Genomic DNA, 115343 nt, shown 5'->3' with positions numbered 1-115343 from the left:
GTAAAGGAAATTATGGGAATTGCTCCAACCAATAAGAAAGTAACAATAGCGCTGCATGAATTTCATTATTTGAAAAATGCCAAACTGACCCATACCTGGCATTTAGAAGACTGGTTTGGTCTTTTGATGCAGAGCAAAGAAGAATAAAAAATCAAATAGCATATTCGTATAATAATTTTTTGAATATACATTTAAAAGAATTCATCTGAATTGAGGGTGTCAAAAAAATGTAAATTTGTATCTATGGAAGTAATTAGAATAAAAAGCATCACAGAGTATCATCGGTTTAGAGGGCTTCCTAAGCCGGAACATCCTTTAATAAGCCTGGTCGATTATTCACAGGTAAAATTCCCTGATGATGAAAAAACGACAAACATTGTGATGGATTTTTATTCTATTGCTTTAAAACGGGATATTGGAGCCAAGCTTTATTATGGCCAGCAGATTTACGATTTTGACGAAGGTATAATGTCATTTATAGCACCGGGGCAGGTTTTGCGGCTGGAGCAGGATCCTGATTCACTACATAAAGGCGCAGGGTATTTATTGCAAATTCACCCAGACTTTTTATGGAATTCAGCATTAGCGAAAAACATAAAAAGCTACACGTTTTTTGATTATTCAATTAATGAAGCACTATTTCTTTCGGAAAAAGAGGAAAATATCATTGTAAATATTTTTGAAAATATAAGAGAAGAATACCACATCAACATTGATAGATTTACGCAGGATTTAATAATTACGCAGATAGAATTGCTGCTCAAATATTGCGACAGATATTACAGTCGCCAATTTCTTACAAGAAAAATCGCCAGTCATCAGATACTGTCAAAAGTTGAAGAATTTTTGAATAATTATTTTGATGATAAAAACTTTGAGCAGAGAATTCTTCTTTCTGTCCAGACCGTTGCTGATAATATGAATGTTTCTTCAGATTATTTAAGCAGTTTACTGAAGCTTCATACTGGTCAGAATACGCAGCAGCATATTCACAATAAACTCATAGAAAAAGCGAAAGAAAAACTTTCTACCACCAGTTTGTCAATTGGTGAAATTGCGTATGAGCTGGGATTCGAACACCTTCAGAGCTTTAGTAAATTGTTCAAAAACAAAACAAATGAAACACCTTTAAAGTTCAGATCTAAGTTTAATTAATCGTTTTATTTAAGTTTTTAAAGTTTCTTTTGAAGAGAGAAAATAAATGTAAAAATCCAAAGTTACCTTGCCTTTTTAGCTGTATAGTGACCCCGACGGGGCAAAATTTAACAAAATTTATGCAAGACTTGAAAAGATTGGCGTAATAAAGGTAGGATATGTCTTTATTGCGCAATCAGATGTTTTAATACAAAAAAGAACTGTAATACTATTTTTTTTTGAGAAAATAATTATGGTAAAAAAGATTACTAGAAATAGAAAGAATCTGTTTTTAATTTACCAAGTATTTTGCAAAATTATTTCTCCAACTGATTCATTTTTATTTCCAAGTGTTTTTATGATGCTGTACCTTGTATAATTTTCAACTGTAACTTCAATAAGATAGGTTTCCGAGTTAAGGTTTTTTTATTAAAAATTCGCCATTATCATCTCTGACTTTAAAATCTTGGGTTATTTTTTTTTGATTTGTAATAGTATTAAATTCGAAAACCTTAATCGAAAATGATTCAATAGGACTAAATCCACTATCTACAATCCTTCCCCAGATGTTAAAAGTTTCCTTCAGTGATGTAGTAGCAAAAAGAGGAATAGAAAGCAAGATAATTAAAAGTATTCTTTTCAGCATAACATTATAGGGGTTAAAACAGTTGATAAAGAGTTTTTATACGAGAGCAAAACTCTATGATTAGAGATTAAGTAATGTTTTTATTTTTTATAATTTATCTTAATGATATTAAAGTCTCCTCCACTGCTGTCTCCTGTAAATAACCCTATTTTTCCAGATGTTCGATTGTTTATTATGAAAGCGATTGTGCTGAAAGAGCAGGGTGGAGTTGAAAATTTTACTTTTGAGTTTGTTCCTGTGCCAAATATTAAAGACGATGAAGTATTAATAAAAGTAAAAGCAGTTAGTATAAATCCTGCTGATGCTATTGTAAGGGAAAATAAAAGTGTCAGTTGGATATTCGGCGAAGAGCTTCCATTGATTTTAGGGTGGGATGTTTCTGGCCAGGTTGTTGAGAAAGGTGCTAACGTTACTAATATTGAGATTGGTGATGACGTGTTTGGAGTATTGAAGCATCCTAATATAGGCAGAACATACGCAGAATTTGTTGTAGCTCCCGCTTCTCAATTAGCTGTCAAACCTAAAAATATTAGTCATGAACAGGCGGCAGCTTCTGCATTGGCGGCACTTACTGCTTTGCAACCAATCAATAAAGTAGGTATAAAAGAAAACGACCGTGTATTAATAACAGCGGCCGGGGGAGGTGTAGGACATTTTGCCGTTCAGTTTGCAAAATATTTTGGCGGTTATGTACTTGCTTTGGCATCAGGTGCTAAAAAAGACTTTGTAATAGGCCTTGGTGCTGATGAGTTTATTGACTATCAGAAAGGTCCTTTTGAGGAAGTAGTAAAAGATATTGATCTGGTTATTGAAGCTGTAAAAGCAGACGGCCATATTAATCGAAGTATGGAAGTGCTGAAGCCTGGAGGCAGTCTTATTAGTCTGTGGTCTGGTATAACAGCAGATGAAGCTTTGAAAGCAAAAAGATTGAATATACATGCCTTTTATAATATGATAACATATAGCGGACCTGATATGGAATTTGTTGCAAAACTATTACAGGAAGGAAAACTGGTACCGCATGTATCGCAGGTCTTTTCGTGGACGGAAATTGCAAAAGCGCATCTTGAAATTGAAAAAGGACACACGCAAGGTAAGATCGTTATTGCAATGGATTAAAGTCGAAACTACTACTATTCACAATAATTTATTTCTAAATATTAATAATCATTTAATAAAAATACACAATGTCAACACTAAAAGGTAAAACAGCATTTGTTACGGGAGGAACTCGTGGCATGGGTGCAGCAATTGTAAAACGTTTAGCATCAGAAGGCGCAAATGTTATCTTCAGTTATGTAAGTTCTGAAGAGACAGCACAAAATATGGTAAAAAGTATAAAAGAATTAGGTGGAGATTCATTCGCTATCAAAATAGATAGTTCAGTAAAAGGCGCGCTAGAAAAAGCTATTGATGATATTGGCCACAAATATGGCAAAATTGACATTCTGGTAAATAATGCAGCTATTGCAGTAAAAGGATCTTTAGAAACAGCTTCTGAAAGAATTGATGAATATGATCGTCAGATCGACGTTAACATCAGAGCAGTATCTGAAGCTGTACGTACGGTAGTTAAATATATGCCAGATGGTGGAAGGATAGTAAGTATAGGATCTGTTGGTGCTCATCGTATTGGAAGTCCGCACATGTCTGACTATATCGCTACCAAAGCAGCAATTGGAGCTTATACCCGTGGACTTGCATGGGATTTGGCACCAAGAAATATTACAGTAAATACTGTTGAGCCAGGTGCTATTGATACTGATATGCTGCCTTCCGATGATGCGATTCGTGAGGCTTTCATTAATGCTATCCCGCTTAAACGTTTTGGCAGGCCAGAAGAAGTAGCTTCGTTGGTCAATTTTTTAGCGGGTCCAGAATCCAGTTATATCACAGGAAGTAGTTTTACCATTGATGGTGGAATATCAGCTTAATTATATCAATTTTTCTTTTTAATACGGTAAGTATACTATTAATGAAGGTACACTTGCAGTAAAAGAATTAGAAAGTAATTAAAGTCCCATAAGCGGCTAATTCCTAAACCAAGGGCTTTATGAACCAAAGTATTCATTCTGAAATAAAACATTTTAAATGTCTGTTTGTGAAAAGACTGATAAAATTGGATTCTTATATTGATCTAGGCAGCTTTGAAACTTTTTGGAGATAAGGGTGGGAACATCATTAATATCAGTTCGAGTGCAAGTAAATATCCGCTCCAAAATGCCTCTTTGTATTCTTCAAGTAAAGCTGCACTGGACGCTTTCACAATTGCTTTATCTAAGAAGTTGGGGGTTAAAAACGTTCGTGTCAATTCTATTTTGCCGGGTGGAACGGAAACAGAGGGTGCAGTAAGCGCGGGTGTCACCGTGGGCAGTGAGTATGAAAAGATGTTTGCCGAAAAAAACACCGCTTGGCCGTAGAGGACAACTCGCAGATATTGCCAAAGCTGCCGTATTTCTGGCTTCAGATGATGCTGTATGGATCACTAGAGAGCAGATTTCTGTTTCTGGCAGTATATATGGTTTTTAAAGACGTACCAAAAATGAAAGTCAATAAAATTTTATTTCCAGGAGCAAGATTATTCAAAATAAGAAAGCAGAACTCATTAATGTGCTCAGCTTTTTGTTGTGTGCCTGGAATGGGCGATAACTCTAGGGTGTAAGTTCCAAGGACGTCTTTACAGTGGGAAGTGTTAACTGAATGCAAGGGGGGCCACCGCGTGAGTGGAATCTGAAGAAAACAGGAGGTAAACTCTTGACCTGACCAACAGAAACTATATATAAGGCTAAAGATGTTGGATAAAGTTGCAATACAAACTGAAGTCCTAAACCGTACAGAAACATCATAGTAAATATAGCAGGTATATGAGAGGAAAGTTATCGTTCTTACGGACTTAGGAAATTGTATTCCATATTCTAATCAGTTGATATTAAATAGAAAAATGGGAAAAAATGTGTGAAAATATTTTTTCCCATTTCATAAAGTATAAGATTTTAAATATTAGGTATTCAGTTCTAAAAAAATCTCTATACAATTTCTACTTAACTTAATAAATATATTGAGTTTGTGATCTAATTAAATCTATAATCATTATGTAGCGGGTGAAATTGTAGAAAAGTTGTAGATCATTTTTTTAATAAATCTCTAATTTGAGTAAGCAGTTCTTCTTGAGATGGGCCTGATTGAACAACAGGAACTTCTTGTTTCTTTTTCATTTTTTCAGCAGCACGAAGAATAATAAAAATAAAAAGGGCAATAATAACAAAATTGATTATTGCCTGAACAAGATTACCGTAAGTAATAACAGCAGCACCAGCCTCTTTTGCTTTAGCTAAGTTTTCATAGTTTTCACCATCAAGGGTAATAAATTTTGTTGTAAAATCAATTCCGCCAGTAAGTAAACCAACAATTGGCATAATAACATCATCAACAACAGATCCTACTATTTTTCCAAAAGCAGCACCTATGACTACTGCTGTTGCTAAACTTAACACATCGCCTTTCATTAAAGAGGCTTTAAAATCACTAAAAAATCCCATACTAATTTGTTTTTTTTGGTTAATAAAAACTAAATTAAATAAATTTTAATAAAATCAGTAGTAAGTTGATAACTATTTTGTAAAAAATAAATTGAATTATATGCCAGTAGTTTTTATAATATGCTTATTGCTAAATTTCAAAAAAGAAAAACTCTAAATAAGTTTATTGCATAGGTAAAATGATTAATTTAGTTTTCTAATCTTAAAACTAAAACAAAATATGGGAAAATTTCTGATCTCAACTAGAAAGAATGGCGAATTTCAATTTAACTTAAAAGCTGGTAACGGGCAGGTCATCTTAGCTAGCGAAGGTTATAACACCAAAGTTGCCTGCGAAAATGGTATTGCCTCTGTGAAAAAAAATGCACCAGATGATAATCGCTATGATCGTAAAGAATCATCAAGTGGTAAGCAATACTTTAATCTGAAAGCATCTAATGGTCAAATCATAGGTACTAGTGAGATGTACGAAAGTACTGCTGCCAGAGAGAATGGAATTGAATCGGTGAAAAAAAATGCTCCTGATGCCATAATAGAAGAAGCATAAAGTTTTTTGTTGTAAAGAATATAAACTCCTTGTCTTGCAATTGCTATGCAGGGAGTTATGTATACTAATATGAGTATAGATCAGGATGGTGATGTTAAAGAGGATAATATTATAAGATTGTGTTTCCGTTTGATGGATTTGAAGGGAAATAATCTTAGGTAGGACGAGACAAATTCTATGTTACGCAATACCTACGTTTTATTTGTTATTAACCTCACAAATATCCAATACTTGTACAAAATGTACAAGTACTGTTTTAGTTTTTTATTGTAGTTAAATTCAAAATTAGTTCCACACAGATGGTCTATCATAAAAAGACCTTGCGCTATAGGAATTGGTGTAAATTGCAGAAGAAAAAGTGCGATCAATTTGACCGTTTTTCCAATCTAGAGTTTTGAGTTAAAAATATACATGGAAAACAAATTATTTTTTAAGGGAATTTATGGCGATAACTCTATCGATATGGTTAGGGATATTATTCATATTACATTCCTATTCCAAAAAAAAATATTTCTTTTTAAGTAGTCTGAACACCAAAAATATAACCAGCCAAAGCTGACATTGTTATTGCAAAAGTACCCCAGATACAGATACGTAAAACTGCTTTTAGAATTTTTGATCCGCCAGCTTTAGCCGCCAATATTCCTGATAGTATAATCGAAAAATCAAAATTTCCATTTTTGCAAATCAAAATTTCCATTTTTTTACAAATTTATAATATATTTGGACATGAAAAACACTTACGATTTACTTGATAAATTTAGAAATAAAGCAGGTGCCTGGCAAAGTCAACAACAAGCGGAAAGATTAAAAATTGATTTAAAACAAGTCCTTAGTGACAGCGAATATAATGAACTTTGCATTGCACATGGTCATTACCAACTAGGAGAAGGAACAAATGAATTATATTCTGTTTGTAAAGAATTAATGAGCAAGCATCAAAACAACAAAGCCAATACATAACGTATTGGCTTTTTAATTATAGTTTAAACCGCAATTAACCAACGTTTAAAGCAAACTTGACGCTTTCGCCATTAAGCAGCTGCTTTGTATTCTCAAAATTATTCTCATACACATGCACATTACCAAGAAACAATGTAATGCTTTTCAACTGTACATCGATTTTCTTCGAAATAAGGTACAAATGATAAATATCTGAGGGTAATCCTAGATTCGCATCGGAACTGCGCTGATATGCGCTTATTACAAGTTTACCGTTGTCGATTTGAAATTGTATTAAACTTAAACAAGGCTGTTGATTGCTTTCGGTATCGTTAGAACCCAGAAATAATACATAATTCTTTGATGATCGTTTCTCCCTATTAATTTTTTCAATTAGTTTCGGAAGCTTTTCGAAGTAGGTCGGATAACTATTGACCAGGATAGGTCCGCAATAATCCCACCATGAAACACCAATTTCCCGGTAAGCTTCTGTCGAGCGTTCGCCCTGGATAAACAATTGTAGCTCATCTTTGAGTTTCTTTTTAGCCACAGCGTGCCCCTCAAACAGTTCAAGTAAATCAATTGGCTTTAATTCTAGCTTTTGATTAAGTAAAAAAGTGTTTGAGCCTTTTTTATTTGTTTGATTTTTACCTTTTTCAAGGATTTTATTTAGTATTTGATGATACTTATTCATTATTCGATTTTGATTGATGATTGATTATATTATATTTGCACCTCTCAGGTTAATTTTTAAACACACTAAAGCCACAGCATAGAAGACTTTTTGTCCTCCAACGCTGTGGCTTTGTGCTTAATTAAATTACCCTGAGAAAGTTTTTAATTGTTGGAGGACTTTTTTTATTTCAACCTCCCTGAAATTCATTCTATTGTTTCACTTTTAAGGAAACATTACACCAAACTATCAATGCTTTTCATGCAATGATCAGTTTCTATTTTGTCCAGGATAAAAACGATTGCTTTTCCTGTTTTGGTTAATGTGTTATCACGTTGATTTTTACCCAATGCGCTAGATATAGTTTCCTTTCGCTTGCCAAACTCATAACCGCCTTTTTCTATTAAAAGCAGATTAAACAAGTCCTTACAAATTACATTGCCAGATGCGTCTATGCTTGTGGCGATGCTTAGAAGTTGTTGATCTAAACGTTTAAATGAAAACTTCCAACGCCTTTTGTAAAGATTAGTAACAAATGTTATTAGAAGCCCTAAAGGAAAAAGTATCGCTGCTATAACAATAGAAATAAATGCTAAAATTGTACCCATAAATAATTTAGATTAAAACCCAAAGGTTGGCGTTTGAACCGTAAATAGGGCGTGTCTTCGTTTCTAGTAGTAAAGCATGTTTAACTTTTAAATATTCCGTCTCCTTTTTTGTTAAACCTGAATAAACATATATGCTTTCGATATAATCGTTCAAACTATTAATTTGATCCCACGAATAAAAAACAAACTTGCTGCTTATAAACTCTTTTACATCATTGTTTATGGCATAATCTCGAACGTTATAAGTAATGCCATCTTGTCCTGTTTGCCAACTCGGAATTTCAATTTCAACGATAGCGGATTTTTCTCCATTTCTAGCATCATATAAAAGCGGTACTGTTGATCTTATCATAATTATTTTTTTTAATTTTTACCAAGTTTTACGAGATAATGAATTTTCGAAAGTATTTATTATAGTATGAAATGAGACAACCTCTGAATCAGTCATACCCTCATGTATGTAAGTTGATTGTGTTCGTTTTTGGTCAGGATATTTTTGGAGTCCATTCTCATTAACTGACGCGATATAGAGAGGAATTGTAGGTAAAACACCTCCACTGTTTGATGTTGTAACCTTAACTCCTGTTCTAAATTGATTACTAACTGTACTGGAAACTCTTTGAGCTGTGTAAATTCCTTTTGAGTCAGTATTACCATAGACTATGTTACTACCATTCATTCGAGAAACAAAGTAAGGATTAGCCCAAATTGAAACTACACTTGCTTGTGTGGTGGACATGTAAGCTCCAATTGATCTCACATCACCTGTTATATGAGTACCACAAACAATTGTAATGCCGTTTGAAAATACATTTTGAACTATTGATGGAATAAAATGCGTATTAGCTAACTGGTTGCCGCTAACAAACCCTAAAGCAGAATGAGATGTGAGTCCGGAAGGACTTCCAAATGATATCCTAAAAGCATCATCGCTGTCTCGTGGGTCTAATAAATTAAACTTATGGGCAAATTCTGAAGTGTCAACAAAAGGGTAAACACATTGCATTTTATTCCATAAATTGGCCGCTTTCAGATCAATACAAAGCTGATTTACAGCATTAGCTATAGGATTACTTTTTGTTTTTATTGCAATAACGAAAGCCTGCGCATGTGGGTCTGATACCTTTATATATTTTGATCTTCCGAATATTGTTTTAGTTAATAACATATTTATAATCCATAAATTGAAACTTTTGAATCATCGCCTTTTCTTTGAATAAAAGTAAAAATTGAATTCTCAGTTATTGAAGCTCCTGAATAACCACCTAACCATGATTTAGGAGCTGTTATCGCAGTTGTAATTGTTACTGTAGGATCAACAATACCATCGAATTTAAACCCGTCTCGTAAACCACTTGCAGGAACTGTCTGTGTTGAACTAGCTGTAAAAGTTACTATTTTACCATGCCAAGAATCTTGCACCAAACCCGAAGCACTCACGAAAATTTGATTATCAATATCCTGTTTGCCGGACATGTCTTGATTTACTTGTGCGCCGGCTTCTATTCCTTCGAGCTTAACAATTTCAGCAGCTGTTATCAATCTTTCACCTGCAACTTTATCAACTTTGTTAGTGTTTAAACCATCAATTAAAGCCTTTAAGCTTTTACCCATTTCAGCGGTTAAAGCTTTGGTAATGCCTCCGGTTGTAAGATCATTTACTAAAATTGTTTCAAGCGAAGTCTCAACTTCTTTGATGGCATCTACAAGCTCCTGTACTGTGTCAAGATTTATATCATCAGATGATAAAATAATGTTTATACCATCAATTTGGCTTTGTAATTCTTTTCCCTGCTCTGCCGATAGTAACGATGTCGTACCTCCAGTAATAAGATCATTTACAATGCTCAAATATTCAGCAGCAATTTTCTGAAACTCATTTAATGGAGCGTAACCATTTACAGCACCTTTTTGATTTTTATCTTCTTTACTACTAAATAGATCAGCATGCGCATCAGTATCAGTTTTATGAGCATCAAACTGAGATTTATCCGCTTTTGAATTAAGCGTTGCGGCTAAGTTTTGAACACTGGATTGAGGTATTGCTTCATCTTTATGCCAAAATGATTGCCATGAGGCCCAAAATTGCACCTGAGTTGGTTTCGCGCCGGTTACAAACCAGCTTAATATTGTGTTTATATTTGTTGCCATAACTTATCCTATAAATTCAATGTACGCTGCCACGCGGTAAGGGTTTAATAATGAAAATGCTTGGCCGCCTCCAGTAGGTTGCATTCCAAACTTTCCACTTCCTTCATCGGCTTGACCAGTTGTAATTACATGGTTACTCGTTCCGGAACTATTACTGTTACTACCACTAAATGTATGGTCGTGTGACGGCATTTCAGAAATACTGAGGGTTTTATTCTTAAGTCCGCCATTTTTACCAATCAAATTAAATTCAGTCTGTGTAGGGTCATAACCTATAATCATGCGCCCTTTCATGTCTGCAACTTCCTGAAATCCTTCTGGTATTTCGCCAACAGGTTTGAACCAGGGAAAAACAACACCACCGCTTTGGAAAATGGCTAACTTCTTTTCAATTAGTGTTAGCCTGGAAATTAGATCAGTTGGAATGCTTTTGGTCTCAATCGGACGTTTGAAATCAGTCCATAACCATGATTCTTCAGCAGTTCCAAAAGAGGTGTATCGAATGGTGTAAACTTCCCTTAAAGGGTCATTTTCAAAAAATCTCTTAACCGGCTCTTCAAAAATTACAACTGTAGAATCGATTGCAAGTGCTGATTCCCTAAATTCCAAAAGCTCACCATCAATGTACAAAAAGCCGTTTTTGACAGTAGAGCCAACAATCTCACATCCTGAAACAATTGCAAGATTACCCGCAAGTGAACCAAAAGCGTTAAATATCTCAAAAGACGTTTGTAGCTCTTGTAACCTTTCTGTTTTAAGTGGGTAACCTCCTGTTTGATTAAAATTTGATTTATTCATCGATAAAAATATTATAGCGTTTTCCGCCTGCTTTGTAAAAATTAATGTGAGCTCTTAGTCCATCAAGAGATAAATTATAAATTGTCTCCGGTACATAAACAATGAAGTCTAATCCGGTATCTGCTGTCTCTGATTCTGTACGTAGAAAAATAGTTTTATCTTCAGAATCCGTTTCAATCCAAACTTCTTGCCCTTCAGCTTCAGTAAAAATGTAAGTTGTCTCATAAAATTGACCTTCGCCAATATAAATCCGACGCTCTACAGGGTCAAACAGATCATTTAAAGAACCTCTTAATGAACAAACCTGACCATTGTGCTCTAATTTGTAAATGTTTTTAAAACGCCAGTCATACCATAAATCATAAAGCGAAGAAATTGGAGTGACACATAATTGCATCAACTGAGCTAAATTTTGCTTTCGCAAAAATGTTGGCAGCAGCTGAACGGCCAGTACTTTAAAATTGATTTTATACCACATAGCTTATGTCTTGAAATCCTTGAATTTCGAAATATCCAGATACCGGTATTGTCGAAATATTGATTGGCAAAGGAGATTCATAACCATCGGTATCAGGATTAATCCATGCACTTTTTGCGCTCAAAATCGTTGCATCTTTGACACCCGGTACCGTTTGCAGTTTATCTACAATCGCCGACAAACGTAAATCCCCATCAAAAGGTAATTCCTTTAAAAATTGTTCAATTGCATCATTTACCGGATAATTACCGTATAATATACTTTGTCCGGTCGATGATAAAACCAAAGCATCACGCTTAATCTGAATGATCAAATACAACTTGTCCGGGAGATAATTAATTACAGTAATTTGAATACCCGCCCATTTGATTTCCTTCATGTAAGTAAGCTCGAATGCGTCCTTTTGTTCCTGTGTAATTGGCGAAAGTACTCCAGCGGTTTCACCGGCTATTTTTACAATTACACGGCTGCTGTCTTCAGCTTCATTTACCGCAGAATATTTAATGATTTTCGAGTTTTCAATTTGCTCAGGTGTCGCGGTTCCGTTATCGAAGTAATCCTGGTCTGGTACCAAATCAAAGCCGTCCTGAAAACGCAAAGCCATTGTTCGATACCAGGGAAGTGTACCCGATTTTTCATTTGCAAGTTTTTCGTCAACTTCTTTTTTGTGCTGATCAAAAAATTGTTCATGAAGATATATAGCTAAAGCCACTATTTCAAAAAGAATGTTTTCTAAACTATATATTGAAAATTCAGAATCAAACGAAGCTCCAACGGCAAATCCATATTTTACCGATAATGTTTCATTTGCCATAAATGGTGTTGTGATCTCTGATTTTATTTGCGTTTTTGTTCTTGCCATTATCTTATTATAAATGTATCTTCAATGATCATTGCTCCAATACCCTCATCTGGAATTATAACTGACAGGTTTTCATCTGTTAATGCGGTTGCGGGTAAATTATATTCGCTCCATATTTCAAGAATGGATTTATTTTCTTTTCCTGCCGGCATTAATACCTGATCAATACTTAAATTATCAGTTATTGATAGGTTATTCAATATCGCCATCTCAACAGCGTTTTCAATATTGCCAGTTCCTTGAATTACCAAATCACAAAAACTCTGTCCTTGTTTAGCTTTCATAATCAGCTACTATTTTGATATTATCGAGTGTGTATAAATCTAATTCGGAAATTTTCAAACCATCCTTATCGAAATGCTCGTTTATTTTATGTCGATATTCTAAAAGATTATCATTTAACAATACATCACCAAAATTCACCCCTATATCAGGTCTAAATTTTAGATCGCCTTCTGAACCAATAATTATAAGCGCTTTGTTTTGCTCTAAAATGTTTCCGATTACGATCCCGGCAATTATTTTTCCTGTTACATCACGCACAGGATTAATTTTTAAATCCATTGGTTCGCCCTGGTCGTTGTTATCTATTAATTGAATGCCGATGCTTTTCATAATTATTCTAAGTTTCCTTGAAAGGTTCCGGTTACGGCTCCATTAGGAGCAGTTAAACCGCTTTGATAAACAATTACTGCCGTTTTAACATAAGTATCAATTGCAGTTGATAATCGAGTTGCAAACTCATCGTCTGAATTTTCATCCCGGTTGCGCATATCGGTAATAATATCTAAGATGTCCTGTTTTAAAGCTCCTTTATTTAAACCCATTTTAAATCTATTTTAATAACTGATTAACTTTGGTTTCAAAATTTACAATTGCTTGGATACTGTCCGGCAAAGGATTTCCTGAAGGTCCCATTGGAGTAAAAACTTTGATGTTTTTTAACAATTCTGATAAATCTGATAATATTTCTTTCAGCGAAACAGAATCATTTTTAATACTAACTTTTCCATCATTAGAATCAATAAGAATGTTTAACCCACCTTGATTTATTTCCATTTTTTCAAACTGATCAGCTTTTATAACTGTGAGGTTTTCTAAGTCTCCAGTTGAAGAAAGCATAATCACGCTTGAACCCTCTTTAGGTGTTACCAGGATAAAATTATCTTGCTCATTAATTGTGGCTTTCAGCTTTACATCAGAGACCTTTAATCCAGATATTAGCTGAACTGTACAACTTTCACCCTCTATAGAAATAACCTTTCCGGTTATTGGTAAATTTGAGTTTGCACCAACAATTTGTTGTAATAAGGCTTTTATTTTAACGGGTGTATCCATTATGCTAGTTTAATTCCAAATTTTACTGCTCTTTTAGCGCCTGCATCACTAAAAGTTGTTTTAGTAGAGACCACGTAATAAACTCCTTTTTTTTCCGGGTAATCATCATCTGAATAGTGAGCCGAATATGTTGGTTTAACAAACGGTATCAACCAAGTATCAATTGAGCCATCAAAACCATCATAATTATTTTGCTGCAAAACAGTTGCGGCAATTTTCTTCATATCGCTTTCGGTTACAGCTCCAACCTTTAACGTGATTTTCTCACCTCCGGTTGTTCCGGTTGTATAACTTCTAACGTTACCTTTTAGATCAATACTTTCAATCGTAACTTCAACTTTCTTATCAAGAGCTCGTTTATATTCTAAGGAAGATTTTTCGATGTTTTCTTGCATTGAATAAACCACATCACCGCCTTTTTCTAAATATGGTGCATGAATGTGAAGTACTTTATCTTTAGTATCAAAATAGATGTTCGCCTTAGTTTCTTCTTGCAATTTTTTAAGAACATCGTAACCTGTCGCCTGATGGATAATGAATTTTTCAAAACCAATATCATAATCGCAGGAAACTTTAAAAGTTTTGTCGATCTGATCAATAATTGATTCTGCAATTTTTTTAGATGAAGTAGGCTTCATTTCAGCATCTTTAACACCAACACGAAACAAGAAAAGAGCATCTTCGCAAAGTATTTGTAAACTGCTGTCATTAGCAACAATGTCCAGAACATATCCAACAAACTCTTTTTCTAAATTCTTATCATAACCTAATTCTATTAAAACCTCACTGCCACGCCCAATCGTTTGTTGAAAGTTTAAAACCTGATTCATTACAGCTTCAGGTAAAGTGATTGTAGCTGTATCAACCAAATTTTCAACAGATTCATCAATTTCAACTTCAGATATTAACATCAATTGATATTTAGCATCTTTCGTTTTAAAAGTGATTCTCCAGTCCATGTCTAACATATTACACCTCGTTTAGTTTTAATATCAATGCGTAATCAAAATCACTACATGCCTTTATTTCGTAAGCTTGAACATTTTCGCCTTTCGTAAATGGGAAACTAAAATCTTCAATAACAATTTTATTTATACCTAACAGCTGAAAGGGTTCACAAAAAACATATACTGCCTGTGGTGCTGTTAGAAAGCTTTTCAATTTTCTAAAATCAGAAATAGGATAACAGTTTTCAACAGTACCTATTTCGTAATCTCCTAACAAAACACCGGTGATCGTAATATCATAATCGTCTTGTGACCAGCGTTCTTTTACTTTACCTGGTATCTTATTTCCTTTGGCGACACTTCGTTTAATAACTTGGTTTTTACCATTAATTGAAATCATTGTTTCGTATGGCAATAAATATTTTTGACCATTTGGCGTTAAAGAAAAAGACAGCGGAAAAAACTGCTGATCTTCTTTAGGTCCTGAATCTTTAAGCCACCATGAATCTTCAAAGCCAAGCACAGAAGCTTTTTTAATTTTGTCCTGGTTGCGCAAAGGCAGAAAAGGAATTGCCGGCAATACATGTTTTGCTAATTCATTTTGAATAACACTAAAGCGCGGTATTTGTTCAACAACTTTAGAACCAACCAATGATGCAAATAATATTTCCTTGTTTTCCATTATCCTGCTGCTGTATTTGCAGATGCTAAAACTCTCATTAAAGCATCCTGGCTTTGTTCTTTCATTTGGTTGGCTGAATCTTTAAAATCTTTTCCAGTGATTTGAACAGATTCAATCAAATTTTTTAATGTGATATTGATAACCGTATTTTTTGTACCTCCGGTTGCAATCGCTTCATTTGTTTTATTTGTAGCGGTTCCATCAACAGGCTTGCCGTTTTCGTTAAGTGTTGTTCCTGGGACTGTTGGCGGTAGTATTCCAGCTTTCGCTTCTACTTCTTTTTGAGCTTCGTCAGGGGTAACTAAATCCATCGATTTCCTAAGTGCTTTTATTTTTTCAGCACCACCACCAGCAAGATTTTCTAAGCCTGGTATTTTGGCTAGCAATTCTAGTAATTGCTGCATTGGATAAAGCAGCATGTCAAAAAATACCAGACCGATTCTTTTAAGACCTCCAATAATACCATCAGTTGTAAAAGCCTTTGCAATACTGTCCCAGTGCTTTTTTATTGTCATAAAGCCGTTTATAATCCATCCGATAGGACCTAACATTAAGAGCATTGCGGCGCCAAACTCATCCCATCTTTTTATAGCTATCGTGACATAGGTAAGTAGTGCCATAATTGCTAATATGATCAAACCAACGGGATTGGCATCCATTGCTATATTTAGGTTCCATTGTGCCGTAGCTAAAAGATTTGTTGCCACAGCAGCTATCGAGTTCCAAACCGAGGAAACTTTAGCAAAAAATGCAGCTCTTTTTTGCGCAGATGCCAATGTTGAAAAAACGGTTGCCATGCCACTAAAAAGAGGTGACATATCTGAAACATCACGTGCTAAGCCTCCTAATACATCTGCATAACCGATTAAGCCGTTTGTTCCATTGAATAATGATATTTTAAAATCATCAATTTGCGCCTGAAGCCTTTTGTTTTTTTCTAATGGGCTTTCCATTACAATAGCCGCTTGCTCATAAGCTTCGTTTGTTCCGGTTATCGCTCCGGTTAACCTTTCTAGCTCAGGGATTTGCTCAATTAATGCTTTTGTGGCACCGTCAGCACCTTCGCCAAGCCAAGCAGACAATAAGGCACTATCTTTCATTGCAGGCTTTAAAGCCGCCAATCTTTCCGATAATGTGGCGTTTTTATCTGCTAATTTTGTTGTATCAACACCTAAGAGCTGTAATTGTTTTTGATATTCTTTTGGGATGTATTTTCCCTGGCCAAGTTTTACAAGAACATTTCTTAAAGCAACACCGCCTTCAGAACCTTTCTTACCAGCTTTGTCTAAAATTTGTAAAGCTGCGTTTGTCTCTTCAAAAGATACATTTGCCATTTTAGCACCCATTCCCGCCTGTTCAAGAGCCAGTTTAATCTGTGGCAATTCGGCAGAACCTTCACCAGCGGCGGCAGCCATAACATTCATCATTTTTGCCATTTCTCCACTGGCTTTAATCGGGTCTTCAAGCGAAACCTGGTATTGGTTCATTGCAGTTGTCAAAAGCTGAGTTGCAGCAACCTGATCACCACCCATTAATTTGCTCGTTGTACCAACAGATTTACCCATTGCATCAAGCGCATCAGGAACTTCAGCAATTTTAGGAGTTAATTGTCCTAAAATTAATTTGTAAGCTTCAGCTCCAGAGGCAGCAGAATTTCCAAATGCTAAACCTGATTTTCGCGCATTCTTTTCAATTTGGTCAAGCTTTTCGCCAGCAACTCCAGTCATTGCCGATAGGTCATACATCGAAGTGCTTAACTCCATTCCAGGTTTGTTCAAATTCGTAAACGAATTAGTCACTCGGTCAACCTGATCAAGAATAGAACTAAGCTTTATTGCTTTTACATCCTTTTGTATGGAATCAAAAGCTTTCGTAAAGCTATGGTCCATTTGAACGGTACTTGCCTCAACCTTTTCAACAGTTGCATTAAGCTTACCCATGCTTGCCGTTATGGCTTCCGCATTGGAAGTAATCTTAAACATGTATTCAAATAAGTTGTTGCTCATTACTCTTCGTTTTTCTTTTCAGATTGCCTAATCCATTTCAACTCTTGTAATCTCATTGCCCATTCTTCATCACTGAGGCTGTCGGGGTCAATTTTAAAATAGTAACGGAGTTGAGCGCTACTAATTCGGAAAAAATCTTTGTCTTGAACTTCGGCAACCTCTAAAGCTTTTCCAATGTAGCCTCTTTGATTTGAAGCAATTCGGCCAGTTTTTGACCCACGGAAATAAAATATTTGTCAACTGTTTGGATTTCGATGTCTCCCCCAAGCCAGCAACCTTTTAAAAGCATTTCGTTAAACTTCATCGGGTCTTTCGTTCCGACACTGGATGAATAAGACAGCGTTTTTCTATCAACTGATTTGACGATGCAAAATTTACCGTCACAACCTAATTTATAGATGTCTTCGTACTTTTCTTTCCACTCTGCAATTTGTTCCGGAGTAATTTCCGCGAACGTTTCTATTGTTGTTTTTTGCATCTTTTTTATACGTTTTTACGGATGTCAAGGCAAATAAACGGGACTGTTATATCTGCGAATTTGTCTCCTTGTTTATATTCTTTTACACCTTCAAGGAAACGGATGCCATCAAGCGCATCTGTTTTCATAAAGTTCCCATCAATAGGATTTCCAAAAGAAACCAAAGCATCAACGGAAAGGCTTAGGATTGAGCCACCGCCGCTGATTTCTAAGGCATCATATTCAGACTGCAACATCATAAATTCACCTTCATAGGCAATGTTACCGCTCTGAATTGCTTTTGGTTTACGGCCTTTGGCGTAAATTGGTTCTCGTTCTATTTTTTCAGAATATTTAACACCACGAACGCCTGTGACATCACGACCTCCAACAATCAATGTTAGATCAGCCCATTCAAATTCTCTACTATTAAAAGGCATATTTTAGTTATTAGAAGTTATAGGCACAAATCCAAGCGGTACGTTAATGTATCTCGCATACGCTTTTGATCGCACCTGTAATTGTTTGATTTTTATTCTGCCTGTTGATGCAACGTTATGCGTAAGATCAACTTTACAGATTACACCTCTATCACTTGAATCAGATGGGTTATAAGATAGTTCACCTTCCAATGTCATTTCGCTGTATATTTTAGCAACAACAGCCTGTTCTATAACACTTGCAGAAAGTGCCTGAATGGTTCCGTTAGGGTTTACATCAAGATCATCCAATGTGAATTCAACCAAAGCATCATAAGCTAAGCGATACGATTTATCGATTACTCTTCGATGAGTGATATAATGGTAGTCATCATCAACTTCGCATGCTAAAGGACCATCTGTAAGATAGTAACCCGTTTTACGTTTGTGATTTCTGAAAGAAACAAAGCCTTTATCATGCAATGAAGCTATATCATAGAGCTCAACTGGTATATCTAAAATAAAAGCAGTTGTAGGCTTAATGGCACCATCACGAACACGGCCTGGATTAATGTGTACAGCTTTAGAAGCTAAACGACCTGCTAAAACTCCAATAGCTGCGCCTTTTGATGCAGGATTTCCGCTTTTAGTAATAGTATCGCCCAGCAAAACCCCAACACGATTATATTCTAAAGTCGTTAAATCAACCAGATCACTTTTGACACCACTAAAGGCATAACCTTCTAAATACACGAAAAATGGAGCGTACTCTTTATCTGTGTAATTATCTGCAAGCAATTGCGCTTTTGGCATTGCGGCTATAACATCAGCATCAATGGCTGTTGTAATAACAGGAACGTAAGTATTGTCAGGGTCAAAGCTTACAAACAAACCTGATATTGCACCATTAGCAGCATCAAGTAATTTTTCAGCAGGTGTTTTTTGAGTTACAACATCAGGAGTAAAAAAATCGCTTACTTTATCCGTATTGTCAAATCCCATAATCCACAAGCTTGCACCTTCACCAGTTTCATTATAAAACTCTTCACAGAATTTATACAAGCGATAGTTTCCTACGCTTGGCAAAATTCCTAAAGCGGCAACATCTAACATGCTTTTCACTTCGTATGCCTTTTCAAGCAGAAAAGTAGTTGATACAGCTATAGCACTGGCCAACACTCCAAACACCCCATCAGGACGATCTGTGATCGTTCCGAGCTGTCCATTTTGAAATTCAATTTCTACTCCTGGTAACATCTATTTTTTGGTATTAGTTTTAGTATCTTTTTTTGCGTCAGAAGCAGGAGAATCAGAAGCAGGAGCATCAGAAGCAGGAGCGCCGGAAGCAGGAGCATCAGAAGCAGGAGCATCAGAAGCATCAGAAGCAGGAGCGTCGGAAGCAGGAGCATCAGAAGCAGAAGCATCAGAAGCAGGAGCATCAGAAGCAGGAGCGTCGGAAGCAGGAGCATCAGAAGCAGGAGCATCAGAAGCAGGAGCATCGGAAGCAGGAGCATCAGAAGCAGGAGCATCGGAAGCAGGAGCGATAACATTCAATGTTACATGATCAATTCCGTCTAATTCTTCCGCATCAACCTCAATGTTGTTTACATCGACAGCTTCATGAATTTCCTGTCCAGGAAGAATTACATTTTTATTTGCTAAAGTTTTAGCATGATTGCGGGCTGTATCTTCTTTGTAAAATTCCTGCCCGTCTGAGGTTGTAAAAAATTCTGCTATTTTCATTTTAAATAGGTTTTTTGAGTTTATAAATAAAATAGATCAGTCCCAATATGACCAGTACCATAAATAGCCTGCCGCACCATATTTCGGTTTGTTGCCAATAGGTTAAAGGTTTTTCGTAAGGAACTGGAATTGTTATTTCGCCCTGCTTGTTTTCTAATATGTATGTATCTTTCCAGGAAGCGAAAAGCCGTTGAGCTTCTGTTGAACAATCAACTTTTAGCTGATTATTGAAGAGGCTGACATTAGGCGGTTTTAAAAAGTTACCAAGTTTAATTTCTGGAATTCCTTTAATTTTGACTTTACCGTCAATACATTCTAACCAGGACTTGTAATAAGAGCTATCTGGTTTAATTTCGAAAACTGTGTCACGTACAACTACTTTTGTTGTAACTGTGTTTACTTCTGTCTTGGTTGATAAAGGAACGCTGTTGCTTTTGCAAGCAACGAACGTTCCAATCAAGAAAACAAAAAACAAAAAGTAAAATGAACAGAGAGTTTTTTTAATGCTGTTTTTCATATTTAATTGCTTTTTAAATAGGCTTTAAAATCTTATAAAACCTTTCATTTGAGATGTTTTTCTGTCGTATCTTCGAGCTACCTCGTACCCTTCACGACTTCCTTCGTCATTGGTATTTCCTTCAATGGTTTGAAGTTTTCCGTTGTCTAAAACCTTTTCAACAAATCCTGTGTGTCCGGTACCATTTCCAAAATCCATTATAAAAAAGTCACCTGGTTGTGGTGTGGTTACTCTGAGCTTTGCCATCTTATTGTACATGTCCAAAACACCGGCTGTTTTTGCCAATGGGTTTAAAACATTCAATTCAATAGAAGCTGATTTTATTGACCAATAAACGAAAGCCATGCACCACGCGTAACCTTTTCCTAGTCCCACTGATTTTAAATATTTTTCAACCGCTGGTCCAGCATTGCTGTTTTTCGGTATTTCCTGTACGCCAATTTGGCTTTGGGCTATTGCTAGAGCTTTACTTCGTAGTTTCATGTGGCTTTCCGTTTAATTGTTTGAACTTTTGCAACTCATCTACTAACTGCTGATTTATTAACATTAATTCCCTGTGTTGAATTTCCAAAGCCTTGATGGTCTCGTAAGCTGCGGTCAATCTCGTTGCCATATCATCGAGCATGTCCCGGTAATATTTAACAGCCATTACAGCGTTATCAAGTTCCGCCGCTCTATCTTCAGCGAGCGTTTTTCTTCGTGAAAAGAGCCAGGTAATTAATCCAGATAAAAAAGCTGTAATAGCCGGGTAAACAATTTGTTCCATTTAATCGTTTTTAAAAAAAGGCTCTATAAGTGGATTTTTAAAACCATAGTAGAGCCTTTTTACATATTTATATCTGTGGCTTTAATTAAAGAATTGCGCCTATTTTTTCAGCTCTGAAAGGAGTCGCTAAGAAGTAGTGACGGTAAGCCAAATCATTTGTTTGACCTGATGGATTTGTTGCAGCAGGGGTAAAATACTGTTTTGTATTACCTGTTTTCTTTGCAACACCAGTAAGACCAAAAACAATAGAACCAGCTTTATCAGTTCCGGCAGGTACTGAGCCATAAGCCTTCTTAACACCCGCATCCGTATAGTAAGGCATGTTTTCATAAGTGTATAAATGAAACCCTAAAATTTTAGGAGCTGGCATTCCCTCAGTGTAATTGATCAGTTTATCACCAAAGTTTTTACGATCTAGTAACAAATCATTCCAATGATCTTCCGTTAAAACCAAACGTCTATCCTTTAAAGGAAACTTACCTGACTTACAGGCCGCTTTAAGTCTTACTAAATCATCGTATGTAAGTCTTGGACGCGTTCCGTCCATTAAAGGCGCATCAGTTCCGTTTACACCTGTAGCGAAAATAACCGGTGTTTTAGCAGTATTGGTTTGTGGAGCTATCGAGTGAATGGCTTTGCTATATTTCTCAACCAAAATCCCTCTAACAGAACTTTTGGTTACTGTATCGATCTTATCATAGGATGCACCCATAATCTGATCATCTGAAACCGTAACAACTTTTGTTTGATACTTATCAAGCGTAAATTGTAAATGTCCATCTGCATACTCCTGTACAGGAATTGGATAGGTATTATTATTGACTAAAACATCAACTTCAAAATCAGTTGCAGCAATGTGAATAATATTTTGTTCCGTTGCTGTGTTTTCACCCAACTGGCTAACATCAGCGTCTAGCTCGGCAACACCTTCTAACCATGGCGCTTGGTCTGCTTCATCTAGGTTTTCGATCACACGATCTAACCAAATTTCTGGGAAATTTTGTGGCATCTTTTATTTTTTTACGTTAAACATTTTTTTGTATTCGTCTGGATTTGTGGTTTTGAAAGCCAACTGAGCATCCAGACTTAATTTTTGAAACTCTTCTTTAGTGGTTACACCACCAGTAGGAACAATTGTTTTGTCTCCTAAAGTGACCTTTGCCGGAATGCTTTCAATAGTTGTTTTTGCCAATGCAAAATCAGCAGTAGCAAGCTTCACAAAGTCATCCTTTTTTGTGGCCGGGATTCTACCTTCTGTAATTGCTAATGTTACCATTTCTTCAATGGCCAAAGTGGCAGCGTTATCCTTTTCAGTTTGTAACGCCAAAAGTTTAGCACTCATTTCGGTATTGTCTTTTGACAATTTTAAGATCGCGGCTTCAACAGCTTCGACATCCACTTCCGGTGTCGCTTTATCAAAACTCAAAGCTGTTAACACAGCTAATGTTAGTGTGATTTTTTTCATATCGTTTTTAGGGTTTAAATCTAATTTTTGGGTGTCGCCTGGTTCAGGCTGTATTGATAAACACAATTCCTTAACCTCTTCATCTTTTAAGAGTTCGCCAGATTGGGTGTAAAGACGGATAGAGTTAGCATTTGACGGAACGGCTACGATAGAGCATTCATAAAGTTCACATTTGGTCATTACCACTTTATCACCGATAATTTTTAAATCATCGCGATTAAACGTAATTCCCATTGAGCATGAATTTATAAAGCCACGATCAACCTTACCGGAAACAAACGCTGCGTCCTCATCATCTAAATCGAAAACAGGTTCAGCAAGTAGTAAGTCATTGTCAACTTTCAAATTTTCCCACTTACCCAAAACATTACTGGTAGAGTTCCAATGTTGATTTAACATCATCGGGTTTTTTTTGAATCTCTTCAAACTGATACCAGATGTTACAATGCTAAATCCATAACTATTGTCCTGTGTTTGATCGTTAAAAACAAAAGGTTTAGGCATAATCTAATGTGTGTGTTTATTTCATTTTGAGATGGCAAAGATTAGTAGTTAGAACGCCTTAAAAAAAAATAGTGACACTCCCTGAACCTTTGTATAAACTGACCGTATAAGGTTATAAACTCCCTGAACATGATTTTTTTAAACCGCCTTTATTCCATCAATTTTGCTTATAAAATCGACACAATGGCACTAAAAAAGGCGCAGGAAAAAGAGTACGCGAAATCATTATATATAGGAGGCGGATTAACTCAAAAGGAAATAGCGGAAAGAGTTACTGTAACCGAAAAAACTTTAGCCAGATGGATTAAGGAAGGAAAATGGGACAGTCTTAAAAAATCTTTACTGACTACCAAACAAACCCAGCTTTCATTTTTATATGATCAGCTTGATTTTCTTAATACTGATATTTCGAAAAGAGAATTTAAGGTTGCTACCGGAAAGGAGGCAGACACCATTATAAAAATAACTGCTGCCATTAATCGACTTGAAACCGAAACATCAATTGGCGACACTGTAGAAGTTGCAAGAAACTTCATTGAGTTTGTACGCCCTCAGGATTTGGAGCTTGCTAAAACAATTACAAATCATTTTGATGTCTTCATCACTGCAAAAATGAAATAATGGCTAACGCGGAAGATAAAAAGTATTTTGAATTATGGCAGCAGTTTCGGGACAACACCCGAAAGGCGACACCTATTGATTTAACTGAAACTTTAGTTGACAAACAAAACCGTATTGCCAAACTAGAGAAAAACCCTGAACAATGGTTTAAATACTATTTCCCTAATTTCTATACATCAGAACCGGCACCGTTCCATAAAGCTGCAACCAAAAGAGTTTTAAGCAACCCGGAATGGTATGAGGTTCGTTCCTGGTCTCGTGAACTTTCAAAAACAGGACGTACAATGATGGAAGTTCTTTTCCTGGCAATGACCGGGAAAAAGAAAAACATCTTATTAGTCTCCAGTACTTATGATAACGCCGAACGTTTATTGCTTCCTTACAAATCGATATTAGAAGCCAATAACAGGATAATCAATGATTATGGCGAACAGGAAAGTTTAGGAGCTTGGGAGGCGGGCGAATTTGTTACTAAAAAAGGCGTTTCGTTTCGTGCGCTTGGTGCCGGACAGTCACCGCGTGGAACTCGTAAAGACGAAGTGCGTCCAGACTGTATTTTGATTGATGACATTGATACGGACGAAGAGTGTCGTAACGCTTCCAGAATCAAAGCTAAAGTAAAATGGTTAGAAGAAGCTTTATATGGTACCCGTTCTATTTCAAACCCTTTATTGTGGATTGCCTGCGGTAACATTATTGCTAAATATTGTTGTGTTACTGAAATGGCAAAAGTTGCCGACGAACATGAGATCATAAACATTCGTGATAAAAACGGAGTTTCGACTTGGCCACAAAAAAACACTGAAACTCTAATTGATCGTGCGCTTTCAAAAATATCCTGGACAGCTCAACAAAAGGAATATTATAATAATCCGGTTGCTGATGGTGATGTATTCAAAGAAGTTCTTTACGGCAAATGTCCGCCTTTAAGCTCCTGTGATTCTGTCCTGGCTTATGCTGACCCGTCAACTTCAAATAAAGACAAAGGAGCAAGTAAACAGGCTTCTTATAAATCAGTAGGTATTATTGGCAAAAAAGGTTCTAAGAGGTACTTATACAAAATTTGGCTTAAGCAAACCAACAACGCAACTTTTGTGAACTGGCTTTTTGAAGCTTACGAATACCTGGTTCAAAACAAAGTCGATATCAAAAGAATCTACATTGAAAATAACTCACTGCAAGACCCGCACTACGAGCAAGTAATCACTCCTGAAATTAAAAAAAGAAGCAGGGATTTGGATTTGCATTTGCCAATAACAGAAGACAAACGAAAGAAACCTGAGAAATTTTTCAGGATTGAAGGAACGCTGGAACCAATTCACTCAAAAGGTAATTTGATTTTCAATATTGATGAAAAGACAAACCCTGATATGGTAGTTATGGAAGGGCAAATGTTGGGAGTTGAAGAAAATGCAAAAACAATGGACGGGCCCGATATGCTCGAAGGCGGTTGTTGGATTTTGGATAACAAAGCGGTTCCAATGGAGGGCGGTTATTCATACGGAGGGGGTAGTAATAGAAAATATTAACATATGTTTTTAGAAAAAAGCGATTTAGGAAGTGCCATTTATGGCTATCAGATTGATCAGATCACCGAAGGGAATGATGATTTAGTATTGCAGGCCATCGGCGCAGCCATTCAGGAAGTTGGCGGGTATTTGTCCGGGACGTCGTCTTATGATGTTGTCGCCACATTTGCAGCAACGGGAACGGCTCGAAATCCTTTGATTCTTACACACACAGTAACCGTTGCAAAATGGTATCTGGTAGAATTATGCAATGCTGACATAATATATGAGCAGGCAAAAGAACGATACGACAGAGCTGTAGCCTGGTTTATTAAATTATCTAAAGGAACGGTAAAATTAGACGATTTACCCACAATTCCTATTGATGATCAACAAGACGATTTGGACGGTTTTGGTTTTGGTTCACGAATAAAATTTAATCACGAGTAAAAAATGAGCAGTAGAAAAGTTAGATCACTAGCCCGAAATAGAATAGAATTGGCATCAAAAACAACAACCGCAAAGGGAGGCTCTCCCGGATTAGTAAATCAAATTGTTCCGGTTGCAATGTCGCGTGTGCGTCAGGACGTGTTAACGTGGAAAACGGCACTAACAATGGCGGGTAAAACCGAAAAACCAAAACGTTTTCTATTAATGAACCTATACGATGAAATTAACATCGATGGTTTACTTCGTTCTCAGGTCGGCAACCGTTTTTTAAAGTCATTAGCATGTAACTTTCAAATAACAGATAAAGCCGGAAAACTTAACGAAGAGGTTACCAACTTTTTGCAGGATAAAATTTGGGTCAATGAAATCAATAAGGCAATTTTAGGCACCGTTACGCATGGTCATTCCGTTGTAGAGTTAGATTGGATTAAAAAATTAAACAACGTAGAGACCACGAAACCGCAATTGGGCGCAAAGCTTTTAAAGAGACAAAACATTGATCCAAAAGAAGGCATATTTTATCCTGATTACAGGGATGATAAAGGATTCGCATATCGTGAAATGCGTGAATTCGGAACATGGATTTTAGAGTTTGGAGACCCGGAAGATTTAGGTCTGATGAATTGCGCTGTACCTCACGTGTTGTTTAAACGTTTTGCGCAATCCTGTTGGTCTGAACTTTGTGAGATTGCCGGCATTCCACCACGTGTTATGAAAACCGATACGCAAAATATTGCAATGCTTCGAAGAGCTGAGCGAATGATGAAAGAATTTGGCGCAGCGGCTTGGTTTATTATTGACGAAAACGAAGCATTCGAATTTGCGGAAGCGACAAAAGCGGACGGTGTTGTTTATGAAAGTTTAATGAAATTTTGTAACAACGAACTTTCAATGCTTTTCAATGGTGCTGTAATGGGTCAGGACACCAAAAACGGTAGCCGATCTAAAGAAGCATCAATGCAGGAAACATTACAAACCTTAGTTAATAGTGATTTATCATTGATTGAGCAATATTGGAATGCAGTTGTAATTCCGGCATTGATAAATATTGGAATAATTTCCGGCGATTGTGTTTTCTCATATCCTGAAACTAAAGATATCGCGCAATTATGGTCAATGACTAAAGAAGCAATGCAAAAATATGAAATGGATATCGAATGGATGAACTCGACCTTTGGTTTGAAAATATTAAGACCTCTACAAGCGGCAACAGCTCCAGCAACAAATCTTTCATTTGGTGAGGGTTTTTTCGTCTAGGCCCCAAAGCTTATGATGGGTATTTTGGGGCGTTACATAACCGGTTAAATTTTCTGTACGATTGCAATTGCGAAGACTGCAAGACAGAAAAACAAAGCGTTGTAACATTGGCAATAGAAAACAAATTTAAAGGCGTTTTAAAAACCGTTGAAAAGGCATTTAAAAAACTGCATCAGAACGGAAAATATACCCCGGAAGATTTACTAAAAACCAAAGAATATAAAAATCTGATTAAAGAAACGAGTTCAGTTTTTGAATCTGCTATTTTAGATAATGACATCCCGGAAGCAATGCTCAAAAGTCTGAAAGAAGATATATTTATATTTTCGGGGCTTAAAACACATGCGCAATTATTTGAAGCTTCAAGCCTTTTGTTGACTGATGAAAACAAAAAAAAATCATTTAGTCAGTTTTCTAAAGATGTCTCAAAAATCAAAGAAAACTACAATCAGAATTACTTAGAAGCAGAATGGCAATTTGCAGGATCATCAGCACAGTCAGCAGCGAATTGGGCGGATGTTTCAAGTGATTATGATTTGCAATATAGAACAGCTAGTGATGACAAAGTAAGAGATAGCCACGCAATATTGCACAATGTAACTCTTGCGGCTGACGATGTGTTTTGGATTTACTATTATCCGCCAAACGGGTGGCGTTGTCGTTGTTTGGCTATCATGGTTAGAAAAGGAAAATTTGATGTTAGTGACAGCAAAAAATCTATTGCTAATGGTGAAAAAGCCACAAGCCAAATCGGTAAGGATGGAAAAAACAAACTTGCAATATTCAGGTTTAATCCTGGACTAACAAAAAAGATTTTCCCGCCTGAGCATCCATACACTAAAGTTAAAGGAGCAAAAGCAGTAGTTAAAGAATTGAAAAAAGAAAACACTATTGATCTGGCTGACTTTATTAAAGGCGAAGATCCGACCAATAACGAAATGAAAGCTATTCTTTTAAAGTACGCTGATATTTCACCGGAAGATTTTAGAAGAGGCCTGGACGATGTGAAGTTTTTAAAATCAACTTCATATATGATGCAACACGCCATGTATCACAATAGAAATTCCGGTGAATGGGTTGGTGGTTCAATCATAACATTAAGCAGTCACGAGTTTTCAAGTATTAAATTTAATCCGCTTGAAGAGTTTAGAGGTGGTTTGGCTGCAATTAAAAGCGGTAAGAAAATGACCTTTAACCAGGAATATTCTTTTGAAAGTTTATGGCATGAAATATTACACGCTAAAACTAAAACACCGCCAAAAAAATTGAGTACAATTGGTACTAAAAATATGGAAACGGTCAACCAATTTGTTGCAAGACATACATACCCGGACTTTATAAAAAAATTAGGAGGCGAAGCAATTCACCAAAAAGAAATTTTAGAAAATGGCTACGGTTACAAAAGCTGGATAACTGACTTTAGAGCAAATCTAAAAAACAGGAAAATTGATGAGAAGAAAGCAGCTAAGCATTTGATGCCTTTTTTAATGGAGGATTACAGCACGATTGGTAGTAAGGTCACGAAATATTTAAACGAAAATACTAAATAGCAATATTGGCACAATCATAACCCAAACCTTCGGTTTGAAGTGCTTTTGGTAGTTTTTTCCAATATTCTTTTGCTTTGTCCTGGTCTTCTCTAAATTCAAATAAAACGGCTAAATCATAATAGGCGTTTTCTTGCGAGACAAGTTCTTTATAAATCTCTTGTGTGAGCTCTTTGTCGGTTTCTATACCAAATTTTAGGCACAACGAAAAGGAATCAAAACGAATGTCGTTCAGTTCCTGAGGCGTTGGTTTAAAGTCAAATATGGTTTCCATAACAACAAAATTAAGATAAGTATTTTGATTTACAATACTATAAACCGTAAAAAATGGATTTAAAGGAATTAGAAAAAAAAATAGTCAATGATTTAGCGGTTGAATTAACCGAAGAGTTTGACCGAAATTTTGAAAGAAAAGCCTTTTTTACTCAAAAGTGGCCGACCACAAAAATTGCAAATAGTCGAGGTTCTTTATTGAACAGAACCGGAAACCTACGCAGATCAATAAGGTATAATATTCGTGAAGGTGTGATTCGCTTTAGCAGTTCATTACCTTATGCCTCAGTACATAATGAAGGCGGTGAAATTGTTGTAACGGCAAAAATGAAGTCGTATTTCTGGGCTATGTATTATAAAGCCCTGGGCGGAATAACAACTAAGAAAAGCGGAGCTGAAAGAAAAAGCAAAAAAAACCTTAATCTTAGTGCTGAGGCTGAAAAATGGAAAAGCCTTGCTTTAATGAAAATAGGGCATAAAATAAAAGTCGAAAAACGCCAAATTATAGGAGGTCACCCGGAAGTTACCAAAATTGTAAAAGGCGTAATTGACGACAATTTAAAAATATATAGTGATGAACTTATGAAACAATTTAGACGATGAAAGAATTTTTACAGAATACTCAGGCAAAAATTAACGAAGTTACCGGCATTCCATATATTGACGAAGATTGGGGGCAACTTGACGACTATTCACCAAATTCACCAGTTATTTGGCCGTGCTGTTTAATTGATATGTCCAATGTAGATTTTAGTGATTTAGGAATTGATAAAAAAGCAGTTCCACAAAACAGGCAGGAAGCAACAGGACTAGTAACATTGACTTTTGCAAACCTAAAAATTACTAATACAAGTTTTAAAGCTCCACAAGCCCAAAAAGATAGTGCCTGGTCAATACATGATATTATCGAAGCTGCGCATGCAAAAGTACATGGATTTGCGCCTGTGATCGGCTCAGGAAAGCTAATGCGCCGATCTTTTAAAAGGGTAAAGCGTGATGATGGAATCCAACAATATCAAGTAGTTTATACAATTGGTTTGCACAATGTTTAAATAGCCATTCTAAGTTGTTGGCTTTTTAATGTCTCCAGCTCGGCAATTTCTTTGTTAACCGGTGTACACATTATAGTGTGAAATGTAGTTCTTGAAATCGGATAAACCGGGCAAATGTATTTTCTTAAAATAACAGTGTCCGGGATGTCTTCTGTTTTATGAGTTTTGTATAACTGCATAATAAGCTGATAGCGTTTCAGCGTATTATATCTGATTCCGATAGATTGATTAGTTGCACTCATATAGGACAAAAATATATATATTTTTAATATCGTACAACTCAACTTTTAAGCATAAAAAAAGCCTCCATATTGGAGGCTTTTTTTATGAGTAATTATGGATGTACCAGTTGTTTTCCGCATAATCATTTTTGTCAAAACGATATTCAATTCTTGGTTCTTTTATTTTTAATACTCTACTCTTGTAATCTTCAATCGTTTTTTCAACATTTAATCCTGGTTTAAAAACTTTTTCCCAAACTGGAAATAAATCCAAGTACTTTCCGGTTACTTCATTAAAACGTAAAGTCCTAATTCCTTTTTTTTCTAATTCTATATTTTCGCCTGCTTGATCAATATAAAATTTAACTTTTAAGCATTCGTCACACTGAAAAAACGACTTTGCTTTTCTTTCTTTATTAACTGCATCAGCAGGAATATAGAGAACTTCATAAAAATTTTCAGGTTGGTTGGTTGTTTCGTCAATTCTCAAAAACTCAAATTTGGTTTTGCTGTTGGAAATGATCTGATCTGCGAACTCTCTAGCTGATTCATTACTTAATGAATCTAAAGCTTTAATATATTTTGCATCCTGAGCCTGGACAAACATCGAAATCAAAAATAAAATTGCGATATGAAAGCGCTTTTTAACTGCTTTCCTTTGTTTCACTCTTTGGCTCCAAGGTCTTTGGTAAATTTCAAGTGTATTTCCCAGATTTTTAAAAGATTGGGACGTCACCTGAACCGCTTTAGCAAGATTCATTAATCCATTCGTTAAATCTTCCGCTGTATAACCTGATTTTGACTTATTATTCATTGTTGCAAATTTAAAATTTTAATTAATTCATTTTCATGATTTTCATAGTAAACACAAAATACTGCAATTTCGTTTTTATAATTTTCCAAAACGGTAATGTTATGGTATTTAGCTGGAAAAAGTGTACTTCCGTGTCCGTTGTAAAGTTCTCTATTGTAATATTCCATTGCTTCAATAAATCTCTTAGGCATTGATATTCGAATGTTTCGGTAATCAACTTTACATTCATGTTGCAAATATCGAAGTGAATCCATTAAAAACTCATTTACTATCGGAAACATACTTCTTTCTATTGAATAAATTATTTTTTTTTGGGGTTCATTCTTTTTTAAATCCATTATTTTTATTTCAAATATATTAATAAAACAGTACAACATAAACAATAGCCAAAAAAAGAAACAATACTAAAGCTGCCAATATCCTAATTCTAAATTGTGTTTTTCTGTCAATTTCCGCATGAATTAATGCTAATTTAGCGTATTCCCTGTCTCTTATTTGCTGATATTTATCATTCATATTTCAAAGGTATTAGGTTAGATTCTTTTATTTTTACGGTTTTCCTTTCTTTGTCAACAATTTTTATATTCTTCACCGGAAAAACGAAAGTTTGTTCTGTTTTGTTTCGTTTCCTTTGGGAAAAATAAATACTGTCATTAACGATTGTATAAGAATCAGTATAGTAATTACAATTTTTAGAATCGGTTACCATAAAGTTATTCAGTAAAGTTGCTTTGCACGAAAGTAGATAGTGGCTCGATGCCAGGAGAAAACCCATTAAAAACCAGTATAATCTTGCTGATCTGTTTGCGTCTTTTTTACTTATATTTTTCATTTTGTCGTTTGTTTAAATTAGTATTTTAAATCTGTCCAGTGAATAATTTTAGCAGCGTACCAATTATCCTTTGTTTTTCTTATAAGGGGGTAGAAATAATTAAAAAAGTCTTCCCAGGTATCGAAGCCGTCATTTTTTACAAACTCTAATATTTTATTCTGATCGTGCAATTGCTGCCCGTTTATTGATATTTCAATAATGTCATTATAAGCGTAGCTCATATAAACGGACTGGGTACTGACCACCGGCAGAACCGGAGCAAATCGAAACATATCTTTTTTGCGAACATTGATGAAGAAATCAATCTTTTTTCCTTTTTCCCAGCGGTCTTTTGGGTCTTCCCGGATACTGTGTATTTTTGGTTTGCACTTGGATTTCACAAAGAAGTTATAGTTTGGAGTAACATGCGCTTCGCTCAATCCTACTTTGTTTTCAATTCTAATTCCAACATGTATTTTTTCTACAAAAAAAGTAGGCTTTCCGTTTAAATGTGTGCTAAATCCTAATATCATGCTAAGTCGTTTTGAACGTTATAAATTGAAATATTAATCACTTCATCAACATGATACACATGTGAATTTTTGTGAGGTTCGTAGTTCTTTAATTCTGGTAATTTTGCACTTCCTTTATACTCGTTTAAAGCTGCTTTAAACAGTGTTTTAATTGTTCCGATAGCTTCACTTTTATTCTTGAAAAGCGAACCGTCAACCGCTTGCAAATTTTCAAGAATCAAAAGCTGCAGTTTGTTTTTGGTTGAGTAAGTTTGAGTAACTTTTGTAAATTGTTTTGACATGATTTATTTGTTTAAGTGATCATTGTTTAATAGCGAAATCGTGGATTAGGAAAACCTATAGGTTGGTCAATATGGTTGTTATGTTTACCAAAACCCTCCAGCATCCTGTGGATTTCTTCAACTGTTTTATTATTAAAAGTGTAAGACTTGACTATTTCTTTCTTACCTCTGTGCATAATCAATACAACCGAAGGAGCATGTTTTGAATGGTTAATATCTGACGCTACAAAAAATTGATCATTCAGGAATCTAACATGACCCAGGATTAGTTTATAATCTGAGTTCGATTCATTTAGCCATCGTGAATGAGATTCTAGCTTATAACAAATTGACTTATTTTTATTTTCAAGCAGGAAAATTTTGTTTTCTAGCTTGGTAATTCCTAAAATATCCTTGATGTAATTCGTTATTCTTTTTGTAATTTTTTTCATTTTCGATTGTTTAACCATTGTTTAAATTCGGTTTCAAATGCTGTTTTGCCTAAAGCTGCCATACCTTCACATACGTTAGTAAATCCTTTGCTTTTAGTAAAATTTAGCTTCATGGTGTAGTTGCCATTGCGATCTGCTGTTTTTGGATTTGCTAAGTTTTTATTGTCCTGGCTTTGCTTTAATAAAGTTTTACTAATTTGGTATTGATACTTTTTACGGTGCGGTTTTGGAATTTTAGCAAAGGGAGGTGTGAGTGTTCTGGATTCGATTAGCTCGTTAATGGTAAGTTGAAAAACTTCGTTTAAAGAGCCTTTAAACATCACTTTAGTTTTAAAAATCTGAAGTGTCCAATTTCCTTCACTATTGGCGGCCAAATGAAAATGACCGCCCGAAGTTTCTTTAATTACATTTAAAAGTTCTGCCTCTTTGTCCATCAGTTAATATTCGTCGTTAAATCGTTCCTTGAAAATCCAAGTTGCCAATAATGCTTGCGCAGTTGATGATCGAGCCAGTTTTTTTTTGTATTTTGGAACCTGAATAAAACATTTTATTTTTTGTGCTTCAGTTAGTTTTTTAAAGTGTCTTTCAGCATCTTTTCTGGATTCCTTATATCCGTACAAATTCCATAATGCTTCAAAACTTAAATCTGCGGGTGATTTTTCTATCTCAAAAACTTTAAGGTATTTTTTAACCTTCATCCAAATAGTTTTCATAATATTCTCATTTGACGGATAATTTGAGCTAAAAAGCCACTTTGTTTGTTCTTCGTTTAATTCTCCTTCTGAGATTTCAAATTGCTTTAGATTGCCGTTTAAATCGTATTTAAAAAGGAATACTAAACCGATTTCTTTGCCTTTGGCTCTGTACGTATTTAATGGCTCCATAACTAACTCACTTTTTTTAAAAACCATTTATTAGGTTCTTTAGTTGAAAATATTGGAAGCTTCAATTTAACAGCGACCTCATGTTCTAATTTTGCACCTTCGCTAAAGTGCCAATCATCTAAAAGCAAAACAGCATCACAATCGAATAATGCCTTTAAACATTTCTTCATGGCCTCAGTCCAAGTAGCTGACCAGTCACCAACAACTTCAAGTGGGTTCACCGCTATAAATCCCATAATTTCGACTAAATCCGTTGCTTTCTGGAATTTATCAATGCAAGCTTGCCGATCTTCACCGGTTACTTTTCCGGCTATGTATATTTTCTTTTTCATGGATTTGGATTGTTTCGAATAAAGGTTAATATTGTTTCAACTGTCGAAGCATGGCTTTTTACATGCCTTACCGATAAGTAATCTTCATTTTTAAAACTTACCTTAGCTTCAACATATTCGTTATTAATAAAGTGACAGATAACTTCGTATTTGTTGATTATGATTTTCTTGTCAGGTAGAACTTTCACTTTAAATTCGGGTACCTTTTGAGCAATTTGCTTAATACCTGACATCAACATTTGCCAATCAGTAATTAGATCTTCTTTTATCTTCATTTTAAAAGGAATTTTACAGGTTTGGTATGGACAAAAGTTTGTGAAATTTGTTTCGCCTCTTTTTGTAGTCTCTTTTCAGTTTCGAAAATGCTTTCAATTTTAAGAGTTGGCCGTTTAAGGTATTTGGTTGTTCTCATCAGGCTAATTGTTGATTTAAGATTGTTTTTATTAGTCCAAGTACATTCCGATCATAATCACTCATTGCAAAGTTTTCAGTTATTAAAATGAATTGTTCGAGATAATGAGCCTCGTAATATTCTAAACTAAAAGACATCTTTTTCGGTTTTGTGAAAAGTGTCGGCACTTGTCTGTTCAGTTCTAATTGCTTTTTCTCTAATTTCAGAATCACTTTATCTAAAACCGATCTGGCTACTCTTACTTCGCGAGATTTCTCAGGAGTGTATGGCGGTTTAGGAAAGTGGAAAACTAAAGCGTTAAGATGTTGTTTTGATAATTTTAGATTTACTTTCATTTTAACAATCGGTTTTAGGTTCGGATAATTCTTTTCTACAATCGGAGCAAACGATTACTGTTTTTTCACATCCACAAGTGGCTTCTAATACTTTGATTTCGGCTATATTGTGCGGGCAAACTTCTGTAATGCTATAATTTCCCATTGCCAGCATTTCAAGCTCACATTCAAAAAAATAAAGGTCTTGGAGTTTCTTAATAGGTTTTGATTTACGTTTTCTCTTTTTGGTTAGTGAGATTGCACAATACCAAGCCGTCATAAACGCACCTATTATAATTATTATCTGAATTATTAATATTTTCAAATACTCCATTTGCCTACCTTTTTTTAGAACTATGAACCGTTTTTACTATTCCTTCCAGGGCAATTATTATTTTTGAAATCTCTTCAGGGAACATACTTTTTAAAGGCTTATTTACTGGCGATTTTTCACTCTTTAAAAATTCGCTTAACCTAGCAAGGTCAGGAACTTCGCCATATCGTTCATTTGGTACAACCCATTGAGCTTGTCTCAATAGAGAAAGCACATATTTATGTTGCGAATTGGTTTTATCGAATAATCCCCAATTGCTTTTACTATGACTTCTACCACCTTCTAAAATGGTTTTAAGTTGCTTTTCTGGTTTGTTGTAGTTATCTACAGCGGAACCGGTTCCGCTGTAGATTTGTGGTTTTTTGGTTGCTGTCATAACCTATTTTTTTCTTAAAAAAAACTCGTATATATATGCTACAATGCCTAAAAATATTAGCAAGGCAATCACGCTTAGAATTGGAGAAAAGACCCAATACCAACTCCAATCGATTGTATTGGTTAGTTTTAAACTGATAAAAATTATTGTGGTTACAACTATTATAATAAGGCCTACGCTGTCTGAATTGTCTTTATTATTACTCATGTGTTTTGATTTTTGCTTTGTTTGTAAAGTGATCTGATTCTAAATTGTAGCCACTCTGTATAAGTGGCTATTGGCTTTCGATTGGTCCATATTAACAGTATCGTTAATAATAGGATAGTACTAAGATTTGACTGGTTCACTGTAAAAATCGAATTTGTAACCTTGTGAAAAATCAACTGAACTGGCTGAAAGCGGAATTGGTGTTCTTGTTCCGTCATCATCTATGTGAGTAGCTTCGACATACCATACTGAGCGAACTGGTTTATACGATTCTGAAATGATGTTCACGCCGTCAGTAAATTCCTCATCATTAATTTCCTTCGTCAATTTTTGGAGTTCTAAAACCCTGCTGCCTTTTAGATTTCCTTTGGCATCTTTCTTTAAAAGATTGAAAACAATATTTACAAGTGATGCTGTTGATTCATTTGTTGCTAGCGAACTGATGTATTTTTCTACTTTGGCAATTCCAGCACTTACTGTGTCATCCCATCCGTCAGTAACTCGGTAGCCAATTGTTATTTCACCGTTTTTGTATGAAAATGTATGTGACTGCTGTTTTTCCTTGATTCCGAACACATCAGCTTTTAGTTTTAAAACATCTTCAAAATATTTAAAAGCCTTTGTTTTTGCATTCGAAATCATTTCAGAAGCGGCACAAAGTGTGAAAATTGCCTGAGGTACTGTTTGTTCTACTAGCTGTTTGTAAGCCAGCCTATCATTGTCTTTTTTTGATTCAACTTTTGCCAGAGCTGCTTTTAATTGTTCCGGTGAAAATTTTGTTAAATCGATTGATTCTGTATTTGTTTCTGCGTTCATAGTGATGTATTTTAATAGTATTTATCGTTTGTAAATTGTTTTTGATTAAAACCTCCCCAGGAAGTTGCTTGTATGTGTTCTAGCGAAATTTTTACTTTCGCTTCGATGCTTGGCGGAATTTTATAATTCCGAACCTCATGCGGAAAATTATCTTCGTTTATCATAGACATAAGGGAGCCTCTCTCTTGATTTATGCAAACCCTTTCAAGAGTTGTAAACACATAAATTTTACCTATGCTTTGACGTTCTGAGCAATACGCTAAAGCATTATGTAAATCCTCTAATCTTTGCATTGTTTCTGTTTTACTCATGGATTAGTTAGGATATAAGGCGTTAAAAACTCTGATTCCTTTATCTATTTTTGGTTTTGCTATTTGATGTAATAAAGCCATTGGTCGAATATTAAATAACCCTATTGCACATTCTTTGTAGCATTTTTCCATATCTTTTGCTGTCACACTAGTATTTTCATATCTGTCTGTAAGCTTGTGAAATTCAGCTTCACATTTCGTAAGCTCTAGCATAAACCACCGGTTAATTGAGGCGTTTGCCAATACTTGCTGATACTCTAATACTGTTGTACTAGCACTTTCACACCAGTTTTGGTAAATATTCCAGATTAACGATTCGTGTTCTTCTGGAGTAATTGCTAATTTTTGAATTGTTGATTTCATTGCTCTATTTTTTTATATCGCTTCCGTGATAAAGCATTGCTGTTTGTTCGTTAATTGTTAAAACACCCCCCGGACATCTGCCACCGACAAACGCCGTTAAACCTTCAACCCTGAAATAAACATTACATAGCTTTTTTGCTAGTTTAGCAACTGCTGTTGTAGGTTCGTTCTTTTCCATGTGCGCCATTAAAATGATGAGCTTGTCAGGGTTTTTCCTTTTTATTCTTCTTAAATCTGCAGTTTTTAAATCATCTACATAAGCAGTGGCATTATCTATGACCATTATTCTAGCCGACTGCCTTTTCTCTAATACATTTGACAAGTCCTCAATTTCTAGGTAATCATGCCACTTTATTTTTGAGCTCTTAAAATCGATGTGAGCTCTTTTTACTGCTTGCTGAAAAGAGAATCCGGTTCCTTCCTCAGCAGATATGTAATTCAAATTTTCAAACTTGGTGAGGTATTCTGAAAGCAATAGAGCTAGTGTTGTTTTTCCGTTTTTTTCATTTCCATAAATCACCCAAATTCCACTTCGCTCTTGCTCACCTAAGACTTTTTCCCAAATTCCGTCAAACTTGAATGTTTTAAATTTTTTATTTAAGAGTGTTTTTGTTGTGATTCCTCTTGCCATTTATGCACCCATTTTTATAAGCGTTTCCAAATATCTTAGCGTGGTTTCTTTGTCTAAGCACTTTTTTATAAGAGGTTTAATTTTAGATTGGTCTTTCATATTGGCTATGGCAACCGTCCCGATCAGATCAGAATAATAAGCTTGTCTGTCTTCTTTTCCGTTCGGTACCAACTTGATAAACTCATCAGAAAAGCGGCTAAATATTTCTGCAAAACCTACTTTTTTACCGCTGATACCTTTTTGTATTTTTGCTCTTAGTCCATCAGCTCCAATCATGTACCAACCGCAAACCCCATCGGTACCGTTCCAAATTCCTTTCAGTTCCACAAATGCTGAGTACTCCAAATCTCCCGCCTCATCGATTACTATTAAAGGTTTTTCAAGGGTTGTGATGTAATACTTAAGATTTGCTAATACATCGTAATATTTGCCTTGGTTATCAATACCGACCGTTTTGGCAAGCAGACGGATAAACAATTGTTTTGATTTTGCTTGTGAACAATCAACATAAAAAGTGTTTTTCATTTTTTTGATGATGTGCTTTGTACAAAAGCTTTTCCCGATTCCGCAATCATCAACTAAAACCATTGAACGGCTTAACTCTTTACAAAAACTTAAGTTGTCTTCTATTTCGTCGTAAACTGCTGTCCTTGCTACTTTCCAGTTGTCTTCAAAAACCTTTACTTGTAATTCACGGCCTATAGTTATCCAAACCGTGTCACTCATTATTTTGTCAGTTTCACCTTTTTTTAACCTGCTGTAAATAGCGCTGTTAATTCCTAGGCTTTTAGAAAAATCGGCATCACTTCCACCGTAATTTTCTCTTTTTTCTAAAATTGCTTCTCTTACTTTTTCTTTAAATTGTTTTGTTAGGTTCATGATTTTTTGGTTTTATAAGTTAAAATTAGATCGCCATCCTGGAGCCGCTTTTTGGCTGGGTACAAATACATTATCATCATCTGGATCATCTGCAAAAACTTCTACTGGAGTTTCGCGAACTTCATATCTTTTAAGATTTGGTATTTTGAAATTTGAGTTAATTGTTTTTGGTGTATTATCAATAATTTGGATGTTTTCAATTCGATTTCTTTGACGTTTTTCGAAAGCATCAACCGAGGCAACATAAGCGCTTTGTAATTTTATAGCTTCGTAATCTGCATCAGTTCGTTCAATGGTTGCTCTGTTATATCTTGGCATTTCCATAATCTCACAAATAAATTTATCATTCATGTAAACCAGTGCTTTCAATACTTTACTGTCGTTTCCATCAATCCAATAAACATCAAACTCTTTACCTTCAATTATTCGCATTTGCTGAATAAGTGCTTCACCAGTTAAAATTTTTCCTTCATCAGCAATGGCTCGTTTTTTTCCTTGAAGTCTCACATATCCGCCATTACATGATGTTTTCTCCTTAAAGCCTATTGTTGGCAAAATTCCGCTCCAATTTGTAGGTTTTAAGTTTGGATTTTGGTTTCTCTCGAAGTAATCCCAACGGCTTAACTCTTTGTTTTCAGGGTGAGGGCTATTATTCCATTTTTCAATCTCTAAAAGCCTTTCATTTACCAAAATATCATAAGGAATGACTTGTTTTTTAGCAGAACTCAACTGATTTGCTTCTGATTTTGCTGTAGGTCTGGCCAACCATCCCGAAGCGCTTTTCTCAACTTCGTAGCGTAGCTTTCCATTCATACGCTCAATATACTTTCCACGTGCGTTATTTGCTTCGATTTTGACTTCTTGAAACATATTACCCGGCCTTAATAAAGTGTCCTTAAAACTGCTATTTAAAGAGCTTTCACATTCTAGCTCATGAGGCAGGCAAAAACCCCATTCAGTATAATTTCTAACCATTTGTCGGTAAAAATCAACGATAATTCCTTCTTTAGTTTTGCCGTAAACGAATGTTGTAAAGCATTGTGAAGCAATATCAACACCCAAATAGAACCAAACTCTGTCGTTTTTTGTGTTGTAAACAAATGGTGGCTGCCTATCATCGATTGATAAAATAGAGCCCGCTAACGTTGGCATTTCCATTTGATGATGTGGCTTAAAATTCCCCATGTAAGCCTGACGATCACCGCTTCGCGCTTTATGGGTAGCCAATTTGTTTTCCCACTTATTTATATAGCTTATAATGGTTGCATTTGACAGAGCTTTAAAATCTTTAGGGTTATATAGTTCTCCGGTGTCCTGATTATATACTTCCGCATATCCGTTTAGAAAAGCATCGTAGTTACGTGCAACTTCTGTAGGCGTTGGCTTGTGCAACTGGTTTTTAAATAAGCCGTTAAATATCATTTCCGTTTTATCATCAACTTTTCTAGCGTTATTCGTTTTACCACCTTCAGGGTCTTTTATCAATGGGTAATACAAATCTGACTTGCATGCGTTTAAAACCTTTTTAAATTGTTTTTCACTTGCTGGAAGATTGTGGCTTACTTCGTGTTTAACTTTCAATGTATTGTTGAAGTTTTCAACATCTTTTACCAGTGTCGCTGTAATACCTCTGATTGAACCTCTTAACTTAATGCGTTCCTGGACACGAGCTTGCTCCAATTTTAGAACGGCTTTCATAACACTTGCGTTAATTATATATCGCTCTTGTTCATCCGGTTCAAGCGAATTTCCAGATCGTTTAAATCTTGAATAGTAGCGTACTGCATCTGCATCAAACTCAAAATAGTTTTCTAATGGATTGTCTGTTCGTCGGGGATCACCAATTGCGTCCTGAATATTTGGTTTTAAACTATCAAAATCAATAAGTAATTTTCTGCCATTACCACCAACTTGCAAACGTTTTATTCCAAATGGTTTGTCCTTATATCGCTGTATTTCTTTTTGAAGAGAGCCGAGAGTATTCCAGAAATTTGGTACTAACTCATCAAGTCCAACAGCAATAATATTATTTGAATATTGATACGGCATATCTTTTACTCTAATGTTTTATTGATTAGGTTTTGGACTGTTTTTTGAAACTCCTTTTCCATAATTAAATAGTCTTTCTTTATAGCATCTGGAGTTACACCCTTTACATTACCATTTATACTTTGACGGATGTAATAATGTGATAATCCGTATTTTGAAGACAAAGCATCTAAAATGGTTTTTTCGTAGGAATTTTGATTATTTGTTTTACTTTTGCTCATTGCTTTGTTAGTTTCAGATATTGAAACAAATATATAAACAAAGTTTCTATTTTCGAAACAAAAATATAAACTTTTTTTCTATTAATTATTAAATTAAGTTGTAAATGACTAGAATAGAACGAGTTAAGAAATTGTGTAAATGGCTGATTTATGACGGATTTGCTGACAATGATGCTGAATTAGCTAAGAATTTAGGGTACACTAAGTCTTCTTTTTCACAGATTTTAAACGAAAAGGTACCATTATCAGATAAGTTTATTGATAAATTAAGTAGTGCAAACAACAATATAAACAAAGTATGGATTCTTGATGGAATTGGAGAAATGTTAAATAATGGTGTTACGAAAGAGCCAGGTCTAATGGTTCGTAAATTGAAAACAGATAGAATAATAGACAATCAAGATATTCCGCTATATGACATACAAGTTGCTGCGGGGGTAGTTGATCTATTTGGAGGTGAACAAAAGCAAATCCCAGTGGATTACATAAGAATTCCAAAGCTTCCTAAATGTGACGGCGCTTTATATGTTACCGGAGACAGTATGTATCCGCTTCTAAAAAGCGGTGATATTGTAATGTATAAAGAGATTTACAACTTAGAACACAATATTATTTGGGGTGAAATGTACCTTTCCTATATCAATAATGATGGAAACGAGTATTTCTTTACTAAGTTTTTAAAAAAATCAGAACGAGATGGTTACGTGCAATTTGTTTCCCAAAATCAACACCATCAAACTGTTGAATTTCCTGTAAGCAGTATTAAAGCTTTAGCATTAGTGAAAGCTTCAATCAGAATCAACTCGCAATTATAGAACTAAATCGAAATTCTGCAATAAACTCTGCATATATACTTTTTTTAAAGGCTTTTTTACAATTTACTAACATAACACATTGATAAACAGCGACTAAAATAATATAAACTTTGTTTATATTTTAATATTAAGTAACGTGAGTTTTATATTTTTTACATAAAACCCACATAAAAACCCTTTTAGGAATGCTTTAAGTGGTGAAAAAAAAATTATAAATGTCCATGCAAATGTCCATCCAACTGTCTATGCAAAACAGATTTTACAAATTTTGAGATTTTCCATTACAAAAGTTTAAGCCATAAAAAAAGCCCCATTTAAGGAGCTTTTTTATATTTAATTACTGTTTAAACACCAATTAAATAAGGCTTTTAAGTATGTTTACACCTTTTAATGGTAGTTAGTCCTTTAGATCGCTTTTAAATGCGAATAATAACGGTAGTATAATGGTCGTTAATGGTAGTAAAAGAGAACTTTTGTTTTTCGCTCTTTTTTGACCTTTTTTGGCTTAATACCCTTATTTTATTGGACTTTTCGACCTTTTTTATATTAAGTAGTCTTGGAACTATTGTTTAATAGCCCATAATAGTGCTAAAAAACTATCAAAAAAAAAATATTGATAAAATACCATTTCTTTGATAGGGGCAAAAATAACCACCAAAAGTGGAAGCAATCCTCCAAGACTAAAAGATAGAGCAGATGCAAAGGCTGCAGTAAGAGGATTAGCTTGCGTGATTTCATTAATTCCAAGTTCATCTCTTGCGTGAGCTTCAAGCGCATCATGAGCCATTAATTCAGTAGCAACTTGTTTGGCCAATTCCTTACTTAATCCTCTTTGAATATAAATATTGGTTAGTTCTTCAAGTTCTTCTTTTGGCATAGTTTCAAGTTCCAGTTTTTCTCTTTTTAAATCTGCTGTTTCTACATGAGATTGGGAGCTTACCGATACATACTCACCAGCAGGTACAGAAAGTGCTCCTGCAACTAAACCAGCAACTGCTGCGAGTAAAATTGGTTCTCTCGTTACACTTGCCGCTGCAACACCAATGGCTAAACTGGTGGTAGATAAAATTCCTTCATTTGCTCCAAGTACTGTAGCTCTAAGCCATTCACTTCTGTTGATATAATAATTCTCAATATGCATAATTCTAATTTATTAATTTAATCCAGCCCGGATTTTTAGTACCTCCAAAATTAGTTTTTAGAAATTCTCTAATTTGGAAATGCTTTTATTTTGAGTGCTTTTTTTTAATTATAAAATCCTAAATGTGAATTTGCTTTGTATTTAGATTTTGAATAAAGGAAATTTGAGATATTGAATACTTGTATTTTCTAAATAAAATTACTTTAAAATATCTTTAATAATTAAAGGATTACCATTAGAATGAATATAAATTTTATACTTATTAATTTTCGAACTTAAATTATAGCCTTGCGTATTTTCTGCTTTATTATTCTTGTTTATATATTACTTCATTGCAATATTTTTTTTCTAGAATAGTTATTGCAATAATTAACACCAAATACTGCATTTTTAAATATTTATAAACGAGTTATTTGTAAATAAGCCGAGTAGATCTGATTTCATTATAGAAATATTCACCAATATTTGCTCGGATTTTTAGAATATTAATAGAAAGCGGATTTATTAATTTGGAGGAATGATTATTATAAAATATTTATTCAACTGAAGAAGAACGTTATGATTTTTTTGAAGTGTTATCTTCAGCTTATCACGCGCATATCTAAAGTGCAATTTACTGCTTTCTTTGGTGTGCCTCCCTGATCAAATACCGAAACAATTGGAGCATGGCTCCTCTAAAAACTTAATCTAAATCAAGACTATTTCTTAAACTAAGTCATTGGAATATAGCTATCCATGGTCGGATATTTGTTTCTACAAATTATAGTTTACATTAAATAGAAATAGTTATGACACAAAAATCACAAGTTGCAGTTATCGGCATGGGAAACATCGGAGCTGCAATTGTCACAAATCTGACAAAAGGAAAACGTTCAGTTATTGTTGCTGATAGAACAATTGAAAAAGCGAACCAGCTTTCTCAGAGATTAGGCAGTCTAGTGCAGCCAGCAACAATTCGACTGATCTTGCAGAACGACTGGCAAATATCATGGAGATAAAGTAGACAGTATCTTTAAGGCATGGACGCAGACTTGGACAAGAGCTGACTACAAAGACTGGAATATTGAATACTTATTGAAAGATATTATCTGTCCTTTACTTTTTATCCAAGGTGAAGCGGATGAGTATGGAACATTGGAACAGGTTAACAGAACGATTAACCTTGTAAGCGGAAAAAACCAAAAGAATTGTCATTCCGGACTTAGGACATACCCCTCAAAAAGAAGCTCCTAAGCTGACTTTTAATGTAGCTAAAGATTTTATAACGAAACTGAAATAATGGTCTTTATGGTTTTGGCAGGTTTAAATCAGAAAAGGCTGTCCTGAAATTGACAACCTTTAATGACTAATAAAATAAAAATAAAAATAAAATAATTATCGCCCGTTATTGCTTCGGATCCATAATTACTTCAACGCTGCTAGAATTATCCAAAACATGCTTACTTAATTGCTGAATCGTTTTTTGGTTAATTTTTGAAATTAAATTTTTATAATCAGTGTCCTGCATATTGGGTATATCATTCATACTGATATTGTAAATGATACTTCCCCAATACGAATTGGTCTTAATTGATTCTTCCCTGCTTTTTATAATGGCTTTTTTGATATCTTCCAAGTCACTGGCAATGGCTGGTTTTGATTTAAGATCGTCGAGTTCTTTGTAGACAATCTGCATTAGTTTGTGTTGTTTCTCTGGATTACAGTCAAAACTAAGGCTAAGATCATAACGGGAGCTAGGAAGTGTCTGTAGGCTTCCTTTAACAGTTACACCGTAACTCCCTCCTTCTTCCTCACGAATGGTCTGCAGAAAACGTTTTGATAACAGTTCTCCGATGATATACATTCCGATGGCATTTTCTTCACTATACTGTATTTTTCCCGTTAAATGTAAATAGGCAGTACTTTTAGGTGTTTGCATTTTGCGTTTAAAATGAACCACTGTTTTACCCTTTTTAGGCTCGAGATTATGATCTGTAAAGGATGAGGTAGCCGTAAGATCAGACGGGATATTTCCAATGTATTTTTGTATTAATCCAAGAGCAGACTCCGGGATGTTTCCAACAAAAACAAAAGTGAAATTGGCAGCATTTCTAATGCGATCTCTGTAGATTTTTTCTGCTTTTTGTAAATTGATATTCTCAAGGAATTTTTCATTAAAAATAAAGGTACGCGTGTTGTGATTTGAATTAGCCAAAGCTACAGTATCGTTAAATGCATTATCGTTATCCTCTTTGAGATTTTCCAAACGATTTTTATATTGTGTTTTTAAGATATCATAGATATTAACATCAAAACGAGGCGCTTCAAAAGAAAGATAAAGCAATTGTAGCATGGTCTCGAAATCTTGTCCATTTGAACTTCCCTGGAATCCTTGGGTGTTCTCTGTAATATAGGGAGTTACTTTTGCTACTTTGTCAGTTAGTTTTTCCTTTAAAGCGGTTGTATCAAAATTACTAAGTCCGGAAGATCTTGCCAGGGTAGTTGCAATTTCAGCAGAGGCTAAATCTTCCTGTTTTACTAAAGATTTACCTCCTTTGCCAAAAGCGGTAAAAAGGACCTGATCTGAAGAATAATTCGTTGGAAGAATGATTATTTTAGCTCCATTCTCCAGTATATATCCTTTTGCATCGGCTAGCTCAGGGACGTTGAAATTTTCTTTAATTCTAACTGGCTTTAGCTCTTTTTGTATTAAAGGATCATTATTGACCTTTTTTTTATAAGGGGCTAAAGGCATCGTTTCTACCTTTTTCATCACATCGATAACGGCTTGTTTTGTAGGGAACTCATTTTTGTCTTTTTCAGAACCCGTAACTAAAACTACCTGATTAGTGTTTTGTTGTATTGTTTTTAGGTAGTTGTTTAATTCTTCTAATGATAAATTTTTTATAATTCCCACTACAAGATTATAATCATCCTCAGGACTAAGAAAAGGTTTTGCCTTTAAAAAGTACCCCGTTAGTTTATCGGCCCAGCTATCGCTGTCTACCTTGTCTTTATTTTTAAGAAAGTCATCATAAGAACTTATAAAATCTTTTTTAATACGGTCTAATTCTGCCGGAACTGCGCCGTATCTTTTCAAACGTTCCGCTTCGGTATAGACCTCTTCAAAAGACTCTAATAGCCGGTCTTTTTGAGCTGTAGCCGAGAGGTTGAAAGAGGTGTTTAATCTTGAAATCGGTTCAAAATAAGCTTTTAGATTCAGGCTTGATTTTTGATTTTTCAGCAATAGCTCTTTTAAGCGGCTGTTAAGTATACTGGTATAAAAAGAGTTCATTACATTTTTTCGGGTAAGGATTGAATCTTTAACCAGTGGCTCATCGAGCACATATTGTAATGTGATCTGTGTATTTACGGCTTCTTTATCGCTTGCAGTTCCAAAATACAATTCATCATGTTTAGGGATATCGTAGTACTTGCGCGGCGTTGCTTTTTTTGCCAGAGGTATATTCGAGAATATGATTTTAACCCTTTCCTCCATAGCTTTAACGTCAATATCTCCCACTATAATTACGGCTTGTAAATCAGGTCTGTACCATTTTTTATAGTAGTTTCTAAGTTCTGGATATTTGAAATTATTAATGATATTCAATTCACCAATAACATCTCGTTTACTGTATTTTGATCCTTTGTATAAGATTTGGTCCGTTTGGTTTTTTAAACGAAAACTACTGGTTCTTCTTGTTCTCCATTCTTCTGTGATGACACCTCTTTCGGCATCAATTTCTTCGTTGCTAAGCGAAAGAGAGCCAGACCAATCGTGCAATACCCAAAGCGTAGAATCAATGAGTTTTTCATTGTTTACCGGAACACCACTGATATTATAAACGGTTTCATCCTGGGCGGTATAGGCGTTGATGTCTTTTCCAAAAGTGACTCCGTTTTTTTCCAGCATTTTAATGATTCCTTTCCCTTTAAAATGTTCTGTTCCGTTAAAGGCCATATGTTCGAGAAAATGAGCAAGTCCATTTTGGTTGTCTTCTTCTAATATGGCTCCCACATTTTGAACAAAATAAAAACTCGCCCTGTCCTTTGGTTCCTCGTTATGGAGAATGTAATACGTTAATCCGTTTTTAAGTTTGCCTGTAGTAACATTTTTATCTAAAGCAATGGTAGTTTTGAACTGAGAAAACATAACGTGACAAGATAAGATCATCATCGCGTTTATGATTTGCTTTTTATGTGTATTATACATGTTTCTTGTATTTGTTATCTTCTGTTTCTTAGTAATGTTTCGAACTTAAACTTCTTAGGTGTTGATTTTAATGAGTTTTATTTTTTATAAAACATCATGTGCCACGATTTTGCCACAAAACTTAAAGTAATAATACTATGAGCTTTTTATGCTAATAAAGTTTCGAATTGATGCGCTCTATAATTAATATAATTGAGATTTTAAATATTAAAATCGATTGCTACAAAACCTAAATTGGTTATATATCTTCTTATTTCGTTTAAAAATTTCCGTACAGTTACATCTGCCATTTTAGCTAGAAATTTTAAAATTTCGGTAGCTTCTTACAAAGTAACATTCATTCCTTCATCATTAAGCATTTTTTGAGATTCCAGAGGCGTAATTCTTCCTGTATATTCATATTCTTCAAATTGCATGACCAGAATATTATGAAGATAAACATAATGAATTTTGGTCAATTATTTGTTTTACAGTTTTTTGTATCCTGTTTGCATTTCTTAGTTAAAGAAAAAAACTGAAATGAGCTATTATGATTTTTCTTAGATTGTTTCGCAATGGTAAGCTTATTTTATCTAAAAAACGACGGTTTTTTTTGTACCGTAGAGTGACAGGAACAGGACAAATTTCTATAAATTTTATGCAAGATTTGAAGAGATTTGCTTACTGGATGTAGAGTCTGTCTTTGAATGGCTTTATGAATTTGGTTTGGATGTCCTGTTGGGGATTGATGAAAAATTTATCTAGTTTTTTTGATATGAGTTATAATATTCGAGCCATGTTCTTTACCCTTTGGCAATGTGGTGTTTTTAATTTTACAATACTTGCCTGAAACGCACAGACAAGTATTGTAATTAAAATAATTCCAGTAGAAATTTTAGCCATTATTGTTTAATCCTTATACTATAAAGATTTAAAAAATTACATTCATTTACCGTTAAATATAATATTACTATTGGATTTCGTATTTTCAAACAAACTACACACTTTATGACGCAAAGAAACGGGCGTAACTTCAATAAAATAAGTCAGCAGTTCTTTTGTTGTTGGGTAATTAGGAGTCTTTGATTTCAATTTTCCGTTAGAGTTGTTCCAATCACGAATAAACCTTTTTAAAGCAAGATTCACCTTTTCTTCCCCAATATAATTTTGAAGAGCGGACATTGCTAAAATTCCTTTTGCATTGAATATATAATCTTGTTTTTCAACTAATTCTAAAGGAACTTCTTGTTTGTCGTATCTTTTCTTTGCCTGCATATAGACTTCTTGTTCTTTTTGCAAAAGCTGCTCTATTTTTTCTTTGGGATATTTCTTTTTCATGACCATTAAAGCAGAATATTGGGCCAGGGTTTCCAAAATCATATTTTTTCCTTGAACATTTGCCGCCTGCAGCTGCATTCCCCACCATTGGTGTGCTAATTCATGCGCTGTTCTGTAGAGAATAATATCGACATCTGATTGGTCATCAATATTGAGCATAAATTCATTAGATTCAGAAAATGGTATTGCTCCGGAGAAAGACTCTGCTTGTTCAATGTAATTAGGAGTTTCTATTATACGCATATCCCTATGTTGATAAGAGTCAAAATTCGTAGAAAAATAATCAAAAGATAATTTAAGAGCCTGGGTCATTCTGTCCAGGTTATATTGATGGTCTTTTTGATAATAGATTTCTAAATCTACCGGAGTTGCCAAACGATCATTTTTAGCAGACCATCTGCTCTTGGAAACTTCATAATCTGCCGATATTATCGCATACTGATTTACTATTGGTTTATCCGTTTTATAATGAAAATAGGAACGATTACCTACTGTCCATCTCTTTTGTAAAGTACCTGAAGAAATTGCTTTTTGATTTTTGTCTGTTCCGATAGTAACTTCAAAATTGATTAAATCAGCGTTACCTCCAGTACTTGAATAAGTTAATTCCGTTTTATCATTTCTTTTGGCCATTCCTTTTGCAGGCGGCAGTTCAAATTCTGTCCTAATTCTAGTATCACCAAGCTCATATTCTTTGCTGTAGCCTAGAGTTGGTAACGCTTTATTTGTCAAGTATGTACCATTTTGAAGGACACTGTTATTAGAATCATTTTCTTTGAAACCTTTAGTTGTATACCTCTGCTTAAATTTCATTTTAACAGCTTCACCTGCTTGTAATGGTTTTTTTAATGTGTAGATATAAAACCCGTATTGGTTATATTGTTTATCTACTAAAGCTTCTCCCTCAAAACTGACCTCTTCTAAATTTATTTCTGATGCTATCGGTTTTTGTAAATAGATTTTATAAATAGGTTCTTTTAAGGTATTGGTAAGTATGTAATAACCTTCGAGCGTATAATCTCTGGTTTTTGGATACAGTTCAACTTGCAGCTTAACATCCGTAATTTTAGGCTCCGGCAGATATTCAAACCTTTTGAGCGTTTTTTCATAATCTGCCCTAAATTCTAATTTATCATTGGTACTTTCATATTTGTTCAGGATATTGGTATTGTAGAAAATATAACTTCCTAGTAAAGTAAATACCAGTAATACTGACAATACAAATTGGAGCATGGGTTTTGTTAATCGCTGCATACCGAACATGATACGTTTTTTTAAACTGGTTTCAGTGCCCCTGACAGAGAGAATCGAGGCGAGGATTAGCAAGAGAATGCCAAATACAATCCAATATGCCTTAATCCAGAAATAGGATACTAGAAAGTGACCGTAACCATTCATGTCTGAATAGGAATCCAAACCACTCCCGCCAAATTTGTAAAGATCGTGCTCGAAACCAAAGAATTCCGAAACAGTATTTAGGATAACAAAAACCATTACTAAAATAAAGCCTATGAATTTATTATTTGTTAGCGCCTGAAAGAAAAAAGATATAAAGGTGTATAAAACCAGAAAAGGAAAAAACTCAATAAAAAAACCATAGAAATAAACATCCAGTTCATAGTGATACCAGCCATTTACCGTTTGAAAGGTAATTCCAAATATAATTAGTGAGAGTATCAATACGATGTAAATCAATAAAAGGCCCAGGAATTTGCTCAGCAAGCTTATAATACCCGATATGGATGTTGCGTCATAGATTAAATCCAGCTTAATTTCTCTTTCTTTCCAAATGAGCTCGCCAGAATAGAAGATCAGTATTATTACAAAAAAATATAGAGATAATTCTTTTAATTCTTTTATAACAAGATAGGTTGTAGGATAACTGGCAACATCATATGTAATATTCAGATTAATAGAGTTTATTAAAATGATAATCAATGCACAGATGATAATAGCCCAGAACGATACCTGCTTACAAATGGATATAAAATAAAACCATGTAAGTTGTAATAGCTGAACAAATTGTGATTTAAAATTATACTGTATTAATACTATGGGGATTTTGAGATTCTCGTTAGCGGCAGTAGTTAAGTCATGGATAGTCTTTATTTTTTTCTCTTTAGGTTTTTTGTTTTTTGCTGTACTAAAATTAAACTTGAAGTACCCTACTATTAAAATAAGCATTCCTAGAAAAACCCAGAATAATTTATTGTATAGAAGCACACCAGTAAAAGGAACAAGCGTTGAATTGCGTTCTGCTGTTGTAAACAAGGCATTCATATCAGTGAGCGTTGTCAGGGAAAAAGGATCTAAAAGGGCTTGCAGGAAATCGTTCTTTATAGATTTTGTCAATAGAAAGGGAACAAAAAGAAGTACTCCCTGTGTATAGACTACCATTAAGTTTCTGCTTAAAGCGCCACTAACAAAAAACAATGCCGATCCAAAAAACAGCATGGGCAGCACTACAATTATAAAGGGCTGCAGATAAGCTAAAAAGTTAAAAGGCATTAAATTTTCCGGATAACGCCAAGGCATAAATTCCCCAAGGGTAAATCCTAATAAAAGCCCTGTAAATACAAACAATAATACTGCAAAAGAGCCTAGAAACCGGCCTAATAAATAATCCCGCTTTTGGATTGGATTAACAAATAATAGAGATTCTATATTGTATTGATAGTCCCGCAATACTGAAACACCCATAATTAAAGAAGTCACCATCATTAAAATTGCGGTAACAGCAGCCATTGCTTTTGCTATAACTATAGGCGCATTTGTTTTTACGGAACCCATATCAATCCCTTGAAAGACAAAGTCCACACCCGCAAGGGAAAAGAAAAATATAAAAATAAAAAAGATATAGGTGTCAGGGCGTTTTATTCTGTATTGGATTTCGAATTTAAATATGTCGTACCACATGGTTAATCGTTAATTTTAATAGATTAGAATAGAAAATTTTACTTGATTAAGTATTCAGGAGAATTAAAGTTTCTTTTTAGAACTGGCAAGAATCTGCGAAAAGTACACATCTTCTAAACCAGCATTTACTGAGATAAAACCATTCTCGGGATTGTTTTCACTTATGACATGAATTATAGGTTTTCCAAGAAATAATTTTTCTGCAATTACTTTATATTCTTTCTTATACTCTTCCAATTCATTTTTATGAATTGTTTTTTGATATATTTTTCCTTCAGTCTGGTTTATTAGTTCCAAAGGATTCCCTTTAAGAAGTACTTCTCCCTTATTGATGATGGCCATGTTGGTGCACAATTCCTTTACATCATCCACGATATGCGTTGATAGTATTACCACTGTGTTTTCACTAAGCTCGCTTAAGATGTTATAAAACCGGTTTCTTTCAACAGGATCGAGTCCGGCAGTAGGCTCATCAACAATAAGTAATTTTGGGTTATTGAGTAATGCCTGCGCGATGCCAAAACGCTGTTTCATTCCGCCTGAAAATCCGCTGAGGTTTTGGTTTTTTACCTCATATAAATTAGTCTTATGTAAAAGTGCATTCACTATTTCGCGGCGTTCTTTTTGCTTAGTAATTCCTTTTAACACCGCTAAGTGGTGCAGGAGGACTTCAGCGGAAATTTTAGGGTACAAACCAAATTGCTGGGGCAGGTATCCCAATACTTTTCTTAGTTCATGTTTCTGCGTAAGGGCATCTATATCTCCGAGTTTCACGCTGCCGGAGTCTGCCTCTTGTAATGTGGCGATTGTTCTCATTAAAGTTGATTTTCCTGCACCATTGGGACCCAAAAGACCAAACATGCCTACCGGAATATCCAGCGTTATGTTTTGCAGTGCGTTTACACCATTAGAATAGGTTTTGGAGAGATTGGAAATACTAAGACTGTTCATTTGTTTGAATTTAAATTTTAAACAAACATATTTTCTTAGCTGATATCAATAAAGTAAATGTGATGAACCGGTCTGTTTTGTGATAAAAATATACAGGGTGCTCATAAAGTGTTTTCATCACTTATTTGTGGCCGTTGAAAGGGCTGTATGGATCGTTTGTCAACTTAATTTTATCAATAATTTTTATTAATTTACATTTGTGATTATGATTTTAACAACTAACAATAACAAGAGGAATATCATCGGGGCAATTGCTTTAGTTTTAGCAGCAGTCCCAATAGTGGTAATATTTTTTATAGTAATTACCTCGAATAAGGATTCTGTAGTACTTTTTGAAAACTATAGTCCAAAAGTCAGCATTCCGATTATCAGTTTTTATTTCCTGCTTTATCTGGCATTATTTTGCTTTGGTATTTATTGGCTGGTAAAACAAATTTTGTTTATTATTAAATTAAAAAACGAAAACGGGAAAATGGAACTGCTGCATCTGCAGAATCAGGTAAATCCCCATTTCTTTTTTAATATACTCAATAATTTGTACGGCTGGGTGGCAAAGGATCAAAAAAAAGCACAGGAGTTAATTTTGAAACTTTCAGATATGATGCGTTATAGTATTTATGAAGGCCAGAAAGATTTTGTTACGATAGGAGAGGAAATTGCCTATTTAAAAAACTACATCGACTTGCATACTTTACGTTATCACAAAAAGATAAACGTAAATTTTGAAACTACTGTGGAGGATGATCAGCTTAAAATAATTCCTTTACTTTATATAATGCTTTTGGAGAATGCATTTAAACACGGTGTCGAAAATTTAAGAGAAAATGCATTTGTTACTATTAAACTTAGTTCAAATAATAATACTATATCTTTTAAAGTAGAGAATAACTATGATAAGGATTTAGTAAATCAGTCATCTGGTATCGGTATTAAGAATTTGAAAAGAAGATTAGAATTGGCTTATCCAAAAAAGCATGAGTTTTTAGTTTCAAAAAAGAATACTATATACAAAGCACTTTTAATTTTAAAATTATAATGATCAGGTATTTAATTATAGATGATGAGCATATAGCGCATACTATTATTGAGGAGTATTGTAATATGCTTCCCAATATGCAGTTAAAAAAGAATTGTTATGATGCCTTAGAGGCTCTGGATTATTTAAGAGATCATACGGTAGATTTAATTTTCTTAGATCTAAATATGCCCAAATTAAAAGGATTTGATTTTTTAAAAACACTGGCATCTCCTCCCAAAATTATTGTTACGACAGCTTACCAGGAGTACGCAATTGAAGGTTATGAACTAAATATTATTGACTACCTCTTAAAACCATTTGGTTTTGAGCGTTTTTTAAAAGCGATAAACAAAATTTCCAGTTTGACTTCTAAAGTAAGTATTAATCCTGTGGAGGATGAATATTCAAGAAGCCTTTTTTTACGTGCAGATAAAAAACACATACAGATTTTTATTGGTATGATCTTATATGTCGAAGCATCAGGAAACTACGTTAAAGTAATTACCAAAAATGACAATGCAATACTTGTTAGAGAAAAACTCTCTGATTTAATGGAATTACTGCCTAAAAATGATTTTTTGCAGGTACATAAATCCTTTGCTGTTGCCATTAAACATATTAAAAGTGTGGAAGGAAACAGGATCAAAATCAGTGATTTTACAATTCCTATTGGGAAACTATATAAGATGAATGTAAATGGGTTATTAAATTCAAAATTATAAAAGCATCATAATGTTTTCTTTATAAGTTTGTCCAATAGGTACTTTGTATTTATCAATTAATATTCTGTTACCTTCGATCTGTTTAATTTTATCTTTTGCAACAATAAAAGATTTATGGGTTCTTATAAAATTAAATTTTGGAAGAAGCTGTTCAAAATCTGAAATTTTCTGATGACTTATAATCATGTCATTTTTTAGATATACTTTACAGTAATGTCCATAAGCTTCTATAAACAGTAAATCGTCAAATTGAATTTGATGGTACTTTTTATCACCCCTTAAAAAGAAGCTATTTGTTTTTGGCTTTTTCATTTCAGGTTGATGTTTTTTGAAGTGTAAATTTTATTGTTGTCGTCGATGATCATACAATATAGATCCGGAATCTCATCAATTAGAAACAGTCCTGCTTTAATTCCCATAACCGCTATTGGAGTGGCCACTGAGGGTCTATTTATTTTTAATATTGTCTTACTTCTTCGGGTAAATGTATTAAATCTCTTATTTACGGATAATGACTTACATCACTTTTGAGATTGATGGGGATCATTTGTTTTCCAATCTGCTTTTTTGAATTTTACCTAACTATAAAAAAGGATAATGCTTTGTTTATTATCATTCAAAGCTATAATTTTTAAATTTTTTTGCCATGAAAAAAAATAATGATGTTTTACTTAAAGAAGTAAAAGAAGCAATCAAATGGGAGCCTATTTTAAATTCTAACGACATAGATGTTAGCGTTAATGATGGTATTGTAACCCTTAGAGGTACGGTAGATAATTATACGCAGAAAAAAGAGGCGGAGCAAACTGTTAAAAATATTGCTGGTGTAAAAGCAGTTGTCGACGATGTAAAAGTTGATTTATATTTTTCAGCAATTAAAAGTGATACCGATATAGCTGCATCAGTTGTTAAGGTATTGCGTGAAAACTGGGCCGTTCCTGACCATCTGCTCAAAGTAACAGTAGAGAATGGATGGGTAACACTTGAAGGGATTTTGCACTGGAATTTTCAAAGAAAAGCAGCAGAGAATGCTATTCGTTATTTAGAAGGTGTTAGGGGAGTAATTGATAAAATAAAAATTGAGGCCGAAATAAAAAATGAACTAGAAAAGGAGTTCGTTGAAAAAGCGCTTCGTCGCAGCTGGTTGCTCGATATTGATAATATACGAGTTAGAGTCGATAATAAAACTATTACTCTCAGTGGTATTGTGAGTTCACTATTTCAGAAAGAGGAAGCAGAAAGAATTGCATGGAATACGCCTGGTGTATGGTATGTAGATAATGAGCTTTTAGTCGAATTTGATTGATTTATACAAACCTTAAATAAAAAAAATATGAAAAGTAATGATATTTTGCAAAGAGAAATTCAGGAAGCTCTTAAATTTGAGCCTTTGCTGCATGCAGCCGAGATTGGTGTTATCGTAAAAGACGGCGTGGTGACCCTTACGGGAAATGTTGATTTGCTTGTTAAAAAGACAGAAGCGCTTCATGCTGCAAAAAAAATTAAGGGTGTAGCGGCAATTGTCGATGAAATTCAGGTTGTACTTGGAAAAAATTCCTATACCTCTGACCAGGAAATTGCAACTCAAATTGTTGCAAAATTGAAAGACAATCAGATCGTTCCACAAAATATGGTTAGTATTATTGTAGAAAAAGGCTGTGTCACGGCAGAGGGTATTTTACCATGGAATTTTCAAAGAGAGTACGCTCTGGAATTAATTAAAAACCAGAAGGGGGTAAGGGAAGTTACCAATAACATTAAACTAAAAAGGGAAGTATTCGATCAGGTAGAGAAAGAATTACTGGAAAAGGCATTACAAAGACATTGGGCGTTTGATACAGATAAGATTGATGTTGAGGTTGCTGGCGCAACTGTGCAGTTATCTGGAATGGTTGGGTCAATTTTTCAAAAAGAAGAAGCGGAAAGGATTGCGTATAAAACGCCTGGAGTAATAAAAGTTATCAATCATTTAAAAGTGAACCTTGAACAGCCTTATTTGTGTTAATAATAAATCGATTGAAATTATGGCAGAGCGAAAAACTCAAAGTGATAAGTCAGAAATTAAGTTTTTAGAAGGGCCGCAGTCAAGATTTGCTGAACTGAAATTTATAATTATTATTGTATGGGAACTGATAAGATGCTTTCGTAAACTGTATTATATTGGTGCCTGCATTACTTTTTTTGGCTCTTCCCGTTTTAAGGAAGATCATGTTTATTATGAATTTACCAAAAGAGCTGCAGGTGAATTTGCGAAACTGGGTTTTACAATAATGACAGGCGGAGGGCCAGGTCTTATGGAAGCCGCTAATCGCGGAGCAAAAGAAGTGTATGGGAAGTCTGTTGGGTGTAATATTAAACTGCCGGTTGATCAAATGCCTAATTCTTATCTCGATAAATGGGTAGAGACAAAACATTTTTTTATTCGTAAAATACTTTTGGTAAAATATTCTTTTGCCTTTGTAGTTATGCCCGGAGGTTTTGGGACATTAGATGAATATTTTGAAGCGCTTACACTTATACAGACAGGCAAGATTAAAAATTTTCCAATAATAATTTTCAATACACAATATCATAAAGCGCTCATTGACCATATTAATCTAATGAAAAGTGAGTGAACCATTAATGATGCTGATTCGAAGTTATTCGTGATTACAGATGATATTGAACAGGCAAGGCTTTTTATAATTGAGCATAGCATTAAAAATTATGGATTAAAACCAAAATTTCAGCCTATTTCCAGTCAATGGATTTAAGATCTTTAACTTTTCATTTTACATTTGTAATTTAAAATTTTAGTCTTTTGAAATCTTTTTTAAGCCGAATAGCTCTATTGTTTCTGTTTATGACCATTATAAATTATATTATTGCTGAGCATATCCTGTATAATTAGTTTTCCATACGCATGTGCAAGACTTTTTGTGTTTAGGGGATTAAAGGATTGTGTCTGTACGGAATATTCTAATTTTTTATCTGGCATTGTAAATAGATTACTTTCCCAAAAATAATAGGTATCATTGACATAATATCCTTCCTGGTAGATTTTGGTGTAAATAGCGTTATATTAAATAGAGAAGTCATTATCATTATATGAGTCTGTCAAATCATACATACTTTTTAGAGAATAGTACTTTTCTTTTTGTTTATTAAGCAATACAATCGTTAAAACGGCAGCTATATCATCTTGCTCTAATTGTTTTAAAATCTCTTTTTCATCTTTTCCTTTAAATGCTTCAAAGCCATAAAGTTCAATAGATGGAATGGCATCATAACCAAGATTGCAAAGGTCGTCAGCAAGGTGATTTTCCATTTGCCACTGAAGCGATTGGTCTGATTCTTTTATCAATCCAACTACGACGATACGACCAGTTTTTACATTTAGCTTCTCAGAGGCCTGCCATGAACTAATTATACTTAAGCTAGAGCATTGAACTAAAAAAACAGATAATACTATAATGAACCAGATACTTCTTTTCATTGTAATTGTTTTTTGATTACCCAAATTTTATAACAGTATAAGATTATGATTTCAACCTTGATTGAAAATAAAGAGGATTTTTAAAAGTAATATTCAAAGATTGTGAACCATTAAAGATACTACCGCTATTACGAAAAAGTAGGATTGTTTAAGATATAAAGTATTGGCAGGTTAAATCGTATATCTGATTTTCCTGCCAATTCTTATTTTTTAAATACAAGCATCGGGGTTCTGGTATTAAAACCTTTTTCAGAAGTTTTAAGTGGTTGAAATAATTGCTCCAGCCAGTTTCGGTTTTCTTTGGCAAATATGGTTATGATAGATGGTTTGATTGTCATAATATCAATTTGTAAGTGTCGTAATAAAGATACTTCAGGATTTAATTTTTTGAAATGAAAAGATACTTTGTCAGACTTAAATTTATGCTCTATTTTATTGAGTTTTTTGTTGACTTCTTCCTCCTCTGTAAAATAATCATAATGGTAAACAGCGATCGAAGCATCAAACGAGGAGCCAAATTTTTTAATCAACGGCAGTTCAGTTTCTATTTTTTCTAAATCTGACGGGTATAAAATAGTACTTAATTTTTTTATTCTGTAATGTCTTGGAACAACCAGAAGTGGGATCGGAGAGTCATGTAAGATTCTGGTAGTATGACTTCCCAATAGCTTATTTACAAGACCACCGCCTCTTGTACTCATACAGATATAATCGGCTTTAATTCTTTTGGCACAATTTAGAATGGCTTCGCTTACATCAAGTTTATTTTCCGCAATATAAGTTGTTTTACCTGGCTGTTTGTTGGTTTGTCTGTAGAGTGTATGTACAAATTTTATAAGAGCTTGCTCCTGTTTTTTGTTATCTGGCTCCGGAAGACCTACAAAAGTAACAGCTGAAAAGGGATCAATAATAAATGACGTATTTACATATAGAAATGTAAGTTCATAACCTATTTGAGATGCCAGCTGAATAACAAAACGTACGGCTACTTTGGAGCTATGAGATAAGTCGGTTGTAACAAGTATTTTTTTCATGCTTTCTAGATTTTTAGATCGGGTCCGAAGGCCCAATTATTTTAATTAATGACAAATTCAGTTTATTATTATTTTGAAGCAAACTTCATTTCATTAACATAAAGATTCATTTTTTTCCAGTGTTTGTGATCGATTGTCGTGGTATCAATATCAGTAGTCCAGTCAAATCCGGGAAATAATTTTAACCTGTTTACAACGCGTTTTTTATATCCGAATGAAAAGCGATCCCCCCGCATTTGAAGCTCTATATTCTTATTATCATTCGTCAAGTTCTTGTATAAAATTGTTTGTGTTTTCCAGTCACCACCCCAGGTAAGGAAGGATTTAATAAAACATAAAACTCCAACTATAATGAATACCAGTAACTGTGATTTTGTCTTTTTTAATTTTCCAACTAGCTGGCCGATAATAAATACAAAAGTCAAAGCTGCAATAAAAAGGATGATAAAATGAAGTATTGAATTATTGATATAAAAAGAAGTATAACGATTTATTAGCGTAAGAGCCGTCGTGATGAGAAACAGAACATACAGTATTGTAGTTTTCATATTTTTAAATATTTACAGTATAAAAAATCAAAATTTATCTAAGTCATTTACTTCAGATTCTTCTTCATGGAAATTTGAAAGTGTGTTTAAATCTTTTTCATATTAGTTGCGATCTTTATTGTTTTGTATAAAGATGTAAATCATCACAATTAAAATGACGATGCTCAGAAATGTTAATATGATCCAGCTTGGTTCTATGGTGCTGCTATTTAGGGGTTAGTTTTTTTTGGATTTTGGATTTTGTACTAATCAGAATTAGGGCTGTGATTGCTATAATTGCCATTAAGGTTGTAATTAGTTTTTATGATTTTTTATTTAATGTAATTTTCAGGAAAAACTGTTAAAATGAAACCTCTATACGCGTTTTAACAACTGTAATAAAAGGGAGAATTTCATCTCCCTTTTAAAGTTATTCTGATATGGCATACTTATGTTGCACAACAAGCTGATTATTGACGCACCAGATTCCCGGGGTTTTCCACACTATTTTTTCTGCAAGATCTTTTTGAAAAAGCTAAGAAACAGCTCCTGTCAATGTCACGGTTGTACCATCGACTTTAACGAATATGTTCTCAGAGTGCAGTGTCCAGTTGCTTTCTAAGGCTTTTACAATATTTTTTTTCTCAATTTCATCCTGTATTTCAGATTTTATTTTGATACGGTTTGTTACGCCTTTCACACCTGTAAGATGGCCGACGGACTTATTGGCGGCTTCTTTTTGATAATTCCAGGTTACCTGCCCCTCAAGAGTGACCCAGCCTTTTTCAACTTTAATCTGAATCTTTTCCTGAGGTACATTCCAGTTATCTGTCAGAGCCTTTAAGGCATCGTTGGCAATATCTTCATCAGACTTGGTATTGCTGGAATATTTGATTTCAATTTCTTCAACAACTGCTTTGACGCCATCAACATTTTTGGCGGCATTTTCAGCTTCAATTTTTTTATAATAGGCGTCTACAGTTCCCATTAGGGTTACTACACCATCTTTTGCAGTTACTCCAATTTCTGCGGCATGCAGCTGTGGTTCCCATTTAATGGCGTCTTGAACATCTCTTTGTAATTCTTCATTTGTTTTCATATCATTTTCATTTAGATAGTTGCCTAATTTGAGTTTATAGTGTTTTATTTGTTAGAGGTGAAAAGCTTCGTTCTCTAATAGAGCGCGGTTCTCTTTTTCCTCTATTGAATTTTCTTTAGGAATATGAGTATTAAGTGTGGTTCTCATAATTTCAATGTTGGCATTTGTTTCCTGAGCAAGCAGCACATATTTACGGGCTTTTACTTCAGTTTTATATTTTATGGTTTTATCTTTTGAAAATCCCATACCTATTAATGGCAAAGTAGCTCCTAAAAGTACGGCGACACAGGCATATATGATGGGTATTCTAAAGTAGGGAAGATTGGCAGTGAGGTTGAAAATAAAAAGTAATCCAAACAATAACCCGCAGAGCCCTATGGCAAATAATCCGGTAGTACTCCATTTTTCCATTTTATCGTAAATATTAAAGTATCCAAGAACATTTTGTTCCGTATAGCAATCTTTACCAATTATTGAAAGTTTTGTAATATCGTAACCACTTTTTTTTAATTTTTTGATTGCATCCTCAGCTTGCTGCAGTGATTTATAATGTGCTACGAATAATTGTTGATTTTCCATGGCTGTCATTTTTTTAGTTAGTATAAGATTTATTAGGTTTTTAGAAATTAGAAACTTGTGCAACTCTTAAATCTAAAATTTACCGTTAATTCCTTTTAGTATGTAAAATTGCATTAAAGAATAAAGAATAAAAATGATCTGAATCATTTATAATAATGACTTTTAGCACTTCTGTTTTAAGTTTTAATTTAGTGCCAGATAAAAGATATGTTGGATATCATTTATTACTAATGAAGAACTAACTAATTTAGTAATTATGAAAACTTCACAGGAATATCAGGTAGATTTGGAATGTCAGCTAAATGGAACTGCAAAAGTAAGTGCCGTTATCTTTAATAATGATATCCAAGTGTCATCTTATTCCTGTTTAAAAAATCTCGATGAAGATGCGTGGTCAGCAGAGCATCTATTTCTCGCCGCCGTAGAAAGTTCCTATATGACTGCATTTTTTAACACAGCCAGAAATAAAGGATTAAAATTTAAAAGATTCAAAAGTAGCGCCCGTGCGTCTATAGTACTATCAGATGAATTTTCAGAGATAACCGATATTGTACTAAGACCTATGGCCGTTATTGAGGAACGTAAAATGATCAACAAAACATTGAAAATTTTCTCAATTTGTAAAGAACATTCTTTGGTTTTAAAGGCCTTAAAAGTCCGAATGCATATCTTTCCATCGGTTAGTCTGGAATAAAAAAGCTATACTTTTTCAATACTTGAAGCCGCTGTTTAAAGCAAAACTTATTTTGTATCTTTAAGATATTATACGGCGATGCTAATTTATGTACAAGCTATGAATAATAAGGAACCAGAATTACAGGGATTAAATATTGAAGAAGTACTTGACTTTAGAGCAGAATATGGAATCAATAAGTATAATTACAAAAAAGAGAACAGGTTCTTAGCTTTTCTAAAAAGCATCTTTGCAGAACCAATGATTCTTTTATTACTCGTTGCTGCCGGAATTTACTTTATCAATAGGCAATATAGCGACGCAGTGTTTCTTACTGTTTCAATTTTATTGATAGCGGCAATATCACTTTATCAGGAAAAGAGAAGCCAAAATGCTTTGGCAAAATTACAGGAATTTACACAGCCTTTGTGCAAAGTTATTCGTGAGGGTAAACAGCAAAATATTAAAACACAAGATATTGTCGTTAATGACCTGGTAATGGTAGAGGAAGGGGGATTGGTCCCTGCTGACGGAGTTATCATGAGTTCAAATGATTTTTCAGTAAACGAATCGATACTCACCGGGGAGTCGATGAGTGTTTTTAAAGATAAAGAAAAAGAAGATAATAAAGTGTTTTCGGGAACTACCATCGTCGGTGGATTGGCAATTATTAAAGTTACAGAGATAGGAAACCAAACAAGATTAGGAAAAATAGGGAGCAGTCTCGAAGCTATTTCCCAAGAAAAGACACCATTAGAACTTCAGATTGGGAATTTTATAAAAAAGATGATTTTTGTTGGAGTTCTGGTTTTTATTCTGGTATGGGCTATCAATTATTCCAGAATGGGTAATATTCTGGGAAGCCTTTTGGTAGCGCTTACTTTAGCAATGAGTATATTACCAGAGGAGATACCGGTTGCTTTTACAACATTTATGGCACTGGGAGCACGCAGGTTAATGAAAATGGGCATTGTAGTCAAACAAATGAAAACAGTTGAAACACTGGGAAGTGCCACCATTATCTGTACAGATAAAACGGGAACCATAACTCAGAATAAAATGGAGTTAGCGGGTCTTTATTTGCCATCAGGGTTAGAGACCGATGTTAGCACTTTTAGAGAATCAAAAGAAACCGAGGATCTTATAACAACTGCGATGTGGGCCAGTGAACCCATACCTTTTGATCCGATGGAAATTGCTCTTCATACTACTTATAAAAAGTTTACAGCTAACGATTTTACAGCTAACTTTAAAATGATCCATGAATATCCATTATCAGGTAGGACGCCCATGATGACTCATATTTTTGAAGATGATGGAGGAAATCGAATTATTGCTGCAAAAGGAGCACCTGAAGCAATTTTTGAAGTTTGCCATCTTACAACTAAGGAAAAAGAAATCGTACTATTGGCTATGGATAAACTAACCGGAAAAGGCTACAGGGTTCTTGGTGTTGCCCAAGGTCTTTTGGAAGGAAATAGGTATCCTCAAACACAGCAGGAAATTCCTTTTGTATTTAAAGGTCTGGTTGCTTTCTATGATCCACCTAAGGAAAATATTTCGCAGGTACTGCAGTCTTTTTACCAAGCCGGAATAGGAGTAAAGATTATTACCGGAGATAATGCCCGTACAACAAACGCAATTGCTCAGCAAATCGGTTTTAAGGGATTAGAAAAATCCATTACAGGTGATGAACTTATGAAACTAAACAATGCAGAATTACAAAGTAAAGTAATGGATATCAATTTGTTTTGCCGAATGTTTCCCGAAGCCAAACTAAGAATTGTCAAGGCTCTCAAAGCAAGTGGACAAATTGTAGCTATGATCGGAGATGGCGTCAATGATGGACCTTCTCTTAAGGCAGCTCACATAGGCATTTCCATGGGAAAGAAAGGAACGGCTATTGCAAAAGATGCTGCCTCACTTATTCTGGTAGAGGATGATCTTTCTAAAATGGTAGAGGCCGTAGCAATGGGAAGGAGAATTTATACGAATCTGAAAAAGGCAATTCAATATATTATATCAATACATATACCTATAGTTCTGATCGTTTTTATTCCGCTTGCTTTAGGATGGATTTATCCCAATATTTTCAGTCCGCTGCATGTAATTCTGCTCGAACTTATTATGGGACCAACCTGTTCAATACTCTATGAGAATTAACCTACTGAAGCCGATACCATGCAAAGAGGACCAAGAGGATTGACCTCTACTTTTTTCAAGACAAAAGAATTGATAACAAGTATTTTGCAGGGAGTTGTTATTACTATAGGAGTACTAGGTATATATCAGTGGTCAGTATACAATCAATGGAATGAAAACAGTACGCGAAGTATGGTTTTTTTGACTTTGATTGCGGCCAATGTTGTGCTCACATTGGTAAACCGATCTTTTTATTATTCATTATGGGTAACACTTCAATATAAAAATTTCATGGTTTCTCTTTTAATAGGCATTACGGTGCTTTTGGTTATACTGCTATTTGCAGTACCCTTTTTACGTTCTTTATTTAATTTTGAAATGCCTACAGTTTTTCAGCTCCTTGTATGTGTACTGGCAGGATCAGTATCGGTATTATGGTTTGAGGTTCCAAAATATTTTAGAAGGAAATAAAAAATCTTCTAGATTTCTACCTCGCTTCCTATAAGCGGAACACTGCAGTTATAACCATATCGATCCTGAATTTTAATTCGAAGTTCATCTGCCGGAAGATTTTCTCCATGTACTAAGTAAATACATTTGGGAACATTTTTAAGAGCTGAAAGCCAGTTTACAAGATCTTGCTGATCGCCGTGAGCAGAGAGTCCTTCAATCTGGACTATTTTAGCTTCGACGTTATAGTAGTGCCCGTATATTTTAATTTCATCGGCACCTTCAAGAAGCCTTCTTCCACGAGTGCCCTCTGCCTGATAGCCGACCATTACAACAGTAGCTTTCTCCAGGCCTATATAATGCTCGAAATAGGATAATACGCGGCCTCCTGTGGCCATTCCGCTTGCGGCAATGATTACCTTCGGCTGAGGATCTTCAACTATTCGCATAGTCTGTTCATATTCAGAAACTATTTTAAACATTTTGCACATTTCATGACAGTCATCGGCAGAGAGTTTGTGCCATTGCATATTCTGTAAAAAAACATCCAGGACACTGGCGCCCATCGGTGTATCCAGAATATAAGGAACATTTGGAATTCTGCCCTCTGTTTTAAGTTGCCATATCAAATACATTATGGATTGTGCTCTTTCAACGGCAAATCCTGGAATAATAACAGTTCCTTTTTGTTCTATAGTGGTATTGATATAGTTTTCAAGCTCTTTTTTTGCATCCAGATCCGGATGAATACGGTTACCATAAGTACTTTCTAAAAAAAGATAATCTCCTAGTATGGGTTTTGTTGGCGCAAACATCAAGACATCGTCATCGCGTCCAATATCTCCAGAAAAAACCAAAGTTTTGCCTTCAAGTATTAGTGTAATAGTGCAGGCACCAATAATATGTCCTGCACCAGTATATGTAGCAGTAATATCAGCAGCAATGTCTGTTGAAATATCTGGTTGTACGATTTTAAAATAGGGAAGAACAGCTTCAGCTTGCTCCAAAGTATAGAGTGGTTCAGCCTTTTCATGTTTAGAATAATGTTCTTTGTTGGCTTTGTTGGCTTCTTCTTCCTGAATTTTAGCACTGTCTAAAAGAACAAGTTTAGCCACCTATCTAGTAGGAGAGGTGCAGTATATTTTACCTGTGAATCCCTGTGCAACGAGTCTTGGAAGCCATCCGCAATGATCCAGGTGACCGTGGGTAAGAAGCACATAATCTATTGTAGAAGGCAAAACCGGTAAGGGCTTCCAGTTAAGTTGCCTAAGAGCTTTAAGGCCTTGAAAAAGTCCACAATCAATCAATATTCTAATGCCATTACTTTCTATGAGTGTCTTTGAGCCTGTTACAGTTCCGGCGCCTCCAATAAATTTTACTTTCATTTTAAATAAGTTTACAAATTTGTGAAGCTTCTTTTAGTACATTTCGAATTCTGTTTTCACTAATTCCTATTTTATAAAGGCTTTTCGAATCATTAATAAGATCTTTTACAAGTATTTGATCCAAAATAAGCAATTTTTCTTTTTCAACCATTGAAAGCGTAGTGAGGCAGGTAATAGGGTAGAGTCCTTCTTTATCTATTTTATTTTTGATGCTGTTGTTTTTAGGATAGTCCCAGCTTAAAAGCGTTATCCCGCTGCAAATGGCAAAATTCTCAGCATCTTTAGTAAATCGGTTGTTAGTTACTAGTATACAGGAATCGATGTTCTCGCTTCCGCTAAAAATAGTATGGTGCTTTGATTTGAGGTCATTAAACCGGGAAAGAATATACATCGGCACTTTTACATCTGAAGCGCCTTCTCTGCTACTGTGGAATTTACATTCGACCATCCAGACTTTATTCTCTTTTTTCAGTGCAACATCTACTTCATGCGATACACATTTTCCCTGCAAGGTGAGATTTGTCCTTGTTTTATAACCTTCGGCGGCATAAATTCTGGATATGAATTTTTCAAAGAAAAAGCCCGCCGGCCCAAGCATTTGTAATGCGTAGCGTAGGTTATATCGTGCGGCATGTGCGTTTGATGCTTTTTTTAATATCGCAAATGCCAGCTTGTATATTTGCTTGGTGGTTATGCCTTCATACATTTGATTCTGTATCTGTACAAGGGATTCTTTGATAATATCTGGAGCAGCTCCTGATTTTTGAAGAGAAAGTTTTAATTTTTCAATATCGAAGGGTACAACATGTCCTGAGTGCTTAATTACTTTCATGTTATTCAGTATTACGGCAGATTTTGATTATTTAATCAAAATAGGAAATAAAATGTGCTCACAAAATATCTTTTATAAGCACATCTTATTTTTTTGGTTTATCCTATTTTAATTTGTTTTGCAGGAGTTTTAGGACTGCTGTTCTTTTTGGGTAATGTCAGCTTTAAAATGCCATTTTTATAATTAGCATCAATTTTATCAGCCGTCACATTATCTGGTAAAACGAAAGAACGGCTGAAGGAGCTATAAGAGAATTCTCTTTTTCTAAAATTTTTGTCTTCCTCTTTGATTTCTTCTTCTTTTTCTGCGCTGATAGTTAAGACTCCATTTTTAACCTCTGCTTTGAAATCTTTATTCTCAAGCCCGGGCGCTGTAAGTTCAATTTCAAAATTTTCGGTATTTTCAATAACATTAACATTGGGCATAAAAGCTCCTTTTTGATTTGTAAAAGCAAAAAATGATGGCATGTTCAGAAAATCATCATTAAAAAAATCATCAAAAACGTTTGATAGAGAAACGTTTTTCTTGGTTGGTGCTAGTGTTGTCATGATATTCTAAAATTTAAATTAAACATTTGTTGAATTGTTTAACCAAAATTACAGCAGATTATCAAGACATTGTATGATTAAAGTCATTTGATAAATTGATATTGATCACATTAAAGAATTAGTATCTTATTTTACTAAGCTTTTCTAAATTAAGTACATGAATGGTACTCGTTGTTTTTTCAATTAAGCCTTCTTCCTTAAAATCACTTAGGGTACGGCTTACAGTTTCAGGCGAAGTTCCGGAAAATGCTGCAAGATCATCTCTGGAAAATTTAATACTGCATCCGTCAGTACTATGCTGTTGGAGTAATTGTACAATGTCTTTTGCAATTCTTTTTCGTACTGACATAAAGGCAATCTGTAGTAATCGTTCTTCTTTTTCTCTCACATTATTTGCGAGAATTTTAATGAATTTTGTCCCTACATCAGGATACAGAAAAAGTAGTTTATCAAGCTGTTCTGTTGGCAAAAAGCTTAATACGGTTTCTTCGAGTGCAATAGTTGTATCGTTATAAGTATCATTCGAAAACAACATACTGATATCCAGATAATCATTTTCTTTATAAACACCGGTGATAAGTTCACGTCCTTCCTGAGTAAGTTTTACGGTTTTGACTTTCCCACTTATAATGTAGTAAATTCCGGTTATATGATCACCTTCGTAATGTATATATTGATTTTTTTTATAATGTCGCGTACTGCGATCAAGCATGATTTCTTTTAGTTTTACGAGTCCGTCTTCTTTAGAAATAACTGCGTTGAGGTTTTCAGCACTCTGTCCATAAAAAAGTTGTTGCAGTTCTTTTTTCTTCAATCTGGCTTCTACTGCCTTTAAGAGTTCAATATCATCAAATGGCTTGGTAAGATAATCATCAACTCCAAGCTCCATTCCTTTACGAATATCGGCTCTTTCCGCTTTGGCAGTCAAAAATATAATAGGTGTTGCTTGTGTTTCAGGATGTTTATGAAGAATATGTAAAACGCCATATCCATCAAGTTCAGGCATCATAATATCACATAGTATAAGATCAGGCAACATTTTAAGGGCTGTTTCCACTCCTGTTTTTCCATTAGCCGAGGCAAAAACCTCATAACCGGAGAGTTCAAGTATTTCAACAACATTTTCTCTGATATTGTCATTATCTTCAATGATAAGTATTTTAGTCATAACGTGGCAATTCAATTGTGAATAAGGTTCCTTTATCAATGGCGCTTTTAAATGAAATAGTACCATGCATTAGAGATACATAGCGTGAAACAATATGGAGTCCGAGACCCGTTCCGGGAATATTTCCTGTATTATACGCTCTGAAAAAAGCTTCAAACAAATGTTTATGATCTTCCTCAGGAATACCAATGCCGTTATCTTTTACATTGATGATTACCATAGTATCCGCGATAGATGTCGATAGTTCGATTTGGGTTTCCTCTCCTGAATATTTTATAGCATTGGATACAAGATTAATGATACAATTTTTGAGTAAGTTTTTGTCCAGCTTTACCAAAATAATTTCAGTATTTGGTATGCTAATTATCTTTTGTTTCTTTTTTGTGAGAAGCTTCAGTTCTCCTATAATTTCTTTAATAAAATCCTGCAGATTAAAAGTTGATATTTCCAGAGTAATTTTATTCGATTCTGCTTTTTCAAGAAGTAAAAAATCATTTAAAATTGTAGTGAGGTTTACAACGGAACTTTTGATTTTTCGAATATGGGTTTCAATTTTTGGATTATCTATATTTTCTGCATAACGCTGTAGTAGGGCAGTGGAAAGCTGAATGGTGCTCAAAGGTGTTCTAAATTCGTGGGAGGCCATCGATAAGAGGCGGCTTTTAATTTTATTAAGTTCTTTCTCTTTTTCCAGGGTGTTACTCACCTCTTCTTGTGTGGCGGTTAAGGCTTCAATGGTTTCGTTTAACGTCTGTGTACGGTCTTTTACTAATTCTTCTAAATGCTGAGTGTATTGCATTAAACGGTTTTCCGCTTCTTTTTGGTGACTCATATCATGAATGAAACCTGCAAAAATTCTTTCTCCCTCAAATTTAACTTCACTTACTCCAAGTCTGAAAGGAAATATATTTCCGTCTTTTTTCCTCCCAAGCACATCCCTGTCATGTCCAATAATATGTGGAATTCCTGAAGATTTGTAGTTTTGTATGTAAGAATCGTGTTTTTCTCTATCTGGAGAAGGCATTAAAAGTGAAATGTTTTTACCAATAACTTCTTCCTGATTATACAAAAAAAGCCTACATGCTGAAGGGTTAATAGATTCAATAATTCCCTTTTGGTTAATTGTGATTATTCCATCGATTGCATTTTCAATAATTGCATTTAAAAGTGCCTGGTTTTTCATTTCACAATCGATTTTTGGTATAACAAATATCGCGAAATGTTTTTGATAATCAATGTTTTGTCTTGTTGTTTTTATCTACTGGTTTCATTCTTTAATTTATGATTCAAAAAGTTCTCTTAATGTATAGAAGCACCTCTTTTGAACTTTAGAGAAAGTGTTGATGTATTGATATTTTTAATACCATTTATTAGAGCATCAGCATTAAAAGAAATACTATCGATTCCTGCCATAACTAAAAATTTTGTAAAATCTGCTGAATCACTTGGCGCCTGTCCGCAAAGGCCAATTTTCTTACCCATTTTCACAGCGGTATTTATCATTTGGAGTATGAATTGTTTTGAAGCTGGATTTTGTTCATCAAAAAGATCTGCAATTAATTCAGAATCTCTGTCGATGCCTAAAGTAAGCTGTGTTAGATCATTGGAACCGATAGAAAAACCATCAAAAATTTCAGCAAACTCTTGAGCCAGTAATATGTTTGATGGAAGCTCTGCCATAACATATATTTCAAGACCATTATTACGCTGTTTTAAACCGTATTCTTCCATTAGAGCGATCACTTTTTTTCCTTCTTCGGGCGTACGACAAAATGGAATCATGAGTTTTACATTGGTAAGTCCCATTTCATCCCGAACTATTTTCATCGCTTCACATTCAAGCCTGAATCCTTCGCGATATTTTTCATGATAGTAACGGGAAGCGCCACGAAAACCAAGCATTGGATTTTCTTCGTGAGGCTCAAAAAAAGAGCCTCCGAGAAGTTGAGAATATTCATTGCTTTTAAAATCACTCATTCTGACGATGACTTCTTTGGGATAAAAGGCTGCCGCTATTGTGGCTACACCTTGTGAGAGTTTTTCGATGAGATAATTTGGCTTACTACTATAGTTTTGTGTGAGTGCTGCTATCGCTAAACTTTGATCAGCATCAAGTACTTTTTCCGGATGAATCTGCGCCATAGGATGTATCTTCACTTTGTGGCTTATAATAAATTCAAGTCTGAGTAAGCCTATGCCATCATTTGGATAAAATGATAAATCAAATGCTTTCTCGGGTTCAGAAACTATCAGCTGTACTTTTGGTTTTTGAGGGAGCTTTATTTTGTTGAGTGGCACAGTTGTTTGCAGGTATTTTAATTTACCTTTATAGACATAACCGGTTTTTCCTTCTGCACAGCTCAGGGTAATAAGATCCCCATCTTTAATAATTTCAGTGGCATTACCGGTTCCCACAATGGCTGGTGTTCCCATTTCTCTGGCTACTATAGAGGCATGACTTGTTCGTCCGCCTTTATTGGTAATGATTCCAGCCACTTTTTTTAGGATAGGATCCCAATCCGGGCTGGTAAAATTAGTAACCAGAATTTCTCCACTTTGGAGTTTTGAAGCGTCTTTTGGCGATACAAGAATTCTTGCAGCACCACAAATTATACGGTTTCCAACAGCCTCGCCCTGAACAAATGCTACTCCTTTTTTTTCTAATTTATAAGTAGTAATTGATAGTGGTTTTAAGAGGGAATGTACCGTTTCTGGTCTGGCCTGAATAATATAAAGCTCTCCATTTAAGCCATCCTTCGCCCATTCAAAATCCATTGGTTTATTATAATGTTCTTCTATAATAAGGGCCCATCTGGCGAGTTTTTCAATTTCGGAGTCGTCAAGGACAAATTTGTTGCACCATTTTCGGGGCGTAATTTTTAGAACAGTTGAATTAGTACCGGAAGAATTATCATTGTAAATGAGCATCTTATTTTTTGCTCCGAGATTTTTCTGCAAAATAGCCTTTTTATTGTTTTTAATGGATCTTTTAAATACAAGAAATTCATCAGGAGTTACGATACCTTGTACGATTGTTTCACCTAGACCCCAGGTCCCTGCAATATGAATCACATCAAGGAATCCCGATTCGGGTTCCAGTGTAAATCCGATACCGGAACAAGCTAAATCAGAGCGGACCATTTGCTGAATACCAACAGAAAGAAATATTTTGTCGTGATCAAAACCTTTGTCAAATCTGTATTTAATGGCTCTGTCTGTATAGAGTGACGCAAAACAGCATTTTACGGCATAAATCAGCGGCATTGTACCTTTAATATTTAGAAATGAATCGTGTTGTCCAGCAAAGCTTGCATTGACAAGATCTTCTGCAGTGGCACTGCTTCTAACGGCAACTGCCAGATCTTTGTCTTCACATAAACAGGAGTAGGCGTCTGAAATTTCGGTTTGAAGATCTAAGGGAAATTTTGCATCAAGTAGCAGCTTTCTCGCTTTCTCACCAATTTCAGTTAAGTTGATAAAGTCTTTCTTATCCAAAAGTTGCATTAATTCGTTTAGAGTAAAACTTAAATGATTGTATTCTATAAAATCTTTGTAGGCAGTTGTTGTTATGGCAAAACCATTGGAAACTCTAATACCATGAGGACTAAGATTATTGTACATCTCTCCCAGAGAAGCATTTTTGCCACCTACTTTATTAATATCGTTAATTCCGATCTCACTAAACTTTAAAATATATTTTTCCATTTTCATTTCTTTTAAATCTCTCTTTTTATGGCTTTTAATTTATTTTAAAGATAGTTGGACACGTAAAAATTAAAAATGATTGTGATCATCTTTTGATATTTATAGTTTTTTTATAAGGTGATACAAATCATTTTTCTGCTTAAAATATTAAATGATATTTGCTGTCTTAGAGTCTAGCTAAGATGATTTAAAATAAGTTTAGAAAATAATCTCAGATTTTAAATAAAAAGTGCAATGAAAGCAAATAAATCACAAAGCAAAAGCATATCGATATTTGAGAAACTCAAAAAAACAGATAAGGCTGGTAATGAGTATTGGAGTGCCAAGGATCTTGCAAAATTGCTAGGGTATTCCAGGTATAGTTCATTTATTGAAGTGTTGGATAAGGCAAAGGCTTCCTGTATTAATACAGGTCAGGAGACAGCATTACATTTTAAAGATTTTAGTGCAATAAAATCAGTTGAGAGTGATTTACAAAGGAATGGGGATGATGCAAAATTATCACGATATGGCTGTTATCTTATAATTCAAAATGCAGATCCTGCTTTAAAACCTGTAGCGCTTGGACAAGCCTATTTTGCAACACAAGCTCGTCTGCAGGAATTGAACCAACAGCAAAAAAGTAAAAATTTTAAAATAGTAAAAGAGCGAAGATATTTTCTTCGTAAAGAACTGGCTAAGAGAAATCTTCAGCTAGCAGGAGCCGCACGAAAAGCTGGTATTGTTACCCCTGCAGATTATGCCTTTTTTCAAAACCATGGATATAGAGGACTTTATGGAGGTCTGGATGTAAAAGCCATACGAGAGATTAGAGGTCTTAATCCCAATGAAAACATTCTCGACCATATGGAAAATACAGAATTGGCAGTGAATTTATTTCGTGTTACTCAAACCACAGAAAAGCTCAAAAACGACAAAGTTAATGATATTGTTGAAGCCAATAGTATTCATTTTGCTGTTGGATTAAAAACTCGTAAAGTAATTGAAGAAAGAATTTCGATTTTACCAGAAGATTTTCCTGTTGCTAGTACTATCAAATTGGCAAACAACAAAGACAAAGAATTGAAAACCAGAAAAAGCAGTAAGAATAAAACTGTTTTGTAATTGAAAATATCACAAGAGAAATTAAATAAGAAATTATATGAAAACAAAGTTTTACATACTGGCTGGTATTGCTATACTGTTATATTGCTGCCAGCAAAAAGATTGGGCGGGTACAGATGAAAATGCTCTAGAGACGGATTTAGATGATGTCTCTGGAATCAATAATAACCTTCTTAGAAAGTGGTTTGCATTGAACAAAGAATCAGACAGTATAATTAAATCCGCACAAATGATCATTGATGAGCAGAAAGAACAAATAGAATCTCGCCCTCAGGATGAGCGGGAATATATGAATACATGTATAGAAGATGCTCAGAAGCAACTTAACCTATTGAAGGAAAAAGTAAAATTCACTAAACAGTTTGCTGGGGGTATTAAGCACTATGATCCATCTTTACAGCAGACTATTGACTCATTAGAAGAAGACTATGTTCGGGAAAAATATAAACTGGAAGGCGCATTAAAAGAGTTGAAATAGTGTTAATAATCAACCATTTTAAATTAGAACTTAGCAGAAGCTAACTTACTAGTTTTAAATTTGCTGCGTTTCTAATTGTTTAAAATACATCTTCCAAGATTTTGCCACAAACCTTTGTGCAATTTGATTTTGTGGCTCTAATTGTACTTCTTCAAATTGTATCTTATTTGTACCTCAAATACATTTTATTCTATGCAATACTATACAGTTAGTTTCTGGAAGTGAAATTAACTTTTGGGTAGTAATTATATTTTATGTTTGAAAGCCAGTTTCCGTTGATTCAAACTACAGAAACATTTATGGTATAATATATTCGAACCTAAACTCGTCAGCACCTTATTCTGTTGACTTTCTAGTTTTCAAAAACACCGTGAGCCACGATTTTGCTACAAAACTCAAAGTATCGTCTCTGCCCTTGGTAATGATCTATTAATTTGTATTTTATATGTAGTTTAAAAGCATTTTATATTACTTAATAGTACAAACGAATTTCTGGAAGTGAAATTCGCAATATGTATTTCTGTATTCAAAGTCTATTATCCCTTTAATGCTAGCATTTAATAAATCACCTCTAACCGTAAAATAATAATCACAGTATTTAAGATTACATTTATTTTTCGAAGTTAAACATAACATCAGAAAGTGGAGGGTTTTGAACTGGTTTGTATGCATCCGCTGACTTGCCATTAATTTCTGTCATGCTGAAATTTATCGGGTCAAAGTAAAACTGATAGTTGTACGTATTTGATCCGCCGTTTATAATTTTTATCCGATCAAAAAGAGTTAGCTGCTTGGTATAAGTATATCCAGAATTAGAATAATTAGAAATAAATCCAGCTGATATGAATTTATTATGCTGTATTTGATTATTTTGCTCAGGCTTTACAATTGTCCATATAGTTATAATTGCATTCATATTGTACAGCGCAGGATACTCCTTTATGTTTTCGATAGACCAAGTAAATTTTTCAGGATCATATTTTGGTTTATATCCAACAACTCTGCCGTTTAAATTTAATGAAATGTCACTTATAGAAAATCTATTGTCTAAGTTTATTTTTAAGTTTGTGACACCGCTTCTATTTTTGTAATTAGATACCAAAGTTTTGATTTCTAGATTTGCACTATTCTCTGCAAGTAAAATAGCATTTTCTCCGTGTCGGTTATCTAAATTAGGATTTGCTCCACTGATAAGTAATTCAGAAACTAATTTTGCCCTGTTTCTTAATATAGCAATGTTAAGCAAAGGATTATAATCAACGGGTTCCCTAAAATTTGGATCTCCACCTTTTAAAATTGAATACTTCAAATTTATTAGATTATTGGTCTCTACAGAGTTTAAAAGCGCATCATTAATTTGCAGAATAGATGGAGTAGGGCTTCCAAATACTTCTACTATTTTAGTATTTTCTGCATTTTGTATAGCGAACTTTAGATATGGAAAATCTGTAATTTCAACATGATAATTATAATCAATTGTTTTAATTACTGTAGTGGTATAAAAATCTGAAGATTCTGTATTAATACTTGTTTCTACCGAGGCGGTATAGGTATAGTTTGTACTTGAAGAATTTTGCATTACAGAAACTCCAGATGCAAAAAAAGAAAGGATGTCGCCTTTTTGAAGCGCGGCAAGAGAAGCTAGGATATCGATCTGACCTGGCTCATCATTGCTATTTAGTGCTTTAATATATTTTTCGCTTAGTTCTCCCAGTTTTAGATTTCCGCTTGCCAATGCAATTGTTTGTAGTTGTTGATGTCTGTTTAGTAATTCAGCTTTGCTAATTTGCTGATATCCTAGAAGCGATTCCAATTGTGCTAGTATTGTTTCATCAGGATCTCTAAGTACAATATCTACGTTGCTGCTAAAAGTGGAACTGGCTGTTGTAGAAATTCTTTCTTTTTCTATAGTTTTAATAGTTTGCTTGCGAGTATCTATAAACCACATTTTACTGCCACTGCTCTTTGCTTTTCGTATTACTTCACGAAAAACATCAACTTTAATATTTGTGAGCGATGATTGGCTTAACTTTAGGCTGAGGCTGCTGAAGTTTTGATAGGGAAATTTGTATTCAAGTACAATTTTGAAATCTCCGTTATAAATGGCGGCATAGTTATCATCATCCTGGTTGAAACGAAATTCTCCAATAAACTCGGATGAGGTAAAGGTATTACCTAAGGATGCAGTTCTGACTGCTACTCCGTCAACAATCAATGTAGCAACAATATTTGTAATCTTTGGAATTACTATTTGATAATCGTGGAGTGAATTAGCATTAAATCCTGTGGGGTTGAATCCAGACTGGATTATACTTCGTGCAACATCTTCTTTGAAGTTTGCAGGCAATTTTGAGGGAGATGAAAGTACAAGATATTTAATTACAAGATCTCCGTTACTCTTAATACTGATGAGCTTAGACATATCAACATTAGCCCCGCCAAATTCTCCTATTCCTGAAGGTCCGAACAATTTTGGCAAAACATTAATTCGCCTTTCTGCGGATATGTTTGTAGTGTATTCAACCCAACCTTCGAATCCTTTAATATTAAACCATGGAAATTCTGCGGCGCGGCAGGAATATGATTGCGATAGTGTAAAGAAAAGAATTAAATAAAATAAATGTAGTTCTTTTTTCATATTATTGATTTGCTTAGTCTATGCTTGATTATATTTATTTTTCAATTTAGTTATGCAGCGGTTATTTAATCTTAAAAAAAGCTGTAAACATTTTAAGGACAAACTTTAAAATAAATGGTTTGGTATTTTTTTCTGTTTTAAGGATTCGTTACATAACCGACTTGCATTAATGTGCCGTTAGGGTAGCTTCCAAAAATGAATCCGTTAGGAGCTACACCATAAGTAGTGTATGCTGTCTGGTACATCCAAGCAAAATTTGGAAATGTTGGAGGAAGTTTTTGGCCAACAACTGCGACCTGTCCGAATTGGTTTATGGTTATGATTATATTTGTGTTTGTTACATAATAGGCTGTTGGATCATTGGCAAATACGCATCTAGAAACATAAAATACTGCTGGGGTTGGGGTACTTGGCAGTCTTGATGAGGTATCTGCAGGTTGGTGCACGGGATCAGTATCTGGGGTTTTATCAGTGTCAGGTGGAGAAGTCAAATCCCTGGCTTCAATCCAGCCATTTGTAATCGCTGCTACCCTGGCTGTTTTTCCAGGGTGTGTATCAGAACCTTGCTCACTGGCAATAGATAATATTGCTGCTTTTGCCTGTTCTAGAGTTGCTCCCATCTTTTGTAATATAAAACCTGAATATTTATCTGCTTCTAATTCAATATTAGGCCTGCTGCCACCATTCAGTAAAGTATGCCCCTGCAAGTGATGTCCTATTTCATGGGCCATTATGCTGATAGCAGCCCAATCCGTATGGGTAACTTTTTTAACTCTTAACATAAAATCTTGATTGTATAGAATGTAACGAGTGTTACCCATAATTGAGGCTTCAGCATTGTTTACATTCGCAGCTTTTATGGTGAAGTTCTTTTTTAAACCTGTGTATTTTAATATTCGTTCGACTGCTTTATTTGCTTCTTCATCCGAAGAAAAAGTATAAATATCCCCATTTGATTCAGTTTCTGCTGAATAGGAGCAATAGCCATCTCTTACGAATAATTCTTGTGCTGAAATTATGCAGCAACTGGAGAAAAATAGTAATAGGCTCCAAGGTAATTTCTTTTTTATTTTCATAGCTGACATTTTATAATAATTATCGTGAATTACAATTTTAAGATTCCGTGGAAAATTTTAATATTAAGAGCTGTTTTATTAAACTATAAATATTTTTAGTCCTGTATTTGGTAGATAATCAGTTGTTTAAAATGGCTTTTTAAAATTGAAATAAATTTAGAAATTAAAATGGGAGTACAAGTAGGTATAAATACCTGATTATTTTGCAAAGTTGTCATGCTTATAACTGAGAAAAATTATCAACTGATTTTATTATTTTTCTGCCCGTATTAAGAACTTAATTCGCTGTATTAGAAACCATGAAGAACTGAGATTAGGATTTTATTACTTTCCATTCTGTACATTGCTTTTGAAGCGTTTAGTTCATTTTACAGGCGAATAGCGTAAAATTCTTATATTAGTCACCTTAAATATCATCATATGGAAATTAGAACTGATTTAGAACGTGTTTTATGGCATGAGATAGGACATTTGTGTATTGACCTTATAGAAATTGAAGACAGTCCTGATTTTTTCGTTGATGACCTGTGGGCGAATTATCATGCAATTGCAATTTCCGAGCATAAATGGGAAGGAGGAGTGAGGATGCTTCCTTCGATCCAATATGAAGTATTGCTGCAGGATGATGATAAAACTTCATTTGCGCTGCTGGGACTCATTTCAGGCTGTGTTTTTCAAACGTTGTATATAAAGGAATTCCTGAAGGATGCTGATGTTGGTTTTGAGAATTGTTTTTGTATGCAGCAAAAGTGTGGTGGAAGGGGAGATATCATTTCCTTTCTGGGAATAACCTCATTAATCAGGAAAAAGTATGGTTTAAATAAAGATTTTATAGAGTTTAGCGAAAGGGAGCTGCAGCATATTTATTACGATATCATTACCAAAAATCAAGAATTTTTAGGTGAGCTCCATATTTTAATAAGCCGTTACACAGCAATTGTTTATGCTGTTTATCAAGAGTCGGAGAATAAGGACGAGTTTAAATATTCTCTCAAAGGGAATTACCTCGATTCATTAAATGATGAGCTCATCAAGCTAATAAAAGGGACAGGTTTTTATGATGCGGTTAAAGGACTTAAAGAATCCATTAAAGAGAAAATGACCGAAGTTCAAAAAAGCAGTACATCAAGCTAAATTAAAGAATAACAAATAAATACAATGGATAGAAAAGAATTAAAGAAAGATGCCAGTGAATGGCTGGAAGAATATTTGAAAACAGTCGAAGAAAAATTAGCATCGTTATCTAGGGATGAGTTAGAGAGGGAAATGAAAAACTTGGAATCTGAATACACGGACCAACAATTGGAAAAATTCACTGAAAAGGTAATGATTGCTTCCTTAAAGGCTAACTGCAAACATGCTTCAGTTATCGGGGGGTATGTAATTTTAGATCAACTTCAAAATAATGCAGCAGATGCTGACATTTTAAAATCTGTTTCAGGGCTGATCCAAACAATTTCAAAAGCAAAAGAGGATGTAAAAACTAAAGAAATGAATACAGAATTTGTGGAAAAACTAAAGCAATATGAAGAGGGATAAAATTACAGGAAAGTTATGCAATGGCAAATCACGGACAATTTTACATGACAATTTTAAATTTCTGCATAACTGATTATAAAGGGGCAAGCGAAGCTTTCGGCAGTGCATATTATCACTACGATTTATAACATAAATCCCGCTCCTTGAATATAAAAGAAGACTTTGGCGGTCTTCTTTTATATTTTAGAAATGGAGTGATCCCAGTTTTTGACTATTCGTTTGTATTTAGTTCTTGAATTCATTCATTAATGCCTCAAACTTGGAATTTAGGTAGACCGAACCCTGCTGCTCGGTACTATCTGAATACTGCTGCCTGCTATCATTTATATAGCCTGAAGCCCCGGCGGATTATATAAAATATTTATTTAAGACTGTGCGTAAATTCTTCGGGGAAGCGATAGTGGTCACGCAGGAGGTAGAGGATATTATTTCTTCGCCAGTGGTCAAGCAGGCAATTATCAACAACAGCGACTGCAAGATCCTTCTGGACCAGAGCAAATATCAGAATAAGTTTGACCAGATTCAGGAGCTGCTTGGACTTACAGACAAAGAAAAGGCACTTGTACTTTCTGTAAATAAAGCCAATGATCCAGCCAGGAAATACAAAGAAGTGTTTATCTCTCTGGGAGGGATGCTTTCAAAGGTCTATAGAACCGAAGTTTCGCTGGAGGAATACTTAGCTTATACAACAGAGGAAAGCGAGAAAGTGAAAATGAATGCCTATGCGAAGAAGTTTGGCGGGGACATAAAGAAAGGAATAGCCGCAATGGCTCAGGATATGAGAAATAGAATTAAATGAAAAGGAATAATGAAAAAGAAATTAATAGTCTTGATGGTCTGCCTGCTGCTAGTCGGCACCTCGGCAAGACCTGCGGAAAAAGTTGCGGTATTGCCGATACTGGAAATTGTAAAAGCTGTTACGAAAAAGGTGATTAAAGCCATTGACCTGAGAATCCAGCGGCTACAGAATAAAACGATCTGGCTTCAGAATGCACAGAAGCAGGTGGAAAATGTACTTTCCAAATTGAAGCTCGATGAGATCTCGGACTGGACTCAGAAACAGAAAGATCTTTACAAAGGCTACTATGAAGAACTCGCAAAAGTAAAGTCAATTATTACCTACTATCAGAGGATAAGAGAGATTACCAAAAAGCAGACACAGCTTGTTCAGGAATATGAAAGAGCTTGGAATCTTTTCAAGCAGGATACCCATTTTAAAGACGGCGAAATCCAGTATATGGAGCGCGTATATACAGGAATACTCGAGGAAAGTGTGAAGAATATCGACCATATTTTTTTGATTCTGGATTCTTTTGCCACCCAGATGAGCGATCTCAAACGTCTTGAAATCATCAACAAGGCTGCTGATCAGATTGATGGGAACTACGACGACCTTACAATGTTTAACCAGCAGAACATACTGCTGAGTCTTCAGAGGGCCAAAACAGAAGCAGATGTAAACCAAGTGAAACAATTTTACGGAATTCCATAATTCAATAAAAAAAAATATGAAAAAGATAGCTGTACTACTAGTAGCGCTCTGTGTTTTTAATCAAAGTATGAGCGGGCAGGCAAAGCAGAGGAAGGAACTAATCCTTCAAATAGCGGCAATTCAGGTTTATATTGACTATGCAAAGAAAGGATATTCGGCAGTATCAAAGGGACTCAATTTTATTGGGGATGCGAGAAAAGGTGAAGTCAACCTGCATGGTGACTATTTTACTTCACTTTTAAAAATCAATCCAAAGGTTCGGAATTATTATAAAACTGTTGAGATCATTTCCATGCAGTTTAAAATAATGAAACTCTGTAGAAAGACTTTGTCAGATCTTAAGACTGTTGATTTGTTTCATGGTAATGAACTGGACTATATAGAGAGGTCTTTTGAGAAACTTCTTCAGAACTGCAGCCAGACTCTTGACCAGCTGCTTGTTATTACCACCGATGCAGAACTAGAGCTAAAAGATGACCAGAGGCTTGAGCGCATTGATCTTCTGCACAAAACTATGCTGGAGGATTATAATTTCTGTCTTTCTTTCAGCAGGGATGCCGGACTGCTGTCGGTTTCAAAATCTGCCGATAAAAAGGATTCTAAGAATGTTGATGAATTATATGGATTATAAATTAAGCTACTATGAAAAAGATTTTGATTGTGACAATATTGATCACTTTGTTAATGATCCCAGTTAAATCAATGGGGCAGTCAGCAGAAATTCAGCAGCTGATTTTGAATATCGAAAAGCTATCCCAGTTCAAGAAAATTCTCAGTGATATGAAAAAGGGATATGAGCTGCTTTCAGGTGGATACAAAACGGTGAAAGATATGACTGAAGGAAACTTCAGCCTGCATAAAACTTTTCTAGATGCGCTTATGCAGGTAAGTCCAGCGGTAAAGAATTACAAAAGGGTAGCAGAGATAGTAGAATATCAGATTTCAATAGTCAAGGAAAGCCGCAACGGAATGAACCGATTTATAAAAAACGGAAATTTCAGCGGACAGGAAATAAATTACTTTGAGAAAGTTTACGGAAACCTGCTTAATCAGAGCCTGAGAAATCTCGATGAACTTACGATGATCATAACAGCAGATAAGCTCAGGATGTCGGACGACGAAAGACTAAAGGCAGTTGACGATATCTATGAGCAGATGCAGGATAAACTGCTTTTTCTCAGAAACTTTAATAACACGTCGAACGTGCTGGCTCTACAGCGGGCAAGGGAGAAAAATGATGTTTACGCGTCAAGAGGATTACAGACATTTAAAGACTAAAGAATGAAGATGTTATTAAATAAAAAAGTAGTATCAGCGGTGCTTATGGTATTATTGTTTCCATTCAGGATCATGGCTCAGGGACTTGGTGATGATATGAGTAGTCTTCATGGGGTCTTAGACCAGCTTTATGATGAAATGATGCCATTGTGTTCTAACCTAATTGCTGTAGGGCAGGGACTAGCAGGCTTTGGAACTATATGGTACATCGCCTCACGCGTGTGGAGGCATATTGCAAGTGCAGAACCTATCGATTTTTATCCACTCTTCCGTCCCTTTGTACTAGGATTCTGCATTATGATTTTTCCGTCGGTTCTGGCACTTATTAACGGAGTTATGAAACCAACTGTTACAGCTACTGCAGCTATGGTAACAGGCTCTAACAATGCAGTTGCTGTTCTGCTTAAAGAGAAAGAAAAAGCAATTAAAGAAACCGATCCATGGAAGATGTATGTCGGGACTGCAGGTACGGGTGATCGTGACAGATGGTATAAGTATACGCATGACGGTGCTGATCCATCGGATGAGAGCATGCTCGCAGGCATAGGCAATGATGTCAAATTTGCGATGGAAAAAGCTTCTTACAGTTTTCGAAATTCGGTCAAGGAATGGCTGAGCGAGGTGCTGAGGGTTTTGTTTGAAGCGGCCGCCTTATGCATTGACACCCTTCGGACCTTTCAGCTCGTGGTGCTTTCCATTTTAGGTCCACTGGTATTTGGAATCGCAGTATTTGACGGCTTCCAGCACACGCTCACGGTCTGGCTTGCCCGATATATCAATATTTACCTGTGGCTTCCTGTTGCCAATATATTTGGAAGTATTATAGGAAAGATTCAGGAACTCATGCTCAAGCTGGACCTCTCGCAGGTGCAGGCAACAGGTGACACTTTTTTCAGCAGGACCGATATGTCATATTTAATTTTCATGATAATAGGTATCATAGGATATTTTACCGTGCCTTCTGTTGCCAATTATATAGTTCATGCAGGCGGAGGAGGAGCCTTGGGTCATAAGGTGACAAGCATGTTTGGAAATTCAGCTAGTTCTGTTATGAGAACCTCTTCAAATGCGGTTGGAATGACTGCTGATGCGATGGGAGATGCGGATCGGAGAATGACCAGTAGCATGGCTGCGACAGCAGGAAGCAGTCCTTATTTTACTGATAAAGGAAACTATATGAATGACAGGCTTAAAGGAAATTCTAAGCAGACTTAATAACAGGAGCATATGTTTACCAAAATGAAAAACATTGATACGGCATTTAGATATGTGAGAGGTTTCACGATGCTTGTAATTGCAGGCTGCATCATAATAAGCTGCTATGCTGTTTATAAAAGTTTCCAGACAGTGAGCCTTATGCAGGATAAAGTATATATTCTGGCAAACGGTAAAGCGCTGGAAGCTTACGCTTCGGAAAGAAAAGATAATATCGCTGTTGAAGCAAGGGACCATGTGAAAACCTTTCACAAGTTTTTCTTTACCCTTGATCCTGATGATAAGGTCATTAAAACCAATATCACAAAAGCCCTATATCTGGCAGACGACAGTGCAAAACGGATTTATGATGACCTGAAGGAAAACAATTTTTATTCGGGTATTATATCAGGAAATATCAGCCAGAGCATCCAGATTGATAGCGTAAGCATTGATATCCGTGAATATCCGTACCATTTTAGATGTTATGCCAGACAGAACATTATCCGTACTACCAGTATTTTGAAAAGAAGCCTGCTTACAGAAGGTGCGCTTCGCAATGTATCAAGAAGCGATAATAATCCGCATGGTTTTCTTATCGAGCGGTTTAATACGATTGAAAACAAAGATCTTTCCGCAGAAACCAGAAAATAGAGATTTATGAAATCCTTTTTTACAAGACAGACTGAGCCTTTTGTGTATCACAAGTATTATCTGCTATTGCAGAAAAGATGGGCAGAAAAAATGAAGAGAGTTACAGATGGTCTCTCTAAAACAAAACTGATCTGGGGACTTCTGTTCTTTACGGTTTTAACATCGGGTTACTTAATTTATAACCTGTATAGGACATTTTATAAACAAGCTGAGGTTTCAACAGCTTCAAAAATTAAGACAATCAATTTAAAAAACTAAAATTATGCAAGAGAAAACATTATCTCCAAAGGAGTCTAAAAAGAGAAAGATGCTTTTAATGCTGCCTCTTATAACATTTCCATTTTTGACATTCTTATTTTATTCATTAGGCGGCGGAAGAATGGAATCCAAGATGGCAGGTAACGATGAAAGGAAAGGATTCAATTTTAATCTGCCGCTGCCTAAATTTAAAGAAGACTCAGCATTGGATAAGATGAGCTATTACGATCAGGCGGCAGTTGATTCGATAAAACTGCGAGAGCAGATAAAAAAAGATCCTAACTATATTGATAATAAAGTCTCGGAAGATAAAGCAGATTCTTTTTCCACAAGTGATTTTGAATCCCGCATGCTTCCAAAAAACAGATCAGCTTTTAATTCTCAGTCTTTTCAGGACCGCAATGAACAGAAAGTTTATGAGAAGCTGAGGGCTCTTGAAAACATAATCAGCCAGCCTGCTGTCCCTGCTTACGGTCAGGACATGAGGGAATTTGAAAATTACGGCACTTCTCGTGGAGAATCGGAAGAGATTAAAAAACTTGAAGGGCTAATGTCGACGATGAGCACGACCCAGGAACCTGATCCAGAACTTCAGCAGTTAGGCGGTATGCTGGAAAATATTTTGGATATACAGCATCCGCAGCGCGTGCAGGAAAGGCTTAAACAAACATCTGAGAGCAAAAAAGGCAAAATATATTCAGTGCAGAAAAAAGAAGCAGAGAATAACATAAGCTCACTTCATCGGAATGTCGATTTGCAGACCTCTTTGAAAACAAATGAATTTTATTCTCTGGACGAAGCACAGCCTGCTGAAGAAATACAAAATTCTATTGAAGCAGTTGTGCATCAGACGCAGACTATTGTCAATGGCTCGGTGGTTAAATTAAGACTTACGAATGATATTTTTCTCCAAGGAACAATGATACCCAGAAATACTTTTCTGTATGGTATGGCGGCTTTAAAAGGGGAGAGGCTTGAGGTAAAAATCACAAACATCCAGTACAATAATTCGATATTTCCCGTCGAGCTGGCTGTCTATGATATGGACGGGATTGACGGCATCTATATTCCCGGAGCGATCAACAGGGATGTGGCTAAAGCATCAGCTGACAGATCCATTCAGACTCTCGGTCTTACCGGGATTTCGGATTCATGGGGAGCACAGGCCGCAGGTATGGGCATCGAGGCAGCCAAAAGTCTTATGAGCAAAAAGGTAAAACTCATAAAAGTGGTTGTAAAGGCAGGGTATCAGGTGCTGCTGTATGATGAAAAACAAAAGAATTTAAAACCTTAAAAGAGAGAAAATATGAAAAGAGCGAATTATTTGTTTTTAATCAGTTTGCTGCTGGTTTGTATTTCAGTTAATCCACAGTCAAACGCAAGGGAAACTGTCTTTTACGAAGACCAGTATAAAAATCTACAAATAGGTTTTTCTAAAACCACAAGCATTATTTTTCCTTATAAAATCAAGAGTATAGATAAAGGAAGCGCAGAAGTGCTTGTACAGAAAGCAAAAGGAGTTGAGAATATACTACTTGTAAAAGCTGCTAAACAGCATTTTTTCCAGACCAATCTGACAGTTGTAACTTCTGACGGGAAATTGTACGTTTTTGTACTGAATTATGACGATTCCTGCCCTGATTTAAATTTTAAGGCTGAAAATGCAGTGGCTGCAAGCAGGGATGTGCTGTTTTCTTTAGAAAACGAAAATCAGAAAAGAACGGAACAGTGTGCCTGGTCTGCGTATTCAAAAAAGAAAAAAATAAGTGGTCTAAAAAAATCAAAGTATCAGATCAGATTAGAGGTGAACGGCATTTTTATCCAGCAGAATGTTTTGTATCTGCGTGTTGTTTTTGAAAACAAATCAAAGATTAACTACGATATTGATCAGTTTCGTTTTTTCATCAGGGATAAGAGAAAATCAAAACGAACTGCCTCACAGGAAATTGAATTGGAGCCTTTGTATGCAACTTCTTCGTCTTCTGTAATTCCTTATAAATCTGAAATAATAAAAGTCTATGCGCTGGAGAAATTTACTATACCTGAGAATAAGTATCTAACGATTCAGATGATTGAAAAAAACGGCGGAAGACATTTGGAAGTAGATATAAATAATAATCTGACTAATCTGGTTTTTCCGATTTCCGAATTAAGCAGTGACACTTTTTAAGCTTTAAAATAAATTATGATAATCAATTTAGCTGACACTGAAATGATGCTGTCATTTGCTGAGGAAATGGCTTATAACGGCCATCGATTTGCCGCCTTTAATACCGATGAGGTGACTGATACCGACACAATTGATTTTTTTAGAAATCCCTTGGATGCGAAGGAGTACTGTCTGGTTATGAACAATGATGCGAATTATTTTCAGAGCCTGCCGATTGAATCAGTTATCGACGACTTGCGAGCAGTTTTGAATAGCGGGGCAGATACTTCCGAAAATGAAGCAATAGAACTTACTGGATTTGCCAAAAGGGAAAAAGATAGGAGAGAAATTTTAGAAAATAATTTAAATGAAAACGCAATGAATGAGAAAAATTTAGAATACCTGAAAGACCAGTTAAAATATACTGGATTTGGAGAAACGTTCGATGCTGAACTGCGAGAGAACATAATGAAGGGAGATAAGGATTTTAAAATTATGCACACCGGCATTATGAACAATGGTCTGCCAAATAAGGATACCTTAACTGTAGAATTAAATTTCAAAAGGTCTGAGCAGACAGATATGTACTTTTTTAATTCCTATCATGTCAATCTTCAGAAAGAAGAAAACAAACCTGGTCTGGAACAGACCTTCTACATCAACAAAGATAGCGCCAGCATTACAATGAAAGAGGCTTATAATTTGATGGAAGGCAGATCTGTCAATAAAGATCTTAAAAACAAAGAAGGGGAGAGCTATAATTGCTGGCTGAAAATCGACTTTAAACAATCTGACAATGGTAATTTTAAGCTGAACCAATACCATCAGAATTATGGGTATGATTTGGAAGCAAGTCTGGCAAAACATTCAATCAAAGAGCTCAATACTCCGCAGTATAAAGAAGACCTTTTAAATTCCCTTAAAAAAGGAAATCTTCAGTCAGCGACTTTCGTAGTTAGCGGTGTTGAAAGTAAAATGTTTGTGGAGGCAAATCCCCAGTTTAAGACTGTTAATGTTTATGATGAAAATTTACAAAGAATTAATCATCGAGAGAGTAAGGAAGAGAAAAAGGCTGAATCTCAAAAAGAATCAGTATCTAAAGATCAAAAAAAAAATCTAGATTCTGATGAAGGTGATTCAGGGATGAAAGATAATAAAGTAAAGAAAAGAAAAACTCCCTCACTTTAAAAGTTATGGAAAAATTAAAGCCTTTATCGGATTTTTTCAAAGCAATAGAGAATGATTACCGGATTAGTCCAATGCATATTGCCATTTATGCAGCTCTATTACAATTTAGATCCGTTAAGGGCTTTATTAATCCAATTTTTGTCTTTAGCTCGGAGATTATTGTTATTGCTAAAGTTTCTTCAGCAAATACGTATCATAAATGTGTCCAGGAACTTCATCAGTATGGATATATAAAGTATAGACCATCTTTTAAAAAAAATCGTGGAAGTGAAGTATATTTTTTGTTTTCAGCTGACGCGGACATCTAAAGACTCTGCAATTAATAATTTTATGAAATTGTACTATGAATGAAATTGTAACCAAGGAAGATCTGAGACAGTTTGGTCTTCTTCTAGTAGATAAAATACAGGCTTTATTTAAAGATAAGGATTCTGGACGGAAAGAAACTTTGGAACCAGAGTGGATTAAAAGCAAGTCTGTGAGAAAACTGCTTGATATTTCAGCAGGCTCAGTTCAGAATCTGCGGACAACTCAGAAAATCCGTTTTAGAAAGGTGCTTGGTTCTTATTATTACAATCGAGAAGATATTCAAAAACTTTTTAGTGATGAAAAAGACTAAGAGATTAAAAGGAAGTAATATCATGAAGTATTTGTCGATGTATACAGATGATCCCAAACTTAATGTATGGCATCTGTCAATTTTGACAGCGATACTGGGATTAGGGTATAGGCAGGGCCAGAGGAGGAGGATAAAAGTCAGCCGCAGTAAGATTATGCAGCTGTCGCATGTTAACACGCTGCCGACTTATCATAAATACTTTAAACAGCTGCAGGATTTAGGATATATTAAGTACAGTCCGTCTTATCATCCGGGTTATAAGAGCGAAGTTAAACTATATAAAAAGAGGTTATCTCAAATTTTGAGATAACCTCTTTTAGGTTTAATTACTTTTTATAATTATTTATCAAGAAGAAATGTTATACTTCTTTTTTATGGCTTGTATTTCTTTTTCCAATCTACCAAGTACCGCCATGTCTGTTTTGGATATCTTAACAGCATTTTTTTTTAGCTTTTTATTAAGCAATGACATTTCTCGTCCAATAGTTTTCTGTTCGGTAATAGCGTACGCTTCGGTTTGCTTTACAGATGCGTGGCCAAGCATTTCCTTAACTACGTTGATAGGGACATTATTGTTTAACGTGACTGTACTACCAAATGTACGGCGAGCCATGTGGGTATTTAATGTGAAAGGAAAACCACAGAGAATAGCTATTTCTTTAAGGTATTCATTCATTTTCTGGTTAGAAGAAACTGGTAGTACTGTTCCACGCTGTAAACAAAGCGGATGATCTTTATATTTCTCAATTATTTTAAGCGCCTGAGGTAGGAGCGGGACATTCGTGGTCGAATTTGTTTTTTGTCTCTCAGACATGATCCATAAGTTGCCGTCAATACCCTCTTTAATCTCGCTTCTTTTTAGTTGATAGGCGTCGATATAAGCAAGACCAGTGTAACATTGGAATACAAATACATCTCGAACAACATTTAGCCTGTCTGTGGTAAAATAATGTCTTTCCAATTCATATAACTCCTGCGTTGAAAGAGGCTTCTTTACCATTTTGGTTTTTCTGCCTTTAAAGTTTTTAAATGGATCCTTAGGAATTATCTCCTTGTCAATGGCACGAATGACAATTTTTTTGAAATTAGCAATGTATTTAAGCGTAGTGTTATTGCTGCAGTCGCGAACTGTTCTAAGATAAAACTCAAAATCTTTTACAAATTCAAGATTTAAATCCGAAAATTCCATGTCATCTTTTTTAAACTTAAATTTAATAAAAGCTTCTAAATGATTTTTAGTGATGGTAAATCGTTGAAGTGTACCTCTAGCATATCCTTTACCCAAAAGCGCTGTCATTTGGTCATTGTGCTTTTGAAATTCTTCCAGCACTTTGACTCTTGGCTGTACTTTGCCCAAAACATGATCCATGATTTTTTCAGCGGTTATGATTTTACCACTGTACATCATTTCTGTTTTGACTTCATTAATTTTTAAAGTCAGTGCATCCAAGAAGAAGTTCAAAGACTTTGCATCTTCTTTTGTACCAATTGCCCTTTCGGATTTCTGATCCCAGCGCGAAATTTCCCATTTGCGTTTGGTTGAAGCTTCTTTACGAATACCATCAATGGTAATTCTAAGATATACGTTTCTAATTTTGCTTTCATTGCGGGGAATTTTCAAAAAGAAAACCATCCCAAAACTGTTTTCTAACATAATTCAATGTTTTAGATTAATAAATGTAGAATTATAGCATCAAATAAACAAGTCGTTAACCTTCTTAACCCCTTTAAACACAGGTGTGTTTTAGTTTTCTGGTGCACATTGCAGCGTTATAGAATTGTGCACCGAATGTGCCACAAAACTTTTGAGCAGTTTTAAAAAATTTGAAAAGCAGTATAAAAGCAAAAAACCTGCGAATCCTTGGATTTGCAGGTTTTACCACGTTTTTTATGGGTTTTTGAAAAGATTGAAAAAGTGACCTTTTTACTTCTTTTACCCTTTTAGTGGGGAGAGCAGGATTCGAACCTGCGAAGTTCACACAGCAGATTTACAGTCTGCCCTCGTTGGCCGCTTGAGTATCTCCCCGAAGCTTGTATTGATGCGCTTTGTTGTGCTAAGCGGTTGCAAATATATAAACGTTTTTCATGTTTACAAACTAAAATCGCACTTAATTTTAAGTTATTTTTCAATTAATTTTTAATTCCTTGGTATTGAATAAAATAAAAAAATCTCCACAAGGGAGATTTTTTTTATTTTCTTATAAAAGAAACTATTTTTTGGCTAAAAGCTCTAAGATTTTTGCTCTCAATTCAGGACCTCTTAAATCCTGAGCCACAATTTTTCCCGAAGCATCAAGAATAAAAGTCGCAGGAATAGATTCTACCTGATATTGTTTTGCAATTGGTTCATCCCAGAATTTTAAGTTAGAAACATGTGTCCAGCTCAATTTATCTTTTGCAATAGCTTCTTTCCAGGCTCCGGCTTCTTTGTCAAGCGAAACCCCAATGATATTTAATCCTTTTGCGTGTAACTCATTATAAAGCGCTACAACGTTCGGATTTTCTTTTCGGCAAGGTCCACACCAGGAAGCCCAAAAATCTACAATGGTAACTTTTCCTAAGCTTTCCTTGAGCGAAATTACTTTTCCCTCAGGATTTGGAGCTGAAAAATCTGCTCTTCATTTAGCACTTCCTACCGGAGGAGTTGCAGATGCACCTACAGATGGCATTTTTGCCAGACCAATTGCTTCTTTTACTTTTTTACCAGGAGTTGAGTTTTTTACAGACTCGTCTAATGAGTTGTATAAAGCTTCTACTTTTTTATGGTCAGCACTTGGATCACCAGCCATACCCTGAAGAATCAAAGCAGTGATATATGATTTTGGGTGAGTTTCAGCATAAGTAGTATATTTCTTTTTAGAATCAGCCTGAACTTCAGTCTGAATCGCCATAAATTCCTTCATCAAACCATTAATAACTGCTGTATCTTGTTTTTGTTGAGCAGCCTGCATAGTTTGGGTGTTTTTTTTCTGAAAGTCAACCAGTCTTTTTTGAGTTTTGATAAGTTCTTCATTAAATTTCACAAACTCATCATTGTTATAAGTACCACTAATTTTAGATTTATGGATACTATCTTTGTCAACCGCAATATTAATTTCCCCAGTTTCAAGGATAAAACGAACAGGTTCCTGTGGTTTGTCCTGTAAAATTAAAGCATGAAAAGCTGGTTCAGTAACTTTTCCTTTTATTTCAAATTTTCCGTCTTCAACTTTTACTGTATCAAGTGCAATAACAGCCATTGTATTTGGGTCCTGACCTTGAAGGATTATTGTTTTTCCGTTCTCAATTCCTTTTGCAGTTCCAGTAATTAGGTATTCTCCGTCTTTAACTTTACTGCATGAAATGATCGCTACAGAAGCGGTAAGTAAAAAAAATATTTTTTTCATTATAAAAAATTAATTAGTTAATTGATTTGTGCAACAAAAGTATCTAAAAATATAAAATATAGATAATTTTGTTACCTAAAATTTTGTTATAGTTTTTTTTGGTTTATCTTGCTTATTATTAGTTGTTTATCTGTAGTATATTCATGTAAAACTAATATTTAAACCTCTATCACGAGTCAAAACAAACAATTTAGAGAATTTCAGGCATAAAAAAAGCATTCTGTTACAGAATGCTTTTTAAAAATATTTTAGATCAAATCTATTCCTGATTTGTTTTCTTTCTCCAGGTAAAAGAGTTCAAAATGTGTCTTTTCGCGAATCTTCCAGGAGAATCAGCGTTCACCATTTTCACATAAGTAGCTTTAGGAACACTAATGTATTCGTAAACACTTCCGTTAGAAAAATCGATAATCAAACGACCTTCAACAAACTTATAATCCGTAATTGAACAAGTCGAAATCGTCTCCGTATATTCAGGTAAATTAGCTTTAATCGTCTCAGGATTAATACTTACCAAAAAGTGGTAAGCCTCAATAATTTTCGTACTGTTTTCTTCTGCAGCTTTCAAACCAGCTTCGTCTCCCTGAAATTTATCAGGATGAGATTCTTTCATCGCATTACGATAAATGGTTTTCAATTCTTTCAATTCTACAGTTTTGTCTACGTTTAGTAATTTTCTGTATTCAACTATTTTTTTCATAAATAAAAGGTAACTACTTGTCTATTAGTTTGAAATCGATATTAATGGGTTCAAATCGACAAATTTTTTGCAAAGGTACACTTTTTTTTAACTTTTTAGTTTTCAACCCAAAAATATTCAAAAAATAAGTGATTTTTTTGAAAGAGAAATAGTAAAATAAAGTTTTTCAGGAGATATTTCCTGCTATCCGTTTCAATCTTTTATGCCGAACCCCGGCATAAAAGGATTTCCACTCCTATCAGGGCTAGGACACCCTTTTTCATAAGAAGTATTATCTCCTGTAAGATTTCCAAAACCTTGTAGGTGTTTCAAGTTAAAATTTTATACCTACAAGGTTTTGGAAACCTTACAGGATTAGAACTTAGAAGTTTCAGAACACGAATATTTATTCTCTTAGAAAATAAATTACTTACACCGCCAAAGCTTATTACAATAGACTTTAAAAAGCAAACTTGTTTCCAAATAATTTTCCACACAACTTTGGCAACACTAAATTCAATAATGCTAAAAATAACATTGCTATGATAATCTGTCCGTAAAATTTCATTTCGATTTCATTCCGATTCGCAAACTCCATAGTTATTAATACTAGAGTGAAAAACGTTGCAAACACGACACTATTGACTGTATTTAAGGTAAAACTATTTTTATTTCTCCTCAGAATCCAATTACCAATAATTAGCTGATATAAACTTGATAGCATTCCAATAACTAAAACAAATATCAAATAAACGGTATTACTAAGCTCAAATCTTTCACAGGCTTCTAATTCTGTCTGAGTTGTTAAGTTATCTTTGAAGATAAAATAGCCAATAAATAGTATTGCTCCGAGTGTATTCGGTAACACGTTTTCTAATAAAATTCTAGAGATTTTCATTTTTTACAGAAAGTTGTTTTTCTATTTTGGCAACAAGAAACCTAACATCATGCTTTAGCCGAATTGACCAAGCAAACAAAGAAAACCTGAAACCTGAAACAAAGAAAACCTGAAACTATTCCTGCTCCGGCTTAAGATTAGCTTTAGCGAAATTTTTAGATTTTTTAGGGTATTTATCGTAGCTAATATCACTTGGATTTTCAATAACCGATTTAATCGTAATCAAATCACCTACATTATGATTCGCCTGCGCCATTTTATAGTCTAAAAGATATTCACCACAAAAATAATTGTTGTTTTCATCTTTCTCCATAATTCCAGTAAAAACTCCTTTTTGCAACATTTTTTCTTGTGAACTTTTAGTCATAACTTTTTATTTTAAAATTGATGTGGCAAAGTTAATCAATATTATGTGTAGTTCAGTCGTAATTTTACCACAGAGAGACGCAAAGTTTTTCCGCAATCCCGATAGCTATCGGGACACAAAGTTTGTATCTGCAAAAATCCCTAAAATCTGCGAGAGATATTTTACCACAGAGAGACGCAAAGTTTTTCCGCAATCCCGATAGCTATCGGGACACAGAGGTTTTATCTGCTAAATCCACTAAATCTTCGAGAGAAATTTTACCGCAAAGTTTTTTAAAATAAAATCCTTTTTCAATCAGCTTTAATCTGTGCAAATCTGCGTGAAAGACTTTAGCGCAAAGATTCGCAAAGTTTTTTATCTGCTAAATCCACTAAATCTGCGAGAGATATTTTACCACAAAGTTTTTTAAAATAAAGATCTTTTTTCAATCTGCTTTGATCTGTGTAAATCTGCGTGAAAATTTCACCACAGAGATAAGCAAAGTTTTTATCTGCAAAATCTGCAAAATCTGCGTGATAAATTTTACCGCAAAGAATTCACAGCGTTTAAAATCCTTTTAATCCTGATAATCTGTGGCTAAAAAAAATAGCGTCCCAATAGCTATCGGGATTGCGGTTAAACTCCTTTATCAGTATATTTGCACATGCAAAAAAACTTCAAACCACATCCCAATTCCTTCAAAAATACATTTTGTATCTTTCATGAAGTGTTGCCGGAAGCCATTGCAGGACTCAAAATTCAGTTTGAAAGCAAAGCAGGAAGTACCTATTATTATACCGAAGCCGGAATGTATCGCGTTTCGAATCATTGGGGAAGATTAGCCAACAGCAAATGGCGATTAGTGGCAATGGAACCCGAAACGTCTTCCAAAACAAAAATAGGTTTTGCCAACTGGAATGAGTTTTATCCCGATAATGCCGAAGAAAAACTGTATTATATTCAGGCAGATTACGAAAAAAACACCGTAAATTATCAGCACGTAAAAAATCCGGAATACGATAAAAAAGCAATTTTAAGAACCAGTTTTGAAACCACAAAACGCATCAAACAAATCCGGAATTTGCAGCAGCTCACATCCTGGGCAAAACATTTTGATTACGAGGATATTGATGAGTTGCGACAACAAATCATCGAAGAATTGATTTACACCGAGAAAACATTAGACGAAATTAAAAGAGAAATATAATGGGACGCAACAACGAAAGAAACATCAAAAAGCATAACGACAAATTGCACAAAGCCCAAAACAAAGTCAAAGCGGCAGAGGTTGCACGTAAAGAAAAGTTGAAAGAAATTATCAAGAAATTCAACGAAGATAAAAACGCAGAAGAGAATAAATAAAATTCACCAAGAATTTAACCTCCAGTTTGTCATTCCGTAGGAATCTCAGCAAACGCAAATCACAGAACGTAGAGATTCCTACGGAATGACAAGTTTGCGTTTAATTGTAATATTGTAAAACCAAACACGAGGCTTTGGCCGAACTGGCGAAGCAAACCTGAAACAAAAAAACAAAAACATAAAATATGAAATTCGAGAACCTAAAAGCAAGCGTACAGGAAATCATTGATTTAATTGCCGCGAAACAAGACAGAGAAGCCAATAATAAATTATTGGAAGTAAACGAAACTTTAGACGAAATGCTGGATCACGCTGAAGAAGACGAAGATTTAAGAGAAATCAGCAGATATCAAGTGTTATTGAATCAATTGCATGTAAAAATTAACGGCGAAGAGCAGGTAGATGGAGAGTAAAAAATGCTTTTGTGATACCGGATTACTATTCGAAGATTGCTGCGGATTATATCTCCAAGGCAATCAAAAAGCACCTTCGGCATTGGCTTTAATGCGTTCACGATATTCAGCTTATGTCATTCATAATGCGGACTATCTGTTGGAAACAACTCATGTTTCGGAGCGACAATATTATTCAAAAGAAGAAATCCTAAAATGGGCTACGAGCAACAAATGGCAAAAATTAGAAATTCTGAGTTTTACCGAAAACACAGTAGAATTTAAAGCCTACTTTTTAGATGCAAATCAAAAACCACAAATACATTACGAATTCTCCACTTTCAAAATTGAAAATAATTCTTGGTATTACCTGGATGGAAAGTTTGAATAATTGACAAATTTTCTCTTGATTTTGCACTTTTTTTGATGAAATTTTTAACTAAAAATTAATAAGCGTTTCTTTTTTCATAGTTCTAAAAAAGTGTAATTTTAGAATTATGAAAAACGAATTCAAAAAAGGTTTTTATTTTAAGACGTACGAAGCGCCATTTCAGTCTCCGTTTGAAAAACTTTTTGGCATTTTCAAAGAGTTAATCACCCATACTTCGGGTGATTTTGATGAAGCTATTAGTTGGCTTCGCGAGCTGGATATAGAATATAAACTGACTGACGAAAACTACACTATCGATGATTTTATCGAAGATTTAAAAAAGAAAGGGTATATAAAAGACGAACCCAAAGACGACGGAACGCCTGGTTTTGGAATTACGGCGAAAACAGAAAGAGCGATCAGACAACAAGCTTTGGATCAAATTTTTGGCAATTTAAAACGCGCAGGAAGCGGAAATCACAAAACAAAACATTCTGGAAACGGAGATGAACATACAGGAGAATTTCGTGAGTTTAGTTTTGGTGATGGCTTAGAACGTATTTCTTTGACAGAAAGTTTACGAAATGCGCAAATCAACAATGGAGTCGAAAGTTTCATGCTCACCGAAAATGATTTGGTGGTTGAGGAAACGCAATTTAAAGCCCAAATGAGTACCGTTTTGATGATTGATATCAGTCACAGTATGATTTTGTACGGCGAAGATCGCATCACACCAGCCAAAAAAGTAGCGATGGCTTTGGCCGAATTAATTACAACCCGTTACCCAAAAGACACGCTTGACATTTTGGTTTTTGGCAACGATGCATGGACGATTCCGATAAAAGATTTACCGTATTTACAAGTTGGTCCCTATCATACCAATACCGTAGCAGGATTACAATTGGCGATGGATATTTTACGCAGAAAACGAAATACCAACAAGCAAATTTTCATGATTACCGACGGAAAACCAAGTTGCGTGCGTGAGCGCGACGGTTCCTATTATATGAACAGCAACGGCCTTGACGAATATATCGTAGATAAATGTTACAATCAGGCGCAACAAGCCAGAAAATTACACATTCCGATTACGACTTTTATGATTGCAAACGATCCGTATTTGCAGCGATTTGTCAATCATTTTACCGAAGCCAATCAGGGAAAAGCATTTTATACAGGCTTAAAAGGTTTGGGCGAAATGATTTTTGAAGATTATGAAACGAATAGGAAGAAGAGGGTACGATAATTTGAGGTTCTAAGACGCTAAGATTCTAAGTTGCTAAGGTTTTGCAACGTACTGTAGAGACGCACAGCAGTGCGTCTAACACAAAGATTATCTGTATAGACGCACAGCAATGCGTCTTTCGTAAAGTTCAAATTTCACGTACAAACGCACTGTAGAGACGCACAGCAGTGCGTCTCTAACACAATCCAAATAAAATATAAACAAATTGATATTTCAATAAAAATGGAAATAAATAATATAACAACACTAGGACAATTAAAAGCAACAGGATATAAAAGCCAAAGTATCAAATACGAATTACGAAATAATCTTCGTGAAAAAATCAAATCGGGACAAGCTGTTTTTGAAGGTGTTCACGGTTTCGAAAATACTGTAATTCCAGAACTGGAACGCGCTATTTTGTCTCGTCATAATATTAATTTATTAGGTCTTCGTGGACAGGCAAAAACCAGATTGGCACGCAAAATGATCGAATTGCTGGACGAATATATTCCGTTTGTTAAGGGCTCAGAAATCAATGACGATCCGTTCCATCCAATTTCGCGTTTTGCAAAAGATTTAATTGCAGAGAAAGGCGATGAAACCCCAATTTCGTGGTTGCACCGAAGCGAACGTTTCTTCGAAAAATTAGCCACGCCCGATGTTACGGTTGCCGATTTAATAGGTGATGTTGACCCGATAAAAGCAGCCAATTTAAAACTTTCTTATGCAGATGATCGCGTAATTCATTTCGGAATGATTCCGAGAGCGAATCGCTGTATTTTTGTGATTAACGAATTACCTGATTTACAAGCCAGAATTCAGGTGGCTTTGTTTAATATTTTACAGGAAGGCGATATTCAAATTCGTGGATTTAAGCTGAGAATGCCTTTGGATATGCAATTTGTTTTTACCGCAAATCCAGAAGATTACACCAATCGTGGAAGTATTGTTACGCCATTAAAAGACAGAATCGGTTCTCAGATTCTAACCCATTATCCAGAAAGTGTTGCCATCGCCAGAACCATTACTGAGCAGGAATCAAAATTGGATCAAGCACAAACGGATATTGTGTATGTACCAAGTTTGGCGCGTGATATTTTAGAGCAAATTAGTTTTGAAGCACGCGATAGCGAATATATCGATAACAAAAGCGGGGTGAGTGCCAGAATGAGCATCACAGCTTTTGAGAACTTAATAAGTACGGCTGAACGTCGCGCGTTGATCGCGGGAGTCGATAAAACCACGTTGCGTTTGTCAGACTTCATCGGAATTATTCCTGCGATTACCGGAAAAGTAGAATTGGTTTACGAAGGAGAGCAGGAGGGAGCCGCTTCGGTAGCGCAAAATCTTATCGGATCAGCGATTCGAACTTTGTTCCCGGATTATGTTCCGAAAATTGAAAAATTAGAGAAACCTGGTGAAAAAACGCCATATTCAGATTTGATAGAATGGTTTTTTGCCGAAAGTGGTTTCGAATTATTAGACGATGCATCAGACAAAGAATACCAGGAAATTTTGGACGAAGTAACGCCTTTGGAGGTTTTAGTAAAAAAATACCAGCCACAATTAGACAAAAAAGATATTTATTTTATGAAAGAATTCATTCTATGGGGATTGGTCGAATATCGTAAATTGAGCAAAGACCGCTTCGCAAAAGGACATCAGTTTAAAGATATGTACGGGAGTTATATTAGTAAATTGTAAATTGTAAATTGTGAAAAGTGAGATGTGAATTGTGAGTATGTTACTTATCAATTACATCTCACTTTTCACTTCTTACTTTTCACTTCTTACTTTTCACTTCTTACTTTTCACTTCTTACTTTTCACTTCTTACTTTTCACTTCTTACTTTTCACATCTCACATCTCACATCTCACATCTCACTTCATACTTCTTACTTCTCACTTCTTACTTCTCACTTTTAAACAATTTACAAACTATTAAGCCATTGCAAGTTTTATTTCACCTACCTTGCTCCGTTGGCTGTATTTGCAGTCTTTCCTAAAAAGAAAATGGAAGATAGTTTTGAAGATTTGATTGCGAGTTATATCGAGAACAAAGTAGGTATTGCAGAACATTTTTTAAGCCCGGAATTGGCCAATCACTTAAAACAAAATCTCCTTGATTTAAACGAGAAGAGTTTGTTAATGGCAGCTGGAATTGGCAATTCAGACAAAGTAGATTATGATAGTGCGATTCGGAGTGATTCGATTTATTGGCTGGATAAAAAGCATAATAATGTTTTTGAAAATGAATTTTTCGATAAAATTGACGCTTTTATTTTATATCTAAATAAAAGTTGCTACACCGGAATTACGGGTTATGAGTTTCATTATGCCTTATACGAAACAGGTGATTTTTATCTCAAACATCTGGACCAATTCAAAAACAATCCAAGCAGGAAATACTCTATGATTAGTTATCTTAACAGTAACTGGAAAGAAGCTGATGGTGGCGAATTAATGATTCATCAGGAAAATAACAATCAGAAAATTGCACCTACGCAAGGCAAAACGGTTTTCTTCAAAAGCAACGAATTGGTTCATGAAGTTCTGGTTACTCAAAATATCAGAATGAGTATTACAGGTTGGTTAAAGAGTGATTAAAGTTTCTTTTTTTGAAAATTTAGAAGAGTTATGTATTATTTTTGTTTTCAAAAATTTACCTTATGTTGTATCTTATTCTAAGTGTTGTCTGTAGTGTCATTGTTGGTATTGTTTTTAAAATAACACGTCGTTATAATACGAATCCAATTCAAATCGTAGCTTTCAATTATGTTTTTGCGTTAGTATTGTGTTTTTTTACTTTTAAACCTGATTTAACTCAGGTTGATACGAATGCTCCTTGGAATATTTACCTCGCCATTGGTGTTTTGTTACCAGTTGTTTTTTTGTTTCTGATAGCTTCCATTAAACATATGGGAATTGTAAAAACCGATGCAGCACAGCGTTTATCACTATTTATACCAATCCTGGCTGCCTGGTTAATTTTTAAGGAAGATTTTAATCTTTATAAAGTAATTGGGCTCATAATTGGTTTTGTAGCTCTTTTATTCATTTTGAAAAAAGAATCATCAAATAACCAGAATAAATGGATTTATCCTATCGCTGTTTTGTTGGGGTTTGGTGTTATTGATATTCTTTTTAAGCAAATTGCACTTTATACTACATTACCGTATACCACTTCTTTATTTGTGATTTTTGATATTGCACTTGCCGTTTCTCTGCTTGTGGTGGTTTATGAAGTGGTATTAAAAAAAGTCAGACTTAATTCTAAAAACATTCTTTTTGGAGCTTTGGTTGGGCTTTTTAATTTTGGAAATATTCTGTTTTACCTTAAAGCGCACAAAGAATTTTCTGAAAATCCTTCTACTGTTTTTGCCGGAATGAACATGGGTGTTATTATACTTGGCAGTCTTGTTGGCATCCTTTTTTTCAAAGAAAAATTATCTAAGTTTAATTTATTAGGGCTTGTTTTTGCTTTAATAGCTGTTGTTTTTATCGTTATTTCTCAATTTAAATGATTTTTTAAAACTTGTTAACGCCTTAGTTTACAGCTTGTTTTGTGTTATTTTTCATTCTTTTCAAAATAAACTCGACTAATTCTATAGAATATATAAATATATTTATAACTTTGCATTAACAATGAAAAACTATAACCAAAATATCATAATGTTCAAATGCAGCTTCGCGATGTGCTGCATGATGAATTATGGTGTGAAAAGGCGTTAATAGAGAAAGTACTTGTTAGTTATTTTTTTTTTTAGCCTTTCATGCAAAATGAAAGGCTTTTTTTAGAATTAGGAAAAAAACAAATCAAATGAGATCGAATAGAAATACAAATACTTTGATGCAGTGTTGTCTCATGAAGATTCCTCCATGTTGCAGCTGTAGTCGATAGAGACATAACAAAATATTTTTAAAAACATAGAATTTCAAATTTAAATTGAATCCAAAAAAAAATAAAATTATGAGCTTAGAAATAATTAAACAGAATCCCTTTCAATCTATGATTGACAGGTTTAATATTGCTGCCGATATCTTAAATCTAGACGAATCGATTCGACAAAAATTACAACGACCTGAAAAACAAATCGTTGTAAATTTCTCAGTAACTTTGGATAACGGAAAAGAGCAAAATTTTGAAGGCTATCGTGTTATTCATAATACAGCTTTAGGACCTTCAAAAGGAGGAATTCGTTATGATAACGCTGTAAATCTTGATGAAGTAAAAGCACTTGCAGCCTGGATGACCTGGAAATCTGCAGTAACCGGTATTCCGTTTGGTGGCGCAAAAGGAGGCATTATTTGTGATCCAAGAACGCATTCTAAAACCGAATTAGAGAAAATCACCAGAGGTTATACGAAAGCATTAGTAGATATTTTTGGCCCAGATAAGGATGTTCCAGCTCCGGATATGGGAACGGGACCGGACGAAATGGGCTGGTTAATGGATGAATTTTCGTTGGTACACGGCAAAACTATTCACGCTGTTGTTACTGGTAAACATTTGCACTCCGGAGGTTCTTTGGGTCGGGTAGAAGCCACAGGAAGAGGAGTTAGTATCATCAGTCTTTTGGCTTTGGAAAAACTTAAATTAAGACCTGCCAGATCAACAGTTGCGATTCAGGGTTTTGGAAATGTAGGCCTTCATTCGGCTTTGTTTTTATTTGAAAAAGGGTTGAAAGTGGTTGCTGTCAGCGATGTTTCTGAAGCATTTTATAATCCACAAGGAATCAACATACCAGAACTGATTTTGTATTATAATCTCAATAATAAAAGCATCAAGGGTTATCCAAATTCAGTTGCAATTAAACATGAAGAATTACTTCTTTTAGAGGTTGATGTTTTGATTCCTGCTGCTAAGGAAGATGTTATTACTGCTAAAAACGCCAATGATATTCGCGCTAAAATAATTGTAGAAGGCGCAAACGGACCTGTTTCATCCGATGCTGATAAAATTTTGCATGACAATAATGTTTTAGTCGTTCCGGATATTTTAGCCAATGCAGGAGGTGTTACGGTTTCTTATTTTGAATGGCTTCAGAATTCGCTTTTAGAATCGTGGAGAATCCACCAGATTAATAAACGTCTGGAGGACATATTAGAAAAAAGTTTTGATACCGTTTTTAATGTTGCGGCAAAACATAATATTACACCAAGAATTGCGGCTTATGTTATTGCTTTACAAAAAGTTGCAGATACACAATCGGTTAAAGAAGTGACACTTAACAGTGCAAAATACAAACAAAACTGAAGAGAACAAATACTTCTAAATTGATTGAAAGAGAATTTTCATTGATTGATAACTTTTCCAAAAGAAAAATTAAAGTAGTCAATGAAAATATCTTTTTTTAAGTTTTACTCCTTTTCTCAGGTTTTTTTTGAATTAAAAAGTAATTTTTTAAAATGGAACATATTAATTTTCTTGCCTTTGCAATGCCCGCTTTTTTTCTTTTTTTATTCCTTGAATATAAATTGATACGGCGCAGAAAAAAGCCTGATATTTTTAATTATGAAAGCTCTGTTTCAAACATTAGCATCGGAATAGCGGAGCGATTAATCAATTTGTTTATAGCGGCAAGTTTTTATCAATTGTATTATTTCATCTACAATAACTATCGGATTTTTGATATTCCAAGCTCGGTTTTGGTATGGTTCGCCTTGATTTTGGCTACGGATTTTGTTTGGTACTGGTACCATAGGCTAGGGCATGAGGTCAATTTTTTCTGGGCAGCACATATTGTACACCATCATAGCGAAGAATTTAATTTTACGGCTGCGGCAAGAATCACCACTTTTCAGGCTATTGTAAGAACAGGTTTTTGGTGTGTTTTGCCTTTTTTTGGGTTTCATCCTAAAATGGTGATTACGATGCTGATTGTTCACGGAGCCTATTCCTTTTTTACCCATACACAATTGGTTGGAAAAATAAAATGGCTCGAATATGTTTTTGTCACACCTTCTGTTCATGGGGTACATCATGCTTCTGATGAAAAATATTTAGACAAAAACTACGGCGATATGTTTACGTTTTGGGACCGTCTTTTTAGAACTTTTCAGGAAGAGGAAGAAAAACCGAAGTACGGTTTAACGCATCCGCTAAAGAGTTACAGTTTTCTTTGGCAGCATTTTCATTATTACTTCGAAATTTTTGAATTATGGAAACGTTCTGTTGGCTTTAAAGCCAAATGGAAAGCTATATTTGGAAGTCCAGCGCATATGGATCAGGACATTCGTCCGATATTAGAAAAGCGCTTTCTACAGGATAAATCAAATCCGCATCAAAGACTTAAATTCAAAAACTATCTTTATATCCAACTCGGAATCAGTACTTTGATTTTGACTTTTTTCACGTATTATTTTGATGTTTTAAATAGTTTTGATAAAGTTTTCGTGTTAGCACTAATAGTACTCACGCTCATTAATTGCGGGGCTTTATTAGAACAGCGAAAATGGATTTATTATCTCGAATACGCCCGATTGTATATGATTGCAACTTACTTTTTATATGAAGAAGATTTGCTTTCTTTTTTCCTGATTCCGTTATTGATTATGATTTTTGCCGAGCAGTTATTTTCTCTTGGAAAAAAATATCAGAGCATCATTCTTCAAATAGAAACTTCAGAATAAAATAAATATATTCGCCACGAATTCACGAATTTATTCCTCTTTAAAGTAGAAAAAAAATTCGTGAATTCCTGGCGATTTTTATTACAACTATTTTAAATCGTTTTGATTGCCATAATTTTCTCTTCAAAAGTGTCTTTAAAATCAGATTTGCTTTTGATTCGCGTTTTATAGGTATAAATGGTAGCCACAGAGAGTTCCAGGAATTCTGCCATTTGGCTGCTGTCCTGAATTCCAAGTCGGTAAAGGGCAAAAATTCTAAGTTCTGTATTTAAAAGTTCTCCTTTCTTGACGATACATTTGTGGTCATTTGGAAATAAATGGTTAAAGTCAGTTACAAAAGTTGGGAATAGTTTCAGGAAAATTTCATCAAACTGATGAAAGAGATTTTCCCGTTCTTCCTTTACATTATAGCGTTTCAGACTCGCAATGACTTCATCGGTTTTTTTAGTGATGATCTTATGAAGCGTGCTTTTTTGAATATGATCTATTTTATTGATGAATGCTGAAGTTGCTTTGATAAAATAGGTAATATATTCTTCCTTGATAGCATTAGCCTCACTTAAACTGATATTCATTTCCTGAAGCTGACTGTAGGAGGAAGCCATTATTTTTCTTGCTTTATTTCTTTCTTTTAATTGTTTGAAAATAATAATCAGAAACAAAATAATGATAACGGTCAGGATTGTCAGCAGAATTATAATCTTTTCGAGTTTGTCATTTTTGTCTTTTACATTATTTAATTGTGCTTTTTCGATAATAGGCAATATCGATGAAATTTCGATTTTGCGATGTCTGGCATTATAAAAAGTAGCATCATCCATAGCAATATTGATGTACTCATTGGCTTTTTCCAAATAGCCCATTTTAAAGAGTTCATTGGCTAAATTTCGAAGTGCCACCGTTTCTTTGGTGGCATTTTTTACATCGGCAATAGCCGCCAGAGCAAGATATTCGATAGCTTTTTTGGTATAGCCTCTTTCCGAATAAATGTAGCCCAGACTCGAAGTTGCAATTCCGTAATAATCAGGAGGCAAATCGTAGTTGTTGATCCAGTAGCTAAAAGCAAATTCGGCTCCGCGCCAATCTTGTTGTTTTAAGCGTTTCAAACTTTCGGCTGCCCAATATTCATTGGTATTGGTACCTATCAATTCTAATGCTTTTTTTAGAAAATGATTCCCCTGCTGTACATAATGAATATTGAAACGTTTGTCTTTATTGTAATCGGCCAGATCGTAATAGGCACGGGCTTTTATGGAATAAAACTCAAACTTATTTTTTAAATCCAATTTTTGATCATCGATAATATTTAAGGTATCAATGGCTTCTTTGAACAAACCGGAAGACAGCAATACAAAACCTTCCTTAATGCGGCTATTAGCGAGGTATTTGGGTTGTTTTAATTGTATGGCCTTCACTTTTGCTTCTTCTAAATAATAATAAGCCGAATCATATTTAAAGGATTTATACTCATCAAACAACGACATATAACATTTATAAAGCTGCTCATTATTCTGGCTTACAGTAAATTTTGACACTGATTTTTTTAAGGTTTCAATTTTAGCGTACTTCTGTTTGAGATAGACGTCTTTTTTTTGAAGCACTTTGTCTAATTCTTCAAGAACCGGATTTTTCTCTTTCGCAGTAAGAGTAAAACCTGCAATGAAAAAATATAGAATTAATATTCTTCGCATGGTTGGTTTGGGTTTAAGGTAAAGTTTTGAGTTGAGTTAATTCGTTTTGTTTTAAGATGTGATGTATAGAAAAATCAATCTTAGGGATCTTTTGACAATTCGTTTAAAATCGCGCCCTGTTTTATAAAAAAGGCTTGAAATTGTTAAAAGAATTGAAATATCTTGCAATTATACAATAAAAACAGCTTATATATAGGTATAGTGAAAAAAATATGGTATTTAATTTTCATATTATCAGTATTTAAGTGGTTTTATACGAATATTTATCTAAACAACATCTTGATTTTCTGTTTTTAAAAATAACTATAAATATTTGATTTTCAATAAATTGAATTAAATTTTATCTATATAATATCTTGATTTTTCACAGATATTTTTTTTTAGATTTTTTTTACGTCTAGTTTCGTTCTGTCCTTTTAGGGGATGTAAAACTAACAAAAAACCACAAAATTTATGAGATGTAAAAGTATTTATTGGTTAGCTGTTATCATGTGTTTATTAGCCATTGGCTGTAACGAAACTGATGATGGAAGCTACGTTGATTCGATTACCCTTTACGAAAAAGTAAACGGAAATTGGGGATTAACAAACTTGAAAATGGTTGATGAATTTGCAAAAGCAAATGCTATTGAACCAAAAGAAGAAAACTTAAGTACGTTTTTTAACTACGAAGATTTTAAAATCAAATTTAATGTAGATGAAAAAAACAGACCAACAAGTTATGAAGTTTTAGGTGATGTTCCTCCTTTATTCGCTCCAAAAGGCTACTGGGAACTCAGTTCAGATTTTCAACAAACCAACGCAAGTGCGGTAAGAATCTATTTGTATAGTGATGCTCAAAAAACGCAAAAAACAGATGAATTAAGATTGACTTCGGTTCCAGGAAGCAATGACGAAATGGAAATTCAACTGGTGCGCTCTTCTAACGGAACTCCGTTTGTATCCTATGTATTCAAATTAACTGCTATTAACTAAAAGAGATATGAAAAAATTTATCTATACAATTTTACTGGCCCTTTTTATGGCTCCTAACTTTATTCAGGCACAAGATGCTGCGGGAGCTATAACCAGTATGTCATCCTATCCTGTTGTTTATAAATATGACGAACAGGTAACATGGTATTTTGATCTTTCGGCCACCACATTTGCAGAAACCGAGGATGTTTATATCTGGATCTGGTCACCATCTGAGCCTGATGCAGGAAATTGGGAAAACTCATCTGATTTTGCAAAACTAACATACGAAGGCGACAAAATCTGGAGTTTTACCTTAACTCCAACCGAATATTTTTCTAAAACAGCCGATGAAATTGCAGCAAGTGCCGGTTTCTGGTTTCGATTAAAAGATAAAGCAGGAACGAAACAAACCGATGTGGGCAATATGGCTTATACCGATTTTTCTTCGTTTTATACGGCTAATGAACTCATCAGATCCTATCCAACAAAACCAACTATTGATAAAGGAGTAAGTATCTTGTTCAATTCGAATCTGGTTGCGGGATTTGAAGGTGTGCCAAGTGTACATTTTCATAGCGGACTAAATGACTGGGCTGTAAAACAAGAGTATCAGGCATGGCTTCCGGATGTTTCTGAAAAAACAAAACTAAAAGATTTAGGAAATGGTTTTTATAAAATGGATTTGATTCCAGAGGAATATTACGGCACTGAACCGGGTTATGTTATGGAAAACATTGTTTTTCTGATGGTCGCTAAGGACTGGGCAGCCAATTCCGGTGATCAGGTAATTTACGCAGGCGAATACATTCCGCCACCACCACCGGTATTTAGATTTTTTCCTTTGCAGATTAGTCAGAGAGATTTTCTGGGAATGTCCAGAAAAAATAATGAATCAGGTGTTAATAAGCTTATTTACACCATTACTGCCGGCAGTAAAGTAATTACAGGTGAGTTTAATGGCGGTGTAGCCGAGATTAAAGGATTTGTCAATTTGGTATCAGAACTTAAAGGGATTCCTAATTTAAGTGAAATACATGTTTTGGTAAAAGACAACAAAGACAAGACCATTTCGGATACTACAATTCCGCTTAAAACCTTAGACTAATAATTCACTATCAAATTAAAACACCAATTCTAATGAATAGTAAAAATAAAAAAATAGTCCTGCATCAAATGTGGACTACTAAATCAATGGTATTGATGATTTTCATGCTTTTTCTTTCGGCAGGAATGTTTGCTCAGGGAAAAAAGCAGGTATCAGGTACCGTTTATGATAATACTGGAAATGTATTGCCGGGCGCTTCGATTATAGAAGTGGGAACAAAAAATGGAACCACAACAGATTTTGACGGAAAATTTACGCTGGAGGTAGCCGTAGGAGGTTCGATAGAAGTTTCTTTTATTGGTTCGACTAACCAAAAAGTACAGATAACGGCATCGACACAGCCCAATTTAGAGATTCGTCTGCAAAACGATGGCTATCTGCTTTCCGAAGTTCAGGTTGTAGCAGTAGGTTACGGAACACAAAAGAAATCAGATCTTACAGGAGCCATCTCTACAGTAGGAGCTGATGATTTGGTTAAAGGAACCATTTCATCAACAGAACAGGTTTTGCAGGGAAAAGTGGCAGGTTTAAACGTGATTCGCCCTTCAGGAGATCCTAGTGCGGGTTCGTCATTGCGTTTGCGTGGAGGAACTTCGCTAACAGCCAGCAACAGCCCATTAATTGTAGTGGATGGAATTGCAGGTGTTGATATCAATGTGGTACAGCCATCAGATATTAAATCGGTTGATGTATTAAAAGATGCTTCGGCAACCGCAATTTATGGTTCCAGAGGTGCTAATGGAGTAATCATTATTACAACAAAATCAGGAACTAAAGGCGTTTCTATAGTCTATAACGGAATGTCAAGTATTGGATATGTTTCGAATCATCTGGATCTTTTATCAGCAAATCAATGGAGAGCGCATATTCGCGAAACTGGCAATATGGATGCAGTAGATTATGGTGCCAACACAGATTGGCAAAAAGAACTGGAGCAAACTGCTATTTCACAATCGCATACTTTGAGCATCAATTCTGGCAAAGCCGATAGTGGTTTCAGAACTTCAATTTCGTATTTGGATAATCAGGGTGTAATCAAAACAACTGGTCTGGAAAGATTGAGTGCCAATGTAAATGCGTATCAATATTTGGGCGACAATAAGGATGTAAAATTCGATACAGGTTTATTCGCTAATATCGATAAATGGCATCCGCTTGATTACAGAATTTTTGAGCGTTCGTATAACCTGAATCCAACTATTCCAGTTTATGATGCCAATGGCGAATTTACTTCGGTAGGTGGAACAATTTATGAAAATCCGGTTGAGATTTTAACCAACAGAAAAGTAGATAATCAAAGACACAGATTGTTAGGATATTTTAAAACCGAGGTTAAATTTTTAAATGATTTTCAGGCTGTAGCCAATATTTCATTGGAACATAATGCCATGAAAGGAAGTACCTACAAGCCATCATACGCCGTTATGGAAGGTAGAACCGAAGACGGTTACGCACAAAAAACATATGCTGAATACACCAATGCTCAGGGAGAATTGTATGTGAATTACAGTAAAGTTTTTGATAAACACAGTATTAGTGCTTTGGCCGGATATTCGTATTTAGAAAACATCTATCAAGGTTTTGGAGCACAGCGTAGTGGTTTTGTAACGGATGAGTTTAGTTATAACAACTTAGGTGCTGGTTACAATTATCGTTTGGGTGATGTGTATTCATACAAAGGAAAATCAAACTTAGTGTCGTTTTATGCCCGTGCCAATTATAATTATGATGGAAAATATTTGCTTACCGGTACGGTAAGACGTGATGGTTCAAGCCGTTTTGGTGAGAATAACAAATGGGGTGTTTTCCCTTCGGCATCGGCGGCATGGAGAATTTCAAACGAAGAGTTTATGAGCTCCGCAAAAGACTGGCTGGGCAATTTAAAACTGAGAGTTGGATATGGAGTTACTGGTAATCAGGACGGAATTGGCGAATACAAATCGCTTTCGATTTTAGGAGTTGGAAATGATAGTTACTACGATCCGGCTACAGGAACATGGAGCCTGGCGTATTCTCCAAAACAAAACCCAAATCCTGATTTAAAATGGGAATCTACAGAACAACTAAATGTGGGTGTTGATTTTAGTCTTTTTGACAGAGTGACCGGTTCATTCGAATGGTATTCTAAAACGACAAAAGATTTATTATACACTTACGAAGTGCCACAACCTCCTTATTTAGTAGGGAATATGCTGGCAAACGTGGGAGAAATGTCAAATAAAGGAGTGGAACTTACTTTGAATGCAGACATCATCAAAGGAGACAAATTTACCTGGGATGCTAATGTAACATTAGGACACAACGTTCAGAAAATAGAGAAATTATCCAATACCACTTATGAAACGGATGTGATCTACAGCGGATCTTTACACGGATTAGCAGGAATGTCAGGACAATATTCTCAAATAATTGCCGAAGGATATCCTGTTGGAACTTTCTGGGGTTTTCAAAATGCAGGGCTTGACGCCGATGGTAAAATGCTGTACGTAAATGCTGCCGGAGAAAAAGTTTTAGGAGATGCGTTGGTGGATGCCGATAAAAAAGATTTAGGAAATATTCAGCCTGACTTGACTTTAGGTATCGGAATGAACTTTACCTACGGAAATTTTGATTTAGGAATTTCAGGTTACGGAATGTTTGGACAAAAAGCACTGAATGCAACCAATATGATGCTGAATGATCCTAACAGATTGCCAGCGTATAATGTACCGGATGATTTCCTGAACAGCGGCATCACATCGGCACCAAAATATTCAGATTACTGGATAGAAGATGCTTCTTTCTTTAGGCTTCAGACACTTTCTATTGGTTATACTTTGCCTTTAAAATACAAAGGTTCAAAACTGAGATTATACCTTATGGGAGAAAACTTAGCGGTTTTTACCAGCTACAAAGGGGTAGATCCAGAAATTGGTCTTAATGCTCAGGATGGCTCTGACCAGAGTGGTCTGGCTGCGCCGGGAATAGACAAGTATAACAATTATCCTCGACCAACAACGGTTTCTGTTGGACTCAATTTTACGCTAAATAACTAAGCGAATTAACTCAAAAATTTAAAAAATGAAAATCAAAATAACAGCAGCAATATTGATGAGCATGCTTTTTACGATATCATGTACTGATTTAGATGAAGAATTATATGATAGAGTAGAAGATGGAAACTTTGGAACTACTCCAAAGGAAATTGATGCACTAGTAGGTGGCGCTTATTCTTCATTAAGAGGATTTGCTGACGGAATATCAAATAATTATCCAACCTGCGAATACGTGTTCTTTTTAAATGAAGTAGTTTCAGATGAGGCTACTATTCCTACAAGAGGTACCAACTGGTACGACGGAGGACAATATCAGGATGCCCAAAAACATACCTGGAAATCAGATAACCGAATGATTCTTTCGGCATGGCGTTATAACTACACCGGAATTGCCAAAATCAATTCGATCATTTATCAAATCGATAAATCATCATTATCGGCTGAGGCCAAAGCGCCGATTTATGCAGAATTAAAAGCATTGCGAGCCTATTATTACTACCAACTTCTGGATATGTTTGGGAATGTGCCTATCGTAACCGATTTTGAAGATACTGGCTTACCATCCAATTCAACACGCAAACAAGTTTATGATTTTGTGGAGAAGGAATTAAAAGATGCGCTTCCGTACTTGTCATCTAATGTGGTGTATTCTAAATTAACCAAAAATGTTGCTTATTCTTTACTGGCAAGATTATATCTTAATTCGGAAGTCTTTATTGGAACAGAACGCTGGCAGGATTGTTTAGATATGTGCCAACAGATTTCCGGTTATGCACTAACGCCTGATTATTTTGCCAATTTTGCAACGGAAAACCAAAAGTCTGGCGAAATTATTTTTGCTATCCCTTACGATTCAAAAGCAGGAACAGTAGGAAATTATATGTCCTCCATGTCTTGTCATTACCTGCACAGATTTACACTTTCGGCTACTGGTGATTACCCTTGGAGCGCTAACGGAATGTGTGCACAGCCAGGTGTTTATTCTGCTTTTTCGGATACCGATAAAAGAAAAAAAGCTATGGTGGCCGGAGATCAGATCAACCTGGCAACGGGTTCAGTCATTATTATGGACAATGGTGAACCGCTTACCTATACAGAAGAAGTTACAAGCTTAGCGGATGCAAAAGAAAATGAAGGCGTACGTATTGGAAAGTACGAAATGAAAGCGGGCGAAAGCTGGGAACGTGATCATGATTTTGTATTGATTCGTTATGCCGAAATTTTAATGATGCAGGCAGAATGTTACGTGCGTTTAGGATCTCCGGATTTGGCTAAACCTTTTGTACAGCAGGTAACAGAAAGAGCTGGTGAAGAATTGCCTGCGGTTATAGACCTTGATTACATCAATCAGGAATTGCTTAAAGAATTTGCTTTTGAAGGAAGAAGAAGAACAGATAATATCCGATTTGGGACTTTCTTCGAACCTTGGTGGGAAAAAGGAGCTACCGAAAAGTACAGAGGAATTTTTCCAATTCCAAGTACGGTCTTAACGACTAATAAAAACCTAAAACAAAATCCCGGCTATCCGGAAAATTAGGTTCTGGAATGTCAGTTTTCCGTGTTGGTTAATCGCGGAAAGCTGACATATTTTTAAACTCAATACTCAAATAAATGAAAAAATATATCACATTACTGTTTTTCGGAATTATGAATGTGCTTATCGCTGCGGGTTGTAGTAGTAGTGATGACAACAGTCCTGAAAATCCTACGGAACCGGAAACATTTGAACCCGTTGCCATCGAAAAAACAAATACGACCAAGATTTATATGCACTACATGCCCTGGTTTGAAACCAATGAAAGTGCTGCAGATAAAAAATGGGGCTATCATTGGACAATGGCCAATAAAAATCCAAATACTACGGATGCAAACGGACGCAGGGAAATTGCTTCGCACTATTATCCGCTCATTGGGCCGTATCATTCCGGAGATAAAAATGTGATCGAAAATCATTTATTATTGATGAAATATGCCGGAATAGACGGAATCTTAATTGACTGGTACGGCACTTTTGATGTGAATGATTACCGTATGGTAAAAGAAAACACCGAGCAATTGATTGCTGTACTGGATAAAGTGGGGCTGGAATACGCTATTGTGTATGAAGACCGTGTTCTACAAAACGTAGTCAATGCCGGAAAAGCAATATCGGTTACCAGTGCTGCCAAAACAGATTTGGCTTATATGCAGAACAATTATTTTAATGATGCCAATTACATCAAAATAAACGGCAAACCACTTTTGATGAATTTTGGACCTATAGTATTGCAAACGCCTGCTGAATGGACCAATGTTTTTAATTCCATCACCACAAAACCAACCTTTCTGACGCTTTGGGATCAGTCGTTTGAAGCAGGTGATAATGCCTCTGGCGAGTATGCCTGGGTGTATAAAAATAGTACATATCTAACTAATTTTTATACCAATACAAAACCGAAACTGGCTGTTGCCATGGGAAGCGCTTATCCTGGTTTTAATGATTTCTACGCACAGGGCGGAGGAGGAGATGCTATCGGATGGACTATTGCACATAATAACGGAGCAACGCTTGATGAAACGCTTTCATTAGCCAAAAATGCCAATCTAAGCTACCTGCAGCTGATTACCTGGAATGACTTTGGCGAAGGGACGATGTTTGAGCCTACCATCGAATTTGGATATTCGTATGTCGAGAAAGTAAAAGCTTTTGCCGGGGTAAAAAGTACGGAGAACGCCTTTCCTGAAATCAGCAAACTGTACAATTTAAGAATCCAGAAAAAAGGCAACGCCGAAGCTCAGCAAAAACTGAATCAGGCATTTAATTATTTTGCTTCTATGCAGCCTGCAAAAGCAAAACAGTTATTGAGTGAAATAAAATAAGGTGTTGTAATTAATACAATTAAGTAATGAAAAAATTAAAATATAGCTACTGCCTGATTGCTTTTGCATCACTATTATTAGCCGCATGCAGCACTAAACAAACCTATAAAATAGGTTCTCCCGGAAAAAATAACGAACTGGTTTTCGAATTAACGCCTTCTGGACAGCCTCAATACAGTTTTACTTCTAACGGAAAACCGGTTATTGAACCATCTTTGTTAGGATTTGAATTTGAAGGAATCCAAAAAATGACAGATGGTTTTGAAGTGGTTTCCACCGAAGAAAAAGCAGCTGATGCCACCTGGGAACAACCTTGGGGCGAATTTAAAAAAGTAAGAGATCATCACAACGAATTGATTGTGCATCTAAAAGAAGCGAAAGGCGAGGAGCGTTTGGTCGATATTATTTTTAGGGTTTTTGATGATGGTGTTGGTTTTCGATATGAGTTTCCGAAACAGCCAAATTTAGGAAAAGTAAAAATATCGAACGAAATCACACAATTTACTTTTAAGTCGGATGAACAGGTTTGGTGGACTCCGGTACACCGCGAAAATAGCTATTACGAAAGTTTTTATCGTAAAACGGCTATGAGTAAAACAGATACCATCAATACACCGGCTACTTTTGAAACAAAAGAAAAATTGTACGTAGCGATTCATGAAGCGAATCTAACCGATTTCAGTTCCATGACTTTGCTAAAAACCAATACTAACCAGTACAAAAGCGAATTGGTGCCCTGGGCTGATGGTGTAAAAGTATATGCTGAAACCCCTTTTAAAACACCCTGGAGAACTATCGTTGTAGGTACTAATCCGGGAGATCTTACGACTTCTACGATTATGCTGAATTTAAACGAGCCATCCAAAATCGACGATTTATCCTGGATTACGCCTTCAAAATATATCGGAATCTGGTGGGGAATGCACTTAGAGAAATACACCTGGGGACAGGGACCGAAACACGGAGCGACTACCAAAAACACAAAAGAATATATTGACTTTGCTGCCAAAAATAATTTTGACGGCGTGCTGGTTGAAGGCTGGAATGAAGGCTGGGATGGCGACTGGACTGCTGACGGAAACGCGTTTAGTTTTGTAAAAGCCTATCCTGATTTTAATTTAGAAGAAATCACGAAGTATGCTGCCATCAAGAATGTTCGTTTGATCGGGCATCATGAAACCGCAGGAGCTACAAAACATTACGAAAGCCAGTTAGAAGACGCTTTTAAACTGTATAATAAAATGGGCGTGAATACCGTAAAAACAGGTTATGTAAACAAATATCTGGATAAAAAAGAATGGCACGACAGCCAGTATGGTGCCCGTCATTACCGAAAAGTGATGGAAACCGCTGCTAAATACCATATTATGATCGACAATCACGAGCCTATAAAAGGAACCGGTTTACAGCGTACCTATCCTAACTTTATGTCGCAGGAAGGCGGAAGAGGACAGGAATACAATGCCTGGTCTGTAGATGGCGGAAATACACCGGAACACTTAACCGTTTTACCGTTTACCAGAATGTTATCAGGACCTTTTGATTATACGCCGGGGAATTTCAATTTTGATTATAAAACACCTTCAGGAGCGAAGGTACAAACTACTTTAGCCAACCAACTGGCCTTGTATGTGATCATTTACAGTCCTTTGCAAATGGCCTCGGACTTACCTGAAAATTACGAAGGAAAACCGGAGTTTCAGTTTATAAAAGAAGTTCCCTGCAACTGGTCTGATACTAAAGTATTGGATTCAAAAATTGGCGAATACACCACCATTGTCCGTAAAGACTGGGAAGATAAAAACTGGTATTTAGGTTCTATAACCAACAAAGACGCCCGAAATCTAAAAGTAGCCTTATCTTTTTTAGACAAAGGAACAGAGTATCAGGCCGAAATTTATGCAGATGGCAAAGGAGCCAATTACAAGACAAATCCGTATCCGGTAACGATTTCAAAACTAAAGGTAAACAGCACAACTGTTTTAAACATAGATCTTGCAGCTGGTGGAGGAACAGCTATAAAATTCTCTCCAATACAGAAATAAGTTAGTTAGTAAAGTTTATTTTGAGTTAAGTTTGAGTTTGATTATGAACCCTGCAATTTTATAAAAACTGCAGGGTTTGTTCATTTATAAAAACTTTTTTTTCAAATTTCTAGCTGTGTACATTCAAATGAATGTTGTAGCAAATTTTTTATTAATTTATATTTCGCTACAATAAGTGTGGCAAATTTTTTTCGTTTTTTATTTTATTGCAACAAGTAGCGCAATTTAATTTTTATTTATTTTTTGCCACAAAAACTGTGATTTATTTTTTGAAAATTTTATTTTGTCACAATAGTTGTGATTTTTTTTCTAAAATATTTTTATGTCACAACAATTGTGATTTTTTTTCAAAATAATTTTTATGTCACAGTATTACCAGAAAATTATTTTTTGTTTTCTTTTTCCCTGAATGTAGTTATGTAAAGGACAGCGTATGGTTTCCTTAAAGTTATAGCTGTAAGAAAAATTATCTTTGAGGGTGATTTTTTATTTGTGTGTAAATGTTAATTTATATATTTGGTAGGTGGGGGAGAAATTGTATTTATAATATACAAGTTACAAGCAACCGTAGGACGACACTACAACTAATTAACAGACAATGAAAATCACATACATTATTATCGGAATATTTTTAGTAGGCGGACTTGTTTTCTATTTGACAATTTGCGGAAATAAATCAACGGCAAACAACAATCAAACAGTTGCCGACCAAGACACGACCAAACCAAAAGTTCATCAGACAAAAGAAAACACATTTGAAGGACTTCGGAATATGGCTTTTACAGCGACACCTGAACAACTCGGACTTTCATTGCCTACTGACAAAACTGTTGTTTATGGAGTTGTAATGG

The 115343-nt window shown here is 35.0% G+C and carries 131 protein-coding genes, 1 tRNA gene and 3 pseudogenes (2 of these 135 running past the window's edge); 57 read left to right on the top strand and 78 right to left on the bottom strand.

From position 1 onward, the window contains the following. Nucleotides 1-147, top strand: partial view of an ester cyclase gene (locus GON26_RS01430; protein WP_160372950.1) — the final stretch only. 291 nt of this gene lie to the left of the window's left edge; 147 of the gene's 438 nt are visible here — the last part of the coding sequence; its start codon lies beyond the left edge, outside the window; the stop codon is at nt 145-147. Between the two features lie 96 nt (nt 148-243). Next, complete coding sequence (locus GON26_RS01425; RefSeq protein WP_160372949.1) at nt 244-1155, top strand: helix-turn-helix domain-containing protein; 912 nt, start codon at nt 244-246, stop codon at nt 1153-1155. A gap of 394 nt (nt 1156-1549) precedes the next feature. Here the strand turns inward: GON26_RS01425 and GON26_RS01420 are convergent, their stop codons facing one another. Next, a complete protein-coding gene (locus tag GON26_RS01420) occupies nt 1550-1780 on the bottom strand; it encodes a hypothetical protein (RefSeq protein ID WP_160372948.1) in 231 nt (76 codons plus the stop codon). 102 nt (nt 1781-1882) lie between these two features. Between GON26_RS01420 and GON26_RS01415 the strand changes: the two genes are divergently transcribed. The 4 genes from GON26_RS01415 to GON26_RS21840 all read left to right on the top strand — a co-directional run bounded on the left by GON26_RS01415 (nt 1883) and on the right by GON26_RS21840 (nt 4309). After that, on the top strand, nt 1883-2899 hold the full coding sequence (locus tag GON26_RS01415; protein ID WP_230407879.1) for an NADP-dependent oxidoreductase: 1017 nt from the start codon (nt 1883-1885) through the stop codon (nt 2897-2899). 68 nt (nt 2900-2967) lie between these two features. Beyond that, nucleotides 2968-3714, top strand: coding sequence for an SDR family NAD(P)-dependent oxidoreductase (locus GON26_RS01410; protein WP_160372947.1), 747 nt, complete (start codon nt 2968-2970; stop codon nt 3712-3714). A gap of 213 nt (nt 3715-3927) precedes the next feature. Beyond that, nucleotides 3928-4200, top strand: a complete 273-nt coding sequence (locus GON26_RS01405; protein ID WP_202110814.1) for an SDR family oxidoreductase — start codon at nt 3928-3930, stop codon at nt 4198-4200. After that, on the top strand, nt 4160-4309 hold the full coding sequence (locus GON26_RS21840; RefSeq protein WP_394350387.1) for an SDR family oxidoreductase: 150 nt from the start codon (nt 4160-4162) through the stop codon (nt 4307-4309). The genes GON26_RS01405 and GON26_RS21840 overlap by 41 nt, the downstream gene beginning before the upstream one ends. A gap of 596 nt (nt 4310-4905) precedes the next feature. On the opposite strand, the gene mscL is transcribed toward GON26_RS21840, so the two are convergent. Continuing rightward, nucleotides 4906-5319 (bottom strand): large conductance mechanosensitive channel protein MscL, encoded by a 414-nt coding sequence (gene mscL / locus GON26_RS01400; RefSeq protein WP_160372946.1) that lies wholly within the window; start codon nt 5317-5319, stop codon nt 4906-4908. A 220-nt stretch (nt 5320-5539) separates the two neighbouring features. Here mscL and GON26_RS01395 point away from each other — a divergent pair, with 220 nt between their 5' ends. Next, the gene (locus tag GON26_RS01395) at nt 5540-5866 is read left to right on the top strand and encodes a YegP family protein (RefSeq protein ID WP_160372945.1); all 327 of its coding nucleotides are present in this window, start codon (nt 5540-5542) and stop codon (nt 5864-5866) included. 517 nt (nt 5867-6383) lie between these two features. On the opposite strand, the gene GON26_RS01390 is transcribed toward GON26_RS01395, so the two are convergent. Beyond that, the gene (locus tag GON26_RS01390; RefSeq protein WP_160372944.1) at nt 6384-6566 is read right to left on the bottom strand and encodes a hypothetical protein; all 183 of its coding nucleotides are present in this window, start codon (nt 6564-6566) and stop codon (nt 6384-6386) included. Nucleotides 6567-6595: 29 nt separating this feature from the next. On the opposite strand from GON26_RS01390, the gene GON26_RS01385 reads away from it, so the two are divergent. Continuing rightward, the gene (locus GON26_RS01385) at nt 6596-6829 is read left to right on the top strand and encodes a hypothetical protein (protein WP_160372943.1); all 234 of its coding nucleotides are present in this window, start codon (nt 6596-6598) and stop codon (nt 6827-6829) included. A 34-nt stretch (nt 6830-6863) separates the two neighbouring features. Here the strand turns inward: GON26_RS01385 and GON26_RS01380 are convergent, their stop codons facing one another. The 24 genes from GON26_RS01380 to GON26_RS01265 form a co-directional block, all read right to left on the bottom strand. Continuing rightward, nucleotides 6864-7502, bottom strand: coding sequence for a thymidylate synthase (locus GON26_RS01380; protein WP_160372942.1), 639 nt, complete (start codon nt 7500-7502; stop codon nt 6864-6866). A gap of 215 nt (nt 7503-7717) precedes the next feature. Beyond that, complete coding sequence (locus tag GON26_RS01375; protein ID WP_160372941.1) at nt 7718-8089, bottom strand: hypothetical protein; 372 nt, start codon at nt 8087-8089, stop codon at nt 7718-7720. A gap of 7 nt (nt 8090-8096) precedes the next feature. Then, complete coding sequence (locus GON26_RS01370) at nt 8097-8441, bottom strand: hypothetical protein (protein WP_160372940.1); 345 nt, start codon at nt 8439-8441, stop codon at nt 8097-8099. Nucleotides 8442-8459: 18 nt separating this feature from the next. Continuing rightward, nucleotides 8460-9257: a hypothetical protein gene (locus tag GON26_RS01365; RefSeq protein ID WP_160372939.1), complete on the bottom strand. Its 798-nt coding sequence runs from the start codon at nt 9255-9257 to the stop codon at nt 8460-8462. A 2-nt stretch (nt 9258-9259) separates the two neighbouring features. Further along, nucleotides 9260-10240, bottom strand: coding sequence for a hypothetical protein (locus GON26_RS01360; protein WP_160372938.1), 981 nt, complete (start codon nt 10238-10240; stop codon nt 9260-9262). Between the two features lie 3 nt (nt 10241-10243). Then, the gene (locus GON26_RS01355) at nt 10244-11038 is read right to left on the bottom strand and encodes a phage baseplate protein (RefSeq protein WP_160372937.1); all 795 of its coding nucleotides are present in this window, start codon (nt 11036-11038) and stop codon (nt 10244-10246) included. After that, nucleotides 11031-11516 (bottom strand): hypothetical protein, encoded by a 486-nt coding sequence (locus GON26_RS01350; protein ID WP_160372936.1) that lies wholly within the window; start codon nt 11514-11516, stop codon nt 11031-11033. The genes GON26_RS01355 and GON26_RS01350 overlap by 8 nt, the downstream gene beginning before the upstream one ends. Further along, entirely contained in the window at nt 11506-12378 is an 873-nt protein-coding gene (locus GON26_RS01345; RefSeq protein WP_160372935.1) for a nucleotidyltransferase, read from the bottom strand. Before GON26_RS01345 ends, GON26_RS01350 begins: the two co-directional genes overlap by 11 nt. Beyond that, the gene (locus tag GON26_RS01340; RefSeq protein ID WP_160372934.1) at nt 12378-12662 is read right to left on the bottom strand and encodes a hypothetical protein; all 285 of its coding nucleotides are present in this window, start codon (nt 12660-12662) and stop codon (nt 12378-12380) included. The genes GON26_RS01345 and GON26_RS01340 overlap by 1 nt, the downstream gene beginning before the upstream one ends. Continuing rightward, a complete protein-coding gene (locus GON26_RS01335; protein ID WP_202110812.1) occupies nt 12652-12993 on the bottom strand; it encodes a hypothetical protein in 342 nt (113 codons plus the stop codon). The genes GON26_RS01340 and GON26_RS01335 overlap by 11 nt, the downstream gene beginning before the upstream one ends. 2 nt (nt 12994-12995) lie before the next feature. Continuing rightward, nucleotides 12996-13205 (bottom strand): hypothetical protein, encoded by a 210-nt coding sequence (locus GON26_RS01330; RefSeq protein ID WP_160372933.1) that lies wholly within the window; start codon nt 13203-13205, stop codon nt 12996-12998. A 7-nt stretch (nt 13206-13212) separates the two neighbouring features. Continuing rightward, on the bottom strand, nt 13213-13716 hold the full coding sequence (locus GON26_RS01325) for a hypothetical protein (protein WP_160372932.1): 504 nt from the start codon (nt 13714-13716) through the stop codon (nt 13213-13215). Beyond that, entirely contained in the window at nt 13716-14684 is a 969-nt protein-coding gene (locus GON26_RS01320; RefSeq protein WP_160372931.1) for a hypothetical protein, read from the bottom strand. Before GON26_RS01320 ends, GON26_RS01325 begins: the two co-directional genes overlap by 1 nt. Nucleotide 14685: 1 nt before the next feature. Continuing rightward, nucleotides 14686-15345 carry a DUF6046 domain-containing protein gene (locus GON26_RS01315; RefSeq protein ID WP_160372930.1) on the bottom strand — a complete coding sequence of 220 codons (660 nt, stop codon included), beginning with the start codon at nt 15343-15345 and terminating at the stop codon, nt 14686-14688. Then, entirely contained in the window at nt 15345-17351 is a 2007-nt protein-coding gene (locus tag GON26_RS01310) for a phage tail tape measure protein (RefSeq protein WP_160372929.1), read from the bottom strand. Before GON26_RS01310 ends, GON26_RS01315 begins: the two co-directional genes overlap by 1 nt. A gap of 160 nt (nt 17352-17511) precedes the next feature. After that, nucleotides 17512-17829 (bottom strand): hypothetical protein, encoded by a 318-nt coding sequence (locus tag GON26_RS01305; protein ID WP_160372928.1) that lies wholly within the window; start codon nt 17827-17829, stop codon nt 17512-17514. Nucleotides 17830-17834: 5 nt separating this feature from the next. Next, a complete protein-coding gene (locus GON26_RS01300) occupies nt 17835-18248 on the bottom strand; it encodes a hypothetical protein (RefSeq protein ID WP_160372927.1) in 414 nt (137 codons plus the stop codon). A gap of 3 nt (nt 18249-18251) precedes the next feature. Further along, entirely contained in the window at nt 18252-19484 is a 1233-nt protein-coding gene (locus GON26_RS01295; protein WP_160372926.1) for a DUF2586 family protein, read from the bottom strand. After that, entirely contained in the window at nt 19485-19970 is a 486-nt protein-coding gene (locus tag GON26_RS01290) for a hypothetical protein (RefSeq protein ID WP_160372925.1), read from the bottom strand. 1 nt (nt 19971) lies between these two features. Continuing rightward, nucleotides 19972-20487 (bottom strand): hypothetical protein, encoded by a 516-nt coding sequence (locus GON26_RS01285; protein WP_160372924.1) that lies wholly within the window; start codon nt 20485-20487, stop codon nt 19972-19974. A gap of 24 nt (nt 20488-20511) precedes the next feature. Next, on the bottom strand, nt 20512-20970 hold the full coding sequence (locus tag GON26_RS01280; protein ID WP_160372923.1) for a CHAP domain-containing protein: 459 nt from the start codon (nt 20968-20970) through the stop codon (nt 20512-20514). After that, nucleotides 20954-21253, bottom strand: a complete 300-nt coding sequence (locus GON26_RS01275; RefSeq protein ID WP_160372922.1) for a cell wall anchor protein — start codon at nt 21251-21253, stop codon at nt 20954-20956. The genes GON26_RS01280 and GON26_RS01275 overlap by 17 nt, the downstream gene beginning before the upstream one ends. Before the next feature lie 85 nt (nt 21254-21338). Next, nucleotides 21339-22262 (bottom strand): hypothetical protein, encoded by a 924-nt coding sequence (locus GON26_RS01270; protein WP_202110811.1) that lies wholly within the window; start codon nt 22260-22262, stop codon nt 21339-21341. A gap of 3 nt (nt 22263-22265) precedes the next feature. Then, nucleotides 22266-23222 carry an HK97 family phage prohead protease gene (locus tag GON26_RS01265; RefSeq protein WP_160372921.1) on the bottom strand — a complete coding sequence of 319 codons (957 nt, stop codon included), beginning with the start codon at nt 23220-23222 and terminating at the stop codon, nt 22266-22268. Between the two features lie 183 nt (nt 23223-23405). On the opposite strand from GON26_RS01265, the gene GON26_RS01260 reads away from it, so the two are divergent. The 5 genes from GON26_RS01260 (at nt 23406) to GON26_RS01240 (ending at nt 28608) form a co-directional block, all read left to right on the top strand. Next, on the top strand, nt 23406-23843 hold the full coding sequence (locus tag GON26_RS01260; RefSeq protein ID WP_160372920.1) for a DDE transposase family protein: 438 nt from the start codon (nt 23406-23408) through the stop codon (nt 23841-23843). Further along, the gene (locus tag GON26_RS01255) at nt 23843-25372 is read left to right on the top strand and encodes a hypothetical protein (protein WP_160372919.1); all 1530 of its coding nucleotides are present in this window, start codon (nt 23843-23845) and stop codon (nt 25370-25372) included. The genes GON26_RS01260 and GON26_RS01255 overlap by 1 nt, the downstream gene beginning before the upstream one ends. A 3-nt stretch (nt 25373-25375) precedes the next feature. Continuing rightward, nucleotides 25376-25801: a phage protein Gp36 family protein gene (locus GON26_RS01250; protein ID WP_160372918.1), complete on the top strand. Its 426-nt coding sequence runs from the start codon at nt 25376-25378 to the stop codon at nt 25799-25801. Nucleotides 25802-25804: 3 nt separating this feature from the next. Continuing rightward, nucleotides 25805-27058, top strand: coding sequence for a phage portal protein family protein (locus tag GON26_RS01245; protein ID WP_160372917.1), 1254 nt, complete (start codon nt 25805-25807; stop codon nt 27056-27058). A 107-nt stretch (nt 27059-27165) separates the two neighbouring features. Continuing rightward, nucleotides 27166-28608, top strand: coding sequence for a phage head morphogenesis protein (locus GON26_RS01240; RefSeq protein WP_160372916.1), 1443 nt, complete (start codon nt 27166-27168; stop codon nt 28606-28608). On the opposite strand, the gene GON26_RS01235 is transcribed toward GON26_RS01240, so the two are convergent. Next, nucleotides 28601-28879 (bottom strand): hypothetical protein, encoded by a 279-nt coding sequence (locus tag GON26_RS01235; protein ID WP_160372915.1) that lies wholly within the window; start codon nt 28877-28879, stop codon nt 28601-28603. The genes GON26_RS01240 and GON26_RS01235 overlap by 8 nt on opposite strands. 53 nt (nt 28880-28932) lie before the next feature. Between GON26_RS01235 and GON26_RS01230 the strand changes: the two genes are divergently transcribed. Both GON26_RS01230 and GON26_RS01225 read left to right on the top strand, forming a co-directional pair. Next, the gene (locus GON26_RS01230) at nt 28933-29481 is read left to right on the top strand and encodes a phage virion morphogenesis protein (RefSeq protein ID WP_160372914.1); all 549 of its coding nucleotides are present in this window, start codon (nt 28933-28935) and stop codon (nt 29479-29481) included. Then, nucleotides 29478-29930: a hypothetical protein gene (locus GON26_RS01225; protein WP_160372913.1), complete on the top strand. Its 453-nt coding sequence runs from the start codon at nt 29478-29480 to the stop codon at nt 29928-29930. Before GON26_RS01230 ends, GON26_RS01225 begins: the two co-directional genes overlap by 4 nt. Here the strand turns inward: GON26_RS01225 and GON26_RS01220 are convergent. From GON26_RS01220 to GON26_RS01120, 21 genes are all read right to left on the bottom strand, one after another. Then, nucleotides 29927-30172, bottom strand: coding sequence for a hypothetical protein (locus GON26_RS01220; protein WP_160372912.1), 246 nt, complete (start codon nt 30170-30172; stop codon nt 29927-29929). The two genes, GON26_RS01225 and GON26_RS01220, sit on opposite strands and share 4 nt — an antisense overlap. Before the next feature lie 82 nt (nt 30173-30254). Further along, entirely contained in the window at nt 30255-30965 is a 711-nt protein-coding gene (locus tag GON26_RS01215) for a hypothetical protein (protein WP_160372911.1), read from the bottom strand. Next, entirely contained in the window at nt 30962-31246 is a 285-nt protein-coding gene (locus tag GON26_RS01210) for a hypothetical protein (protein ID WP_160372910.1), read from the bottom strand. The genes GON26_RS01215 and GON26_RS01210 overlap by 4 nt, the downstream gene beginning before the upstream one ends. Before the next feature lie 227 nt (nt 31247-31473). Next, nucleotides 31474-31797 (bottom strand): hypothetical protein, encoded by a 324-nt coding sequence (locus GON26_RS01205; protein ID WP_160372909.1) that lies wholly within the window; start codon nt 31795-31797, stop codon nt 31474-31476. A 17-nt stretch (nt 31798-31814) separates the two neighbouring features. Continuing rightward, nucleotides 31815-32309 carry a hypothetical protein gene (locus tag GON26_RS01200; RefSeq protein WP_160372908.1) on the bottom strand — a complete coding sequence of 165 codons (495 nt, stop codon included), beginning with the start codon at nt 32307-32309 and terminating at the stop codon, nt 31815-31817. After that, nucleotides 32306-32590 carry a hypothetical protein gene (locus GON26_RS01195; protein WP_160372907.1) on the bottom strand — a complete coding sequence of 95 codons (285 nt, stop codon included), beginning with the start codon at nt 32588-32590 and terminating at the stop codon, nt 32306-32308. Before GON26_RS01195 ends, GON26_RS01200 begins: the two co-directional genes overlap by 4 nt. Before the next feature lie 26 nt (nt 32591-32616). Continuing rightward, entirely contained in the window at nt 32617-33021 is a 405-nt protein-coding gene (locus GON26_RS01190; RefSeq protein WP_160372906.1) for a hypothetical protein, read from the bottom strand. Beyond that, entirely contained in the window at nt 33018-33455 is a 438-nt protein-coding gene (locus GON26_RS01185) for a hypothetical protein (RefSeq protein WP_160372905.1), read from the bottom strand. Before GON26_RS01185 ends, GON26_RS01190 begins: the two co-directional genes overlap by 4 nt. Before the next feature lie 3 nt (nt 33456-33458). Then, on the bottom strand, nt 33459-33905 hold the full coding sequence (locus tag GON26_RS01180; protein ID WP_160372904.1) for a hypothetical protein: 447 nt from the start codon (nt 33903-33905) through the stop codon (nt 33459-33461). Between the two features lie 2 nt (nt 33906-33907). Next, nucleotides 33908-34237 carry a DUF4406 domain-containing protein gene (locus GON26_RS01175; RefSeq protein ID WP_160372903.1) on the bottom strand — a complete coding sequence of 110 codons (330 nt, stop codon included), beginning with the start codon at nt 34235-34237 and terminating at the stop codon, nt 33908-33910. Next, nucleotides 34234-34512 (bottom strand): hypothetical protein, encoded by a 279-nt coding sequence (locus tag GON26_RS01170; protein WP_160372902.1) that lies wholly within the window; start codon nt 34510-34512, stop codon nt 34234-34236. The genes GON26_RS01175 and GON26_RS01170 overlap by 4 nt, the downstream gene beginning before the upstream one ends. A 136-nt stretch (nt 34513-34648) precedes the next feature. Further along, on the bottom strand, nt 34649-34984 hold the full coding sequence (locus tag GON26_RS01165; protein ID WP_160372901.1) for a hypothetical protein: 336 nt from the start codon (nt 34982-34984) through the stop codon (nt 34649-34651). 1 nt (nt 34985) lies between these two features. Then, nucleotides 34986-35297, bottom strand: coding sequence for a hypothetical protein (locus tag GON26_RS01160; protein WP_160372900.1), 312 nt, complete (start codon nt 35295-35297; stop codon nt 34986-34988). A 4-nt stretch (nt 35298-35301) separates the two neighbouring features. Then, entirely contained in the window at nt 35302-35673 is a 372-nt protein-coding gene (locus GON26_RS01155; protein WP_160372899.1) for a hypothetical protein, read from the bottom strand. Between the two features lie 327 nt (nt 35674-36000). After that, complete coding sequence (locus tag GON26_RS01150) at nt 36001-36696, bottom strand: DUF3164 family protein (RefSeq protein WP_160372898.1); 696 nt, start codon at nt 36694-36696, stop codon at nt 36001-36003. Nucleotides 36697-36707: 11 nt separating this feature from the next. After that, nucleotides 36708-37007, bottom strand: coding sequence for a hypothetical protein (locus GON26_RS01145; protein WP_160372897.1), 300 nt, complete (start codon nt 37005-37007; stop codon nt 36708-36710). Nucleotides 37008-37010: 3 nt separating this feature from the next. Further along, nucleotides 37011-37370 carry a hypothetical protein gene (locus GON26_RS01140; RefSeq protein ID WP_160372896.1) on the bottom strand — a complete coding sequence of 120 codons (360 nt, stop codon included), beginning with the start codon at nt 37368-37370 and terminating at the stop codon, nt 37011-37013. Nucleotides 37371-37374: 4 nt separating this feature from the next. After that, nucleotides 37375-38001, bottom strand: a complete 627-nt coding sequence (locus GON26_RS01135) for a hypothetical protein (protein ID WP_160372895.1) — start codon at nt 37999-38001, stop codon at nt 37375-37377. Further along, nucleotides 38002-38880 (bottom strand): ATP-binding protein, encoded by an 879-nt coding sequence (locus GON26_RS01130; protein WP_160372894.1) that lies wholly within the window; start codon nt 38878-38880, stop codon nt 38002-38004. A gap of 12 nt (nt 38881-38892) precedes the next feature. After that, nucleotides 38893-40929, bottom strand: a complete 2037-nt coding sequence (locus GON26_RS01125) for a hypothetical protein (RefSeq protein WP_160372893.1) — start codon at nt 40927-40929, stop codon at nt 38893-38895. Nucleotides 40930-40934: 5 nt separating this feature from the next. Next, nucleotides 40935-41150, bottom strand: coding sequence for a hypothetical protein (locus tag GON26_RS01120; protein WP_160372892.1), 216 nt, complete (start codon nt 41148-41150; stop codon nt 40935-40937). A 104-nt stretch (nt 41151-41254) separates the two neighbouring features. On the opposite strand from GON26_RS01120, the gene GON26_RS01115 reads away from it, so the two are divergent. Beyond that, nucleotides 41255-41965, top strand: coding sequence for a S24 family peptidase (locus GON26_RS01115; RefSeq protein WP_160372891.1), 711 nt, complete (start codon nt 41255-41257; stop codon nt 41963-41965). Nucleotides 41966-42527: 562 nt separating this feature from the next. Here the strand turns inward: GON26_RS01115 and GON26_RS01110 are convergent. Next, nucleotides 42528-43106, bottom strand: a complete 579-nt coding sequence (locus GON26_RS01110; protein WP_160372890.1) for a VIT1/CCC1 transporter family protein — start codon at nt 43104-43106, stop codon at nt 42528-42530. Between the two features lie 788 nt (nt 43107-43894). Here GON26_RS01110 and GON26_RS01105 point away from each other — a divergent pair. Further along, nucleotides 43895-44104: an NAD(P)-binding domain-containing protein gene (locus GON26_RS01105; RefSeq protein WP_160372889.1), complete on the top strand. Its 210-nt coding sequence runs from the start codon at nt 43895-43897 to the stop codon at nt 44102-44104. A 386-nt stretch (nt 44105-44490) separates the two neighbouring features. On the opposite strand, the gene GON26_RS01100 is transcribed toward GON26_RS01105, so the two are convergent. The 4 genes from GON26_RS01100 to GON26_RS01090 form a co-directional block, all read right to left on the bottom strand. Further along, nucleotides 44491-47298: a M16 family metallopeptidase gene (locus GON26_RS01100; RefSeq protein ID WP_160372888.1), complete on the bottom strand. Its 2808-nt coding sequence runs from the start codon at nt 47296-47298 to the stop codon at nt 44491-44493. Nucleotides 47299-47621: 323 nt separating this feature from the next. Continuing rightward, nucleotides 47622-47756: a hypothetical protein gene (locus tag GON26_RS21745; protein ID WP_262885424.1), complete on the bottom strand. Its 135-nt coding sequence runs from the start codon at nt 47754-47756 to the stop codon at nt 47622-47624. A gap of 466 nt (nt 47757-48222) precedes the next feature. Continuing rightward, entirely contained in the window at nt 48223-51531 is a 3309-nt protein-coding gene (locus GON26_RS01095) for an ABC transporter permease/M1 family aminopeptidase (RefSeq protein WP_160372887.1), read from the bottom strand. Nucleotides 51532-51594: 63 nt separating this feature from the next. Then, complete coding sequence (locus tag GON26_RS01090; RefSeq protein WP_160372886.1) at nt 51595-52482, bottom strand: ABC transporter ATP-binding protein; 888 nt, start codon at nt 52480-52482, stop codon at nt 51595-51597. Between the two features lie 205 nt (nt 52483-52687). Here GON26_RS01090 and GON26_RS01085 point away from each other — a divergent pair, with 205 nt between their 5' ends. Both GON26_RS01085 and GON26_RS01080 read left to right on the top strand, forming a co-directional pair. Further along, nucleotides 52688-53518, top strand: coding sequence for a sensor histidine kinase (locus GON26_RS01085; protein ID WP_160372885.1), 831 nt, complete (start codon nt 52688-52690; stop codon nt 53516-53518). Then, complete coding sequence (locus GON26_RS01080) at nt 53518-54222, top strand: LytR/AlgR family response regulator transcription factor (RefSeq protein WP_160372884.1); 705 nt, start codon at nt 53518-53520, stop codon at nt 54220-54222. Before GON26_RS01085 ends, GON26_RS01080 begins: the two co-directional genes overlap by 1 nt. On the opposite strand, the gene GON26_RS01075 is transcribed toward GON26_RS01080, so the two are convergent. Continuing rightward, the gene (locus tag GON26_RS01075; protein WP_160372883.1) at nt 54217-54534 is read right to left on the bottom strand and encodes a LytR/AlgR family response regulator transcription factor; all 318 of its coding nucleotides are present in this window, start codon (nt 54532-54534) and stop codon (nt 54217-54219) included. The genes GON26_RS01080 and GON26_RS01075 overlap by 6 nt on opposite strands. Beyond that, a complete protein-coding gene (locus tag GON26_RS21740) occupies nt 54531-54662 on the bottom strand; it encodes a hypothetical protein (protein ID WP_262885423.1) in 132 nt (43 codons plus the stop codon). Before GON26_RS21740 ends, GON26_RS01075 begins: the two co-directional genes overlap by 4 nt. 206 nt (nt 54663-54868) lie before the next feature. Here GON26_RS21740 and GON26_RS01065 point away from each other — a divergent pair, with 206 nt between their 5' ends. From GON26_RS01065 to GON26_RS01055, 3 genes are read left to right on the top strand one after another with little or no spacing between them, the layout of a single operon-like run. After that, nucleotides 54869-55528 (top strand): BON domain-containing protein, encoded by a 660-nt coding sequence (locus GON26_RS01065; RefSeq protein ID WP_160372882.1) that lies wholly within the window; start codon nt 54869-54871, stop codon nt 55526-55528. A gap of 27 nt (nt 55529-55555) precedes the next feature. Further along, nucleotides 55556-56227: a BON domain-containing protein gene (locus GON26_RS01060; protein WP_160372881.1), complete on the top strand. Its 672-nt coding sequence runs from the start codon at nt 55556-55558 to the stop codon at nt 56225-56227. 19 nt (nt 56228-56246) lie between these two features. After that, on the top strand, nt 56247-56837 hold the full coding sequence (locus GON26_RS01055) for an LOG family protein (RefSeq protein WP_230407878.1): 591 nt from the start codon (nt 56247-56249) through the stop codon (nt 56835-56837). Between the two features lie 446 nt (nt 56838-57283). Here the strand turns inward: GON26_RS01055 and GON26_RS01050 are convergent, their stop codons facing one another. From GON26_RS01050 to GON26_RS01030, 5 genes are all read right to left on the bottom strand, one after another. Beyond that, nucleotides 57284-57697 (bottom strand): hypothetical protein, encoded by a 414-nt coding sequence (locus tag GON26_RS01050; protein ID WP_160372880.1) that lies wholly within the window; start codon nt 57695-57697, stop codon nt 57284-57286. Between the two features lie 203 nt (nt 57698-57900). Then, nucleotides 57901-58731: a universal stress protein gene (locus GON26_RS01045; protein WP_160372879.1), complete on the bottom strand. Its 831-nt coding sequence runs from the start codon at nt 58729-58731 to the stop codon at nt 57901-57903. 68 nt (nt 58732-58799) lie between these two features. Next, on the bottom strand, nt 58800-59279 hold the full coding sequence (locus GON26_RS01040) for a hypothetical protein (protein WP_160372878.1): 480 nt from the start codon (nt 59277-59279) through the stop codon (nt 58800-58802). Between the two features lie 514 nt (nt 59280-59793). Beyond that, nucleotides 59794-60357 carry a BON domain-containing protein gene (locus GON26_RS01035; RefSeq protein ID WP_230407877.1) on the bottom strand — a complete coding sequence of 188 codons (564 nt, stop codon included), beginning with the start codon at nt 60355-60357 and terminating at the stop codon, nt 59794-59796. Nucleotides 60358-60408: 51 nt separating this feature from the next. Next, nucleotides 60409-60936: a DUF1269 domain-containing protein gene (locus GON26_RS01030; protein ID WP_160372877.1), complete on the bottom strand. Its 528-nt coding sequence runs from the start codon at nt 60934-60936 to the stop codon at nt 60409-60411. A gap of 256 nt (nt 60937-61192) precedes the next feature. Between GON26_RS01030 and GON26_RS01025 the strand changes: the two genes are divergently transcribed. The 3 genes and pseudogenes from GON26_RS01025 to GON26_RS21805 form a co-directional block, all read left to right on the top strand. Further along, nucleotides 61193-61630: a hypothetical protein gene (locus GON26_RS01025; protein WP_160372876.1), complete on the top strand. Its 438-nt coding sequence runs from the start codon at nt 61193-61195 to the stop codon at nt 61628-61630. A gap of 99 nt (nt 61631-61729) precedes the next feature. Beyond that, nucleotides 61730-63772 (top strand): cation-translocating P-type ATPase, encoded by a 2043-nt coding sequence (locus GON26_RS01020; protein WP_317164669.1) that lies wholly within the window; start codon nt 61730-61732, stop codon nt 63770-63772. A 12-nt stretch (nt 63773-63784) separates the two neighbouring features. Continuing rightward, nucleotides 63785-64222: pseudogene (locus tag GON26_RS21805) on the top strand (cation transporting ATPase C-terminal domain-containing protein); the annotation flags it as partial. 8 nt (nt 64223-64230) lie between these two features. Here the strand turns inward: GON26_RS21805 and GON26_RS01015 are convergent. The 7 genes from GON26_RS01015 to ppsA form a co-directional block, all read right to left on the bottom strand. Then, nucleotides 64231-65316: an MBL fold metallo-hydrolase gene (locus tag GON26_RS01015; protein WP_317164668.1), complete on the bottom strand. Its 1086-nt coding sequence runs from the start codon at nt 65314-65316 to the stop codon at nt 64231-64233. Beyond that, complete coding sequence (locus GON26_RS21800) at nt 65317-65586, bottom strand: MBL fold metallo-hydrolase (protein WP_317164667.1); 270 nt, start codon at nt 65584-65586, stop codon at nt 65317-65319. It abuts the gene before it with no gap. A gap of 1 nt (nt 65587) precedes the next feature. After that, nucleotides 65588-66418 (bottom strand): restriction endonuclease, encoded by an 831-nt coding sequence (locus GON26_RS01010; RefSeq protein WP_160372875.1) that lies wholly within the window; start codon nt 66416-66418, stop codon nt 65588-65590. Nucleotides 66419-66516: 98 nt separating this feature from the next. Further along, on the bottom strand, nt 66517-66966 hold the full coding sequence (locus GON26_RS01005) for an Hsp20/alpha crystallin family protein (protein WP_160372874.1): 450 nt from the start codon (nt 66964-66966) through the stop codon (nt 66517-66519). 118 nt (nt 66967-67084) lie between these two features. Beyond that, nucleotides 67085-68134, bottom strand: a complete 1050-nt coding sequence (locus GON26_RS01000; protein ID WP_160372873.1) for a response regulator — start codon at nt 68132-68134, stop codon at nt 67085-67087. Next, nucleotides 68127-69317 (bottom strand): PAS domain-containing sensor histidine kinase, encoded by a 1191-nt coding sequence (locus tag GON26_RS00995; protein ID WP_160372872.1) that lies wholly within the window; start codon nt 69315-69317, stop codon nt 68127-68129. The genes GON26_RS01000 and GON26_RS00995 overlap by 8 nt, the downstream gene beginning before the upstream one ends. A gap of 116 nt (nt 69318-69433) precedes the next feature. Further along, a complete protein-coding gene (gene ppsA / locus GON26_RS00990) occupies nt 69434-71839 on the bottom strand; it encodes a phosphoenolpyruvate synthase (RefSeq protein WP_160372871.1) in 2406 nt (801 codons plus the stop codon). Between the two features lie 234 nt (nt 71840-72073). Here ppsA and dinD point away from each other — a divergent pair, with 234 nt between their 5' ends. Both dinD and GON26_RS00980 read left to right on the top strand, forming a co-directional pair. Beyond that, on the top strand, nt 72074-72943 hold the full coding sequence (gene dinD / locus GON26_RS00985; RefSeq protein ID WP_160372870.1) for a DNA damage-inducible protein D: 870 nt from the start codon (nt 72074-72076) through the stop codon (nt 72941-72943). Nucleotides 72944-72980: 37 nt separating this feature from the next. After that, the gene (locus GON26_RS00980; protein WP_160372869.1) at nt 72981-73421 is read left to right on the top strand and encodes a hypothetical protein; all 441 of its coding nucleotides are present in this window, start codon (nt 72981-72983) and stop codon (nt 73419-73421) included. Nucleotides 73422-74031: 610 nt separating this feature from the next. Here the strand turns inward: GON26_RS00980 and GON26_RS00975 are convergent. Together GON26_RS00975 and GON26_RS00970 are read right to left on the bottom strand one after the other, a co-directional pair. Continuing rightward, the gene (locus GON26_RS00975; RefSeq protein WP_160372868.1) at nt 74032-76059 is read right to left on the bottom strand and encodes an ankyrin repeat domain-containing protein; all 2028 of its coding nucleotides are present in this window, start codon (nt 76057-76059) and stop codon (nt 74032-74034) included. A 137-nt stretch (nt 76060-76196) separates the two neighbouring features. After that, nucleotides 76197-77135: a M48 family metalloprotease gene (locus GON26_RS00970; protein ID WP_160372867.1), complete on the bottom strand. Its 939-nt coding sequence runs from the start codon at nt 77133-77135 to the stop codon at nt 76197-76199. 420 nt (nt 77136-77555) lie between these two features. Between GON26_RS00970 and GON26_RS00965 the strand changes: the two genes are divergently transcribed. From GON26_RS00965 to GON26_RS00905, 13 genes and pseudogenes are all read left to right on the top strand, one after another. Further along, a complete protein-coding gene (locus GON26_RS00965) occupies nt 77556-78269 on the top strand; it encodes a hypothetical protein (protein ID WP_160372866.1) in 714 nt (237 codons plus the stop codon). 24 nt (nt 78270-78293) lie between these two features. After that, a complete protein-coding gene (locus tag GON26_RS00960) occupies nt 78294-78674 on the top strand; it encodes a hypothetical protein (protein ID WP_160372865.1) in 381 nt (126 codons plus the stop codon). 334 nt (nt 78675-79008) lie between these two features. Continuing rightward, a pseudogene (locus GON26_RS00955) lies at nt 79009-79473 on the top strand (TraG/VirB4 family ATPase); the annotation flags it as partial. Nucleotides 79474-79482: 9 nt separating this feature from the next. Further along, nucleotides 79483-80166, top strand: coding sequence for a conjugal transfer protein TraI (locus tag GON26_RS00950; RefSeq protein ID WP_160372864.1), 684 nt, complete (start codon nt 79483-79485; stop codon nt 80164-80166). 16 nt (nt 80167-80182) lie between these two features. Beyond that, entirely contained in the window at nt 80183-80797 is a 615-nt protein-coding gene (locus GON26_RS00945) for a hypothetical protein (RefSeq protein ID WP_160372863.1), read from the top strand. An 11-nt stretch (nt 80798-80808) separates the two neighbouring features. Then, a complete protein-coding gene (locus GON26_RS00940) occupies nt 80809-81444 on the top strand; it encodes a TerB family tellurite resistance protein (RefSeq protein ID WP_160372862.1) in 636 nt (211 codons plus the stop codon). A gap of 3 nt (nt 81445-81447) precedes the next feature. Beyond that, nucleotides 81448-82659, top strand: a complete 1212-nt coding sequence (gene traJ, locus GON26_RS00935; RefSeq protein WP_160372861.1) for a conjugative transposon protein TraJ — start codon at nt 81448-81450, stop codon at nt 82657-82659. A gap of 24 nt (nt 82660-82683) precedes the next feature. Next, nucleotides 82684-83292: a conjugative transposon protein TraK gene (gene traK / locus GON26_RS00930; RefSeq protein WP_230407876.1), complete on the top strand. Its 609-nt coding sequence runs from the start codon at nt 82684-82686 to the stop codon at nt 83290-83292. 6 nt (nt 83293-83298) lie between these two features. Continuing rightward, the gene (locus GON26_RS00925) at nt 83299-83550 is read left to right on the top strand and encodes a hypothetical protein (protein WP_042565389.1); all 252 of its coding nucleotides are present in this window, start codon (nt 83299-83301) and stop codon (nt 83548-83550) included. Nucleotides 83551-83554: 4 nt separating this feature from the next. Continuing rightward, entirely contained in the window at nt 83555-84844 is a 1290-nt protein-coding gene (traM, locus tag GON26_RS00920; RefSeq protein ID WP_160372859.1) for a conjugative transposon protein TraM, read from the top strand. Nucleotides 84845-84856: 12 nt separating this feature from the next. Then, nucleotides 84857-85720 (top strand): conjugative transposon protein TraN, encoded by an 864-nt coding sequence (gene traN, locus GON26_RS00915; protein WP_160372858.1) that lies wholly within the window; start codon nt 84857-84859, stop codon nt 85718-85720. A gap of 15 nt (nt 85721-85735) precedes the next feature. Continuing rightward, the gene (locus GON26_RS00910; protein ID WP_160372857.1) at nt 85736-86887 is read left to right on the top strand and encodes a hypothetical protein; all 1152 of its coding nucleotides are present in this window, start codon (nt 85736-85738) and stop codon (nt 86885-86887) included. Between the two features lie 343 nt (nt 86888-87230). Continuing rightward, entirely contained in the window at nt 87231-87506 is a 276-nt protein-coding gene (locus GON26_RS00905) for a MerR family transcriptional regulator (RefSeq protein WP_160372856.1), read from the top strand. Nucleotides 87507-87852: 346 nt separating this feature from the next. Here GON26_RS00905 and GON26_RS00900 read toward each other — a convergent pair whose 3' ends face one another. From GON26_RS00900 to GON26_RS00870, 7 genes and pseudogenes are all read right to left on the bottom strand, one after another. Next, complete coding sequence (locus GON26_RS00900; RefSeq protein WP_160372855.1) at nt 87853-89160, bottom strand: site-specific integrase; 1308 nt, start codon at nt 89158-89160, stop codon at nt 87853-87855. 291 nt (nt 89161-89451) lie between these two features. Next, nucleotides 89452-89532 (bottom strand) — tRNA-Tyr (locus tag GON26_RS00895). Nucleotides 89533-89716: 184 nt separating this feature from the next. Continuing rightward, nucleotides 89717-90106, bottom strand: a pseudogene (locus GON26_RS00890) (peroxiredoxin family protein); the annotation flags it as partial. Nucleotides 90107-90124: 18 nt separating this feature from the next. Then, on the bottom strand, nt 90125-90892 hold the full coding sequence (locus GON26_RS00885; protein ID WP_160372854.1) for a DUF4369 domain-containing protein: 768 nt from the start codon (nt 90890-90892) through the stop codon (nt 90125-90127). A 259-nt stretch (nt 90893-91151) separates the two neighbouring features. Further along, nucleotides 91152-91592 (bottom strand): KTSC domain-containing protein, encoded by a 441-nt coding sequence (locus tag GON26_RS00880; protein WP_160372853.1) that lies wholly within the window; start codon nt 91590-91592, stop codon nt 91152-91154. Between the two features lie 439 nt (nt 91593-92031). Next, nucleotides 92032-92469: a hypothetical protein gene (locus tag GON26_RS00875; RefSeq protein ID WP_160372852.1), complete on the bottom strand. Its 438-nt coding sequence runs from the start codon at nt 92467-92469 to the stop codon at nt 92032-92034. Between the two features lie 115 nt (nt 92470-92584). Next, nucleotides 92585-92836, bottom strand: a complete 252-nt coding sequence (locus GON26_RS00870) for a hypothetical protein (protein ID WP_160372851.1) — start codon at nt 92834-92836, stop codon at nt 92585-92587. Nucleotides 92837-93479: 643 nt separating this feature from the next. On the opposite strand from GON26_RS00870, the gene GON26_RS00865 reads away from it, so the two are divergent. From GON26_RS00865 to GON26_RS00825, 10 genes are all read left to right on the top strand, one after another. Continuing rightward, nucleotides 93480-94022: a hypothetical protein gene (locus GON26_RS00865; protein WP_160372850.1), complete on the top strand. Its 543-nt coding sequence runs from the start codon at nt 93480-93482 to the stop codon at nt 94020-94022. Next, nucleotides 94022-94177, top strand: coding sequence for a hypothetical protein (locus GON26_RS21515; protein WP_202110810.1), 156 nt, complete (start codon nt 94022-94024; stop codon nt 94175-94177). Before GON26_RS00865 ends, GON26_RS21515 begins: the two co-directional genes overlap by 1 nt. A gap of 185 nt (nt 94178-94362) precedes the next feature. Further along, nucleotides 94363-94590, top strand: coding sequence for a hypothetical protein (locus GON26_RS00860; protein ID WP_160372849.1), 228 nt, complete (start codon nt 94363-94365; stop codon nt 94588-94590). After that, on the top strand, nt 94580-94960 hold the full coding sequence (locus GON26_RS00855) for a YchJ family protein (RefSeq protein WP_160372848.1): 381 nt from the start codon (nt 94580-94582) through the stop codon (nt 94958-94960). Before GON26_RS00860 ends, GON26_RS00855 begins: the two co-directional genes overlap by 11 nt. Before the next feature lie 106 nt (nt 94961-95066). Beyond that, nucleotides 95067-96185, top strand: a complete 1119-nt coding sequence (locus GON26_RS00850; protein ID WP_160372847.1) for a vWA domain-containing protein — start codon at nt 95067-95069, stop codon at nt 96183-96185. 222 nt (nt 96186-96407) lie between these two features. Further along, the gene (locus GON26_RS00845) at nt 96408-97871 is read left to right on the top strand and encodes a magnesium chelatase (RefSeq protein ID WP_160372846.1); all 1464 of its coding nucleotides are present in this window, start codon (nt 96408-96410) and stop codon (nt 97869-97871) included. 309 nt (nt 97872-98180) lie between these two features. Next, nucleotides 98181-98774: a 2OG-Fe(II) oxygenase gene (locus GON26_RS00840; protein WP_160372845.1), complete on the top strand. Its 594-nt coding sequence runs from the start codon at nt 98181-98183 to the stop codon at nt 98772-98774. Between the two features lie 62 nt (nt 98775-98836). Further along, entirely contained in the window at nt 98837-99691 is an 855-nt protein-coding gene (locus tag GON26_RS00835; protein WP_160372844.1) for a DMT family transporter, read from the top strand. Between the two features lie 446 nt (nt 99692-100137). Then, the gene (locus tag GON26_RS00830; RefSeq protein ID WP_230407875.1) at nt 100138-101424 is read left to right on the top strand and encodes a Glu/Leu/Phe/Val family dehydrogenase; all 1287 of its coding nucleotides are present in this window, start codon (nt 100138-100140) and stop codon (nt 101422-101424) included. A 152-nt stretch (nt 101425-101576) separates the two neighbouring features. Next, entirely contained in the window at nt 101577-102800 is a 1224-nt protein-coding gene (locus GON26_RS00825; RefSeq protein WP_160372843.1) for a sterol desaturase family protein, read from the top strand. 92 nt (nt 102801-102892) lie between these two features. Here the strand turns inward: GON26_RS00825 and GON26_RS00820 are convergent, their stop codons facing one another. Further along, nucleotides 102893-104491, bottom strand: a complete 1599-nt coding sequence (locus GON26_RS00820; protein WP_160372842.1) for a DUF6377 domain-containing protein — start codon at nt 104489-104491, stop codon at nt 102893-102895. A 453-nt stretch (nt 104492-104944) separates the two neighbouring features. Between GON26_RS00820 and GON26_RS00815 the strand changes: the two genes are divergently transcribed. The 7 genes from GON26_RS00815 to GON26_RS00785 form a co-directional block, all read left to right on the top strand. Continuing rightward, a complete protein-coding gene (locus GON26_RS00815) occupies nt 104945-105466 on the top strand; it encodes a DUF5004 domain-containing protein (RefSeq protein ID WP_160372841.1) in 522 nt (173 codons plus the stop codon). A gap of 7 nt (nt 105467-105473) precedes the next feature. Next, nucleotides 105474-106553: a hypothetical protein gene (locus GON26_RS00810; protein ID WP_160372840.1), complete on the top strand. Its 1080-nt coding sequence runs from the start codon at nt 105474-105476 to the stop codon at nt 106551-106553. A gap of 32 nt (nt 106554-106585) precedes the next feature. Further along, nucleotides 106586-109588 carry a SusC/RagA family TonB-linked outer membrane protein gene (locus GON26_RS00805; RefSeq protein WP_160372839.1) on the top strand — a complete coding sequence of 1001 codons (3003 nt, stop codon included), beginning with the start codon at nt 106586-106588 and terminating at the stop codon, nt 109586-109588. A 25-nt stretch (nt 109589-109613) separates the two neighbouring features. Then, nucleotides 109614-111125 (top strand): RagB/SusD family nutrient uptake outer membrane protein, encoded by a 1512-nt coding sequence (locus GON26_RS00800; RefSeq protein ID WP_160372838.1) that lies wholly within the window; start codon nt 109614-109616, stop codon nt 111123-111125. Between the two features lie 74 nt (nt 111126-111199). Next, nucleotides 111200-112447, top strand: a complete 1248-nt coding sequence (locus GON26_RS00795; protein ID WP_160372837.1) for a glycoside hydrolase family 71/99-like protein — start codon at nt 111200-111202, stop codon at nt 112445-112447. A 26-nt stretch (nt 112448-112473) separates the two neighbouring features. Then, entirely contained in the window at nt 112474-114492 is a 2019-nt protein-coding gene (locus tag GON26_RS00790) for a glycoside hydrolase family 97 protein (RefSeq protein ID WP_160372836.1), read from the top strand. 598 nt (nt 114493-115090) lie between these two features. Then, nucleotides 115091-115343, top strand: partial view of a hypothetical protein gene (locus GON26_RS00785; protein ID WP_160372835.1) — the 5' end (the start) only. The gene runs 353 nt beyond the window's last position; 253 of the gene's 606 nt are visible here — the first part of the coding sequence; the start codon lies at nt 115091-115093; the stop codon falls past the right edge of the window.

The organism is Flavobacterium hydrocarbonoxydans (assembly GCF_009789235.1).
Lineage (GTDB): Bacteria > Bacteroidota > Bacteroidia > Flavobacteriales > Flavobacteriaceae > Flavobacterium > Flavobacterium hydrocarbonoxydans.
Note: the sequence above shows the minus strand (reverse complement) of the source record. Positions and strands in the feature narration are given on the sequence as shown.

Coding starts and splice junctions, on each gene's coding strand:
- GON26_RS00810 (WP_160372840.1), top strand. CDS start 105,474: ATGAAAAAATTTATCTATACAATTTTACTGGCCCTTTTTATGGCTCCT.
- GON26_RS01170 (WP_160372902.1), bottom strand. CDS start 34,512: ATGAAGATAAAAGAAGATCTAATTACTGATTGGCAAATGTTGATGTCA.
- GON26_RS01290 (WP_160372925.1), bottom strand. CDS start 19,970: ATGAAAATAGCAGAATTTTTTACAACCTCAGACGGGCAGGAATTTTAC.
- GON26_RS01300 (WP_160372927.1), bottom strand. CDS start 18,248: ATGCCTTTTAATAGTAGAGAATTTGAATGGGCTGATCTAACATTGATT.
- GON26_RS00905 (WP_160372856.1), top strand. CDS start 87,231: ATGAATGAAATTGTAACCAAGGAAGATCTGAGACAGTTTGGTCTTCTT.
- GON26_RS00795 (WP_160372837.1), top strand. CDS start 111,200: ATGAAAAAATATATCACATTACTGTTTTTCGGAATTATGAATGTGCTT.
- GON26_RS00870 (WP_160372851.1), bottom strand. CDS start 92,836: ATGACTAAAAGTTCACAAGAAAAAATGTTGCAAAAAGGAGTTTTTACT.
- traJ (WP_160372861.1), top strand. CDS start 81,448: ATGAAGATGTTATTAAATAAAAAAGTAGTATCAGCGGTGCTTATGGTA.
- GON26_RS00855 (WP_160372848.1), top strand. CDS start 94,580: ATGGAGAGTAAAAAATGCTTTTGTGATACCGGATTACTATTCGAAGAT.
- GON26_RS01275 (WP_160372922.1), bottom strand. CDS start 21,253: ATGGAACAAATTGTTTACCCGGCTATTACAGCTTTTTTATCTGGATTA.
- GON26_RS01195 (WP_160372907.1), bottom strand. CDS start 32,590: ATGTCAAAACAATTTACAAAAGTTACTCAAACTTACTCAACCAAAAAC.
- GON26_RS01295 (WP_160372926.1), bottom strand. CDS start 19,484: ATGTTACCAGGAGTAGAAATTGAATTTCAAAATGGACAGCTCGGAACG.
- GON26_RS01040 (WP_160372878.1), bottom strand. CDS start 59,279: ATGAAAACTACAATACTGTATGTTCTGTTTCTCATCACGACGGCTCTT.
- GON26_RS01305 (WP_160372928.1), bottom strand. CDS start 17,829: ATGCAAAAAACAACAATAGAAACGTTCGCGGAAATTACTCCGGAACAA.
- GON26_RS01035 (WP_230407877.1), bottom strand. CDS start 60,357: ATGAAAACAAATGAAGAATTACAAAGAGATGTTCAAGACGCCATTAAA.
- traM (WP_160372859.1), top strand. CDS start 83,555: ATGCAAGAGAAAACATTATCTCCAAAGGAGTCTAAAAAGAGAAAGATG.
- GON26_RS01320 (WP_160372931.1), bottom strand. CDS start 14,684: ATGTTAGACATGGACTGGAGAATCACTTTTAAAACGAAAGATGCTAAA.
- GON26_RS01360 (WP_160372938.1), bottom strand. CDS start 10,240: ATGGCAACAAATATAAACACAATATTAAGCTGGTTTGTAACCGGCGCG.
- GON26_RS01130 (WP_160372894.1), bottom strand. CDS start 38,880: ATGAACCTAACAAAACAATTTAAAGAAAAAGTAAGAGAAGCAATTTTA.
- GON26_RS01365 (WP_160372939.1), bottom strand. CDS start 9,257: ATGTTATTAACTAAAACAATATTCGGAAGATCAAAATATATAAAGGTA.
- GON26_RS01310 (WP_160372929.1), bottom strand. CDS start 17,351: ATGAGCAACAACTTATTTGAATACATGTTTAAGATTACTTCCAATGCG.
- GON26_RS01080 (WP_160372884.1), top strand. CDS start 53,518: ATGATCAGGTATTTAATTATAGATGATGAGCATATAGCGCATACTATT.
- GON26_RS01110 (WP_160372890.1), bottom strand. CDS start 43,106: ATGCATATTGAGAATTATTATATCAACAGAAGTGAATGGCTTAGAGCT.
- GON26_RS21515 (WP_202110810.1), top strand. CDS start 94,022: ATGGGACGCAACAACGAAAGAAACATCAAAAAGCATAACGACAAATTG.
- GON26_RS01190 (WP_160372906.1), bottom strand. CDS start 33,021: ATGAAAAAAATTACAAAAAGAATAACGAATTACATCAAGGATATTTTA.
- GON26_RS01095 (WP_160372887.1), bottom strand. CDS start 51,531: ATGTGGTACGACATATTTAAATTCGAAATCCAATACAGAATAAAACGC.
- GON26_RS00970 (WP_160372867.1), bottom strand. CDS start 77,135: ATGAAAATAAAAAAGAAATTACCTTGGAGCCTATTACTATTTTTCTCC.
- GON26_RS01285 (WP_160372924.1), bottom strand. CDS start 20,487: ATGAAAAACAGCATTAAAAAAACTCTCTGTTCATTTTACTTTTTGTTT.
- GON26_RS01045 (WP_160372879.1), bottom strand. CDS start 58,731: ATGAAAAAAATACTTGTTACAACCGACTTATCTCATAGCTCCAAAGTA.
- GON26_RS01165 (WP_160372901.1), bottom strand. CDS start 34,984: ATGAAAGTAAATCTAAAATTATCAAAACAACATCTTAACGCTTTAGTT.
- GON26_RS01250 (WP_160372918.1), top strand. CDS start 25,376: ATGTTTTTAGAAAAAAGCGATTTAGGAAGTGCCATTTATGGCTATCAG.
- GON26_RS01230 (WP_160372914.1), top strand. CDS start 28,933: ATGGATTTAAAGGAATTAGAAAAAAAAATAGTCAATGATTTAGCGGTT.
- GON26_RS01090 (WP_160372886.1), bottom strand. CDS start 52,482: ATGAACAGTCTTAGTATTTCCAATCTCTCCAAAACCTATTCTAATGGT.
- GON26_RS01375 (WP_160372941.1), bottom strand. CDS start 8,089: ATGGGTACAATTTTAGCATTTATTTCTATTGTTATAGCAGCGATACTT.
- GON26_RS01265 (WP_160372921.1), bottom strand. CDS start 23,222: ATGCCTAAACCTTTTGTTTTTAACGATCAAACACAGGACAATAGTTAT.
- GON26_RS01055 (WP_230407878.1), top strand. CDS start 56,247: ATGGCAGAGCGAAAAACTCAAAGTGATAAGTCAGAAATTAAGTTTTTA.
- GON26_RS01025 (WP_160372876.1), top strand. CDS start 61,193: ATGAAAACTTCACAGGAATATCAGGTAGATTTGGAATGTCAGCTAAAT.
- GON26_RS00940 (WP_160372862.1), top strand. CDS start 80,809: ATGAAAAAGATTTTGATTGTGACAATATTGATCACTTTGTTAATGATC.
- GON26_RS00840 (WP_160372845.1), top strand. CDS start 98,181: ATGGAAGATAGTTTTGAAGATTTGATTGCGAGTTATATCGAGAACAAA.
- GON26_RS00815 (WP_160372841.1), top strand. CDS start 104,945: ATGAGATGTAAAAGTATTTATTGGTTAGCTGTTATCATGTGTTTATTA.
- dinD (WP_160372870.1), top strand. CDS start 72,074: ATGAAAGCAAATAAATCACAAAGCAAAAGCATATCGATATTTGAGAAA.
- GON26_RS01185 (WP_160372905.1), bottom strand. CDS start 33,455: ATGGACAAAGAGGCAGAACTTTTAAATGTAATTAAAGAAACTTCGGGC.
- GON26_RS00980 (WP_160372869.1), top strand. CDS start 72,981: ATGAAAACAAAGTTTTACATACTGGCTGGTATTGCTATACTGTTATAT.
- GON26_RS01260 (WP_160372920.1), top strand. CDS start 23,406: ATGGCACTAAAAAAGGCGCAGGAAAAAGAGTACGCGAAATCATTATAT.
- GON26_RS01125 (WP_160372893.1), bottom strand. CDS start 40,929: ATGCCGTATCAATATTCAAATAATATTATTGCTGTTGGACTTGATGAG.
- GON26_RS21840 (WP_394350387.1), top strand. CDS start 4,160: ATGAAAAGATGTTTGCCGAAAAAAACACCGCTTGGCCGTAGAGGACAA.
- GON26_RS01085 (WP_160372885.1), top strand. CDS start 52,688: ATGATTTTAACAACTAACAATAACAAGAGGAATATCATCGGGGCAATT.
- GON26_RS00880 (WP_160372853.1), bottom strand. CDS start 91,592: ATGAAAAAAATAGTTGAATACAGAAAATTACTAAACGTAGACAAAACT.
- GON26_RS00875 (WP_160372852.1), bottom strand. CDS start 92,469: ATGAAAATCTCTAGAATTTTATTAGAAAACGTGTTACCGAATACACTC.
- GON26_RS01270 (WP_202110811.1), bottom strand. CDS start 22,262: ATGCCACAAAATTTCCCAGAAATTTGGTTAGATCGTGTGATCGAAAAC.
- GON26_RS01415 (WP_230407879.1), top strand. CDS start 1,883: ATGATATTAAAGTCTCCTCCACTGCTGTCTCCTGTAAATAACCCTATT.
- GON26_RS01355 (WP_160372937.1), bottom strand. CDS start 11,038: ATGAATAAATCAAATTTTAATCAAACAGGAGGTTACCCACTTAAAACA.
- GON26_RS01425 (WP_160372949.1), top strand. CDS start 244: ATGGAAGTAATTAGAATAAAAAGCATCACAGAGTATCATCGGTTTAGA.
- GON26_RS00910 (WP_160372857.1), top strand. CDS start 85,736: ATGATAATCAATTTAGCTGACACTGAAATGATGCTGTCATTTGCTGAG.
- GON26_RS01075 (WP_160372883.1), bottom strand. CDS start 54,534: ATGAAAAAGCCAAAAACAAATAGCTTCTTTTTAAGGGGTGATAAAAAG.
- GON26_RS01140 (WP_160372896.1), bottom strand. CDS start 37,370: ATGAAATCAACAATTCAAAAATTAGCAATTACTCCAGAAGAACACGAA.
- GON26_RS01380 (WP_160372942.1), bottom strand. CDS start 7,502: ATGAATAAGTATCATCAAATACTAAATAAAATCCTTGAAAAAGGTAAA.
- GON26_RS01065 (WP_160372882.1), top strand. CDS start 54,869: ATGAAAAAAAATAATGATGTTTTACTTAAAGAAGTAAAAGAAGCAATC.
- GON26_RS01005 (WP_160372874.1), bottom strand. CDS start 66,966: ATGACAACACTAGCACCAACCAAGAAAAACGTTTCTCTATCAAACGTT.
- GON26_RS00820 (WP_160372842.1), bottom strand. CDS start 104,491: ATGCGAAGAATATTAATTCTATATTTTTTCATTGCAGGTTTTACTCTT.
- GON26_RS01255 (WP_160372919.1), top strand. CDS start 23,843: ATGGCTAACGCGGAAGATAAAAAGTATTTTGAATTATGGCAGCAGTTT.
- GON26_RS01350 (WP_160372936.1), bottom strand. CDS start 11,516: ATGTGGTATAAAATCAATTTTAAAGTACTGGCCGTTCAGCTGCTGCCA.
- GON26_RS00965 (WP_160372866.1), top strand. CDS start 77,556: ATGGAAATTAGAACTGATTTAGAACGTGTTTTATGGCATGAGATAGGA.
- GON26_RS01010 (WP_160372875.1), bottom strand. CDS start 66,418: ATGAAAGTAATTAAGCACTCAGGACATGTTGTACCCTTCGATATTGAA.
- GON26_RS00975 (WP_160372868.1), bottom strand. CDS start 76,059: ATGAAAAAAGAACTACATTTATTTTATTTAATTCTTTTCTTTACACTA.
- GON26_RS01245 (WP_160372917.1), top strand. CDS start 25,805: ATGAGCAGTAGAAAAGTTAGATCACTAGCCCGAAATAGAATAGAATTG.
- GON26_RS00835 (WP_160372844.1), top strand. CDS start 98,837: ATGTTGTATCTTATTCTAAGTGTTGTCTGTAGTGTCATTGTTGGTATT.
- GON26_RS01030 (WP_160372877.1), bottom strand. CDS start 60,936: ATGGAAAATCAACAATTATTCGTAGCACATTATAAATCACTGCAGCAA.
- GON26_RS01180 (WP_160372904.1), bottom strand. CDS start 33,905: ATGGAGCCATTAAATACGTACAGAGCCAAAGGCAAAGAAATCGGTTTA.
- traN (WP_160372858.1), top strand. CDS start 84,857: ATGAAAAGAGCGAATTATTTGTTTTTAATCAGTTTGCTGCTGGTTTGT.
- GON26_RS01155 (WP_160372899.1), bottom strand. CDS start 35,673: ATGACAGCAACCAAAAAACCACAAATCTACAGCGGAACCGGTTCCGCT.
- GON26_RS01225 (WP_160372913.1), top strand. CDS start 29,478: ATGAAAGAATTTTTACAGAATACTCAGGCAAAAATTAACGAAGTTACC.
- GON26_RS01370 (WP_160372940.1), bottom strand. CDS start 8,441: ATGATAAGATCAACAGTACCGCTTTTATATGATGCTAGAAATGGAGAA.
- GON26_RS01390 (WP_160372944.1), bottom strand. CDS start 6,566: ATGGAAATTTTGATTTGCAAAAATGGAAATTTTGATTTTTCGATTATA.
- GON26_RS00995 (WP_160372872.1), bottom strand. CDS start 69,317: ATGAAAAACCAGGCACTTTTAAATGCAATTATTGAAAATGCAATCGAT.
- GON26_RS00865 (WP_160372850.1), top strand. CDS start 93,480: ATGCAAAAAAACTTCAAACCACATCCCAATTCCTTCAAAAATACATTT.
- GON26_RS00800 (WP_160372838.1), top strand. CDS start 109,614: ATGAAAATCAAAATAACAGCAGCAATATTGATGAGCATGCTTTTTACG.
- GON26_RS01280 (WP_160372923.1), bottom strand. CDS start 20,970: ATGAAACTACGAAGTAAAGCTCTAGCAATAGCCCAAAGCCAAATTGGC.
- GON26_RS01060 (WP_160372881.1), top strand. CDS start 55,556: ATGAAAAGTAATGATATTTTGCAAAGAGAAATTCAGGAAGCTCTTAAA.
- GON26_RS01020 (WP_317164669.1), top strand. CDS start 61,730: ATGAATAATAAGGAACCAGAATTACAGGGATTAAATATTGAAGAAGTA.
- GON26_RS01210 (WP_160372910.1), bottom strand. CDS start 31,246: ATGTTTCCGATAGTAAATGAGTTTTTAATGGATTCACTTCGATATTTG.
- GON26_RS00885 (WP_160372854.1), bottom strand. CDS start 90,892: ATGAAAAAAATATTTTTTTTACTTACCGCTTCTGTAGCGATCATTTCA.
- GON26_RS01175 (WP_160372903.1), bottom strand. CDS start 34,237: ATGAAAAAGAAAATATACATAGCCGGAAAAGTAACCGGTGAAGATCGG.
- GON26_RS01420 (WP_160372948.1), bottom strand. CDS start 1,780: ATGCTGAAAAGAATACTTTTAATTATCTTGCTTTCTATTCCTCTTTTT.
- GON26_RS00850 (WP_160372847.1), top strand. CDS start 95,067: ATGAAAAACGAATTCAAAAAAGGTTTTTATTTTAAGACGTACGAAGCG.
- GON26_RS01160 (WP_160372900.1), bottom strand. CDS start 35,297: ATGGAGTATTTGAAAATATTAATAATTCAGATAATAATTATAATAGGT.
- GON26_RS00860 (WP_160372849.1), top strand. CDS start 94,363: ATGAAATTCGAGAACCTAAAAGCAAGCGTACAGGAAATCATTGATTTA.
- GON26_RS01315 (WP_160372930.1), bottom strand. CDS start 15,345: ATGGAAAACAAGGAAATATTATTTGCATCATTGGTTGGTTCTAAAGTT.
- GON26_RS01115 (WP_160372891.1), top strand. CDS start 41,255: ATGACTAGAATAGAACGAGTTAAGAAATTGTGTAAATGGCTGATTTAT.
- GON26_RS00945 (WP_160372863.1), top strand. CDS start 80,183: ATGAAAAAGATAGCTGTACTACTAGTAGCGCTCTGTGTTTTTAATCAA.
- GON26_RS00900 (WP_160372855.1), bottom strand. CDS start 89,160: ATGTTAGAAAACAGTTTTGGGATGGTTTTCTTTTTGAAAATTCCCCGC.
- GON26_RS01145 (WP_160372897.1), bottom strand. CDS start 37,007: ATGAGTAAAACAGAAACAATGCAAAGATTAGAGGATTTACATAATGCT.
- GON26_RS00960 (WP_160372865.1), top strand. CDS start 78,294: ATGGATAGAAAAGAATTAAAGAAAGATGCCAGTGAATGGCTGGAAGAA.
- GON26_RS01410 (WP_160372947.1), top strand. CDS start 2,968: ATGTCAACACTAAAAGGTAAAACAGCATTTGTTACGGGAGGAACTCGT.
- GON26_RS01100 (WP_160372888.1), bottom strand. CDS start 47,298: ATGTATAATACACATAAAAAGCAAATCATAAACGCGATGATGATCTTA.
- GON26_RS01330 (WP_160372933.1), bottom strand. CDS start 13,205: ATGGGTTTAAATAAAGGAGCTTTAAAACAGGACATCTTAGATATTATT.
- GON26_RS21800 (WP_317164667.1), bottom strand. CDS start 65,586: ATGAAAGTAAAATTTATTGGAGGCGCCGGAACTGTAACAGGCTCAAAG.
- GON26_RS00805 (WP_160372839.1), top strand. CDS start 106,586: ATGAATAGTAAAAATAAAAAAATAGTCCTGCATCAAATGTGGACTACT.
- GON26_RS01395 (WP_160372945.1), top strand. CDS start 5,540: ATGGGAAAATTTCTGATCTCAACTAGAAAGAATGGCGAATTTCAATTT.
- GON26_RS01200 (WP_160372908.1), bottom strand. CDS start 32,309: ATGATATTAGGATTTAGCACACATTTAAACGGAAAGCCTACTTTTTTT.
- GON26_RS01385 (WP_160372943.1), top strand. CDS start 6,596: ATGAAAAACACTTACGATTTACTTGATAAATTTAGAAATAAAGCAGGT.
- GON26_RS00925 (WP_042565389.1), top strand. CDS start 83,299: ATGAAATCCTTTTTTACAAGACAGACTGAGCCTTTTGTGTATCACAAG.
- GON26_RS00790 (WP_160372836.1), top strand. CDS start 112,474: ATGAAAAAATTAAAATATAGCTACTGCCTGATTGCTTTTGCATCACTA.
- GON26_RS01135 (WP_160372895.1), bottom strand. CDS start 38,001: ATGGCAAGAGGAATCACAACAAAAACACTCTTAAATAAAAAATTTAAA.
- GON26_RS01345 (WP_160372935.1), bottom strand. CDS start 12,378: ATGGCAAGAACAAAAACGCAAATAAAATCAGAGATCACAACACCATTT.
- traK (WP_230407876.1), top strand. CDS start 82,684: ATGAAAAACATTGATACGGCATTTAGATATGTGAGAGGTTTCACGATG.
- GON26_RS01050 (WP_160372880.1), bottom strand. CDS start 57,697: ATGAAAAGAAGTATCTGGTTCATTATAGTATTATCTGTTTTTTTAGTT.
- GON26_RS00845 (WP_160372846.1), top strand. CDS start 96,408: ATGGAAATAAATAATATAACAACACTAGGACAATTAAAAGCAACAGGA.
- GON26_RS01120 (WP_160372892.1), bottom strand. CDS start 41,150: ATGAGCAAAAGTAAAACAAATAATCAAAATTCCTACGAAAAAACCATT.
- GON26_RS01340 (WP_160372934.1), bottom strand. CDS start 12,662: ATGAAAGCTAAACAAGGACAGAGTTTTTGTGATTTGGTAATTCAAGGA.
- ppsA (WP_160372871.1), bottom strand. CDS start 71,839: ATGGAAAAATATATTTTAAAGTTTAGTGAGATCGGAATTAACGATATT.
- GON26_RS01220 (WP_160372912.1), bottom strand. CDS start 30,172: ATGAGTGCAACTAATCAATCTATCGGAATCAGATATAATACGCTGAAA.
- GON26_RS01105 (WP_160372889.1), top strand. CDS start 43,895: ATGACACAAAAATCACAAGTTGCAGTTATCGGCATGGGAAACATCGGA.
- GON26_RS01335 (WP_202110812.1), bottom strand. CDS start 12,993: ATGAAAAGCATCGGCATTCAATTAATAGATAACAACGACCAGGGCGAA.
- GON26_RS01215 (WP_160372911.1), bottom strand. CDS start 30,965: ATGAATAATAAGTCAAAATCAGGTTATACAGCGGAAGATTTAACGAAT.
- GON26_RS01150 (WP_160372898.1), bottom strand. CDS start 36,696: ATGAACGCAGAAACAAATACAGAATCAATCGATTTAACAAAATTTTCA.
- GON26_RS00830 (WP_230407875.1), top strand. CDS start 100,138: ATGAGCTTAGAAATAATTAAACAGAATCCCTTTCAATCTATGATTGAC.
- GON26_RS01205 (WP_160372909.1), bottom strand. CDS start 31,797: ATGAAAAATATAAGTAAAAAAGACGCAAACAGATCAGCAAGATTATAC.
- GON26_RS01235 (WP_160372915.1), bottom strand. CDS start 28,879: ATGGAAACCATATTTGACTTTAAACCAACGCCTCAGGAACTGAACGAC.
- GON26_RS00950 (WP_160372864.1), top strand. CDS start 79,483: ATGAAAAAGAAATTAATAGTCTTGATGGTCTGCCTGCTGCTAGTCGGC.
- mscL (WP_160372946.1), bottom strand. CDS start 5,319: ATGGGATTTTTTAGTGATTTTAAAGCCTCTTTAATGAAAGGCGATGTG.
- GON26_RS00825 (WP_160372843.1), top strand. CDS start 101,577: ATGGAACATATTAATTTTCTTGCCTTTGCAATGCCCGCTTTTTTTCTT.
- GON26_RS01325 (WP_160372932.1), bottom strand. CDS start 13,716: ATGGATACACCCGTTAAAATAAAAGCCTTATTACAACAAATTGTTGGT.
- GON26_RS01000 (WP_160372873.1), bottom strand. CDS start 68,134: ATGACTAAAATACTTATCATTGAAGATAATGACAATATCAGAGAAAAT.